The sequence below is a fragment of the Mycolicibacterium lacusdiani genome, assembly GCF_021916785.1.
GTDB lineage: Bacteria > Actinomycetota > Actinomycetes > Mycobacteriales > Mycobacteriaceae > Mycobacterium > Mycobacterium lacusdiani.
This window is the reverse complement of the sequence record NZ_JAKCFC010000012.1, coordinates 1-114,953: the sequence shown is the minus strand read 5'-3', so window position 1 is coordinate 114,953 and position 114,953 is coordinate 1. Positions and strand designations below refer to the sequence as shown.

The window sequence follows — 114,953 nt, the reverse complement described above, 5'->3', positions numbered from 1 at the left end:
CTGATAGGTGCGGTCGATGTGGGACCGGATGTCCGGCGTCGCGCTCGCGCCGAGGGCGAGGCACAGCACGGCGGCGAGTGCGAGCACTCCGGACAGCAGGAACAGTCGCCCGCGGCTCACGGCTGCCACCTGCTCTCGGTGTGCACGACGGTCCCGCCGTGCGCGGCGGGGTAGAGGTGCCACGTCCGCCAGCGCCAGCCCGGGCCGTCGGGTGCGGCCGCGAGCGCGGTGAGCGCCGCGTCGTCACCGGGGAACGTGCCGCCGAGCCAGCCGGTGTCGTCCGCGCAGCACCTGCGCAGCTCGGCCGCGAGCGCCCGGAAGGACGGCTCGTCGTGTTCGGTGCTGCTGGAGGTCAATTCGTAACCGGGGGCGTCGGCGTGGTGAGGCAGGTGGTCGTCGGAGGTCGGCGCGATGCACGAGACCTGCTCGGAGAAGGGTGCGCCGCCGTCGTGCTCGGCGGTGATGACGTGCGAGGCGCCGAGGATGCCCAGGGTCAGCGCTCCGCCGTCGGGGTGGTCGAGGCGGTGCGTGGCCAACGGACGTGGCGCAGCGGCGTTGAGCGCCAGCCGCAGGACGGCGCCGCTGATGTCGGCCGGTGAAACCGCCAGCTCGTGCAACGGCAAGGGCGTGACCTACGCGCCGGCCGGCGGGGCCGGGTAGACGGTCAGCTCGCCGGGCCGCACCTTGGTGCCGACCGAGATCTCCCACGGCATCCCGGGTGCCCAGCGTTCGAAGCCGAGAAGCTTGGTCTCGTCGTCACTGGCGTAGTCGACGAAGTCGACGTCGCCGCCTGCGGGCAACCCCGTGGTCCCCTCGGTGGTGTAGCCGGCGCTGCCGCGCTCGGTCTCGCGGAAGCGGATGCCGTCGACGACGTGCTCGCCGCCCGGCTCGAGTTGGAGGTCGTTGCGGCGTACCCACGTCACCAGCTCGAGTCGGCCCTCGTCCTCTTCCACGCTGAACCACACCGGCTGGGTGCCGGAGGCGGAGTCGTCACCCTTGCCACCTTCGAGGAGGTGTTCCCACCACACGAACGGGCCCTGGCGCAGCGTGACCGAACCGCGGACGACGTAGTCGGTGCTGCCGTGGCTGACGATGGCGCCGGGGCCGAGCTGGGTGGGCCCGAACGTGGCGGTCTGCGAGGCGAACTGCAGCGGATCCTGACGCTGCTTCGGGGCACCCTTCTTGGGTCGCCGCAGTGCCATGACGAACACGACGACGGCAGCGAGCCCCAACAGGATCGCCAGGATGACCAGTAGATCTCCCACGCGGAACCCCCTGTTACGCCGACGAATGGAATCACTTCACCGTAACAGCGCAGCCGAAGGCGATCTTCAGCGAACTCTCAGCGAAGGATCGTCGCGACGATGCCCGCGAGGTAGCCGAGCCGCGCGACCTCGGAGGGCCGGAACGCCGGACCGCCGGGGCGGCCCAGCAGCACCGCCGTGCTGGCGTCACCCAGCGGGGCAGCGGCCAGCGTGGTGTCGATGTCGCGCCACACCTGGGGCAGCCATTCGGCGGCACCGTCGAGAGCCATGGCGCGCTCGAGCGGCAGCCAGGGCGCTGCGGCCGCCTGGGTTTCGGGAGCGCCGTGGCTGCCCGCGACGCGCTCGGGCCCGGAGTCGGTGAGCCGCACCACCGTGCACCACCCGACGCGCAACACCTTGGGTGCCTCGTCGACGAGCACCTGCAGTTTCGCCGGCGTGCCGCGCGCTGCCGCGATGTGATCGACCAGCTCGAGTTCGCGGTGCGCCTCCAGCAGCCCGGTGTGCGGCCGGATGCTGTCGACGTACACGCCTTCGAGCCGTTCGGCGGCGGTGATCAGCATGTCGGGCATCGCGCCGGGGGGCAGATCCACCACCAGGTCGTCGACGGCGTACCCGGCGCCTCGCTCGACGACGTCGAGGGACAGGATGTCGGCGCCGACCGACCCGAGGGCCACGGCGAGCGATCCGAGGCGGCCGGGCCTGTCCTCGAGTTCGACTCGCAGCAGATACGACGGCACGCGCACACCCTTACACGGAGGGCAGGAGCGGAGCGACTCGGGAAGTCTGCACGGAGGGCAGGAGCGGAGCGACTCGGGAAGTCTGTACGGAGGGCAGGAGCGGAGCGACTCGGGAAGTCAACCCAGGGGGCAGCACGTGAGCACCCCGGCCGTGGCCACCACTAGGCTTCCTTCTCGTGTCTCAGATATCGCGGGACGACGTCGCTCACCTCGCGCGCCTCGCCCGGCTCTCCCTGACCGACGGCGAGCTCGAGGGCTTCGCCGGCCAGCTCGACGCGATCCTGGCCCACGTCGGCCAGATCCAGGCCGTCGACGTCACCGGTGTGGAGGCCACCGACAATCCGCTCGCGGCCCGGCGGGCTGCGGCGAAGCGGCCCGCGGACGGGTTGAGCGACGTCACCCGGCCCGACGTCGTCGATCCGTGCCTCACGCAGGACGAGGCGCTGGCCGCCGCGCCCAACGCGACCGAAGGCAGGTTCGCGGTGCCGCGCATCTTGGGAGAAGCCGAATGAACGACTTGATTCGGATGGACGCGGCGACGCTCGGCGCCCGGATCGCGGCCAAGGAGGTGTCCTCGGTCGAGGTCACCCAGGCGCATCTCGACCAGATCGCCGCGACCGACGACCGGTACCACGCCTTCCTGCACGTGGCGGGCGACGAGGCGCTGGCCGCCGCGGCCGCCGTCGACGCGTCGGTCGCCGCGGGCGAGACGCTGCCGTCGCCGCTGGCCGGGGTGCCGCTGGCGCTCAAGGACGTCTTCACCACCACCGACATGCCCACGACGTGTGGCTCCAAGATCCTCGAGGGCTGGCGGTCGCCGTACGACGCGACGGTGACCACACGGCTGCGCGCCGCCGGTGTGCCGATCCTGGGCAAGACCAACATGGACGAGTTCGCCATGGGCAGCTCGACGGAGAACTCGGCCTACGGCCCCACCCGCAACCCGTGGAACGTCAACCGCGTGCCCGGCGGCTCGGGTGGCGGCAGCGCCGCGGCGCTGGCCGCGTTCCAGGCGCCGCTGGCGATCGGCTCCGACACCGGCGGCTCGATCCGTCAGCCGGCTGCACTGACCGCCACCGTCGGGGTGAAACCCACCTACGGCACGGTCTCGCGCTATGGGCTCATCGCCTGTGCGTCGTCGCTCGATCAGGGTGGGCCGTGCGCGCGCACCGTGCTGGACACCGCGCTGCTGCACCAGGTGATCGCCGGTCACGACCGCCGTGACTCGACCTCGGTCGACGCCGAGGTGCCCGACGTGGTCGGCGCGGCGCGGGCCGGGGCCCACGGTGACCTCGCAGGCGTGCGGGTCGGGGTGGTCAAGCAGTTGCGCAGCGGTGAGGGCTACCAGCCCGGCGTGCTCGCATCGTTCACCGCCGCGGTCGACCAGCTGACCGAACTGGGCGCCGAGGTCGTCGAAGTCGACTGCCCGCACTTCGACTACTCCATGGCCGCCTACTACCTGATCCTGCCGTCGGAGGTGTCGAGCAACCTTGCTCGCTTCGACGCGATGCGCTACGGGCTGCGGGTCGGCGACGACGGCACGCACAGCGCCGAAGAGGTGATGGCGCTGACCCGGGCGGCCGGTTTCGGCCCAGAAGTCAAGCGCCGCATCATGATCGGCACCTACGCGCTCTCGGCCGGGTACTACGACGCCTACTACAACCAGGCGCAGAAGGTCCGCACGCTGATCGCACGCGACCTCGACCGGGCCTACGAGAAGGCCGACGTCCTGATCTCGCCCGCGACACCGACGACCGCGTTCCCGCTCGGCGAGAAGGTCGACGACCCGCTGGCCATGTACCTGTTCGATCTGTGCACGCTGCCGCTGAATCTCGCCGGACACTGCGGGATGTCGGTGCCGTCGGGACTGTCGCCCGACGACGGTCTGCCCGTCGGCCTGCAGATCATGGCGCCGGCGCTGGCCGACGATCGGCTCTACCGGGTGGGTGCGGCATACGAGGCCGCACGCGGCGAGCTGCTGACCGCGCTGTAGCGACCTGGCTCCGCGGAGCCAGTCCCGGATCACCCCGCAGGGGGATGGCGTGAGGGCCGAAACGCCATAGCATTTGGCCCGTGAACAGGCCAATGGGTTTCGTGGAGTGGTTGCGGCACGGTCGATGGTCGGCCTGGTTGCTGGTGGCCGTCACCGGGATTCTCTACGTGGTGGCCTGGCCGACGCTCTTCCTCACCCATGAGGTTCCGGCGGCACTGGCACCCATCGTCGCCGGGCTCGCCGCCTTGCCGCTCCTGCTCGTCCTGGTCAATCCGCTTCTGGCATGGTCGATCTCGGCCGCCTCCGCGGTGCTGATCCCGCTGTTCTTCAACCGGCTGGCGTCGTGGAACTACCCGTGGCAGGTCGTGCACGTCATCGTGCTGCTGGTGTCGATCGTCGCCGTGGCCTGGACCCGGCCGCTGCCGGTCGTGGTCAAGGTGTGGCTGGCATCGACCCTGCTGTTCCTCGTGGCCATGCCGGGGCACGTGGACGGCGGTTGGGCCTTCGGCGTCACCGCCATCGTGTTCGCCGTGATGCTGGTGCGGTGGCTGGTCCTGTCGCGGCGGCAGGTCGCCCAGCTCGAGGAGGAGGGCGAATTGGAGCGGGCCAGGCGCACGGTCCTGCAGGAGCGCACCAGGATTGCGCGGGACCTGCACGACGTGGTCGCCCACCACATGTCGATGGTCGTGGTGTCGGCGCAGACCGCGCCGTACCGCCACGCCGACGTGCCGCCGAGTCTGCAGGCGGAGTTCGAGACGATCGCCGCCACCGGGCGCCAGGCGCTCAACGAGATACGTGGACTGCTCGGGGTGTTGCGCAGCGGCTCCGAACCGGTCGAACTCGCACCCGCGCCGACGATCGCCGACCTCCCGGAGCTGTTCACCGCAACGCAGCGGGCGGGCGTGCCGCTGACGTGGCGGATCGACGGGTCGACCGAGTGGGTCGGGGACCTGGTCGAAACGGCGGCGTACCGCATCGTCGCCGAGTGCCTGGCCAACGCCGCGCGTCACGCACCGGGGTTGGCGGTGAACGCCGAGGTGAGCATCACCGTCGACGGTGTGGGCGTCGAGATCCGCAACGGCATGGCCCAGCAGTCGTGGGAGCCGCCGGTCCCCGGTCTCGGCATCGCGGGCATGCGCGAGAGGGCCGCGGCAGTCGGCGGCATGGTCGCCATCCACGACACCGAGGGCGAGTTCGTCGTCTGGTCCTACCTGCCGTGCGTCCCGGCTAGCGTGACGGGGTGCCCGGCCTGACGATCACCGTCTTCATCGCCGACGATCAAGCCATGGTCCGGCAGGGCTTCGGCGCACTGCTGAACGCCCAGCCCGACATCGAGGTGATCGGGGACGCGGCCAACGGGCGGGACGCCGTGGCCGGTGTGCACGCGCTCGCACCCGACGTCGTGCTGATGGACGTGCGGATGCCCGAGATGAACGGGCTCGACGCGGCGTGCGAGATCCTCGCGGAGACCACGGCGAAGGTGCTGATGCTGACGACGTTCGACCTCGACGACTACGTCTACGCGGCGCTGCGCGCGGGAGCCAGTGGGTTTCTGCTCAAGGACGCGCCCGCCGAGGAGCTGATCAGAGCGGTCCGGGTCATCGCCGCCGGCGATGCGCTCTTGGCGCCCTCGGTCACCCGGCGGATGATCGCGGACCTCGTCGGCAGGCACGCCCCGCCGCGTCGCTCGGCCGACGAGCTGGCGCGCCTGACGCCGCGGGAGACCGAGGTACTGGAGGCGATGGCCCGCGGCATGTCGAACGCGGAGATCGCGAGTGAGTTCGTGGTGTCCGAGGAGACCGTGAAGACCCACGTCGGCAGGGTCTTCGCCAAGCTCGGTCTGCGCGACCGCGCCCAAGCCGTCGTGGTCGCCTACGAGTCCGGTCTGGTGTCGCCGTTCGCTCGCTGACCCGCCGTCGAGCCGGGAAGGGGCGAAGCTGGCAGGATCGGTAATCATGCGCACGCGAGGAACGGACTAGACATGCGGATCGGAGTGCTCACCGGCGGCGGTGACTGTCCCGGCCTCAACGCCGTCATCCGGGCCGTCGTGCGGACGTGCAACGTCAGGTACGGCTCGACGGTGGTCGGCTTCCTCGACGGTTGGCGGGGACTGTTGGAGGACCGGCGCATCCAGCTGGCCAACGACGATCGCAACGACCGCCTGCTCGGCAAGGGCGGCACCATCCTGGGCACCGCGCGCGTCAACCCGGACAAGCTGCTCGCGGGCCTCGACCAGATCAAGCAGACGCTCGAGGACAACGGCATCGACGTGTTGATCCCCATCGGCGGCGAGGGCACGCTCACTGCCGCGCACTGGCTGTCGCAGGAGAACGTCCCGGTCGTCGGGGTGCCGAAGACCATCGACAACGACATCGATTGCACCGACGTCACTTTCGGCCACGACACCGCACTGCAGGTGGCCAGTGAGGCGATCGACCGGCTGCACAGCACCGCCGAGTCGCATCAGCGGGTGATGCTCGTCGAGGTGATGGGCAGGCACGCGGGGTGGATCGCGCTCAACGCGGGCCTGGCCTCGGGTGCGCACATGACCCTGATCCCCGAGCAGCCGTTCGACGTCGAGGAGGTGTGCCGTCTGGTCAAGCAGCGGTTCGTGCGGGGCGACTCGCACTTCATCTGCGTGGTCGCCGAGGGCGCCCGGCCCGCAGAGGGCTCGATGCTGCTGCGCGACGGCGGCATCGACGAGTTCGGGCACGTCCGGTTCACCGGCGTCGCCCACCAGCTCGGCGTGGAGATCGAGAAGCGGATCAAGAAGGAAGTGCGCACGACGGTGCTCGGCCACGTGCAACGTGGCGGCACCCCTACGGCGTACGACCGCGTGCTGGCGACGAGGTTCGGCGTCAACGCCGCCGACGCCGCGCACGCAGGCGAATACGGGATGATGGTGTCGCTGCGCGGCCAGGACATCGGACGGGTGCCGCTCGCCGACGCCGTGCGCCAGCTGAAGCTGGTCCCGCAGAGCCGCTACGACGACGCCGCGGAGTTCTTCGGCTGACCTCCTCCGGCGCGCTGCCCGAGCGGTCCGCCCGGCCACTAGGATCGACGCCATGACAGTCGCAGAAGCAGAACTCCTCGACTACGACGAGGTGGTCGAACGCTACGACCCCGTCATGGGCATGGAGGTCCACGTCGAGCTGTCGACGGAGACCAAGATGTTCTGCGGCTGCCCCAACCGGTTCGGTGGCGAGCCCAACACCCAGGTCTGCCCGGTGTGCCTGGGGCTGCCCGGCTCGCTGCCGGTGCTCAACCAGCAGGCCGTCGAGTCCGCGATCCGCATCGGGCTGGCGCTCAACTGCGACATCGCCCCGTGGGGCCGGTTCGCCAGGAAGAACTACTTCTACCCCGACCAGCCGAAGAACTATCAGATCAGCCAGTACGACGAGCCCATCGCCGTCGACGGCTACCTCGACGTGCCGCTCGACGACGGCACCACGTGGCGCATCGAGATCGAGCGTGCCCACATGGAGGAGGACACCGGCAAGCTGACCCACCTCGGCAGCGACACCGGCCGCATCGAGGGTGCGACGACGTCGCTGCTGGACTACAACCGGGCAGGCGTGCCGCTGATCGAGATCGTCACCAGGCCCATCGAGGGCACCGGTGCCCGTGCCCCCGAGATCGCCCGCGCCTACGTCACTGCTCTGCGAGACCTGTTGCGCCGCCTGGGCGTATCGGACGTACGCATGGATCAGGGCTCGATGCGCTGTGACTCCAACGTGTCGCTGATGCTCAAGGGCGCCACGGAGTTCGGCACCCGTACCGAGACCAAGAACGTCAACTCGCTGCGCAGCGTGGAGGTGGCGGTGCGCTACGAGATGCGGCGCCAGGCAGCCGTTCTGGAGGCGGGCGGCCGGATCATCCAGGAGACGAGGCACTTTCACGAGTCCGGTTACACCACGGCGGGCCGCAGCAAGGAAGAGGCGCAGGACTACCGGTACTTCCCGGAGCCCGACCTCGAACCCGTGACCCCCAGCGTCGAACTCGTCGAACGGCTGCGCGACACCATTCCCGAGCTGCCGTGGCTGACCCGCAAGCGAACCCAGCAGGAGTGGGGAGTGTCCGACGAGGTCATGCGCGACCTCGTCAACGCCGGAGCCGTCGAACTCGTCTCGGCCACCGTGGATCACGGCGCCTCCAGTGAGGCCGCGCGCGCCTGGTGGGGCAACTTCCTGGTGCAGAAGGCGAACGAGGCAGGCGTGGAACTCGATGCACTGCCCATCAGCCCCGCGCAGGTCGCGCAGGTCATCGGACTGGTCGACGGGGGAAAGCTGTCGAACAAGCTCGCGCGTCAGGTCATCGAGGGCGTGCTGGCCGGCGAGGGTGAACCCGAGCAGGTGATGACCGACCGCGGGCTGGCCGTGGTCCGCGACGACTCGGTGATCAAGGCTGCCATCGAGGAGGCGCTCGCCGCCAACCCGGGCATCGCCGAGAAGATCCGCGGCGGCAAGGTGCAGGCTGCCGGGGCGATCGTGGGCGCGGTGATGAAGGCCACCAAGGGGCAGGCGGATGCCGCCCAGGTACGCGAGATGGTCATCGCGGCCTGCAGCTGAGGCGGGCCGTTCCCGTGATGACGCCACAGGATCTGGTCTACCGCCTGCTGCAGCAACCGCTGCGGCTGCTCTCGCTGCGCTCGATCGTGATCGTCGGCCAGCTCGGGGTGATCATCCTCGTGCTGGTGCTCGGCGTGTGGGTGTGGGTCGGTGTCACCAACGACCAGTACAGCCAGCTCGACCGGCGGCTGGACTCGCTGAGCAGCCTCGGTGACGTCAACACGCTGCTGCGCAGCGCTCAGGAGGAGGACCCGAGCCCGACGTCGGACGACGGCGGGTTCGTGCGGACCGCGAGGATCGGCCCCGCCACGGTGTCGAACCCCGCCGACATCGTGCTGCCCGAACTCCCGAACGGCTACGCGGACACCACGATCGACGGCGTCGCCTACCGCGTCCGGACCATCGACACCGGCACCGCGTCGATCGCGCTCGGGGCGCCGCTGGCCGACACCATCGACCGCATCGACGCCCTGCACTGGCGGGTGTTCTGGATCTGCTCCGGCGTGATCGTCGGCACGCTGCTGATCGGCTGGGTCATCTCGCTGATCATGGTCAACCCGTTCCGCATGCTGGCCCAGCAGGCCCGTGCGATCAACGCCCAGTCCAACCCGGACGAGGTTCAGGTGCGCGGGGTCTGGGAGGCCGTCGAGATCTCCGAGGCGGTCGAGGGCATGCTGGCGCGGATCGGTGACGAGCAGCAGCGCACGCGCGCGGCACTCGAATCGGCGCGCGACTTCTCCGCCGTCGCATCGCACGAGCTGCGGACGCCGCTGACTGCCATGCGGACCAACCTCGAGGTGCTCCTGACCCTCGACCTGGGTCCGGAGCAGCGCAAGGAGGTCATCGGCGACGTCATGCGCACCCAAACTCGCATCGAGGCGACGCTGACCGCACTCGAACGCCTCGCCCAGGGCGAGCTGACCACCTTCGACGACTTCGTGCCGGTCGACGTCACCGAGCTACTCGACCGCGCGGCACACGACGCCAGGCACAACTACCCGGACGTCGACGTCGCGCTGGGGTCGTCGACGACCGTGCTGATGCTGGGCCTGCCCGCCGGCCTGCGTCTAGTGATCGACAACGCGATCGCCAACGCCGTCAAGCACGGCAACGCCACCCAGGTCCGGCTCAGCGTGCTGAGTTCGGCGACCGGGGTCGAGATCGCGGTCGACGACAACGGCTCCGGGGTGCCGGAGGAGGAGCGCACCGCGGTGTTCGAGCGCTTCCACCGTGGGACGACGGCATCGCGCTCGGGCTCCGGTCTGGGGCTGGCACTGGTCGCACAACAGGCTGAATTGCACGGTGGCACGGCGTCATTGGAGGTGAGCCCGATGGGTGGCACCCGGCTGATGCTCAGGCTGCCCGGCCCGCAGCAGCACCAACAGCTCGACGTGCCTGCCCGGCCTGCCGGTTAGGTCTTCTCGTCGCTGCTGCGCGGGAACCCGCCCTGCGGGAACAGCGGGAACACCACGTCGTCGAGCCGCTCGGCGTCGCCTGAGGTCTTGTTGATCGTCGCGCCCCACACGTTGCCGTCGGGCGACAGCTGCAGGGCCCACACGTGGCCCCGGGTGTCCTGCCGCAGCACCTCCGGCTCGCCGGTGACGGCGCCGGTGTCGGGCGCCATGCGCACCGCGACGGTCTGCTTGGTGTTCACCAGGTTGACCAGCACCGTGCCGTCCTGCGCGGCGCAGCCCGCCACGCCGGGACGGTCGGGCCAGGACCACACCGTCGACACCTTCGAGTCCTTGGTGATGCGCTGCAACCGGTCGCCGGTGGGGGTGCGGTCGGTCACGTACAGCGAGCCGTCGGCAGGGTCGATGCACAGTCCGCCGCCGGCACCGATGCCGCTGAGCGCGGTCGTCGGAGGCGCGGGGTTGACCGTCGTCGGCGCCTCGATGCGCAGCAGCTTGCCCGCCAGCGAACCGGGATCCGATGCCTGCGCGGGATTGCCGGCGTCCCCGGTCAGCACCGCAAGCGTCGTCGGGCTGGTGAACTTGAGCGCACCGGTGTTCCCGGTGGTGCCCTTCGGGATGCCGGTCAGGATGGGCTTGGGCACGTCGCCGTCGGCGATGCGGATGACCCGGTTGTCGCTGGGCGTGCTGACCAGCGCGTACATCAGTCGGTCCTGGGAGTAGGTGGGGGACAGCACGATGTCGAGCAGCCCGCCGTCGCCGGACGGATCCACCGGCAGCACCAGCTTGACCTTGGGTTCGGCGTTGGTCGCCACTTCCTTGACCGCCCCGGTCAGCCGCTCGGCCACCAGGGCAGACTTGCTGTCCGGCCCCATGATCAGACCGCTGGTGCTCTCCAGGCAGCCCTGCATGACGCCCGGCGCGGGGCACTCCTTGGGGAACGGCTGACCCGGCAGTGGGGGCGGGGGAGGCGGCGGGGAACTCGATCCGGGCTCGAGCGCCGGCTCGGTGGTGAACGGTTCGGACTGGGCTGCATCGAATCGCGCGCAGCCGGACCCAACCAGCACCGCGCTGCACAGCAGCACCAGCACACCCCGCATCGGCCGGTGCAGTCTCATGCAGGCCAGGTTACGGATCGTTCGGCGATGCTCGCCACGCCGGGGCGAGCGGAGCGACGGGGAATGCGCCGGGCGAGCGGAGCGACGGGGAATGCGCCGGGCGAGCGGAGCGACGGGGAATGCGCCGGGCGAGCGGTAGGCACGTGTCACGGCTGTGCAACGACGTCCGAATGCGACGCGCCAATCCACGGCTCGGGGGTGACGAGCACTTACGCTGGGTTTCGTGACCAGTACCTCACACGATCCGCGCGCCTGGCAACGGCCCGGTGGCCTCGAAGGCTCGGCCGAGCGCCCCGCGTCGGCCCGCCTGGTCGACCCCGAGGACGACGTCCCCTCGACTCCCTACTCCGGCGACATGGCGACCACCGCCATACCGCGCTACGAGGCATCGCCGCCACAGCAGCAGTCCCCCTTCCAACTCCTTGGCGACCCGGAACCGCTGCCGTACGTGCAGCCGCACACCCGGCACGCCGTGAACCCCGCCGAGCCGGTCGAGATCGGTCCCGACCCGATGGTCGACGACCGGGTGCGTTCCGCGGGCAAGCGCGGCACCCAGGACCTCGGGCTGATGCTGCTGCGCGTGGGCCTCGGCGCGCTGTTCATCGCCCACGGCCTGCAGAAGGCCTTCGGACTCTGGGGTGGCCAGGGTCTCGGCGGCTTCGAGCAGTCACTCGCCGACCTGGGTTACCAGCACGCGGGCATCCTGACCTACGTCGGCGCGGGCGCCCAGATCGTCATTGGCGCCCTGCTGGTGCTCGGACTATTCACCCCGCTGGCCGCTGCGGCCGCGGTGGCCTACCTGGTCAACGCGCTGCTGGCCGCGGTCGTCGCGCAGCCCGAGGGTGGGCACTTCCCGTTCTTCCTGCCCGACGGCCACGAATACCAGGTGGTGCTGCTGGTGCTCGCCGCCGCGCTGTGCCTGACCGGCCCCGGCCTGTACGGCTTCGACGCCGGCCGGGGTTGGGCTCGGCGCCCCTTCATCGGGTCGCTCGCCGCGCTGCTGCTGGGCATCGGCGCGGGCGTCGCGGTGTGGGCGCTGCTGAACGGCGTCAACCCGCTCGCCTGAGCCGGGTGGAACCGGGTCAGTCGTAGGGGTTGGGTACCCGACCGCCGCTGGCCTCGGTCAACTGGGGCAGCGTCGTGAAGGTCACTGCAGGCAGGCGGACCGCCGACCCGTCCTTGAGTCGGGCCAACGCCCACGACCGCTTGTCGAACTGCAGACCGTCGACGTCACCCCACGGCACGGTCCTGCTGCCGAACAACGTTCTGGCGGTCACGGTGTCGCGGTCGGCGATCGTGCGGTAGCGGAAGACGGCCACGCCCGCGATCAGAGGCACGATCAGCAGGGCGGTACCCCACACCGGCAGGGCCATCACGATGCTCAACAGGGCCACGGTGAAGAACCCGACCGCCAGCAGTGCCGTCGGCGCAATCCTGATGACCACGGGCTTTGCTGCCGCGCTCGCTTCCGGCGCAGGCTTCTTCCGATTCACCCGACCATCCTCCCACTACGGGCGGAGGACCGGAATTTGACCTTTGACCAGTGCGAGGACTACCGTCACCGCTATGCAGATCTTCGGCATTCTCGTAGTAATTGGTTCGCGCGTTGGTGCGTAACCAGACTGACTGACCAGTCGGGAGCTACGAACACCGACGCGCACCCTCGTACAGCGGAAGCTGACGGGGGTTTTTTGTTGCCCCAGGAACGCACGACCCGATATCAGGACTGAAGAGGACACCGTGAGCGCACCCACCACGCGACCGCCGGCATCCACGCACCGCAGCAGCGGCGCGCCAGCCGTCCCCACCGCATCCGCACCGCAGCCGAGAAAGGTTGCCCCCGTTCAGATGACGGGTGCCCAGGCGGTCATCCGCTCGCTCGAGGAACTCGACGTCGACGTGATCTTCGGCATCCCCGGCGGCGCCGTGCTGCCGGTGTACGACCCGCTGTTCGACTCGGTGAAGCTGCGCCACGTGCTGGTCCGTCACGAGCAGGGCGCAGGCCACGCCGCGAGCGGTTACGCCCACGCCACGGGCAAGGTCGGCGTCATGATGGCGACGTCGGGTCCCGGCGCGACCAACCTCGTCACCCCCCTGGCCGACGCGCAGATGGATTCGATCCCCGTGGTCGCGATCACCGGACAGGTCGGTCGCGGGCTCATCGGCACCGACGCCTTCCAGGAAGCCGACATCTCGGGCATCACGATGCCGATCACCAAGCACAACTTCCTCGTCCGCGAGGGCGACGACATCGCGCGGGTGATCGCCGAGGCGTTCCACATCGCGAGTTCGGGTCGCCCCGGCGCCGTGCTGGTCGACATCCCGAAGGACATCCTGCAGGGGCAGTGCACGTTCAGCTGGCCGCCGGTGATGGACCTGCCGGGCTACAAGCCGAACACCAAGCCGCACAGCAGGCAGATCCGGGAGGCCGCCAAGCTCATCGCGGCCGCCGGCAAGCCGGTCCTCTACGTCGGCGGCGGGGTCATCCGCGGTGACGCCAGCGAGCAGCTGCTGGAATTGGCCGAGCTGACCGGGATCCCGGTCGTCACCACGCTGATGGCCCGCGGTGCGTTCCCCGACAGCCACGAGCAGAACCTCGGCATGCCCGGGATGCACGGCACCGTCGCCGCGGTCGGCGCGCTGCAGAAGAGCGATCTGCTGATCGCGCTCGGCACGCGCTTCGACGACCGGGTAACCGGGCAGCTGTCGTCGTTCGCGCCGGAGGCCAAGGTGATCCACGCCGACATCGACCCCGCCGAGATCGGCAAGAACCGTCACGCCGACGTGCCGATCGTGGGCGACGTCAAGGCCGTCATGACCGACCTGGCCGAGGCGTTGCGTCGGGACGGAACGTCCAAGGACACGCTGGATCTGGAGGACTGGTGGAAGTACCTGAACAACGTCCAGGCCACCTATCCGCTGAGCTATGACCCGCAGAGCGACGGCAGCCTCAGCCCGGAGTACGTCATCGAGACGCTGAGCCGCATCGCAGGTCCGGACGCGGTGTACGTCGCCGGCGTCGGTCAGCACCAGATGTGGGCGGCGCAGTTCGTCAAGTACGAGAAGCCGCGCACCTGGCTGAATTCCGGTGGTCTCGGCACCATGGGCTACGCCGTGCCCGCGGCGATGGGCGCCAAGTTCGCCCGGCCGGAGGCCGAGGTGTGGGCCATCGACGGTGACGGCTGCTTCCAGATGACCAATCAGGAACTGGCGACCTGCGCGGTCGAGGGTGCGCCGATCAAGGTGGCACTCATCAACAACGGCAACCTGGGCATGGTGCGGCAGTGGCAGACGCTGTTCTACGGCGAGCGCTACAGCCAGACCAACCTGTCCACGCACAGCCACCGCATCCCCGACTTCCTCAAGCTGGCCGAAGCGCTGGGCTGCGTCGGATTGCGTTGCGAGCGAGCCGAAGACGTCGAGGACGTCATCAACCAGGCGCGGGCGATCAACGACCGTCCGGTGGTCATCGACTTCATCGTCGGCGCCGACGCCCAGGTGTGGCCGATGGTGGCCGCAGGTACGGGCAACGACGAGATCATGGCGGCGCGCAACATCCGCCCGCTGTTCGACAACGAGGATCAGGTGTAGTGATGAGCGCTTGCGCGAAGAACCAAGGAGTCGCACGATGACCACCACCATCCACACCCTCTCGGTCCTCGTCGAGGACAAGCCCGGCGTGCTCGCCCGCGTCGCGTCGCTGTTCTCGCGCCGCGGCTTCAACATCCAGTCGCTCGCGGTCGGCGCCACCGAGCAGAAGCACCTCTCGCGGATGACGATCGTCGTCGCCGTCGACGACTTCCCGCTGGAGCAGATCACCAAGCAGCTCAACAAGCTCGTCAACGTGATCAAGATCGTCGAGCAGGACGAGGACAACTCGGTGTCGCGTGAGTTGGCACTGATCAAGGTCCGTGCCGACGCGGCCACCCGCGGTCAGATCATCGAGGCGGTGAACCTGTTCCGCGCGAAGGTGGTCGACGTGTCGGCGGAGTCGCTGGTCGTCGAGGCCACCGGCACGCCTGGCAAGCTCGAGGCGCTGCTCAACCTGTTGGAGCCCTACGGTATCCGCGAGATCGCGCAGTCCGGCATGGTGACGTTGGCCCGCGGGCCGCGCGGCATGGTCACCACCAAATAGTCTTCAGTTACGGAAGAGAAAAGGAAATATCAAGTGGCAGTAGAGATGTACTACGACGACGACGCGGACCTGTCGATCATCCAGGGACGCAAGGTCGGCGTCATCGGGTACGGCAGCCAGGGACACGCGCACTCATTGAGCCTGCGCGACTCCGGCGTCGAGGTGAAGGTGGGTCTCAAGGAGGGCAGCAAGTCCCGGGAGAAGGTGACCGAGCAGGGCCTCGAGGTCGACACCCCCGCCGAGGTCGCCAAGTGGGCCGACGTGATCATGCTGCTGGCGCCCGACACGGCGCAGGCGGAGATCTTCTCGACCGACATCGAGCCGAATCTCGTGGCGGGCAATGCGCTGTTCTTCGGCCACGGCCTGAACATCCACTTCGACCTGATCCAGCCCGCCGCCGACATCACCGTCGGCATGGTGGCGCCCAAGGGGCCCGGCCACCTGGTGCGCAGGCAGTTCGTCGACGGCAAGGGCGTTCCCGCGCTGATCGCCGTCGACCAGGACCCCAACGGTGAAGGGGAGGCGCTCGCGCTGTCCTACGCCAAGGGCATCGGCGGCACCCGGGCCGGCGTCATCAAGACCACGTTCAAGGAGGAGACCGAGACCGATCTCTTCGGCGAGCAGGCCGTGTTGTGCGGCGGCACCGAGGAACTGGTCAAGGCCGGGTTCGAGGTCATGGTGGAGGCCGGCTACGCCCCCGAGATGGCCTACTTCGAGGTGCTGCACGAACTGAAGCTGATCGTCGACCTGATGTACGAGGGCGGCATCGCACGGATGAACTACTCGGTGTCCGACACCGCAGAGTTCGGCGGCTACATCTCCGGCCCGCGCGTCATCGACGCCGATACCAAGGACCGGATGCGCGCCATCCTCAAGGACATTCAGGACGGCAGCTTCGTGAAGCGGCTCGTCGCGAACGTCGAGGGCGGCAACTCCGAGCTCGAGGGTCTGCGCAAGCAGAACGCCGAGCACCCCATCGAGGTCACCGGCAAGAAGCTGCGCGACCTGATGAGCTGGGTCGACCGGCCGATCACCGAGACCGCTTAGCACCACCACGTCTTCGGCGCGTTCCGGGAGCAACCGATGCTCCTGGAACGCGCCGAACTCGTTGGCGGGTCAGTCCTTGAGAGGGTCGTGACCCCAGTTCATCAGCGAGTAGCGCCAGTGCGTGTCCTCGACGTCACCCTTGGGGCGCTGGGCGGAATGGCGGTGGACGTACCCGACGACCTTGCGCATGTGGGCGTAGTCGTCGTCGGACAGGTCTGACTTCTTGGCCTTGAGCAGCTCGATGATCCGGCGTCCGCTGGCGTGCCCCGTCGACTCGCCGCCGCCGTCGGACTTCTGCCCGACGTCCTTCGATTCGTCTGTCTCGAGCCACTTCTCGAGTTCGCTCGCGGTCATGTTGACCGCGTCGTGGAACTCCTTGGCCGTTCCGTCGTGGTCGTCGTCCTTGCCGGCCATCTCGCGCCTCCCTACTCGGCGGTCGCGTCACGCCTCTCGCGACGGCGACGTCGCAACGCGAATACCCTCTCGGCGTAGACCAAATCATCGCGCCACAACCGTGCCGCCGAGTACCGCATGAGCGGTGTGATCATCGGCGCGACGCCCAGCGCACGGGCGAATCCCGAGCGGTCGGAGTACGCGACGACGGCCTCGATGACCGCGGTACGCGGCAGCCCGTCGGGCCCGGGTGCCAACGGCGTGGCGTGAGTCTCGACGACGCTGCCGCTGCCCTCACCGTCGACGATCTTCATCAGGATGGTCCTGGGCTCGGGGCTGATGAACTCGGCGATCACCGGGACGCCGAGCCGACCGATGCGGAACGTGACGGCCACCGCGAGCGCGTCCTGATCGACGGGGAGTTCGTCGGCGATCGGCGGCGAACTCAGCACTTCGAGCTGGGTGAACGAGTAGGGGTGGAACCAGGATCCGTGCCAGGGGTCGAGGCGGTTGGCGATGACGTCGGCGGGCTCGCAGGTGCCGACGAGTCGGGCGACGGCGGCGATGCTCGGCTGCGGCGGGCGGTGGGTGATGATCGGCTCGTCGGTGGGCTCTTCGCCGCCGATGCGGTCGAGGCGAACCCAGGCGAGCACGCCGTCGTCGTGCGCCGGGTAGGGCTTCCACCCGGCCTCGCGGCGGCCGGACAGCCGCAGCCCGTGCCAGGGGCAGATGAGCGTGCCGCATTCGACCCGGCCGGTGGACAGGTCCGCCCCGAGGTGGGGACACTCGGCCGGACCGACGTGCAAATCACCGGCGTCGTCGCGCCAGGCCACCAGTTCCTCCCCGGCGACGTTGGCGGCGAACGGCTGTCGGCCGACGTCCGTGCTGGCGGCGAAGACGTACCAGTTGCCGCTGGGCCGGCTCTGCGAGCGGCGCAGCGCGGACTGGATCAGCGCGGGGGACGCGTCGCGGTAGGTCGGTTCCTGAGCAGCCCAGCGCAGCTGCGGCAGCACCTGGAACGGCGACGCCTTGGCCACCCGGGTGCGCAGGGTGCGGAACGCGGTCACGGCGCGTCCGCGAGGAAGGTGTGCACGACTCCGCTCTGCCACCCGGGCATCGTCTCACTGCGGACGTTGACGAATCCGTTGCGCTGCAGACGATCCCGGAACGCGGTTGCGCCGTCGAAGCGGTTCACGCTGTCACGCAGGTAGCGGTAGAGGCTCGCGTCACCGGTGCGCAGTTTGCCGAACGGGATGATGATCGCGGTGCTGACGGCGTTCCACGTGATCTTCGCCCTTGGCGAGTCGCGGACGGAGTACTCGTGTACCGCCAGGGGCGCACCGGGCCGCAACAGCCTGCGGAACTCGGCAAGGGTGGCGTCCGGGTCGTCGAGGTTGCGGATCAGGTACGCGGCGAGGATGCCGTCGAACGGTCCCTCGATGCCCACCTCGGCCAGCTGCTCCACGTAGGAGTGGACGAAGCGCACGGTCGACGGCCACTCCTTGGCGCGGGCCTGTTCCAGCATGCCCGCCGACCCGTCGACGGCGACGATCTCGGCGTGCGGGGCCACCGACAGCAGTGCGGCCGTGGACAGGCCGGTGCCGCAGCCCGCGTCGAGCAGGCGGAGCCCGCGGCCACCGTCGGGCAGCGCCATGCGCTCCGCCGAGAGCCGAAGGTGTTCGTTGTAGCCGGGATTCGCTCCGACGAGGGCGTCGTACGACTTCGCTCCCGGATCGAATGCGACCGGTACGTCACGACGAACGTTCATGGTGTCCTCCTTGGGTTGCCGCGCCCCTTCACGCTGCCACAGTGTGGTGCACCGTCACGACCCCCGTCCGGCGCGCCGGGCGCGCCAGGCTCGGGTCAGCCCCGTCGCAGCCACCGCGAAGCGGCGCCGCTTGCCGACGGTGGCTCGCTCGTTGAACACCGCGAAGTCGATCTCCTCGATGCGATCGAGGATCTCGGAGTACAGCGTGAGCGCGGCGCTGACGCAGGGCCGGGACCGCGGCGCGAGCATGGCGATGCCGCCTTCGGCGTAGTCGTACACTCGCCGCGCGGCCTCGTGCTGCTCGGCCAGTGCGCGACGGACGCGTTGGTCGGTGCGCTTGTTGTCGTGGCACCACGTCAGCACCTCGCGGTCGACGCCGTGCACGGCGAGTTCGTCGGCAGGCAGGTACACGCGGCCCCGCACGAGGTCCTCGTCGACGTCGCGCAGGAAGTTCGTGAGCTGGAATGCCGTGCCCAGCGCGGCGGCGTACGGGGCTGCCTCCTCTCGGGTGCCGAGGGTGCCGAGGACCGGGAGCATCTGCAGCCCGATCACCTCGGCCGACCCGTACATGTAGCGGCCCAGCGCCGCCCGGTCCGGATAGTCGGTGATCGTGAGATCCATGCGCATCGACTCGAGGAAGTCGTCGAACAGTTGCCAGTCGAGGCCGTACTTGCGCGCCGTATGGGTGACCGCAGTCAGCGTGGGATCGTCGCCGGAGTCCACGTTGTCGACGAGCCGCTTGAACAGGTCGGTGGCCAACCCCTGCAATCGGTTCGCGCGCTCGTCGATACTCGCCGCGCTGAAGTCGTCGAGGATGTCGTCGGCATGCCGGGCGAAGCCGTAGAGCGCATGCACGGCCGGGCGCTGCTCGGGTGCGAGCAGCCTGGTCGCGAGGAAGAACGTGCGGCCGTACTGCGCGTTGATAGCACGGCACCTGGCATAGGCGTCGCGTAGTTCGGGATCGCGCACCCCCGCGGCGTCCAATTCCGAACTGATCACGACGTCACCGTCCGAATCTGCCTACCCTCAGCCGCGACACCGGTGACCCGGTCGGCCGCGAGGCGCCCGGAGATGATGGCCGTCGGCACCCCGACACCGGGAACGGTCGACGATCCGGCCAGCACCACGTTGTCGATGCCCCGCACGACGTTGGCCGGGCGGAACGGGCCGGTCTGGGCGAAGGTGTGCGCCAGCGCGAACGGCGTTCCCGCCGCCATGCCCTGCCTGGCCCAGTCCGCGGGCGTGATGGTGTGCAGGAGTTCGGCGTCCAGCCCCACGCCGGGCAGCCTGCGGGTGACGACGTCGAGCATGCGGTCGACGTAGTCGGAGCCGGTGCGATCCCAATCCATCGTTCCGACCTCGGTGTTCGGCGCCGGGGCGAGGACGTAGAGCAGGTCGCGGCCGGCCGGTGCGAGACCGGGCTCGCTCGCCGTGGGGCGGGTGACCAGCAGCGACGGATCACCCATCACGCGGCCGTCGTCGATGATGTCGGTGAACGTCTGCTTCCAGGCGTCGCCGAAGACGATGGTGTGGTGCCCCGCGGACTCCATTGCCGCGCCCTCGACGGCGCGGCAGCCGACGTGCGCCACGACGGCCGACGGTGCAGGACGCACCTTGAGCAGCCTGCGGGGAGTCCGGCCGAGGAGCCGGTAGGTGTCGGGCAGCTCGGTGGTGAGCACCACGGTGCCCGCCTCGATCCGCCGGCCGTCGGCGGTGCGCACGGCGGTGATGCGGTCCCCGCTGCGTTCCAGCTCCGAAACCGTTGCGTCGTAATGAAATTCGACCCCTGCGTCGACGGCTGCGGCCGCCATCGCGTCGGGGAGCGCCCGCATGCCGCCCTCCGGGAAGTAGACCCCGGAGACGGTGTCCATGTAGGCGATCACCGCGTAGACGGCCAGCGCCCGCTGCGGCGGAACGCCTGCGTAGAGCGCCTGGAAGGTGAAGACCCGCACCAGGCGTTCGTCGCTGATGAACTTGCGCACCATGGTGTCCCAGTTGCGGAACGCGCCCATCGCGAGCAGTCGCGCCAGCTGGGGGGTGACCAGGTTCAGCGGCGAATCGAAGTTCGAGGAGATGAAGCCGTCGAACTCAGTGCTGTAGAGCCGCGTCAGCCACTCGCGCAGCCGAAGATAGCCGCGGGCCTCGTCGGGACCGGAGAAGCGGGTGATCTCCGCGGCCATGAGATCGGCGTCGGCGTACACGTTGAGCGTCGACCCGTCGGCGAACGACGCGCGGTACGCAGGGTCGACGCGGTGCAGCGTCAAACGCGCCGCCATGGACTCGCCGACCGCGGCGAACGTCTCGTCGATGATCTCGGGCATCGTCAGCACCGTGGGCCCCGTGTCGAGGAGGTACCCGCCGATGTCCGCCCGGCCCACGCGCCCGCCGGGATGGCTCCCGCGTTCCACGACCGATACGGCGCGACCGCGGCCGGCCAGGTGCAACGCGGCGGACAATCCCGCAAGGCCCGCACCGACGACCACGACGCGTCCGCTGCCGCCACCCACCGTGCGCATCAGGACGTCCGCAGCGTCGTCGAGGGGACTGTCTGCCGATGGTGGCCCGTATTCAAGCGCATCTCGTTTCTCGTCGCCCGCCGTTTCGCGGCGGGATACCCGCTCGGTCGGCAGTGAATCGGCGAGCAGTGACCCGTAACGACTACGTCATCCGCTCCCCGCGACACCCCGGCCATGATGTCTCCAGCCAATCACGACCAGGGACGTTCGGGAAACGATCGGCCCGGGGAATTCAGCGAATGGAAAGAACTGCTACGGCGCGAGCGCGGGCATCTCGGTGATGCCGAACTCGCGGCGCAGCACGGAACGCGCGGCGTAGAAGCCGGCCATGCCGTGTACGCCCGTGCCCGGTGGAGTGGCCGACGAGCACAGATAGGCCCGTGGAATGGGCGTCGTCCACGGGTCCAGCCGCAGGGTCGGGCCGATCATCGCCGCGAACAGCGTCGCCCCGCCGACGATGATGTCGCCGCCGACGTAGTTGGCGTTGTGACGGGACATCTGCGCGGCAGGTACGCACCTCGAGGCGACGACGAGGTCGCAGAAACCCGGCGCGGCACGTTCGAACATGGCCGTGACGGTCTCGGTCAGGTCGGCGGTCGAATTCGCGGGGACGTGCGAGTACGTCCACAGCGGGCGACGACCGCGCTCGTCGATGCGAGACGGGTCGGCGACGTGGGGCTGCGCGGACAGCGTCATCGGCCATTCGGCGTGGCGCCCCGCAGCGATCTCGCGCTCCGCGAGTGCCATCTGGGCTCGGGTGCCGCCCATGTGCACCGTCGGCGCCTGCCCGACGCGCGGGTCGGTCCACGGAATGTCACCGGACAGCACGAAGTCGATCTTGCACACACCGGGTCCGAATCGGTACCGGCGCAACGCCTTTGCGTACCGCTCCGGTACGGCGGTGCCGTAGACGTCGAGCAGCGCGGTCGGCGCGGTGTCCCACACCACCACGCCCTCGGGCGGCGTGGTGACGGGCTCGCCGAGCACCAGTTCGCCACCGTGGGCTCGCAAGTCCGAGATCAGCGCGTCCGCAATGGTTTGCGTTCCGCCCACCGGCACGGGCCAGCCCGCGGTGTGGGCGACCGTGCCGAGCATCAGCCCGGCACCGCTGTTGACGGGCGACGGCATCCGCGAGATGGCATGCACGCCAACGCCGGTGAACAGCGCGCGGGCGTCGTCCCCGCGTAGCAGGCCCCACGCCGGGCTGCCCATGGCCAGCACCCGAAGCCCGGTGCGCACGGTGGTGACCAGATCGGGTGGCAGCGAGCGCTTGTCGCCGAGGAAGAAGCCGAGTACGCCGTCCACGTGGTCGGCCAGCGGTCCGAACAATCGCCGCCAGGACGCGCCGTCGTCGAGTTCCGAGCAGGTCCGCTCCAGCGAGCGGTACGCCACCGCCGCGGAACGGCCCGGCAGCGGGTTCGCGTACGAGATGTCTGGCGCCACCAACTCGACGCCGCGGGCGGCCAGGTCGAACTCGGCGAAGAACGGCGACGCCACCCCCAGCGGGTGAACGGCCGAGCAGACGTCGTGCAGCACGCCGGGGTACTCCGGGTCGGGAAGGGTCCGCGCACCGCCGCCCGGGGTGGTTTGGGCCTCGATCACCCGGACTGACAGGCCGGCGCGAGCCAGGATGACGGCTGCGCTCAACCCGTTGGGTCCGCTGCCGACGACGGTGACGTCCACGTGTTCACTCTCCCCGGGTCGCTTCGCTCCTGCCCGCCGGATCCTTCCCCGGGTCGCTTCGCTCCTGCCCGCCGGATCCTTCCCCGGGTCGCTTCGCTCCTGCCCGCCGGCGTCCATTTCCAGCCCATTACTCTTACCGCGTGAGTCTTCCCGTGGTACTGATCGCCGACAAACTGGCTTCTTCGACCGTCGACGCACTGGGTGACCAGGTCGAGGTGCGCTGGGTCGACGGGCCGGACCGGCCCAAGCTGCTGGCCGCCGTGCCCGACGCCGATGCGCTGCTGGTGCGCTCGGCCACCACCGTCGACGCCGAGGTACTGGCCGCGGCGCCCAAGCTGAAGATCGTCGCGCGGGCGGGCGTCGGCCTCGACAACGTCGACGTCGACGCGGCGACCGCCCGCGGCGTCCTTGTCGTCAACGCGCCGACGTCCAACATCCACAGCGCCGCCGAGCACGCGCTGGCCCTGCTGCTGGCGACCGCCCGGCAGATTCCGGCCGCCGACGCGACGCTGCGTGAGCACACCTGGAAGCGCTCGTCGTTTTCGGGCACCGAGATCTTCGGCAAGACCGTCGGCGTCGTCGGACTCGGCCGGATCGGTCAGCTCGTCGCGCAGCGGCTCGCCGCGTTCGGCGCACACATCACCGCCTATGACCCGTACGTGTCGCAGGCCCGCGCCGCCCAGCTCGGCATCGAACTGCTGACGCTCGACGAGTTGCTCGCTCGCGCCGACTTCATCTCCGTGCACCTGCCGAAGACCAAGGAGACGGCGGGACTGCTCGGCAAGGAGACGCTGGCCAAGACCAAGCCCGGCGTCATCATCGTCAACGCCGCCCGCGGTGGGCTGATCGACGAGCAGGCGCTCGCCGACGCCATCACGAGCGGTCACGTCCGCGGTGCGGGGCTCGACGTGTTCGCCACCGAGCCGTGCACCGACAGCCCGCTGTTCGAGCTGCCGCAGGTCGTCGTGACCCCGCACCTCGGTGCGTCGACCGCCGAGGCGCAGGACCGGGCCGGTACCGACGTCGCCGCCAGCGTCCGGCTGGCGCTGGCGGGGGAGTTCGTCCCCGATGCCGTGAACGTCGGTGGCGGCGTCGTGGGTGAGGAGGTCGCGCCGTGGCTCGACCTCGCCCGCAAGCTGGGCCTGCTGGCCGGCGCGCTGTCAGCCGAACTGCCCACCAACCTGTGCGTGCAGGTGCGCGGCGAACTGGCTTCCGAGGAAGTCGGGGTGCTGCGCCTGTCGGCGCTGCGCGGGCTGTTCTCCGCCGTCATCGAGGACCAGGTGACGTTCGTCAACGCACCCGCGCTGGCCGCCGAGCGCGGCGTCGAGGCAACCATCGACACCGAGTCGGAGAGCCCGAACCACCGCAGCGTCGTCGACGTTCGTGCCGTGGCCGCCGACGGATCGTCGGTCAACGTCGCAGGCACGCTGTCCGGCCCGCAGCAGGTCGAGAAGATCGTGCAGATCAACGCGCGCAACTTCGACCTGCGCGCCGAGGGCGTCAACCTGATCATCAATTACAGCGATCAGCCAGGGGCACTTGGCAAGATCGGCACGCTGCTGGGCGGCGCCGGCGTCAACATCCTCGCCGCGCAGCTGAGCCAGGATGCCGACGGCGACGGCGCGACGATCATGCTGCGGCTCGACCGTCGGGTCGACGCGGACGTGCTCTCGACCATCGGCGCCGAGGTCGACGCCGCCACGCTGGAACTGGTGGACCTGTCGTGAGTTCTCCGTTGAAGCTCGCCGTGATCGCCGGTGACGGCATCGGACCGGAGGTCATCGCCGAGGCGCTCAAGGTGCTCGACGTGGTCCTGCCGGGAACCGAACGCACCGAGTACGACCTCGGTGCGCGCCGCTATCACGCCACCGGCGAGACGCTGCCCGAGGGCATGGTCGACGAGTTGCGGGGCCATGACGCAATCCTGTTGGGCGCCATCGGCGATCCGTCCGTGCCCAGCGGCGTACTCGAACGCGGCCTGCTCCTGACGCTGCGCTTCCAGCTCGACCACCACGTCAACCTGCGTCCCTCCCGGCTGCTTCCGGGGGTGGACAGCCCGCTGGCAGGCAACCCGCCCATCGACTTCGTCGTGGTCCGCGAGGGCACCGAGGGTCCGTACACCGGCACCGGTGGCGCGATCCGCGCGGGGACTCCGCATGAGGTGGCCACCGAGGTCAGCCTCAACACCGCATTCGGTGTCGAGCGGGTCGTGCGCGACGCCTTCGCCAGGGCGACCAAGCGGCGCAAGCACCTCACGCTGGTGCACAAGACCAACGTCCTGTCGTTCGCCGGCAGGCTGTGGGCCCGCATCGTCGACGAGGTGGGCCGCGAGTTCCCCGACGTCGACGTCGCCTATCAGCACATCGATGCCGCAACCATCCACATGGTGACCGACCCTGGCCGGTTCGACGTGATCGTGACCGACAACCTGTTCGGCGACATCATCACCGACCTTGCCGCAGCCGTGTCCGGGGGCATCGGGCTGGCCGCCAGCGGCAACATCGATGCGACGGGCACGAACCCGTCGATGTTCGAGCCGGTGCACGGCAGTGCGCCCGACATCGCGGGTCAGGGGATCGCCGATCCGACGGCGGCCATCATGTCGGTGGCACTGCTGCTCTCGCACGTCGGTGAGGACGCTGCCGCAGCGCGCGTCGACGCAGCCGTCGAGCAGCATCTCGCGACCCGCGGCACGGAGGCCCAGTCGACGTCGGCGGTCGGCGACCGGATCGTGTCGCTCCTCTAGACGACCACTCTTTCGTGCACCGATTCGACGGTGTAGAAGTGCGGGTCGAACCCGTCGGCCAGTTCGGCGGCCGCTTGCATGTGCACGCGTGCCGTGGGGTCGGCCTGCATGGCCGAGAAGGCCTCGGCGCTCGCCCACTGGGCGTAGTTGACGACGCGCGTGCCGTCGGTGCTGACGTGGATGTTCGCCGAGACGAAGCCCGGCAGGTGTGCCATGACCTCCTCGGTGGCGTCGGTGAGCAGCCGGGCCAGTGCGTGGGCGCGGTCCGGCGCCACGGTGAAGACGTTGATCAGGGTCGCGTGGCTGGATTGGGTCGTGATGGTCGTCATCGTTCTCCTCTGTCAGGTTCCTTACACCGACGATGGTAGACCCGATGTAAGGTTCCTGTCATGTCCGTGTTGGAGCCGAAGCCGAAGTCGAAGCCAGACGTCGAGGCGGGCGCGGGTTATCTGATCAAGCGAGTACAGCAGTCGCTGCGGCGGCAGTGCGACGCCGCACTGCGTCCGACCGGCCTGTCCATGGCGCAGTACGTGGCGTTGCGCGCACTGGCCGACCATCCCGATGCGTCGGCGGCCGAGTTGGCAAGGCTCTGCTTCGTCACCCGGCAGTCGCTGCAGGACCTGCTCGCGGGCCTGCGCACCGCGGGCCTCATCCGCAACGCGACGACGCAGACCCACGGTCGCACCACGGCGTTGGCGCTCACGGACGCCGGCCGCACGCGCCTGACCGCCAGTCACGATGCCGTCCTCTCGGTCGAGGAGTCGATGCTGAACGGGTTGACCGATCTCGCGCGAGATCGATTGTGTGAATCGTTGGCCCGGTGCGCGGAGAACCTCGAGGCGTCGTGACCCGGCTGCGCGCAGCGGTCACGCTGACCCATCAGTGCTGGCTGTTCGCCGTCGGTTCGGCGTTCTTCGCTCTCGCCACCGCACCCGGCCTCGCCGACGCCGCGGGGGAGACGGCAGCCAATGCGCTGTGCTTCGTGGGGTCCTGGTTCTTCACCAGCGCCGCGTGGGTTCAGCTGGTGCGGTCAGGTCCCGAGGGAAGCCTGCAATGGCAATCTGCCGCAACGCAATTCGTCGGTACCGTGCTGTTCAACGTCAGCACGGGCGCCTCGGTCTGGGCGCACCGCGCGATCGCCGAACGCGGCTTGGTCTGGGCGCCGGATGCCGCCGGCTCGGTGGCATTCCTCGTCAGCGGGGTGCTCGGCGTCGCCGCGCTCACCGCCGGGGCGGGCGCCTGGCGGCCGAGATCGACTGACTGGCAGTCGACGTGGATCAACATGGCGGGCTGCGTCGCGTTCGGGTTGAGCGCGCTCGGAGCGTTCGTCCGCGCGTCCGGCGTCACGGCCGACGAGGCGCTTGCCAACGCAGGCACGTTCGTCGGCGCGCTGTGCTTCCTGGCGGCCGCACTGCTGCCGCTAGGTCCGCGGCCCCGTCGGCGGTGGGGCAGCATCGAGCGCGCGTAGCGGATCCCGGCCGACCGGGACTAGGGGAACGGCCAGCAGCGGGAACACCGCGCACAACGCGAAAGCCAGCGGGAAGCCGGCCGCGGCGATCAGCGCGCCGAACGCCGGCGGCGCCACCGCCGTCGCGAACAGTTGACTGGTGTTCTGGGTGCCGAGTGCGCGACCGCTCCAGAACGGCCCCGCGATCTCGGCTATCGCGGTGAACGCCAATCCGTTGTCGGACACCGTGATCACTGACGCGACCACCATCACCGCAATCGACACCGGCGAACCCAGTAGATCGGTCAGCGCCAACAGCCCCATGGCGATCGCGGCGCCGATCGCGATCGTGCGCACCGGATGCAGACGTGAACCCACCTTGTCCGACCAGCGGCCCGCGGCGATCCTGCCTGCGGCACCGAGCACTTGGGCCGCGGTGACCATCGCGCCCGCAGATGCGGCCGACCACCCGCGGTCGGTCATCAGCCACACCAGCGTGAACGTCCAGAGCACGCCCTGGGGTATGACGAGCAGCACCGAGGCGGCATGGATCCGCCAGAGTGTCGAGGATCCGCGGTACGGATTGACCAGATCCCCGGTCGGCGCCTCGGCGCGCGGTGGCCGCGGCGGGTCGACGACGCCGACGGCGCTGACGATGGCGGCCACCGCGCACGCGATGGCGGGGAAGAGCAGAGCGGCTGCGATACCGCGGGATTCGGCCAGTTGCGGCATCACCAGCGCGCCGACTCCTACTCCGAGCGGCTGAGCCGTCTGCCTGATCCCCATGACGAGACCCCGCTGGTGCGGCGGAAACCACCCGACGACGAGGCGCCCGCTCGCCGCGTTGCTGCCCGCTGCGGCCATACCGCCAAGGAACAGGAAGGCGCCGACGGCGAACAGTGAACTCGTTGACGCCGCGGCGAATGCGGCGGCCGCCGTGAGTGCCGACCCGACGGCGAGCACGAAACGTTCACCGAGCCGGTCGACCACCCAGCCCCAGGCGATGAGCGTGACGACCATGCCGAAGCTCGGCAGTGACGACACCAGGCCCGCTTCCGCGAGATCGAGACCACGGTCTCGGTGCAGCGTCGGGATGAGGAAGGCCACGCCGTTGATGAACACGTTGGCGCACAACGTCGCGGCCAGGCCGATCGCCAGCATCGACCACCGTCGGGTGGTTCCGATGGAGCTGGCGGTCATGGCTGCCATCGTCGCACGGCGATCCCAGCATGCTGAATAGTGATCCCGAATGATGAGATTCACTGAGCTGCGGACCCGTCGTCCGGCACGGCATACCGGCGATTAAGCTGGTCGAATGCGCCTAGGTCGAATCGCTAGTCCCGACGGTGTCGCCTTCGTCACCATCGAAGGAGACGTCACCACCCCCGACGGCGCGACGGCGCGTGAACTCGCCGAGCATCCGTTCGGCACACCCGAGTTCACGGGCAGGTCCTGGCCCTTGGCCGACGTGCGGCTGCTCGCGCCGATCCTCGCGAGCAAGATCATCTGCATGGGCAAGAACTACGCCGCCCACGCCGAGGAGATGGGGGGAGTGGCTCCCGAGGACCCGGTGATCTTCCTCAAGCCCAACACGGCCATCATCGGACCGAACGTGCCGATCCAATTGCCCGCCGACGCGAATCCGGTGCACCACGAAGGCGAACTCGCCATCGTCATCGGGCGGCCGTGCAAGGACGTGCCCGCAGCCCGCGCGGCGGAGAACATCCTCGGTTACACGATCGCCAACGACGTGTCGGCGCGAGACCAGCAGCGCAAGGATGGGCAGTGGATGCGGGCCAAGGGTCACGACACCTTCTGCCCGGTCGGGCCGTGGATCGAGACGGACGTCGACCCCTTCAACCTCGATCTGCGCACCGAGGTCAACGGCACTGTGCGCCAGAGCAGCAACACCTCGCTGATGATCCACGACGTCGGCGCCATCGTGGAGTGGGTTTCTGCGGTCATGACACTGCTGCCCGGCGATCTGATCCTCACCGGTACGCCCGAGGGAGTCGGTCCGATCGAGGACGGGGACACCGTCGCCATCACCGTCGAGGGCATCGGCACGCTGTCCAACCCCGTTGTCCGCAAGGCGAAGTGATGTCGGACAACGAACGCACGACGCCGGTCCGCGTCCGGTTCTGCCCGTCGCCCACCGGAACTCCCCACGTCGGGCTGGTCCGCACCGCCCTCTTCAACTGGGCCTATGCGCGGCACACCGGTGGCACCTTCGTCTTCCGCATCGAGGACACCGACGCGGCCCGTGACAGCGCCGAGAGCTACGCAGCCATCCTCGATGCGCTGCGGTGGCTCGGTCTCGACTGGGACGAGGGCCCCGAAGTCGGCGGGCCGTATCCGCCGTACCGACAGTCCGAGCGCAGCGAGATCTACCGCGACGTGATCGCCCGGCTGCTCGAAGCCGGCGAGGTCTACGAGGCCTACTCGACGCCCGAGGAGGTCGAGGCGCGACACGTCACCGCGGGCCGAAACCCGAAGCTGGGCTACGACAACTACGACCGCACGCTGAGCGACGAGCAGCGGGCGGCGTTCGCCGCCGAGGGACGCAAGCCCGTACTCCGGTTGCGGATGCCCGATCAGGACATCGGGTGGACCGACCTGGTACGCGGCCCGGTGAGCTTCCCGGTGGGCACGGTGCCGGACTTCGCGATCACCCGCGCCAGCGGAGACCCCCTCTACACGTTGGTCAACCCGGTCGACGACGCGCTGATGAAGATCACCCACGTGCTGCGCGGGGAGGACATCATGCCGTCCACCCCGCGCCAGATTGCGCTGTACCAAGCGCTCATCCGGATCGGCGTCGCCGAACGCGTCCCGGAGTTCGCACATCTGCCGAGCGTGCTCGGCGATGGCAACAAGAAGCTCTCCAAGCGCGACCCGCAGTCGAATCTGTTCCTGCACCGCGACCGCGGATTCATTCCCGAAGGGCTGCTCAACTATCTGGCGCTGCTCGGGTGGGGCATCGCCGACGACCACGACCTGTTCAGCCTCGACGAGATGGTCGCGGCGTTCGACGTCCGCAACGTCAACTCCAACCCGGCGCGCTTCGACCAGAAGAAGGCCGACGCGATCAACGCCGAGCACATCAGGCTGCTGCCGGTCGAGGACTTCACCGCACGCCTGCGGGACTACTTCGTGGCGCATGGCCACGACACCGGACTCGACGATGCCGGGTTCGCGACGGCCGCCGAGCTGGTGCAGACCCGGATCGTGGTGCTCGGCGACGCCTGGGGCCTGTTGAAGTTCCTCGACCATGCATCGTTTGGACTCGACGAGAAGTCGGCGGGCAAGGAGTTGCGTCCCGAGGCGGTCGCGGTACTCGACGCCGCGGTGGCAGCGCTGGAGTCCGTTGGCGAGTGGACCACGCCCGCGATCGAGGAGGCGCTGAAGTCGGCGTTGATCGACGGTCTCGAACTGAAGCCGCGCAAGGCGTTCGGCCCGATCCGGGTGGCGGCCACGGGGTCCTCGATCAGCCCGCCGCTGTTCGAGTCGCTCGAGTTGTTGGGCCGTGAGCGCAGTCTCGACCGGCTGCGAGCAGGCCGCGAGTACGCCGGCGGGGAGGCGTGAGATTGAGGCCCGAGAATCTTTGGTAGTCTGCCTGTCGGCCGGAGAACGGCGCGCACGCGGTGGCCACCGCGACGTGACGAGCTTCGAAATGTGCCTCTGACCAGCGGTCTTGGGCAGCCAGTGGGGTATGGTGTAATTGGCAACACAGCGGTTTCTGGTACCGCCATTCTAGGTTCGAGTCCTGGTACCCCAGCCAACCGAAGCGATTAGGTCAGCAATCGTCCCTGAGATATGCTGACCGTCGCGAATTAGTTCTAGCCCCCGTCGTCTAGCGGCCTAGGACGCCGCCCTCTCACGGCGGTAGCGTGGGTTCGAATCCCATCGGGGGTACAACACGCGAAAGCGCCCGGTCCACACGGACCGGGCGCTTTCGTCGTTACGGCTCTACAGCCGGCGCGTGAGCGCCTCGGCGGCCGCGAGCAGGTCCGCCGCCCAGCGCGCGCCCGGCCTGCGGCCCATGCGGTCGATGGGGCCCGAGACCGACACGGCCGCGACGACGGCGCCCCGGCCGTCGCGCACTGGAGCCGAGACACTCGCCACACCCGGCTCGCGCTCCGCGGCGCTCTGGGCCCATCCGCGCCTGCGCACCTCGGCCAGCGTCCGGTCGGTGAACTTGGCCTGAGGCAGCACGGCCTGCTGCGTCGCCGCGTCGCTGTAGGCCAGCAGGACCTTGGCTCCCGAGCCCGCAGTCATCGGCAGACGGGTTCCGACGGGGACGGTGTCGCGAAGCCCGGCAAGCGGTTCGAGCGCCGCCACGCAGACGCGTGAGGTGCCCTCGCGGCGGTAGAGCTGGATGCTCTCACCGGTGATCTCGCGCAGGCGGGGGAGCACGACGGTTCCGGCCGCCAGCAGCGGATCGTCGACGTGGCCGGCCAGCTCGGTCACCGCAGGGCCCAGCAGCCACCGGCCCTCGGCATCGCGGGCCAGTAGTCGGTGCACCTCGAGGCCCGCGGCCAGTCGATGGGCGGTGGCGCGCGGGAGGCCGGTGCGCTCGCAGAGTTCGGCGAGGCCGCAGGGGGACTCGGCCACCGAGTGCAACACCCCCACGGCTTTGTCGAGAACGCCGATGCCGCTATCCTGTCTCACAGGGAGATACTAGCTTCCCGCATCGTGAGATTGCCAGCCCTTCACCTGCGGGTCGCCCGAAGGAATTGAACGTCATGACTCCACGCACCATGGCCGAGAAGGTGTGGGCCGACCACGTCGTCGTCACCGGCGGAGGCGAAGGCGCCGCCCGCGAGCCCGACCTGATCTACATCGACCTGCACCTCGTCCACGAGGTCACCAGCCCACAGGCTTTCGACGGCCTCCGGCTGGCCGGGCGTCCGGTCCGCAGGCCCGATCTCACGATCGCGACCGAAGACCACAACGTGCCGACTATCGACATCGACAAGCCGATCGCGGACCCGGTGTCGCGCACTCAGGTCGACACGTTGCGGCGCAACTGCAAGGAATTCGGCATCCGCCTGCACCCGATGGGCGACGTCGAACAGGGCATCGTGCACATCATCGGGCCGCAGCTCGGACTGACGCAGCCCGGAATGACGGTCGTGTGCGGCGACAGCCACACCTCCACCCACGGTGCGTTCGGCGCGCTCGCGATGGGCATCGGCACCTCGGAGGTCGAGCACGTGCTTGCCACGCAGACACTTCCGCTGCGCCCGTTCAAGACCATGGCCGTCGACGTCGACGGGGAGCTGCCCCCCGGCGTCAGCGCCAAGGACGTCATCCTCGCCGTCATCGCCAAGATCGGCACGGGCGGCGGGCAGGGGCACGTCATCGAATACCGCGGCAGCGCCATCGAATCGCTGTCGATGGAGGGTCGCATGACGATCTGCAACATGAGCATCGAGGCAGGCGCCCGCGCAGGCATGGTGGCTCCGGACGAGACCACGTTCGAGTTCCTGCGCGGCCGTCCGCACGCACCCACCGGCGCCGACTGGGACGCGGCGGTGCAGGCGTGGAAGCAGTTGCGCACCGACGAGGGCGCCGAATTCGACACCGAGGTCTACATCGACGCGGCCTCGCTGAGCCCGTTCGTCACCTGGGGCACCAACCCCGGGCAGGGGGTCCCGCTCGGGGACGCCGTGCCGGATCCGGAACTGATGTTCGACGAGGGCGAGAGGCAGAACGCCGAGAAGGCATTGGCGTACATGGACCTTCGTGCGGGTATGCCGATGCGCGAAGTGGCCGTCGACACGGTGTTCGTCGGTTCCTGCACCAACGGCCGCATCGAGGATCTGCGCGTGGTCGCCGAGGTCTTGGAGGGCCGCAAGGTCGCCGACGGGGTCAGGATGCTGGTGGTCCCCGGTTCGATGCGCGTTCGCGCCCAGGCCGAATCCGAGGGTCTCGGCGAGGTGTTCACCGCCGCGGGCGCCGAGTGGCGCCAGGCCGGCTGCTCGATGTGCCTCGGCATGAACCCGGATCAACTGGAGCCGGGCCAACGTTGCGCGTCGACGTCGAACCGCAATTTCGAAGGACGACAGGGCAAGGGCGGCCGCACCCACCTCGTCTCCCCGGCCGTCGCCGCGGCGACGGCCGTGCGCGGCACCCTGTCCTCACCGGCCGACTTGGCCCCCGTCTCGAGCCGCTAGGAGATCTGATGGATTCATTCGACACCCACACCGGTATCGGGGTCCCGCTGCGCCGGACCAACGTCGACACCGACCAGATCATCCCCGCGGTGTACCTCAAGCGGGTCACCCGAACGGGTTTCGAGGACGGGCTGTTCGCCGCATGGCGCAACGACCCGGCGTTCATCCTCAACCTGTCGCCCTTCGACCGGGGTTCGGTCTTGGTGGCGGGGCCCGACTTCGGCACCGGCTCGTCCCGGGAGCACGCGGTCTGGGCGCTGATGAACTACGGCTTCCGAGTCGTGATCTCGTCGCGATTCGCCGACATCTTCCGCGGCAACGCGGGCAAGTCGGGTCTTCTGGCGGCCGAAGTCGCTCAAGACGATGTGGAATTGCTGTGGAAGCTCATCGAGCAGAATCCAGGGCTGGAACTCACTGTGGACCTACGGGATCGGACCGTGACCGCAGGAACGGTGGTGGTGCCGTTCACGATTGACGACTACACCGCATGGCGGCTGTTCGAAGGTCTCGACGATATAGGCCTTACGCTGCGGAAACAGGCTGAGATCGAGGCCTACGAAGAGGCCAGGCCGAGCTGGAAGCCGCGCACGATCAACGCCTGAATCGGGGCCCGGCGGAGCCGAAACAGCCGCTCCGCAACCCAGTTCTAGGACTGGCGTACCACAGCCCATGTGGGGCAATCGGATTCCGAAAGCAGCCCCAGCAATCTCCGAAATTGGGCGTGGCTCTTGGATATCTGCAGCACGAGGGTTTACCGTGGGCATTAGTCGGTTCAAAGTGGACCACTGGCTCCGGAGGTTTTGCATGAACAAGGCAGAGCTCATCGATGTCCTCACGGACAAGTTGGGCACAGACCGTCGGCAGGCAACTGCCGCCGTTGAAAACGTCGTCGACACCATCGTGCGTGCCGTCCACAAGGGCGACAGCGTCACGATCACGGGCTTCGGCGTGTTCGAGCAGCGCCGCCGCGCGGCCCGGGTGGCGCGCAACCCGCGCACCGGCGAGACCGTCAAGGTCAAGCCGACATCCGTTCCCGCGTTCCGCCCCGGTGCTCAGTTCAAGGCCGTCGTGTCCGGCTCGCAGAAGCTCCCGGCTGACGGCCCCGCCGTCAAGCGTGGTGCGACCGCTGCGCCGGCCCGAAAGACCGCTGTGAAGAAGGCCGCCGCCAAGAAGGCTGCTGCGCCTGCGAAGAAGGCTCCGGCTGCCAAGAAGGCTGCTGCGCCTGCGAAGAAGGCTCCGGCTGCCAAGAAGGCTGCTGCGCCTGCGAAGAAGGCTCCGGCTGCCAAGAAGGCTGCTGCGCCTGCGAAGAAGGCTCCGGCCGCCAAGAAGGCCGCACCGGCGAAGAAGGCTCCGGCCGCCAAGAAGGCCGCACCGGCCAAGAAGGCTCCGGCCGCCAAGAAGGCCGCACCGGCCAAGAAGGCTCCGGCCGCCAAGAAGGCTCCCGCCAAGCGGGGCCGCAAGTAACACCCAGCATCACGGCCCGATTCGGGCAGCGAGCGCGCCGTGGATCCTCGGATCCACGGCGCGTTTCGCGTATGCGGTCGGGCTGCGTTCCGAGCTAGGCCGTCGCCAGGGGGCTGCCAATGTGATCGGCCGAGACCAGGGCATCGTCGGCCAGTGACAGCACCCACGTGCTGCCCTTGCGGTTACGCGACTTGTCGGGCTTCACCCCGTCGCGGTCGCACCACCAGGCGATCAGGTCGGGAATCACCTTGCCCTGCGTGCAGATCACGGGCGTCGCGCCGCTCTTCGCGATCTCGATGACGCGATGGCGTCCCGCGTCCGGATCCTCGGCGTAGGCCTCCTCGGTCACCGTCGGCTCGTCGGAGATGGGTACGCCCAACTCCTGCGCCAACGGCTCGAGCGTCTGATGACAGCGCGTGCGCGACGCGGCGTACAGATCGGTTGCGCCGAACGCCAGCAGCTGCCCGACCAGTGATTCCGCCTGAGCGCGGCCCTTCTTGTCGAGGGGCCGCTTGCGGTCGTCACCCTTGTACCGCGACTTGCTGCCGGCCACGCCGTGCCGCACGATCAGCACGGTGCGGGTGTCGGCCGGGTGCTTGGCGAAGCGGCGCAGCACCTTCCGGTCGTGCGGGTACTGCAGTCGCTTCATCGCGTCGCCGACGGGCAGCCACAGCAGCTGGTCGACTTCGTCATTCGGCTCGAACTCGCCCCCCACCGCACGCGCGGCCCAGTACCGCACCTTCTTGGTGCCCTGCTCGATGGGATAGGAGATCGACGCCAACCGCCTGCCGAGTTCCGCGTCGAAACCGGTCTCCTCCTCGACTTCGCGCACGGCCGCGATCGGCTCGGTCTCGCCCGGGTCGACCTTGCCCTTCGGCAGCGACCAGTCGTCGTACCGCGGGCGGTGGACGACGGCGACCTCGAGCGCTCCATCGCGGTCGTCGCGCCACAGCACGGCCCCGGCGGCGAGCACCGTCTGGCGGCCGTCGCCCTTGCTGGACGTCGGACTCTTCTTCGACACCTCAACTCCTGCAGGTCATCAGAGGAACACGGACGCCTCAGTGGTGACGATGGCGCTCCATCAGTGACACCTGATGATCGCGCACCGTCTCACCCTCGTTCGGCAGGGCGGTCCAGCGTCCGTCGGCGCCGAGCTCCCAGCACCTGGTGGCGGGATCCATGGCGGAGGTGAAGACGTCGTCCAGTTGCGACGACAGCCTCGGATCCTTGACCTGTGCCATCACCTCGACGCGGCGGTCGAGATTACGATGCATCATGTCGGCACTGCCGATCCAGAACTCGTCGATGGCGCGGAAGTGAATGATTCGCGAGTGCTCGAGGAATCGGCCGAGGATCGAACGCACGACGATGTTCTCCGAGAAGTTCTCCACGCCGGGCCGCAATGCGCAGATCCCGCGGACGACCACCTCGACCCGGACGCCCGCCTGCGACGCGCGATAGAGCGCGTCGATGACCTGCTCGTCGACCAGTGCGTTGGCCTTGAGTCGAATTCGGGCGTCCGCACCGTCGCGGTGGGCGGCGATCTCACGCTCGATGCGTTCGACGATTCCCCTGCGCACGCCATAGGGAGCGACGAGCAGGTTGCGGTAGGACACCTTGCGCGAGTAGCCCGTCAGCGAGTTGAACAGATCGGTGAGGTCGGCGCCGATGTCCGGCGATGCGGTGAGCAGGCCCACGTCCTCGTACAGGCGAGAGGTCTTCGGGTTGTAGTTGCCCGTTCCGATGTGGCAGTAGCGCCGGATCGTGGATCCCTCGCGGCGCACGACCAGACACGTCTTGCAGTGCGTCTTGAGTCCTATCAGCCCGTAGACGACGTGTACGCCCGCCTGCTCCAGCGCGCGCGCCCACTTGATGTTGGCCTGCTCGTCGAAGCGGGCCTTGATCTCGACGAGCGCGACGACCTGCTTGCCTGCCTCGGCGGCGTCGATCAGCGCGCTGACGATCGGCGAGTCGCCCGACGTGCGGTAAAGGGTCTGCTTGATCGCCAACACATTCGGGTCGGCGGCCGCCTGTTCGATGAAGCGCTGCACGGTGGTCGAGAACGAGTCGTACGGGTGGTGCACCAGGACGTCGCCGTCGCGCAGCGTGGAGAAGATGCTCTTGGGAGTCTCGCGTTCGCCGAACGCCGGTGGGGTGGCGGGCACGAACGGCGGGTCCTTGAGTTCGGGCCGATCGACGCCGTACACCTGCCACAGCGCCGACAGATCGAGCAGACCCGGCACTTCGATCACGTCGCCGGGATGCACGTCGAGTTCGCGCAGCAGCAACTCGAGCATGTTCTCGGTCATGTCGCCTGCGATCTCGAGACGTACGGGGGAACCGAACCGGCGGCGTGCCAACTCGCGCTCGAGGGCCTGCAGCAGATCCTCGTCGCGGTCCTCCTCGACCTCGAAGTCGGCGTTGCGGGTGATCCGGAAGGCATGGTGCTCCACGATTTCCAGGCCCGGGAACAACACGTCGAGGAATGCCGAGATCAGTTCCTCCATGGGGAGGAACCGGACGCCGCCGCCGTCGTCGTCGCGAGCCCGCAGCTCTACGAAGCGGTCCACGTTGTCGGGCACCTTGATTCGCGCGAAGTGCTGGGTCCCGTCGTCGGGGAGCTTGACGGTGATCGCCAGGTTCAGGCTCAGCCCGCTAACGAAGGGGAACGGATGTGCGGGGTCGACTGCGAGCGGCGTGAGGACCGGGAACACCTGCTCGTGGAAGTAGGTAGACAGCCTCTCGCGCTCGTAGTCGTCGAGTTCGCTCCACGTCACGATGACGATGCCGCGCTCGGCAAGGGCGGGCCGGACGAGTTCGCCGAACACGCTGGCGTGCCGGGTCGCGATCTGCTGCGTGCGCTCGCCGATACGACGCAACTGCTCACGCGGGGAGAGTCCGTCCGCCGAGCGCACCGACAGCCCCATCTCGTCGCGACGCTTGAGGCCCGCGACGCGCACCATGTAGAACTCGTCGAGATTCGAGGCGAAGATCGCCAGGAACTTGGCGCGCTCGAGCAGCGGTAGCGACGGGTCCGCGGCCAGCGCGAGTACCCGGGCGTTGAAGTCGAGCCAACTCAGTTCGCGGTTGAGGTAGCGATCGTCGGGCAGCGGTTCGGGCTGGTTCGGGTCGGCCACACCGGGCGTGGCCGCCGGTGGCACGTTGGGCCTCGTGTTTCCCGACGTCCACTCGGAGTCAGCTGTTCGAGTCTCGGATTCGGTCACACAACAGATCATCCACCATCGGCGGGCGCCTCTGCTAGGCGGCAGAGGTCACCGGTCGGTGTCGGGAGCCTCGATGTCGGCGACCGTCTGCTTGGTCGCGATGCCCACGCCGAGCCGCAGCGCGGCGGCGAGGTCGTCCGGGGTGTCGATGTCACACCGGAGCCCCGGCCACTCCCTGGTGAGCGCCACCGCACCCGAATCGGCGTGTCGCCGTGTCGATTTCGGGCCGAACCGAGGATCGAGTGGAACGCCGAACGCGAACAGTGCGGCGGTACCGGTGCCGTGACGATCGCTGACGAAGCTGCGTTCGTTGGCGCGCGCGGCCGAAAGTGCTTGCGCCAATTCGCGCGGCTGCAGGGCGGGGAGGTCACCTTGGAGCACCGCGACGTTGCCCGCCGTTTTTCGTACGTACACCTCCGCGGCCCGCAGCGCTGCGTTGAGCGGATCCGGGTGACCGGCCGGCGTCGGATCGGCCAGCACGCGGGCGCCGACGTCCCGGGCCGCGTCGGCCGCCAGATCGTCGGGGGTGACCACGGTGATCGACGTGATGGCGGGCACGGCGGAGGCAGCGGTGATCGTGTCGGCCAGCATCGAGAGCACCAGCGCGGCCCGCGAGGGGGCGGGGAACATCGGGGCGAGCCTGGTCTTCGCCGCGGCGAGCCGCTTGACCGCGATGATCAGCCCGACGTCGGTCGAGGGGCGGGCCGGGTTGCCGCTCATGCCTGCCATCCTGCCAGCAGCAGGGCTGCGGTGAGCGCTCACGCGAAGAGCAACGAGCTGGGGCTAGATTTGTTCCCGTGGTCAACGCGGCGGTAATGGGTGCTGGTGCCTGGGGCACGGCACTGGCCAAGGTCCTGGCGGACGCGGGTAACGACGTCACGCTGTGGGCGCGGCGCTCCGAACTCGCCGAGGAGATCAACGAGACCCACCGCAACGCGAGCCGTCTCGGCGACGCCGAGCTGCCGAAGACCATCCGGGCCACCAGCGATGCCCGCGAGGCGCTGACCGGCGCCTGCACCGTTCTGCTTGCCGTGCCGTCGCAGACGTTGCGCGCCAATCTCGAGGGCTGGGCGGGGCACATCGACCACGAGGCGACGCTGGTCAGCGTCGCCAAGGGCATCGAACTCGACACCCTGCTGCGCATGAGCCAGGTGATCGAACAGGTCACCAACGCCAACCCGGCCCGCATCGCGGTGGTGACCGGGCCGAACCTCGCGAGCGAGATCGCCGACGAGCAGCCTGCCGCGACGGTCGTGGCGTGCACCGATTCGGGACGCGCGGTCGCACTGCAGCGCGCGTTGTCCACCGGCTATTTGCGGCCGTACACCAACGCCGACGTCATCGGGGCGGAGATCGGCGGCGCCTGCAAGAACGTCATCGCGCTGGCGTGCGGCATGGCGGCCGGTGTCGGGCTGGGGGAGAACACCGCCGCGGCCATCATCACCCGCGGTCTCGCCGAGATCATGCGGCTGGGAATCGCGCTGGGCGCCAAGGGCGCCACGCTGGCGGGGCTGGCCGGCGTCGGCGATCTGGTGGCGACCTGCACGTCACCGCAGTCGCGCAACCGGGCGTTCGGCGAACGCCTCGGCAAGGGCGGGACGATTCAGACGGCACTGGCGGCAGGGGGAGGCCACGTCGCCGAGGGCGTGACGTCGTCTCAGTCGGTGCTCGCGCTGGCGTCGAGCTACGACGTCGAGATGCCGCTGACCGACGCCGTGCACCGGGTGTGCCACCGGGGTCTGTCCGTCGAATCGGCGGTCGCGCTGCTGCTGGGCCGCAGCACGAAGCCGGAGTAGCAGCCGTGGACGGCCACTACGGCGACTCGACCAGGAGCGTGAAGGCCTCGGGCGCGCCCGCGGTCGCGGGCGAGCCCGTCACGCCGCCGCCCGTTCCGGCGGCCGCCTACCACCTCTCGACCGACGAGTCCGCACCGATCGACTTCTACGGCCGTGCCTCCAACCCCACCTGGCGACGGCTCGAGTCGGCGCTCGCCGAACTGGAGGGGGCGACCTCGGCGTGCGCCTTCGCGTCGGGCATGGCGGCGATCACCTCGACCCTGCGGGTTCTCCTGCGTCCCGGCATGACACTCGTCGTACCGGCCGACGGGTACTATCAGACGCGCCGTTATGCCACGGAAAGCCTTGCCCCACTCGGCATTACGATCGTCGAGGCCGTCGCGGACGACATGTGCGCGGCAGCCGCGGACGCCGACGTCGTCCTGGCGGAGTCGCCGGTCAACCCGACGCTGGACGTGGTGGATCTGCACCGGCTCGCGTCGGTGTGCCGCGGACGCGGGTCGGTCCTGGTGGTCGACAACACCGCTGCAACGCCGTTCGGACAGCAACCGTTGTCGCTCGGCGCCGACCTCGTCGTGGCCAGCGCCACCAAGGGCCTGTCCGGCCACAGCGACCTCGTCCTCGGGTACGTCGCGGGCAGCAGGCCCGACCTGATGGCCAGCGTCGAACGCGAGAGGCTGCTCGCCGGCGCCATCCTCGGGCCGTTCGAGGCGTGGCTCGCCCTGCGCAGTCTGGGCAGCGCCGGGCTGCGCGTCGACCGGCAGTGCCAGAACGCGATGGCGGTCGCCCTGATGCTGCGCGGCCATCCCGCGGCCCGCGGCGTGCGCTACCCGGGGCTGCCGCAGGACCCGGCGCACGAGGTGGCCACGATCCAGATGAAGCGCTATGGGGGACTGGTCGCCGTCGAACTCGCCGACGCCGCGGCCGTCCACGCGCTGGTCGAGCGGAGCGACCTGCTGGTGGCTGCCACCAGCTTCGGCGGCATCCACACCTCGGTCGACCGCAGGGCCAGGTGGGGCGACCCCGTCAGCCCCGGATTCGCCCGGCTGTCGATGGGGATAGAGGACACCGACGACCTGCTCGCCGATATAGAGGAGGCGCTCAGTTGATGCTGTCCCGTAGCCTCTTCAGACTGTGACTGCCCGCACCCGAGTCGCCGTCGTCTACGGCGGACGCAGCTCCGAACACGCGATCTCGTGTGTCTCCGCAGGCAGCATCCTGCGCAATCTCGACCCCGAACGCTTCGAAGTGGTCGCGGTCGGCATCTCGCCGGAGGGGTCCTGGGTGCTCACCGACGGACGTCCCGAGACGCTGGCCATCACCGACGGCCGGCTGCCCGCCGTGAGCGGGTCCTCGGGCACCGAACTCGCCATGCCCGCCGATCCCGCCCGTCGCGGCCAACTGCTGTCACTCGAAGACGGTGCCGGTGAGCTGCTCGCGGCCGTCGACGTCGTGTTCCCCGTCCTGCACGGGCCGTACGGCGAGGACGGCACCATCCAGGGGCTGCTCGAGATGGCGGGCGTGCCGTACGTCGGCGCCGGCGTCCTGGCCAGCGCCGCCGGGATGGACAAGGAGTTCACCAAGAAGCTGCTCGCCGCCGAGGGGCTGCCGATCGGCGACCAGGTGGTGCTCCGCCCCGGTGAGCCCACCGTCGAACTCTCCGACCGCGAACGACTCGGCCTGCCGGTGTTCGTCAAGCCCGCGCGCGGCGGATCCTCGATCGGCGTCAGCCGCGTCACCGCGTGGGATCAGCTGCCCATGGCGATCGACGGGGCCCGCCGACACGACCCGAAGGTCATCGTCGAGGCCGCAGTACCCGGCCGGGAACTCGAATGCGGCGTGCTCGAATTCCCGGACGGCTCGCTCGAAGCCAGCACCGTCGGCGAGATCCGGGTCGCCGGCGTGCGTGGCCGCGAAGACGGCTTCTACGACTTCGAGACCAAGTACCTCGACGACGCCGCCGAACTCGACGTACCCGCCAAGGTCGACGACGACGTCGCCGACGAGATCCGCCGACTCGCGATCCGCGCGTTCCGGGCGATCGACTGCCAAGGGCTGGCCCGCGTCGACTTCTTCCTCACCGACGACGGACCGGTGATCAACGAGATCAACACCATGCCCGGCTTCACCACCATCTCGATGTACCCGCGGATGTGGGCGGCCAGCGGCGTGGACTACCCAACGCTGCTGTCCACCATGGTCGAGACGGCGATTGCCCGCGGGACTGGTTTGCGCTAGCCGACCGGTGCCGCGTTGATCGGCACGGCGGGCATCGTGGCCGCCACCGCCTTCGAGACCACCTGGATGGGCGACGGACCCGAACCGTCGGGCAGCGTCAGTGCGACGTACACGGGGCGGTCGACGGTCACCCAGGTGCTGCGGCCCTGCTCACCGACCCGGAACCAGCTGACGGCGTCGACCACCTGTACCGGAGCGCCCGCGACGAAGTCCACCGGGCGGTCGAGACCGCAGCGCAGGACGACGGCCTCCTGACTCGAGTTCGCAGACGCCTCGGCGCCGGTGTCGGCCTGCCACGCCGCAGCACCGGCCGGGGCGGGTTCGACGAGGGTGGCACGGCGATACTCGCCGAGGTCACCCGGTAGCGCGTCGAGCAGTGCCCGGCACTCGTCGCCACCCGCCTGCGGTGCCGGCATGGTGGCCAGCGCGACGGGTTGCGGCGTCTCAGGGGACTCCCGGAGGGCGGCGACCACCAGCAGCCCGATCACGGCGGCGGCCGCCACGGCCAGAGCGGCGATCAGGAAACCGCGGGGAGGGCCGTCGGGTTCGTCGAGTGGCTCGGGGTCGGTCACCCGAGCAATGCTAGGACTGCGCTGCTCCGGCGACGGGACAGGTCAGGGTGCGAGTGATTCCCGCGACCTTCTGCACGCTCGGCACGACGGTGGCCTTCAGTTCGTCGAGGGTTCCGGCGCCGATCCGCACCACGACGTCATACGGGCCGGTCACGTACTCGGCCGACAGCACGCCGGCCAGACCGGCCAGCTGTTTGGCCACCACCTCGGCGCGCCCCACCTCGGTCTGGATCAGCATGAAAGCCTCGACCACCCGGTGTCTCCTCCGTCTCGCTGCATAGACTCGGCGCCGCAGGGCCCAAAGGTACCGCAGGTGGCGGCGGGGTTCAGGGCACGAACGGAGCACGCGGATGAGCGAGGAGCGGCCCACGCTCGCCGGGCTCGGCGAGTTCGCCGTCATCGACGGATTGGTCGCGGGCCGCACGCAACCGGCCACCGTGGCGGTGGGTCCCGGTGACGATGCCGCCGTCGTGGTCACCGGCGACGGGCGGGTGGTCGTCTCGACCGACATGCTCGTCGAGGGCAGGCACTTTCGGCTCGACTGGTCCACCCCCTACGACGTCGGCCGAAAGGCGATCGCGCAGAACGCCGCCGACATCGAGGCGATGGGCGCGACGGCCACGGCCTTCGTGGTCGGCTTCGGGGCACCCGGCGACACCGCGGCCGAGGCCGCGACGGCGCTGTCGGACGGCATGTGGGCGGAGGCGGCGCGTACCGGCGCGGGCATCGTGGGCGGGGACCTGGTCGCTGCCCCGCAATGGGTGATCTCGGTGACGGCGCTGGGTGACCTGGGCGGGCGGGCGCCGGTGCTGCTCGGTGGCGCCCGGCCCGGTGACGTGCTCGCGGTGGTAGGCGGCCTCGGACGGTCTGCCGCGGGATTCGACCTGTGGCGCAACGATGTTCGCGGTTTCGACGAGCTGCGGGGGAGCCACGTGGTGCCCGAATTGGCCTATGGCCAGGGTCCGGCCGCGGCCGACGCGGGTGCCACCGCGATGACCGACGTCTCCGACGGGCTGATCGCCGACCTGGGGCACGTGGCCCAGGCATCCGGGGTCGGCATCGACGTGTCGACGTCGTCGCTGTCCGGTGCGCACGACGCGTTGCTCGCGGCGGCCGCCGCGACCGGCGGCGACCCGTGGGCATGGGTGCTCGGCGGCGGCGAGGACCACGCGCTCGTCGCCACGTTCCCGACGTCGGCGCCGGACGGCTGGCAGGTCATCGGGACGGTGGTCGACGGACCCGCCCGGGTCCTCGTCGACGGCGCGGCCTGGGGCGGGGTGTCGGGCTGGCAGTCCTTCTAGAGCCGTCGGCTAGGTTCATTCGTCATGGCTGCCCGTCCCCTGAGTGAGATCGTCGAGGCGGGCTGGGCCCGTGCGCTGGAGCCCGTCGCCGAGCAGGTGGGTGCGATGGGCGAATTCCTGCGCTCGGAGATCGCAGCGGGGGAGCGCTACCTCCCCGCGGGAGAGAACGTGTTGCGCGCGTTCACGTTTCCGTTCGACGCGGTGCGCGTGCTCATCGTGGGACAGGACCCCTATCCCACGCCCGGGCACGCCGTGGGGCTGAGCTTCTCGGTGGCACCCGACGTGCGGCCGATCCCGCGCAGCTTGGACAACATCTTCAAGGAGTACGCCACCGATCTCGGACATCCGGCGCCCTCGACCGGTGATCTGACGCCGTGGTCGCAGCGCGGGGTGATGCTGCTCAACAGGGTGCTGACGGTGCGCCCCGGCACACCGGCGTCGCATCGCGGCAAGGGCTGGGAGGCGGTCACCGAATGCGCGATCCGCGCGCTCGTCGGACGCCCGCAGCCGCTCGTCGCGGTGCTGTGGGGACGCGACGCCGCAACGCTCAAGCCCATGCTGACCGGTGAGCGGTGCCGCACCATCGAGTCGGTGCATCCGTCGCCGCTGTCGGCGTCGCGAGGATTCTTCGGGTCCCGGCCGTTCAGCCGGACCAACGAGTTGCTCGCCGAACTGGGCGCCGAGCCCATCGACTGGCAGCTGCCCTAGACGCCAAAAGCCGCCGAGACTGCTGGCAGATCGCGATTCAGCGTGGAAAGGCGATCTCGCCGCAGTCTCGGCGGTAAGGGTGGGTCGGGCCTAGGCCCTGGGACTAGCCCCGGGAGACCTTGCCGGCCTTGAGGCACGACGTGCAGACGTTGATCCGCCGCTTGTTGCCACCGGGACGGTCGACGGCGCGCACCGTCTGGATGTTCGGGTTCCAGCGGCGGCTGGTCCGGCGATGGGAGTGCGAAACCGACTTGCCGAAGCCGGGGCCCTTTGCGCAGACATCGCATACGGCAGCCATGGAAAACTCCTCAATCAGTACTTGGGGGTCTGGAACTCCGCCGCGACCCGCGGCGACTCGATCCGACAACCCGACCAGAATACCGGCAGCCGCGGCGATCACCAAAATGGCATCCACGAGCGGATCAGCGCAGGGTGCTGTCGGCGCGAGTGGCTAGGCTTGCGGCCACCGAGAACGGTTGGAGGTGGGATGTCGGCTGCTGTGCTCGACGGGACCACCCTGCGAGTTTGGGCGCACGCCGCGGTCGACGGCCTGAGCGCTCACGCCGACGAGATCAACCGGCTCAACGTGTTCCCCGTCGCCGACGCCGATACGGGCACCAACATGCTGTTCACCATGCGTTCGGCCGCCACCGCTGCCGACCAGCCTGGCGTCTCGGCGGACGTCGTCGCGGTGTCGAGCGCGCTGTCGGAAGGCGCCCTGCACGGTGCGCGCGGCAACTCCGGGGTGATCCTCTCGCAGATCCTGCGCGGCCTGGCCGAGGTGACCGCCGATGCCGCTGATCAGCGCTGCGGCGACCTCACGGTCATCGACGCCGCGACGTTCGGCGCCGCGCTGCGCCACGCCGTCGGCCTGATCGCGGTGTCGGTCGGCGAGGTCGTCCCCGGCACCATCGTGTCGGTTCTGCAAGCTGCGGCAGGCGCCGCCGAGGAGCACGCGGAGGCGCCCGATCTGGTCACGGCGTTGCGCGCCGCGTCCGACGCCGCGTCAGTGGCGCTCGACCACACCCGCGACCAACTCGACGTCCTCACCGAGGCCGGCGTGGTCGACGCGGGCGGGCGCGGCCTGCTCGTCCTGTTCGACGCCATGACCGAGGTGCTGACCGGGGACGCACCGCACCGCAGGCGCTACGAACCCGCGGCAGTCGGGGCGATCACCGCCGACGCGACACCGCCGCAATTCGAGGTGATGTATCTGCTCGCGGGCTGCGACCACGCCGCGGTCGAGACGTTGCGGGCGCGCCTCGAACGACTCGGCGACTCCGTCGCCATCGCCTCGTCGGGCAGCGGCGAGCACTACTCGGTGCACGTCCACGCCGACGATGCAGGCGGCGCCGTCGAAGCCGCGCTTGATCTCGGTGCGCTCAGCCGCGTCCAGATCACCGCGCTGTCCACGGGGCTGCGGCCACAGCCCGGCCGGGCGGCACGCGACCGGGCGGTGCTGGCGGTCGTCGACGGCGGCGGCGCTCGCGAACTGTTCGCGGGCGAGGGCGCCACGGTCGTCGTACCCGAGGCCGACTCGCCGGTGCGGGCCCAGCATCTGCTGCGCGCGCTCGTCGACGCCGGCGCCGGTCAGGTGATGGTGCTCCCCAACGGCTACGTAGCCGCCGAGGAACTCGTGGCGGGCTGTACGGCGGCGATCGACCGCGGCATCGACGTCGTCCCGGTGCCGACGGGGTCGATGGTGCAGGGACTCGCCGCGCTGGCGGTGCACGATCCCGCCCGTGCCGCGGTCGACGACGGTTACACGATGGCGCGCGCCGCCGCGAGCGCCCGGCACGGTTCGGTGCGGGTGGCCACCGAGGAAGCGCTGACCTGGGCGGGTACCTGCCGCCCGGGCGACGGCCTCGGCATCGCGGGCGACGAGGTGCTGATCGTCGGCGCCGACGTCGCCACCGCCGGGGCCGGTCTGATCGACCTGCTGTTGCTCTCCGGCGGCGAGCTGGTCACGGTGCTGACCGGTGCCGACGTCGACGAGAGCGTCGGGGAGGCGCTGCGCGACCACGTCCACCGGGAGCACTTGGGCGCCGAACTGGTCACCTATCACACCGGTCACCGGGGTGACGTGCTGTTGATCGGAGTGGAGTAGCCATGGCAGCGCTGACCGACCGCCTCGTCCACGTGATCGGCGCCAAGTCCGCGAAGCCGCTCGAGGAGCATCTCGGTCTGGTGACCGTCGACGACCTGTTGCGCCACTACCCGCGTGCCTACAGCAAGGGCGCCACCATCCTGGAGGAGGGCGAGTCTCCACCGTTTCTCCGGGAGGGCGACCACGTGACGTTCGTCGACGTGATCGAGAAGGCCGAGGCGAAGTGGACGAACAGGCAACCCAAGCGCGAGTTCCTGGTCATCACGCTGGCCGGCCGGCACCCGAAGGTGACTGCCACCTTCTTCAACGCGAGGTACACCAAGAAGACCCTCACGGTGGGCACCCGGCTGATGCTCAGCGGCGTGGTGGGTTACTTCCGCAACGCGCTGCAGCTCACGCACCCCGCGTTCCTCATCCTCGAGGGCCCGCAGGCGGGGAAGGGGTCCAAGTCGCTGGCCAAGGTCGCCTCGACGACGGACGACGGCGAGGTCGACCTGTCGGCGTTCGAGCGTGACTTCTTCCCCATCTATCCGGCGACGGCGAAGGTCCAGAGCTGGGACGTCTACGCGTGCATCCGACAGGTCCTCGACGTCCTCGACTCCGTCGACGACCCGCTGCCCCAGTCCCTCAAGGACCAGTTCTATCTGTTCTCCGAGGACGAGGCGCTGCGCGCGATCCACCTGACCGAGAACGAGGGCGACCGCGACCGCGCCCGCGAGCGCCTGGCGATGGACGAGGCCGTCGGTCTTCAGTGGGCGCTGATGCTGCGCAGGCACGGCGATCTCGCCGCGACGGGTCCGATCGCGCCGGTGTGGGACGGGGGGATCGCGGCGGCGCTGCGCCGACGGCTGCCGTTCGAATTGACCGCCGGTCAGCGTGAGGTCCTCGAGGTGCTGACCGCCGAGTTGGCCTCGACCACGCCCATGCACCGCATGCTGCAGGGCGAGGTCGGGTCGGGCAAGACGATCGTCTCGGTGATCGCGATGGCGCAGATGGTCGACGCCGGGTACCAGTGCGCGCTGCTCGCACCAACGGAAGTGCTTGCGGCACAACATGCCCGGTCGATCCGCGACGTCCTCGGGCCGCTCGCGATGGCCGGTGAACTGGGCGGTGACGACGACGGCACCAGGGTGGCGCTGCTGACCGGTTCGATGACCGCGCCGCAGAAGCGGCAGGTGCGCCAGGAGATCGCCAGCGGAGCGGCGGGCATCGTCATCGGCACGCACGCGCTGATCCAGGACTCGGTCGAGTTCCAGAACCTCGGTCTCGTCGTCGTCGACGAGCAGCACCGCTTCGGCGTCGACCAGCGAGATCGGTTGCGTGCCAAGGCCAGCGACGGAATCACCCCGCACCTGCTGGTGATGACGGCCACGCCGATCCCACGCACGGTGGCGTTGACCGTCTACGGCGACCTCGAGACGTCGACGCTGCGCGAACTGCCCAGGGGGCGTCAGCCGATCTCGACCACCGCCATCTTCACCCGCGAGGAGCGGCACAAGAAGTGGCTGGGCCGGGCCTGGCAGCGGGTGCGCGAGGAGGTCGCCGCGGGACGGCAGGCCTACGTCGTTGCGTCGCGCATCGACGAGTCGGAGAAGGACGGTGCCGCCCAGGTTGGCCCGCCGGCGATGACGGTGCTCGAATTGCTCGACGGGCTGAGCCGGGGCGAGTTGGCCGGGCTGCGTCTCGGGCTCATGCACGGCCGCCTGTCGGGTGATGAGAAGGACGCGGTGATGACGGCGTTCCGGGCGGGGGAGATCGACGTCCTGGTGTGCACCACCGTGATCGAGGTCGGCGTCGACGTTCCCAACGCGACGGTGATGGTCGTGATGGACGCCGACCGGTTCGGCATCAGTCAGCTGCACCAGTTGCGGGGACGCATCGGCCGCGGCCAGCACCCCAGCGTCTGCCTGCTCGTCACCAACCTGCCCGAGGCGTCGAAGGCCGGTGCGCGGCTCAAGGCGGTGGCGTCCACTCTCGACGGGTTCGCACTCGCCGACCTCGATCTGGCCGAACGCCGCGAGGGTGACGTGCTCGGGCTGACCCAGAGCGGGCGGCCGATCACGCTGAAGATGCTGTCACTGGCTGAACACCGCAGCATCATCGAAGCCGCCCGTGAATTCGCCGAGCACGTGTACGAGACCGACCCGCGCCTCGTCGAACACCGCGGAGTCGAGACCCTCGCAGCGCCGTTCGTGGCCACCGAGGCCGTCGAGTACCTGGACAAGGCGTGAAGCGGGTCGCTTGGCTGGCGGCGGGTGTCGCGATCGCGGTCCTCGTCGCCGTCCAGGTCACGTCGGCGGCGCGGCAGGACGCGCCGTTCATCGCGCGCGCCGACGTACCGACCGTGGCGCCGGGCGTCGACGTGCTGGCCGGCGTCGTCGAGATACCGGTGCGCGTCCGCGCCCACGACTACCGCAGGGCGGCGTTCGGTGAGTCGTGGACCGACGACACCAGTGCACCCGGTGGCCGCAACGGCTGCGACACCCGCAACGACATCCTCGACCGGGACCTGATCGAGAAGACCTACGTGTCGATCAAGCGGTGCCCCACCGCGGTTGCGACCGGTGTGCTGCACGATCCGTACTCCAACGCGGTGATCGACTTCACGCGCGGCAACCAGGTGGGTGCGGCAGTGCAGATCGATCACCTCGTACCGCTCGCGCTGGCATGGGATCTCGGCGCATTCGCCTGGCCCGAGGACCTGCGGGTGCGCTTCGCCAACGATCCGGCCAACCTGATCGCGGTCGCCGGTGCGATCAACCAGGACAAGGGCGATGCGGAACCGGCCGACTGGATGCCGCCGAATCGGGCCTTCTGGTGCCAGTATTCGGTGCAGTTCGCCGAGGTGCTGCGCGGCTACGCGCTACCGATCGATCAGCGTTCGGCCGTGGTGCTGCGCGAGGCCGCGGCCACCTGCCCGGTGGGCTGAGCGTCGGGCCGTCACCTCGGCACCCGAAGGTGCTTGCGCGCTTCGAGTTCCGCCTCGTCGACGAGCGTCAGCATCGGTTGACCCGGGACGCAGAGCATCGTGACCACGAAGCGGCACGCGACGTCGTCGCGATTGTTGGCGTCGGAGTAGTGGATGACGTCTCCGCCCGGCTCCCAGAAGGCCTCGCCGGCGGACAGGACGCGCGGCGGTTCGCCCTCGAGTTCGAACAGCATCTCGCCCTCCAGTACGTAGCCGAAGGCCGGGCCGCTCGGATGGCGGTGCGGTGGTGCGCCTGCGCTTCCCGCCGGGTAGGCGATGGTCACGGTCATCGCATGCGCGTCCGCGGGGATGAAGGGCGGCTGCACTTCCTGGAGAACCGTCAGCGCGCTCTCCCAGTGTGCGTCGTACCTCTCGGACATGCGTGCTCCTCTCATCATGGGTGGATCGGGGTCGGTCAGATGGCGGTGACACCACGCGTGCAATCGCGTCTCCTCAGGCACTGCACTGCTCGGCAATCGGTTCCGGGGGCCGGTGGTCGCGGTGGGCCAGGGCGATGCGCAGCCGCTGGCGGCCCCGGGACACCCGCGACATCACGGTGCCCACGGGAATGTTCAGCAGGGCGGCGGTCTCGGCGTAGGTGTATCCCTGCACGCCGGCGTAGTACATGACCGACCGCACCCCGTCCGGCAGCGTGGCGAGCGCGGCCCTGACGTCGTCATCGGGCATGGCGTCGACGATCTCGGTCTCGGCCGACCGGCGCCGCGTGTCGCCGTCGACCAGCTCGAGGACATCGGACTCGTCGACGGGGACTTCGGTCGGGCGCCGCTCCCTGTACCGGTGGGTGCTGACCCACCGGTTGTGCAGGATGCGGAAGAGCCAGGCCTTGAGGTTCGTACCCTCCCGAAACGACCGGAATCCCGTGAATGCGTGCAGAAGCGTGTCCTGCAGCAGGTCTTCGGCGTCGGCGTCGCAGTAGGTGAGCCGACGTGCGCGCCGGGCGAGGGCATCGAACAGGGGAGCGGCGTCGCGGGCGAAGCGTGCGGCCAGGTCGTCGTCCGACTCGACTTCGCCTGCGGTGGAATAGGAATCCGTCACGATCGTGTTCCCGCGCGCCGCGGCGCTAGAACGCTGCCGCGGCAACGTTGGCCGCGAGCCAGTTGGGGTAGCGGGTGGCGGCCAGCACCGCGTCCGGTCCGGGGGTCAGGCTGTGGTCGTCCAAGACGACCCCGAAGTACGGCGCCTGGGCGTCGGTCACGACGCGGCGACTGTCGTTGCGTGCGCGGAGTTCCGCCCGGACGAGATCGTCGAGCGGGAACCGGTCCGGGCCCGCTACCTCGCCGATGGTGCGCGAGGGCTCACCGACGGCGGTGCGTGCGACCGCCGCGGCGACGTCGTCGGCCGCCATCGGCTGGCAGCGGGCCGACGACAACCGCACGGTGTCGCCGTCGGTGGCCGAATCGGCCATGCGACCGACGAACTCGAAGAACTGAGTGGCCCGCACGATCGAGAACGGGACGGGTGACTCGGCGACGAGTCGCTCCTGGGCGGCCTTGGCGCGGAAGTAGCCACTGGCCTGCAGGCGGTCGGTGCCCACCACCGACAGCGTGACGTTGTGGGAGACGCCCGCGGCCTGACCGGCGGCGAGCAGATTGCCCGTGGCCGTGGTGAAGAAGTCCCACGCCGGAGCGTCCTCGAAGGACGGCGAGTTCGAGACGTCGACGACGACGTCGGCACCGACGAGGACCGCGGCGACGCCTGCGCCGGTCAGGGTGTCGACACCCGATGCCGGCGACGCGGCGACCACGTCGTGTCCCTGCTCTGCGAGCAATGCGACGACCTTGGAGCCGATGAGCCCCGTACCGCCGATGACGACGATCTTCATGGTGATCCTCCGAGTGTCCGAAATCCCGTGCGGCTCGCCCGAGCCGTCGAATCCAGACTCGCCGCGTAGCGGCGGAAGCGGACCATTGGAAGTTCGTGGTCGAACCCGTGGTGTACCCGTGGTCGGGGTCGGTCAGCCGGTCCACGAGGCGGTACGGAGCTGTCGGCGCGAGGTAATGTCGAGCTTGACGAACACCTTCCGCAGGTGCCATTCGACGGTGTGGGCACTCAGGAAGAGTTGAGCCGCGATCTCGGAGTTGGTGTGGCCGTCGGCGGCGAGCCGGGCTATCTGGCTCTCCTGCGCGGTGAGGCCGTCACCGGACGCGATCGGATGCTTGCGCACCTTCTCGCCGGCGGCGATGAGTTCGCGGCGGGCCCGTTGCGCGAAGGCCTCGGCGCCCATGTCGGTCAAGGCGTCGTGCGCTGCGGTGAGCTGTCGGCGGGCATCGCCTCGCCGACCGGCCCTGCGCAGCCACTCGCCGTAGGAGAGGCGGGTGCGTGCGAGGTGCGGGGTGATGCCGGCGCGGTCGAGCAGGTCGACGGCGCGGTCGAACAACTCGCCGGCATCGCCGTCGTCGGCGACCAGGGCCCGAGCCGCCTCGACCGCGCCTGCGCCCCATGGTGTTTCGCTACCGCCCGCGCGATCCGCGAGGAGCGTCACGGCGGCAGCGGCCGTCGCCGTGTCACCGGCGTGGGCGGCGGCCTCGACGAGTTCGAAGAGACACCAGCCGTAGAACCCGAGGTCCTCGTATTCGCAGCACCGGCGCGCCGCGGCGAGTGCCTCCTCGTAGCGGCCCAAACCGTTGTAGAGGACGGCAAGGCTGTAGTCGGCCACGCCGACCAGGCGACCCTCGCCCTTGGCCGTGCCACCCGCCGTGGCCGCCGCGATCAACGGTGTGGCCTCGGCGGCGACTCCTCGCCACGCCGCGAGCGTGAGCGAGTGGTACTTGACCGGGGTATGGCCCATGGACGCCGTCACGGCATTGGCCTCTTCGAGGAGGTCTGCCGCAGAGAACAACTCACCGCGGTACACGTGGACGCCCGCGCGATAGGTCAGCGCCGGCGCCAGCACCGCCAGCGCCCCGGCGTCGCGTGCGCGCCGCACCATGTCCGTCGCGATCTGCAGCAGCACGTCGTCGTCCCACAGCTCGTGCGCTGCCGACTCCTGCACGATCGGGAACGGCCAGTTCTGGACCGGCTCGGTGTCGTTCTTGGCGTGCTCGTTCCAGGAGTGCAGAGCCCTGCGCAGATGATCGGAGCCGGCACCCGGGCCGTCGATGATGCGACATGCCATGCCGTGCAACAGCAAGTCGATCGGACGCGTCACGGTGGGCATTCGCGAGATGGCATCGAGCCCGGCGCGCGCGGCCTCCGTCAAGACCCGGGGATCGCCGAGCCGGCCCGCGTACATGGCGGCGCTGATCGACTCGAGGTAGGTCTCACGCGCCGCGTCGTCGTCGAGGGTCTCCAATCGCCGAGCAGCTCGCAGGAGGGCGGCCGCGGCGTCGCTGGTGCGTGGTGCGCCCGGTGCGCCGGACCGGCTGCGGGTGAAGTCCATCTGCGCGCGCATGCGGGCAACCCGCGCCCGCTGCAACGGCGTCAACGGGGCCAGTTCGGCGATCGCCAGGAGGTCACCGGCCGCCTCGGGTGCTGCCGCCTCGCGCTTGGCCTCGGCGGCGGCGATCGCCCTGGCCCCGCGCAGCCGCGGATCCGACGTCAGTGCCGTAGCCCGCTCGAGGAAGACTGCGGCCGCGGCAACGCCGCCTCTGCACTGCGCCCGGCTCGCCGACTCCTCCAACGCGACGGCCACCGACTCGTCGGGACCGGCTGCCGCATTCGCTCGATGCCACGCCTGCCGGTCGGGGTCCGACCGGGGGTCGGTGACGTCGGCGAGGACCCCGTGCACGGTGCGGCGATCCATCAGGTCCGCCGCGCGGTAGGCGGCCGACCGCATCAGCGGGTGCAAGAAGCGCATGCGCGTGCCGAATTCGATCACCCCCTCGGCCTCCGCGGGCCCGAGTGCGTCGACCGGTATGCCGAGTCGGGTTGCGGCGCGCAGGAATAGCGCCGTGTCGCCCACCGGCTCCGCGGCCGCTGTCAGTAGCAGCAGGCGGGTATCTGCGGGCAACGCGTGGATCCGGCGCACGAAGTCACCCTCGATGGCGGCCGTGGAGGAGCGCTTGCCGTAGATCCAGAAACCACCGGCGAGTTCGGTGGGAGACACGTTGCGGGGGACTTCGAGGATGGCCAGCGGAATGCCGCGGGTCTCCGCGACGATCCGGTCGCGCACCCGCGGATCGATGCCCCCGACCATGACCGATTCGAGGAGGTCCCGCGCCACCGAGTCGGACAGGCCCGCGATCTCCAGCTCCGGCAGGCCCCGCAGCGTCTCGGGACACTCCCGGACCGCGAACACCAGGACCACGGGTTCGGCCAACAGCCGCCGTGCCACGAAGCCGATCGTCTGCAGCGACACCTGATCGAGCCATTGGGCGTCGTCGACGACGCACAGCAGTGGGCGGTCGGCGGCAGCGGCGGCCATCAGGCTCATGACGGCTAGACCGACCAGGAACCGGTCGGGCGCAGCACCCGCTCCACGACCGAAGGCCACGTTGAGTGCATCGCGCTGGGGTGTGGGCAATTCGTCGAGGTGTCCCAGCAGTGGCGTGCACAGTTGGTGCAGGCCGGCGAAGGCGAGCTCCATGTCCGACTCGACGCCCGCCACCGCGACGGCTCGGTAGGACGTCGCCTGCGCGCTGAGATGTTCGAGCAGCGCCGTCTTCCCGACGCCGGCCTCGCCGCGCAGCACCAGCACGCGCGCTTCCGATGGCTGCGCCGGGACGAGTTCGTCGAGCGCCGCGCACTCCAGATCGCGGCCACGCAACACCGGTCCGCGACGTTGGCTCGGCACGACGGTGATCGTATCGGCTAATCGGAGCCGCTACCGGGCGGGCAGGGCGGAAGTCAGCTCCCCCCCAGGAAGGTGGTCGTTTCCTCGAGCGGTGCCCTGCGGAACCTCGCGGCATCGGCAGTCAGGTCGGCGAACCCGATCGACATCCCACAGAACAAGATCAGCCCCCGCCTCGGCTCGACGATCTGACCTACGGTCTCGTGAACTTTCGCCCACGCCATCTGTGGACAACTGTCCAATCCTTCGGCGCGAAGCAGCAGCATCACCGTCTGCAGGTACATGCCGAGGTCCGACCACTGGGGTCGGCCCATGTCACTGTCGACGTAACAGAACAGGGCGGCGGGAGCGCCGAAGGCGTCCCAATTGGCGATCGCGGCTCGCTGCCGTGCCTCCAAGTCGGTTCGAGCGATGCCCAGGGATCCGTAGCGCTGCTCGGCGAAGTCGTGTCGTCGCTCGCGATACGGCGATTTCAGCGCGCTGGGATACATCTCGTACTGGGCCTCGTCCCACGCATCGCCCGCGGCCACCCGTTCGGTGGCGAGCTTCTTCAGATGGCGCAGCGGACCGCCGGTCACCACGAACGTGTGCCACGGCTGCAGGTTCGATCCCGACGGCGCCCACGCCGCTGCGGCGAGCACCCGTCGGAGGACGTCGACCGAGACCGGACGGTCGGTGAAGGCGCGCACTGCGCGCCTGCTGGTCACGGCCTCGTAGACGTCCATCACGGCTCCTGGAAATCGGCTCTCTGGATACGTCTTCAGCCTGACAGCGCTGAGACGTCGTAGAGCCCTTGAGAGTTCGTGGTTCTTCCAGGATCTTCGGCCGCGGCCGAGCCGGGGTCAGGAACCGGTGTAGGTTTCCGGATCGGGCCGGAACCGGGTGCCGTCGTCGAGTGCGTTGAGCGCGTCGAGGTGCTCGGTGGTCAGTTCGAAGTCGAACACGTCGAGGTTCTCCGCGATGCGCTCGGCCTTCGAGGAGCGGTACACCACCGAGTTGCCCAGCTGAACGTTCCAGCGGATGAGCACCTGCGCCGGGGACTTGCCGTAGGCGTCGGCGACCGACGTCACGGTCGGGTTGTCGAGCAGCTTGCCGACCCCGAGCGGCCCGTAGGCCTGGGTGAGGATGTTGTGCTCGGCGTGGAAGCCGCGCAGCGCGGACTGATTCAGCAGCGGGTGCAGTTCGACCTGATTGACCGCAGGCACGAAGAAGGCCAGATCCATGATCGTCGTCAGGTCGTCGGGGGTGAAGTTGGCGACGCCGACGGACTTCGAGTTGCCGAGTTCCTTCTGCTTCATCAGACCGCCGAAGCTGTCGATGTACTTGCTGGGGTTTCCGGCGGGCCAGTGGATCAGGTACAGGTCGACGTACTCCATGCCGAGGCGTTCGAGGCTGGCCTTGAGCGCGTCCTGCGACGCCTGGTAGCCCTGGTCCTCGGTCGCCAGCTTGGTGGTCACGAAGATCTCGGCTCGCGGAATCCCCGACGCGGCGATGGCCCGTCCCACAGCTGCCTCGTTGCCGTAGGCGGCGGCCGTGTCGATCAACCGAACGCCGATCTCCAGCGCCGCGGAGACGGCGTGCTCGGCTTCGGCCTCGGACAACTCGCCGGTGCCGATGCCGAGGACCGGAATCGTGTTGTCGTCGTTGAGGCTCGTGTTCGGAATCTCTGCCGTGGCCATGTTCCACCTACCCTTTGAAGTTGAACGTGCGTGGATCGGGACCCAGTCGCGTGCCGTCTTCGAGCGACGCGACGGACGTCATGTCCTGCTCGCTCAGCTCGAAGTCGAACACGTCGAAGTTGCTCGCTATGCGTTCGGGGTTCACCGATTTCGGGATGACGATATTACCGAGCTGTATGTGCCACCTAATCAGGACCTGTGCAGGCGTTTTGCCGTGTGTCGCGGCGAGGTCCGCCAGCGTCGGGTGGCTCAGCAGCGACCCCTGGCCCAGCGGGCTCCACGCCTCGGTCGCGATGCCGAGTTCGGCGTGCACCTCGCGCAGTTCGTGCTGTGGCAGCAGCGGGTGCAGCTCGATCTGGTTGACCGCAGGAACGATTCCCGTGGCGTCGACCAGCGTGCGCAGGTGTTCGGGCTCGAAGTTGCTCACGCCGATCGACGTCACCCGGCCCTGCTCGCGCAGGTGGGCGAACGCCTTGAAGGTGTCGACGAAGGCGTCGACCTCCGGCATGGGCCAGTGGATGAGGTACAGGTCGAGCCGGTCGAGGCCGAGCTTGGCCATGCTCGCGTCGAAGGCCCGCAGCGTGGAGTCGTATCCCTGGTCGGAGTTCCACAGCTTGGTCACGACGTACACGTCGTCGCGCTGTAGGCCGGATGCTGCGACGGCGCGTCCAACGCCCACCTCGTTGCCGTACGCGGCTGCGGTGTCGACGTGCCGGTAGCCTGCCGACAGCGCCGCGCTCACCGCACGCTCGGTGTCGTCGGCCGGGGTCTGCCAGACTCCCAACCCGACGGCCGGGATCGAATTACCGTCGTTCAGCGTGACCGAGGGACCTGAGGAGCGAGCCATGACCAAGAGTGTGCCAGTCGGCATCCCGCCCACCGCTCCGGTGGGCACGGTGGCCGACCCGGGTGCCGGCCGCCCGAGCCGTCGCAAGCTCGCGACGCTCAACGCCGTGAGCGGCGCGCTGCTGCCGTTGGTCAAGCGGGTCCCCGAACCGGTCAAGCGCAAGCTGCTCGGTCGGCGCGCGGTGACGATCGACGGCAACACGCTCGACCCGACCCTCGCCCTGGTGCTGGCGATGCAGCGGGCGTCCGGGGTCAACGGCCTGGTGGCCAGCGACGACGTGGTCGTATCCCGCGAACAGCTGCGCAACCTCTCGGCCAAGATCGACTCCGGCGTGACCGTCGGGACCCGCGAGCTGACCGTCCCCGGGCCGGAGGGGCAGATGCGGGCCCGCCACTACACGCCGGTCGACGGACTGGCCGACGGCTCACCGCTGCTGGTGTTCTTCCACGGGGGCGGGTTCGTCGTCGGCGACCTCGACACCCACGACGGCCTGTGCCGGCTGATCAGCCGCGACGCCGACGTCGGTGTCCTGTCCATCGACTACCGGCTCGCTCCGGAACACAAGGCCCCCGCCGCCGTCGCGGACTGCTACGCCGCCTACCGGTGGGCCGTCGACAACGCCGTCGCGTTGGGCGCCGACCCGCGTCGCATCGCCGTCGGCGGCGACAGCGCCGGTGGCAACCTCGCCGCCGTGGTCTCGAGGCTGGCGCGCGACGACCGCGACCATGGCGTGCCGCTCCCAGCGCTACAACTGCTGCTCTACCCGGCCACCAACTTCGCCGGCGACACCCGCTCCAAACTGCTGTTCTCCGAGGGCTTCTTCCTGACCAAGCCGCACATGGACTGGTTCCGGGACAACTACCTCAGCGGCGCGGAGGTGGACGTCTCCGACCCGCTGATCTCGCCGCTGCTGTCCGACGACCTGACCGGCCTGCCGCCCGCACTGGTGCTGACCGCCGGGTTCGACCCACTGCGTGACGAAGGTCATCACTACGCCGAGGCGTTGGCCGCGGCTGGCGTGCCGGTCGATCACCGCGAGTACGGCTCGGTCGTGCACGCGTTCGCGAACTTCTTCCCGCTGGGCGGGGGGAGTGCGGTGGCCACGGCCGACATGGTGTCCGCGCTGAAGGCTCACCTCAGCCGTTGCTGAGCCTCAGCGCGGCGGGCTCGTGGGTGTGCGCCGCAGCCGCCGGTACCCTGTGATTCGTGGCCACGAAACCGAAGAAGACCGCCAGCTACGACCTGAAGGCTGCGGACCGCAGGCGCGACATGCTGATCAAGATCGGGCTGACCGCGACCGTGGTCGTCATCGCGGTTGCCGTCGTGCTCACCATCGTGCTGAACGCCAAGGACAAGCCCGCCGCAGGTGACGCCAAGTCCATCCGGGTGGCCTCGGCGAACGTGGTCACCAAGGAGGGCACCACGGAGCCCAAGGCCGTGCTCAGCCTCTACGAGGACTTCCTCTGCCCGGTGTGTGGCCGCTTCGAGCAGCAGTTCGGCCCCACCATCAGCTCGCTGGTCGCCAGTGGCGCGATCGCCACCGACTACTACATGGTCGCGATCCTCGACCGGCCGGCGAACCAGAACTACTCGTCGCGTGCCGCTGCCGCCGCGTACTGCGTCGCCGACGAGGACAAGACCCCGAGCAAGGAAGCGTTCAGCCGGTTCCACGCCGCGCTCTACGCTCAGCAGCCCAGCGAGGTCGGCACCAACTTCCCGACCGACGAGCAGCTGATCGAGACCGCCCGCCAGGCCGGCGCAGCGGGCTCGGTGCCCGAGTGCATCAACAGCGGCCGCTACACGAAGATGGCCGAGGGCCTCGCCGGCGCGGTCGAGATCAACGCCACCCCGACGGTCCGCATCAACGGCGAGGAGTTCGAGTACTCCACGCCCGACGCCCTCGTCGCCAAGATCACCGAGATCGTGGGCGAGCTGCCTGGCGCGTCCGCCCAGCCCGCCGCCCCCGCGCCGACCGCTCCGGGCCAGGCTCCGGCCGCGCCATGACCGTCACCGCGCCCGATGCCGTCCCGGTTGCCGACGAACCGGCGGCCGGGAACGCGGTGCGCGTGGGTCGCGCGAGCGCGATCTGGCTGCTCATCGCGGGTGTCGTCGGCTTCGCCGCTGCCTTCACGCTGACGGTCGAGAAGATCGAGATCCTGATCAACCCGGCCTACGTGCCGTCCTGCAGCATCAACCCGGTGCTGTCGTGCGGCTCGGTGATGGTCACCCCGCAGGCCGCGCTGTTCGGCTTCCCGAACCCGCTGATCGGCATCGTCGCGTTCACGGTCGTCACGGTCACCGGCGTCCTCTCGCTCGCGAGAGTTCGTCTGCCGCAGTGGTATTGGGCTGGACTGGCCGTCGGCACCCTGCTGGGCGTGGTGTTCGTGCACTGGCTGATCGTCCAGAGCCTCTACCACATCGGCGCCCTGTGCCCGTATTGCATGGTGGTGTGGGCGGTCATGATCCCGCTGTTCGCGGTCGTGACCCCGATCGCGCTGCGATCGCTGGCCGGCAACGCGATCGCACGCGTCCTGTACCAGTGGCGCTGGCCGCTGGTCGTCCTGTGGTTCACCGCCCTGATCCTGATGATCCTGGTGCGGTTCTGGAATTACTGGTCCACGCTGATCTGATTCCAGGCGCGCGTGACCTCGGGTTAGGGTTACGCGTGATTTCCAAACTGCTGGTCGCAAACCGTGGTGAGATCGCGATCCGGGCGTTCCGGGCTGCATACGAACTCGACATCGCAACCGTTGCGGTGTTCGCCCTCGAGGACCGCAACTCGTCGCACCGGCTCAAGGCCGACGAGTCGTACCAGATCGGCGACGTCGGACATCCCGTCCGCGCCTACCTCTCGGTCGACGAGATCATGCGCGTCGCGCGGCATTCCGGCGCCGACGCCGTATATCCGGGCTACGGGTTCCTCTCCGAGAACCCCGAGCTGGCTGCGGCCTGCGACGAAGCGGGCATCACCTTCGTCGGGCCAGGAGCGCACGTCCTGGAGCTGACGGGCAACAAGGCCCGCGCCATCGCCGCTGCCCGCGAGGCGGGGCTGCCGGTACTGGCGTCCTCGGAGCCCTCGGCGTCAGTCGACGAGCTGGTCGCCGCCGCGGCCACCATGGAGTTCCCGGTGTTCGTCAAGGCGGTCTCCGGCGGAGGCGGGCGCGGCATGCGCCGTGTCGCCGAACCCGCAGCGCTGCCCGAGGCGATCGAGGCGGCCAGCCGTGAGGCGGAGTCGGCATTCGGCGATCCGACCGTCTACCTGGAACAGGCGGTGCTCAACCCCCGCCACATCGAGGTGCAGATCCTCGCCGACGCACGCGGCGAGGTGGTGCACCTGTTCGAGCGCGACTGCAGCGTGCAGCGGCGCCACCAGAAGGTGATCGAACTGGCACCCGCGCCCAACCTCTCCGAGGAGTTGCGGCAGCGGATCTGCGGTGACGCCGTCGCCTTCGCGCGTCAGATCGGCTACTTCTGCGCGGGCACCGTCGAGTTCCTGCTCGACGAGCGCGGCAATCACGTCTTCATCGAGTGCAATCCGCGAATTCAGGTGGAGCACACCGTCACCGAGGAGATCACCGACGTCGACCTGGTCGGCTCCCAGCTGCGGATCGCCGCGGGGGAGTCCCTGGCCGATCTGGGTCTGAGCCAAGACACGCTGCGGGTACGCGGGGCGGCCATGCAGTGCCGCATCACCACCGAGGATCCGGCCAACGGCTTCCGGCCCGACACCGGCCGCATCACCGGCTACCGGTCCCCTGGCGGCGCGGGCATCCGGCTGGACGGCGGCACGCACCTCGGCGCCGAGATCGGCGCCCACTTCGACTCCATGCTCGTCAAGTTGACTTGTCGCGGAAGGGATTTCACCACCGCCCAGGCACGGGCCCGGCGCGCGCTGGCCGAGTTCCGCGTCCGCGGCGTGTCGACGAACATCCCGTTCCTGATGGCCGTCGTCGACGACCCCGACTTCCGTGCGGGCCGGGTCACGACGTCGTTCATCGACGACCGCCCGCAGCTGCTCACCTCCCACACGCCCGCCGATCGCGGCACCAAGATCCTCAACTTCCTCGCCGACGTGACGGTGAACAAGCCGCACGGCGAACGCCCGTCGACGGTGTACCCGCACGACAAGCTGCCGGTGTGCGATCTCGAGGCGCCGCCCGCACCGGGCAGCAGGCAGCGGCTGATCGAGTTGGGACCGCGGGGCTTCGCCGAATGGATGCGGGACACACCCGATCTCGGCATCACCGACACCACCTTCCGCGACGCGCATCAGTCACTGCTGGCCACGCGGGTCCGTTCCAACGGGTTGCTGATGGTCGCCCCGTACGTGGCGCGGATGATGCCGCAGCTGCTGTCGATCGAATGTTGGGGCGGCGCAACGTACGACGTGGCACTGCGCTTCCTCAAGGAAGACCCGTGGGAGCGGCTCGCCGCACTGCGCGAGGCGATCCCGAACATCTGCCTGCAGATGCTGCTGCGGGGCCGCAACACGGTCGGCTACACGCCCTACCCAGAGTCGGTGACGCACGCGTTCGTCGACGAGGCCACCCGCACCGGCATCGACGTGTTCCGGATCTTCGACGCGCTCAACAACGTCGACTCCATGCGCCCGGCCATCGACGCCGTGCGCGAAACCGGCACTGCGGTCGCCGAAGTCGCGATGAGCTACACCGGTGACCTGTCCGGCCCCGGCGAAACCCTCTACACGCTCGACTACTACCTGAAGCTGGCCGACCAGATCGTCGAGGCAGGTGCGCACGTCCTGGCGATCAAGGACATGGCGGGGCTGCTGCGGCCGCCCGCCGCCGCCACGCTAGTGGCGGCGTTGCGCAGCCGGTTCGACCTGCCGGTGCACGTGCACACCCACGACACCCCCGGCGGTCAGCTCGCGACGTACCTCGCGGCCTGGCAGGCTGGCGCATCGGCAGTCGACGGGGCGGCAGCGCCGTTGGCGGGCACCACCAGTCAGCCCGCGCTGTCGTCGATCGTGGCGGCGACCGCACACACCGAGTACGACTCGGGTCTGTCGCTGGGCGCGGTCTGCGACCTCGAGCCCTACTGGGAGGCGCTGCGCAAGGTGTACGCGCCGTTCGAGGCGGGCCTGCCCGCCCCGACCGGACGGGTCTACACCCACGAGATCCCCGGCGGGCAGCTGAGCAACCTGCGCACCCAGGCCATCGCGCTGGGCCTCGGCGACCGCTTCGAGGACGTCGAGAACGCCTACGCCGGGGCCGACCGGATCCTGGGCAGGCTGGTGAAGGTCACCCCGTCGAGCAAGGTGGTGGGCGACCTGGCCCTGGCCCTGGTCGGAGCGGGTGTCAGCGCCGACGAGTTCGCCGAGGACCCACAGCGATTCGACATCCCGGACAGCGTGATCGGTTTCCTGCGAGGCGAACTCGGCGATCCGCCCGGCGGCTGGCCCGAACCGCTGCGCAGCAGGGCGCTCGAGGGCAGGGCACCCGCCAAGGCCGTCACGGAGTTGTCGGCGGAGGACGAGAAGCTGCTCGCCGAACCGGGAGTCGTTCGGCAGGCCACCCTGAACCGGCTGCTGTTCCCGGGGCCGACCAAGGAGTTCGAGGCCCACCGCGACCAGTACGGCGACACGTCGCGGCTCTCGGCGAACCAGTTCTTCTACGGTCTGCGCCACGGGGACGAGCATCGCGTCTACCTCGAACGCGGCGTCGAGTTGATCATCGGGCTCGAGGCCATCTCCGATCCCGACGAGCGCGGCATGCGCACCGTCATGTGCCTGCTCAACGGTCAGCTGCGCCCCGTGGTGGTGCGCGACGAGTCCATCGCCGCCGACGTGCCCGCCGCCGAGAAGGCCGACCGGTCCAACCCAGACCACGTCGCCGCCCCGTTCGCCGGCGTGGTCACCGTCGGCGTGGCCGAGGGTGAACGCGTCGATACCGGACAGACGATCGCCACCATCGAGGCCATGAAGATGGAGGCGGCGATCACCGCACCGAAGGCAGGCACGGTGACGCGCGTTGCCGTCGCGGCCACCGCGCAGGTCGAGGGCGGTGATCTGCTGGTGGTGGTGACCTGACCCGCATCATCGCGGGCAGGTTCGGCGGACGTCGACTCAGCGTGCCGCAGAACCGCTCTGGTACGCGCCCCACCACCGACCGCGTACGCGAGTCGCTGTTCAACGTGCTCGCCGCCAGGATCGACTTCGACGGTCTGCACGTGCTCGACCTCTACGCGGGGTCCGGCGCGCTCGGCATCGAGGCGTTGTCGCGCGGTGCGGAGTCGGCGACGTTCGTCGAATCCGACCGCCGCGCCGGTGATGCCATCGCCGCGAACCTCGCCGAGCTGGGGGCCGAGGGTGCCACGGTGCGCCGGGGCGCCGTCGCGGCCGTGCTCGCCGTCGCACCCACACGACCGGCAGACCTGGTGTTCGCAGACCCGCCGTACGCGGTGTCGAACGCCGACGTCGAAGCCGTGCTGCGCGCACTCGTCGACAACCGCTGGGTGGCACCGGACGCGTTGGCGGTGATCGAGCGTCCGGCGTCGTCGCCGACGCTGACCTGGCCCGACGGGTGGACGCCGGGGCGGGACCGTCGCTACGGCGACACCCGCGTCGAGTTCGGCGAACACGGGATCGCGTAGCGTCTCGTCGCATGAGTGGCGCGGTATGCCCCGGTTCCTTCGATCCCGTGACCCTCGGTCACGTCGACGTGTTCGAGCGGGCGTGCGCCCAGTTCGACGAGGTCGTGGTCGCGGTGTTGGTCAACCCCAACAAGAAGGGAATGTTCACCGCCGACGAGCGCATCGAGCTCATCCGCGAATCGACCGCGCACCTGCCGAACCTGCGGGTCGAGTCGGGTCAGGGCCTCGTCGTCGACTTCGCAAGGGCCCGTGGCATGTCCGCGATCGTCAAGGGTCTGCGTAGCAGCACCGACTTCGAGTACGAGCTGCAGATGGCGCAGATGAACAAGCACGTGGCGGGCGTCGACACCTTCTTCATCGCCAGCGCGCCGCAGTTCTCATTCGTGTCGTCGTCGCTCGCCAAGGAGGTGGCCGGTCTCGGCGGCGACGTTTCCGACCTGCTGCCGGAGCCCGTCAACGCACGTCTGAGGGCCAAGCTCAAGGGTTGAACCGGACCGGCGGCGGGTAGCACGCAGATGGTGCCCACAGCCCGGGTGCCGCCCACAGCCCGAATCGCATCCGGAGGCCTTGCCATGGTCGAGACATTCGTTCAGTCGACCGACGACGTCGTCAGGTTCCTCAAGGACCAGCACAACTTGATCAAGGACATGTTCGAGGAGGTCTTCTCCGCGTCGTCCGACGACGCCCGGCGGACGGCCTTCACCGAACTGCGTCAGCTCCTGGCGGTACACGAGACGGCCGAGGAGATGGTGATCCACCCGCGCGTCCGTCGCGAGGTCGACGGCGGCGACATCATCGTCGACGCGCGCCTGAAGGAGGAGCACGACGCCAAGGAGCAACTGTCGGCGCTCGAGTCGATGGACATCGGTTCACAGGAGTTCCTCGACGCCCTGCGCCTGTTCCAGGGCGCCGTGCTCGACCACGCCGAGCGCGAGGAGAGCGAGGAGTTCGACAAGCTGCTGCGCGAGGTCGATGCGGACGACCTCAAGCGCATGCTCGCGGCAGTGCACGCGGCCGAGGCCATGGCGCCCACCCGCCCGCACCCCGGCGTGGAGTCGGCGAAGCTGAACTTCGTGGTCGGTCCGTTCGCCTCGATGCTCGATCGGGCTCGCGACGCGATCGACGCCGTCCTCCGCTAGTAACCCTCAAGTCGAGGTCGAAGGCGACACACCGGTCGGCAAAGCCGAGTCACAGACGTAACACCAGGCACACTGGTATCAACAACTACGCCTGGAGGGTGTTGCCGTGTACCGAGTTTTCGAAGCGCTCGACGAGCTTGGGGCGATCGTGGAAGAGGCCCGAGGCGTGCCGATGACGGCAGGCTGCATGGTGCCCCGCGGCGACGTCCTGGAACTGCTCGACGACATCAAGGACGCCATCCCCGGCGAACTCGACGACGCGCAGGACGTCCTGGACGCACGCGACGGCATGCTGCGCGAGGCCAGGGAACATGCCGACAACATGGTCGCCAGCGCGACCTCGGAAGCGGACTCGCTGGTCAACAGCTCGCGCGCCGAGGCCGACCGGCTACTCGCCGACGCCAAGTCGCAGGCCGACCGGATGGTCTCCGAAGCCCGTCAGCACAGCGAGCGGATGGTCGCCGAGGCCCGTGCAGAGGCCGATCGCATCGCCGCTGCCGCCAAGCGCGAGTACGAGGCCAGCACCGGACGCGCCAAGTCCGAGGCCGACCGGCTCATCGAGAACGGCAACCTCGCCTACGAGAAGGCCGTGCAAGAGGGCATCAAGGAACAGCAGCGCCTGGTCCATCAGACCGAGATCGTGCAGACCGCCACGCTCGAGGCCACCAGGATGGTCGACGCCGCCCACGCCGAAGCCGACCGGTTGCGCGGCGAGTGCGACATCTACGTCGACAGCAAGCTCGCCGAGTTCGAGGACTACCTCAACGGGACGTTGCGGTCCGTCGGCCGGGGGCGTCACCAGTTGCGCACCGCCGCCGGCACCCACGACTACGCACAACGCTGACGAGCCCAACGCTGATCAAGGGTCACGCGTTCGGAACTCCCAGCCAGCGGTCGTAGGATTCTCCTCATGGCTGGGACCAAGGGACACAGAGTTCATCGCGGCCCACGGTCACCATTCGTTCTCGACGTGTCGCGGCTGGGCCGCAGGCCCGGGTCGATGCAGGAGATCCACGACACGGTCGCGGCTCCGGCGCGCATCGGCGTCGCGCTCGCAGGCATCGAGGCGGGCGCGCCCGTCGAACTCGACCTGAGGCTCGAATCGGTGTCCGAGGGCGTACTGGTGACCGGCACCGTCTCGGCGCCCACGGTCGAAGAGTGCGCGCGGTGCCTCACCCCGATCGTCGGTGACGTCGAGTTCGACCTCACCGAGCTGTACGCGTATCCCGACAGCGCCACCGAGGCGACGACGGAGGAAGACGAGGTCGGCCACGTCGTCGACGACACCGTCGACCTCGAGCAGCCGATCGTCGACGCCGTAGGCCTCGCGCTGCCGTTCTCACCGCTGTGCACCGACGACTGCCTCGGCCTGTGCGTCGACTGCGGCGTGCGGCTCGCCGACGCCGAACCGGGGCACGGCCACGAGAAGATCGACCCGCGGTGGGCGAAGCTCACCGCGATGATGCCCACCGAACGGGATGCCTCGCGCACCGAGGAGGGCCGCGCGTGACGGTTGACCGGACGCCACTGCTCGAGGCGCTCGGAGTGGACCTGCCCGACGAGTTGCTGACCATGGCGCTCACCCATCGCAGCTACTCGTTCGAGAACGGCGGTCTGCCGACCAACGAGCGGCTCGAATTCCTGGGTGACGCCGTGCTCGGTCTGCTCGTCGCCGACATCCTGATCCGACGGCACCCGGACAGCCCCGAGGGTGAACTCGCCAAGCTGCGCAACAGCATCGTCAACACCCAGGCGCTGGCGACCGTGGGCCGTGGCCTGGCCGACGCGGGCCTGGGCGCGTTCCTGCTGCTCGGCCGCGGCGAGATCGTGACCGGCGGCGCCGACAAGGCCAGCATCCTGGCCGACGGCGTGGAGGCCCTGCTGGGCGCGGTGTACATGCAGCACGGGTTCGACGCCTCGCGCGCCGTGGTGCTGCGCTTGTTCGGCGACCTGCTCGACACCGCACCGTCACTCGGGGCGGCGCTGGAGTGGAAGTCGAGCCTGCAGGAGCTGACCGTCGCACGCGGCCTCGGCGTGCCGAAGTACGTCGTCAGCTTCGACGGACCCGACCACGACCGCGTGTTCAGCGCCGTCGTGCTGGTCGACGGCGAGGAGTACGGCGCCGGCGTCGGCAGCACGAAGAAGGAAGCCGAGATCAAGGCGGCCGCGCAGGCCTGGACGTCGCTCGACGCCCAAAGTGCCGGCGACGGCGGCATACCCGTGCCGTCCTCCGATGCCTGAGCTACCCGAGGTCGAGGTGGTGCGCCGCGGTCTCGACGCGCACGTCACCGGCAGGACCATCACCGCGGTGCGCGTGCACCACCCCCGTGCGGTGCGGCGGCACGTGGCGGGCGGGGCCGACCTGACCGGGCGGCTGCTCGGAGCGAAGGTCGTCGGAACCGGCAGGCGCGGCAAGTTCCTGTGGCTGGTGCTGGGAGGCGACCGTTCCGACGAGGCCCTGGTGGTGCATCTGGGGATGAGCGGGCAGATGCTGCTGGGCGAAATCGCCAAGACCGACCATCTGCGCATTGCGGCGCTGCTCGACGACGGGACCGCGCTGAGCTTCGTCGACCAGCGCACCTTCGGCGGGTGGATGCTCGCCGACATCGTCACCGTCGACGGCGCCGACCTGCCGGAGCCCGTCGCCCACATCGCCCGCGACCCCCTCGATCCCGAGTTCGACCGCAACGCCGTGGTGAAGGTGTTGCGCGGCAAGCACTCCGAGATCAAGCGCCAACTGCTCGACCAGACGGTGGTCTCCGGCATCGGCAACATCTACGCCGACGAATCGCTGTGGCGCGCCAAGGTCAACGGCGCCCGGCTGGCCGAATCGCTGACCAAGCCCAAGCTCGGCGAGATCCTCGACCACGCCGCCGACGTCATGCGCGACGCCCTGAGCCAGGGCGGCACCTCGTTCGACTCGCTGTACGTCAACGTCAACGGCGAGTCCGGCTACTTCGACAGGTCGCTCGACGCCTACGGCCGCGAAGGCGAGCCCTGCCGCCGGTGCGGCGCGGTGATGCGCCGGGACAAGTTCATGAACCGGTCGTCGTTCTACTGTCCGCGTTGCCAACCGAGACCGCGCCAACCGAGACCGCAGGGTTGACGAATAGACCGTCGAGCGTGCGCGTTCTTTGCTTCACACCCGGCGTGTCTGCCGCAGACACGCACGCTCGCGGAAGACAGGAGAAGTCATGACCGAACTGTGGGTCGAGCGCACCGGTGTGCGCCGCTACACCGGGCGGAGTTCGCGTGGGGCGGAGGTGCTGATCGGGTCCGAGGACGTCGAGGGCGTCTTCACGCCGGGCGAGCTACTGAAGATCGCGCTGGCCGCGTGCAGCGGGCTCAGCAGCGACTACCCGCTGCGCAGCCGGCTGGGCGACGACTACCAGACCACCATTCGGGTGTCCGGCGCGGCCGACCGCGAGCAGGAGCGCTATCCGCTGCTCGAGGAGCGCCTCGAGGTCGACCTGTCAGGTCTCAGCGAGGCCGAGGTGGCCAAGCTCAAGACCATCGTCGAGCGCTCGATCGACAAGGTGTGCACCGTGGGCCGCACGCTCAAGAGCGGTACCGAGGTGACGTTCGAGGTCGTCGATGAGCCGCTTGCGCGAAGAGAATTTGGCACCGATGAGCCGCTTGCGCGAAGAGAATTTGGCACCGATGAGCCGCTTGCGCGAAGAGAATTTGGCACCGATGAGCGGCGTCCCTGACACCGACGGCCCGGTGCGGCTGAGCGCCTGGGTGCACGGCCGCGTGCAGGGGGTCGGCTTCCGGTGGTGGACGAGGTCGCGGGCGCTGGAACTCGGGCTCACCGGGTTCGCCGCCAACAAGTCCGACGGCCGCGTCCACGTCGTCGCCCGCGGCCCGCGCGACGCCTGCCAGCGGCTGCTCGACCAACTGCGTGGCGGCGACACGCCCGGCTCGGTCGACACCGTGGTCGAGGACTGGTCCGACGCAGGTGAGGCGTTCGACGGCTTCATCGAGAGGTAGGCCGAAAGGCGACCGGCGCCGACGGTACCGGGCGGTAAGGTGGCACCCCATGCATCTGAAGAGTCTGACGCTGAAGGGCTTCAAGTCCTTCGCCTCGCCGACGACTCTGCGCTTCGAACCGGGCATCACGTGCGTCGTCGGCCCCAACGGATCGGGCAAGTCCAACGTCGTCGATGCGCTCACGTGGGTCATGGGCGAGCAGGGCGCCAAGACCCTGCGCGGCGGCAAGATGGAAGACGTCATCTTCGCGGGCACGTCGTCGCGCGCCCCGCTCGGCCGCGCCGAGGTGACGCTGACGATCGACAACTCCGACAACGCGCTGCCGATCGAGTACGCCGAGGTGTCGATCACCCGGCGGATGTTCCGCGACGGCGCGGGCGAGTACGAGATCAACGGCAGCAGCTGCCGACTGATGGACGTCCAGGAACTGCTCAGCGACTCCGGCATCGGCCGCGAGATGCACGTCATCGTCGGTCAGGGCAAGCTGTCGGAGATCCTCGAGTCGCGCCCCGAGGACCGTCGCGCCTTCATCGAGGAGGCCGCCGGCGTTCTCAAGCACCGCAAGCGCAAGGAGAAGGCGGTCCGCAAGCTCGACGCGATGGCGGCGAACCTGGCGCGACTGACCGACCTGACCACCGAGCTGCGGCGTCAGCTCAAGCCGCTTGGCCGCCAGGCCGAGATGGCCCGCCGCGCCCAGACCATCCAGGCCGACCTCCGCGACGCACGCCTACGCCTGGCCGCCGACGACTTGGTCACCCGGCAGTCCGAGTTCGAGAACACGAACCAGGCCGAGACGACGCTGCGCCGCGACCACGACGACATCACCACCCGTCTCGAGGCCGCCACGGTCGAACTCGCGGCACACGAGTCGGCGGTCAGCGGTCTGTCCGGCCGGGCCGAGGCCGCTCAGCAGACGTGGTTCCGGCTCTCCGCACTCGCCGAGCGCGTCAGCGCGACCGTGCGCATCGCCCGCGACCGCGCCGCGCACCTCGAGGCCGCGGTCGAGACGTCATCGGGCGCCGACCCCGACGCGCTGGACGCCGAGGCCGACGAGGTCGCCGAGCACGAGCGGGAGCTGCTCGAAGAACTCGAGGAGTGCAAGCTGCGGCTCGAGGCCGCCCGCGAGGAACTCGCCGAACGCGAGCGCGTCGCCGCCGAAGCCGAACGCGCGCACACGGCCGCGGCCCGCGCCGAGGCCGACCGCCGCGAAGGTCTGGCACGGCTGGCCGGCCAGGTCGACACGATGCGCACCCGCGTCGAATCGACCGACGAGAGCGTCGCCCGGCTGACGGCCAGCATCGAGGACGCCGCCAACCGAACCGAAGCGGCCAGGGCCGCGTTCGAGACGGTGCAGAGCCGCGTCGGCGAACTCGACGCGGGCGAGGCAGGCCTCGACGAGCACCACGACCGCACCGTGGCGGCCATGCGGCTCGCCGACGAACGAGTGGCAGAACTCCTGGCAGCCGAACGCGGCGCCGAACGTCAGGTCGCGTCGCTGCGCGCACGGATCGACGCGCTCGCCGTCGGCCTCAACCGGCGCGACGGAGCCGCCTGGCTCCGCGAGAACCACGACGGCGCAGGCCTGTTCGGCTCGGTGCCGAAACTGGTCCGCGTGCGGCCCGGCTACGAGGTGGCCATCGCCGCGGTCCTCGGCTCGGCCGCCGACGCGGTGGCCGCCGACGACTTCGGCGCTGCCCGCACCGCGGTGACCGCGCTCAAGCACGGCGACGGCGGCCGGGCGGCGCTCGTCCTCGGCGACTGGCCCGAGGACGCCACCGCCGAACGCGGCGGCGACCTGCCCGCGGGTGCGACGTGGGCGCTCGACCTCGTCGAGACGCCGCCGCGACTGCGCGGAGCGTTCTCCGCGCTGCTCGGCCACGTCGTCGTCGTCGAGGACCTGGCCGCCGCCCAGCAGCTCGTCGCGCAACGGCCCCGGCTGCACGCCGTGACCGCCGACGGCGACGTCGTCGGCGCGGGCTGGGTCAGCGGCGGATCCGACCGGCAGCCGAGCACGCTCGAGATCGCCTCCGAGATCGACAAGGCCAAGGCCGACCTCGAGCAGTCCGAGCGCCAGGTGGGCGAACTCGCCGCCGCGCTGGCCGGTGCGCAGGCCGAGCAGCAGGCCCGCCAGGACGCCGCCGAGCAGGCGCTGGCCGCACTCAACGAATCCGACGCGGCGATCTCGTCGGTCTACGAGCAGCTGGGCAGGCTCGGCCAGGAAGCCCGCATCGCCGACGAGGAGTGGCAGCGACTGATTCGTCAGCGCAGCGAACTGGAGACCGGCCGCGACCGGACGCTCGAAGAGCTGACCGAGCTGGAGACCCGGCTGCACAACGCGCAGCAGGCGCCCACGATGGAATCCGAACCCGTCGACCGGCACGAGTCGGCCGCAGCGGCGGACATGGCCAGGGCCGTCGAGGTCGAGGCCAGGCTCGCGGTGCGCACCGCCGAGGAACGCGCGAACGCCGTACGCGGCCGCGCCGAGTCGCTGCGCCGGGCCGCCGCCGCCGAACGCGAGGCCAGGCTGCGCGCGCAACGCGCCAAGCAGGCCCGCGAGCACGCCGCGAGAGTGGCTGCGGCAGTGGAGGAGTCGGCACGGCTCATCGCCGCGCGGCTCGCCGATGCCGTGGCCGTCGCGTCGCGCACCCGCGACGAGCTGGCCGAGGAGCGCAAGCGCAGCAGCGAGGGCCTGACGAGGTCCCGCACCGAGGTCAACGAACTCGGCGCCCGGCTCAACGCCCTCACCGACGCGCTGCACCGCGACGAACTCGCCAAGGCGCAGGCGGCGCTGCGCATCGAGCAGCTCGAGCAGCAGGTGCTCGAACAGTTCGGCATGGCCGTCGCCGACCTCGTCGCCGAGTACGGCCCCCAGGTCCCGCTGCCGCCGACCGAACTCGAGATGTCCGAGTACGAGCAGGCCCGCGAGCGTGGCGAGCAGGTGACCGAGCCCGCGCCCATGCCCTTCGACCGGCCCACCCAGGAGCGGCGCGCCAAGAAGGCCGAACGCGAACTGGCCGAACTCGGCCGGGTGAACCCACTGGCGCTCGAGGAGTTCGCCGCACTCGAGGAGCGCTACAACTTCCTGTCGACCCAGCTCGAAGACGTCAAGGGTGCCCGCAAGGACCTGCTCGACGTCATCACCGACGTCGACGACCGCATCCTGCAGGTGTTCACCGAGGCCTACGCCGACGTCGAGCGGGAGTTCACCGGGGTGTTCGCCTCGCTGTTCCCCGGCGGCGAGGGCAGGCTGCTGCTGACCAACCCGAGCGACATGCTGACCACCGGCATCGAGGTGGAGGCGCGGCCGCCCGGCAAGAAGGTCAAGCGGCTGTCGCTGCTGTCCGGTGGCGAGAAGTCGCTGACGGCCGTGGCGATGCTGGTGGCCATCTTCCGGGCCAGGCCGTCGCCGTTCTACATCATGGACGAGGTCGAGGCGGCGCTCGACGACGTCAACCTGCGCCGTCTGCTCGGGCTGTTCGAGCAGTTGCGCGAGCGATCCCAGCTGATCGTCATCACCCACCAGAAGGCGACGATGGAGATCGCCGACGCGCTCTACGGCGTCACGATGCAGGGCGACGGCATCACGCAGGTGATCTCGCAACGGCTGCGCGGCCAGGACGTTCAGTCCGGTAGGGAACGCAGCGACCGCGGGGAATCGATGGTCTCGGCCCCCAACTGACCAGGTGGCGGGTCACCGGTCGTCGGCGGCGTCGACACCCCCTGAGACAATGACCCGGTGACCGAGATACTGCCTCTAGGCGTCTGGATCGCGATAGCGGTCGTCGCGATCCTGCTCATCGTCGCGCTGGTCGTCGGGCTGGTGCGATACCGGCGCCGGCGGATCAGCCTGTCGTCGCCCGACACCTCGACCACCCAGCTCGACAAGTCCGGTGGATATACGGCGTCGTCGGGCATCACCTTCAGCCAGGCCGCGCCGCCGTCGACCGTCGAGCGACCCCCTGTCTCGCCCAAGCAGCAGCCGCCCAAGCAGCCGCCGGGCCGGCTGGACACCAGCGGACTGCCCGCGGTGGGCGACGACGCCACGATCCCGCGCGACGCCCCGAAACGGCCCATCGCCGACGTCCGGCTGCCCGAACCCGTCGAGGTCGAGCCGGAGCCGCCGGTGGCCAGGCCGGAACCCGAGGCCAAGCCCACCGCGCCCGAGCCGGTCGTCGAGCCCGAGCCCGTCGTCGACGAGCCGCTCGCCCCTGCCGCGCCGGAAATCGACACGATCTCCCCTGCCGAGGGCAGGCTCGAACGCCTGCGCGGCAGGCTCGCGAAGTCCCAAGGCGCACTGGGCCGCAGCATGCTTGGCCTGCTCGGCGGCGGCGACCTCGACGAACAATCGTGGGAGGACATCGAAGACGTCCTGCTGATCGCCGACCTCGGGCCCGTCGTCACCGAACGCGTCGTGGCGGCACTGCGCATCAAGATGGCAAGCAGCAACGTCCGCACCGAGGCAGACGCCAGGGCCGTGCTGCGCGAGGTGCTCGTCGGTGAGCTGTATCCGGAAATGGACCGCTCGATCCGCGCGCTGCCGCACGACGACAAGCCGTCGGTACTGCTGGTCGTCGGCGTCAACGGCACCGGCAAGACCACCACCGTCGGCAAACTCGCCCGCGTGCTGGTCTCCGACGGGCGCCGCGTCGTGCTCGGCGCGGCGGACACCTTCCGCGCCGCGGCCGCCGACCAGTTGCAGAGCTGGGCATCGCGCGTCGGCGCCGAGGTGGTCCGCGGGCCCGAGGGTGCCGACCCGGCATCGGTCGCGTTCGACGCCGTCGACAAGGGCATCGCGACGGGTGCCGACGTCGTCGTCATCGACACGGCAGGCCGCCTGCATACCAAGACCGGGCTGATGGACGAACTGGGCAAGGTCAAGCGGGTCGTGACCAAGCGCGCCGCCGTCGACGAGGTGCTGCTGGTGCTCGACGCGACGATCGGCCAGAACGGGTTGCCGCAGGCACGTGTGTTCGCCGAGGTCGTCGAGATCACGGGTGTGGTGCTGACCAAGCTCGACGGCACCGCCAAGGGCGGCATCGTGTTCCGGGTCCAGCAGGAACTCGGAGTACCCGTGAAACTCGTCGGGCTTGGCGAGGGGCCAGACGATCTGGCGCCGTTCGAGCCGGGTGCGTTCGTCGACGCGCTGCTTGGCTAACTGGCGCTCGAATCCGGTCGAACTGACGGCAAATTGCAGTGGGAAACACAGGTGTAACACCGGGCGCCGATCCGTTCACGCGTGCGAAACACCTGTGAACCACGGATGAAACCAGTGACCACGACTCTCATCGGGAGGCCGATTCACCTCGGCGCACTTCCCAAGGAGGTTCACACAAAGTGGTCTTAGCCTTACCCGACGATGCGTTCTTGCCGTTCGGCCCAGATGGGCTGAGTTCCGGCGACACCGCATGGGTACTCACCTCGGCCGCACTGGTGTTGTTCATGACACCGGGCCTGGCGTTCTTCTACGGCGGCCTGTCGCGCCAGAAGTCCGTCCTGAACATGATGATGATGTCGTTCGGCTCGCTTGGCCTGGTCAGCGTCATCTACGTGCTCTGGGGCTACTCGATGTCCTTCTCCAACGGGCACACCGGCGCCAATGACATCGGCGGCATCATCGCCGACCCCTTCGCGCTGTTCGGCCTGAGCCAGCTGCTCGAGACCAAGGAACTCGCCGACGGCGCAACGGGCTTCGTGCTCGGCGGCTTCGGCACCGTCCCCGCCATCGTGTGGGTGGCGTTCCAGTTGACCTTCGCGGTCATCACCGTCGCGCTCATCAGCGGCGCCGTCGCCGAGCGCATGAAGTTCGGTACGTGGATGCTGTTCGGCGGCATCTGGGTCACCCTGGTGTACTTCCCGCTGTCGCACATGGTTTGGGGCGGCGGCCTGCTGTCGGCGTCTGAAGGCGGCATTGCGGCGAAGTTGTTCGGCGTCGACGAGGAGGGTGCTGCCAACGTGGCCCCCATCGACTTCGCCGGTGGCACCGTCGTGCACATCAACGCCGGTATGGCCGCACTCGTCCTCGCCGTGCTGCTGGGCAAGCGCGCTGGATTCGGCAAGACCGCGTTCCGTCCGCACAACATCCCGTTCGTGATGCTCGGCGCAGCGATCCTGTGGTTCGGCTGGTTCGGCTTCAACGTCGGATCCGAGGGCGCCGCAGACATGATCGCGGGTCAGGTGTGGATCAACACGACCGCCGCCACCGCTGCCGCAATGCTGTCCTGGCTCGTGGTCGAACGCATCCGCGACGGACACGCCACCAGCGTGGGCGCCGCTTCGGGTGTCGTCGCGGGCCTGGTGGCCATCACCCCGGCGTGTGGCGCGCTCACCCCGATCGGCTCGCTGATCCTCGGTGCGGTCGCCGGTGTGCTGTCGGCACTGGCCATCGGACTGAAATACAAGTTTGGCTACGACGATTCGCTCGACGTCGTCGGCGTCCACCTCGTCGCAGGCCTGTGGGGCACCGTCGGAATCGGCCTCCTGGCCTACTCGACCGAGGAGCCGGCCGGCCTGTTCTACGGTGGTGACTACAAGCAGCTGGTCGTGCAGATCGTGATCGCACTCGTGGCCGTGATCTTCACGGGCATCATGACCGTGATCATCGCCTTCATCGTCAAGCCGCTGGGCTGGCGGGTCACCCGCGAGGACGAGGACACCGGCATCGACGAGACCGAGCACGCGGAAACTGCTTATGAACTCGCTTGATCGGGAAGTATTCACGATGACCCCCAAAGTGACCCGGAAGGGATCGACTAAATGAAGCTGATCACAGCGATCGTCAAGCCGTTCACGCTCGAAGACGTCAAGACGGGCCTCGAGCAGACCGGCATCCTCGGCATGACCGTCAGTGAGGTCCAGGGTTACGGGCGTCAGAAGGGCCACACCGAGGTCTACCGCGGCGCGGAGTACTCGGTCGACTTCGTCCCGAAGGTCCGGGTCGAGGTGCTGGTCGACGATTCGGCCGTCGACAAGGTGGTGGACGTCATCGTCCAGGCCGCCCGCACCGGCAAGATCGGTGACGGGAAGGTCTGGGTGAGTTCCGTGGACACCGTCGTGCGGGTACGCACCGGTGAGCGGGGAACCGACGCCATTTGATGCGACCGTGATCTGAAGCGTCGTCTCCCGGACGCGCACTCATCGACACACGACAGCACGTCCGGGGAAGGACCGAGATGACGAAGCAGACACCAGAACCCGCCGCCGGAGCCTCTCGTTGGGAGGCTCCGCCGGCGGGATCTTCGCGTCCGGCCACCGATCTGGCCAAGGCCGCCGCACAGCTCCTGGGCGGCGGTGCCCGGCAACTGGATTCGGGTGCGCTGCGCAACGCGCTGCTCGACCTGCACGAGTTCTGGCTCACCACCAAGGCCGCCGAGATCGGCATCACGCCCACCAGCGGGTTCGCCATCGTGGCGACAGGCGGACTCGGCCGCGGTGAGTTCCTGCCGTACTCCGACCTGGATTTGACACTCGTACACGACGACATGCCGCGCGACGTCGTCACCCAGGTCGCCGAACTTCTCTGGTATCCGCTGTGGGACGCCAACATTCACATCGACCACAGCGTGCGGACCGTGCCCGAGGCGCTGCAGGTGGCCGGCGAGGACATCTCGGCGGGCCTCGCGATGCTCGACGCCAGGCACATCGCCGGTGACGCCGATCTGTCCGCGCTGCTGGTCGGCGGCGCCCGCAGGCAATGGCGCACGGGGATCGCCCCGCGCTTCGAGGAACTCGTCGCGCACGCCGAGGCGCGCTGGAATCGCAGCGGCCAGATCGCGCACCGCGCCGAGCCGGACCTGAAGAATGGCCGCGGGGGACTACGCGACGTCCAACTGCTCAACGCCCTGGCCATCGCGCAACTCGCCGACGTCTACCCGAGCACGCTGCTCGCGTCGCCGACCGGCACGCTCGGCGATGCGCACCTGGCGCTGCTCAACGTCCGCACCGAGCTGCACCGCATCTCGGGCCGCGGCCGGGAGATGCTGCTGGCGCAGTACGCCGACGAGATCGGCGCAGCGCTGCGCATCGGCGACCGGTTCGATCTGGCCCGCACGCTGTCGGACGCCGCGCGCACCATCAGCTACTACGTCGACGCCGGCCTGCGGACCGCGGCCAACGCGCTGCCGCGGCGGGGTTTCGCCGCATTGCGCAGGCCCATCCGCAGGCCGCTCGACGAAGGCGTCATCGAGTTCAACGGCGAGGTCATCCTCGCCAAGGGCGCACGCCCGGAACGCGATCCCGGCCTGATCCTCCGCGTGGCCGCGGCCTCGGCGCTGACGGGCTTGCCGATGGCCGCCTCCACGCTGAGCCGGCTGTCGGAGGCCGCACCCGAACTGCGTACGCCCTGGCCGCGTCAGGCCCTCAAGGACCTGCTGGTGATGCTGGCGGCCGGTCCGTCGGCGGTGGCCACGATCGAGGCCCTCGACCGGACGGGGCTGTGGGGCAGGCTGTTCCCGGAATGGGGTGCGGTGCGCGACCTTCCGCCCCGCGACGTCGTCCACATCTGGACGGTGGACCGCCATCTGGTCGAAACGGTCTCGCGGGCAAGCGCGTTCACGACGCGGGTGTTGCGTCCGGACCTGCTGGTGCTCGGTGCGCTGTGCCACGACATCGGCAAGGGTCGTGGCGGCGACCACAGCGTCATCGGCGCGGACCTGGCCGTCCAGATCGGCACGCGGCTCGGCCTGTGGAGCGAGGACGTCGAGCTGCTGTCGAAGATGGTCCGCTACCACCTGCTGCTGCCCGACACCGCGACGCGGCGCGACCTGCAGGACCCGAAGACCATCTCCGCGGTCGTCGACAAGCTCGGTGGGGACACGGTGCTGCTCGAGCTGCTTCACGTTCTCGCCGAGGCTGATTCGCTCGCCACCGGACCCGGAGTGTGGGGCGAGTGGAAGGCGTCGCTCATCGGCGACCTCGTGCGTCGGTGCCGCCTCGTCATGACGGGGGAGCCGCTACCGCAGCCCGATCCGGTCGAACCGCGGCACCTCGCCCTGGCGGCCGACGGCGGCGTGCACGTCGACATGGTCCCCGCCGACGCGCACGTCTTCAGCGTGACCATGATCGCGCCCGACCAGCACGGTCTGCTGTCGAAGGCGGCGGGCATCCTGGCGCTCAACTCGCTGCGCGTGCACTCGGCGTCGGTCAACAGCCACGAGGGCGTCGCGATCAACACCTTCGTGGTGTCTCCGCACTTCGGGTCACCGCCCGCGGCCGAGCTGCTCCGGCAGCAGTTCATCCTCGCGCTCGCGGGCGACCTCGACGCGATCGGCACCCTCGAGCGGCGCGATGCCGATGCCCAGGGGCTGCTCGCCGCCAGCACCGGGCGTGCCGGCGAGATCCCGGCGGCCGTGCCCGGCAATCCTGCCGTCGCGCCGCCGCGGATCTTGTGGTTCGACGGCGCCCCGGGGGAGTCCGCCGACAAGCTCATCGTGCAGATCCGCAGCACCGACCGGGCCGGGCTGCTCGCGCGCCTCACCGCCGTCATCGAGCGCGACGGGCTCGACATCGCCTGGGCGCGGGTGACGACGCTCGGATCGTCGGTGATCGACGTGTTCGGGCTCGTCGTGCCGGAGGCCTACCGCCGGGACCGGGAAGACGCCGAAGACGCTCGCCGGACGCTCGAGGAGCAGATGTACGCGGTCCTTCCCACGCCGCCGCGGCCGAAGCCGGTGTCCGAGGCCAGCTGATTTGGGCCGCGCTTTCATCGAAACTGCGCTGAGGGTCGTCGATCGACCGGAATCACAGCCCTGGGAGCAGTTTCGACGACCCTCCCCAGCGCGTACATGCGTTTCACCAGCGGCTGCGCCGTACCGGTATCCTTGGCCCGCTAGGCTGGCCCCGTGTTTGAATCCCTCTCCGATCGGCTGACAGGGGCGCTCTCAGGCCTGCGTGGCAAGGGGCGGCTCTCCGATGCCGACATCGACGCCACCGCGCGCGAGATCCGATTGGCACTGCTCGAGGCCGACGTCTCGCTGCCCGTCGTCCGCGAGTTCATCAACCGTGTCAAGGAACGGGCCAAGGGCGCCGAGGTCTCGGGCGCGCTGAACCCCGCCCAGCAGGTCGTCAAGATCGTCAACGACGAACTCGTCGGAATCCTGGGCGGCGAGACCCGCAACCTGACGTTCGCCAAGACGCCGCCCACGGTCATCATGCTGGCCGGCCTGCAGGGCTCGGGTAAGACGACGCTGGCGGGCAAGCTCGCCAAGTGGCTCAAGGGCCACGGCCACACCCCGCTGCTGGTGGCGTGTGACCTGCAGCGTCCCGGCGCGGTGACCCAGCTCGAGATCGTCGGCGAGCGAGCGGGCGTGTCGGTGTTCGCGCCGCACCCGGGCGTCTCGCCGGGTGGCGAGACCATCGAGCAGATGGCGGCGGGCAACCCCGTCGAGGTCGCCGCCGCAGGTCTGGCCGAGGCGAAGGCCAGGCACTTCGACGTGGTGATCGTCGACACCGCGGGACGCCTGGGCATCGACGAGGAGCTGATGGGCCAGGCCGCGGCCATCCGCGACGCCGTCAACCCCGACGAGACGCTGTTCGTCCTCGACGCCATGATCGGTCAGGACGCCGTCACCACGGCCGACGCGTTCCGCGAGGGCGTCGGGTTCACCGGTGTCGTGCTGACCAAGCTCGACGGCGATGCCCGAGGCGGCGCCGCGCTGTCGGTCCGCGAAGTGACCGGTGTTCCGATCCTGTTCGCGTCGACCGGCGAGAAGCTCGAGGACTTCGACGTCTTCCATCCCGACCGGATGGCCAGCCGCATCCTCGGCATGGGTGACGTGCTCTCGCTCATCGAGCAGGCCGAGCAGCACTTCGACGCCGAACAGGCCGAGGCCACCGCCGCCAAGATCGGGTCGGGCGAGCTGACGCTCGAGGACTTCCTCGAGCAGATGCTGGCGATCCGCAAGATGGGTCCCATCGGCAACCTGCTGGGGATGCTGCCCGGCGCGGGTCAGATGAAGGACGCGCTCGCCGCCGTCGACGACAGCCAGCTCGACCGCGTGCAGGCCATCATCCGCGGCATGACGCCGCAGGAGCGCGCCGATCCGAAGATCATCAACGCCTCCCGGCGACTGCGCATCGCCAACGGCTCCGGTGTCACGGTGGCCGAGGTCAACCAGCTCGTCGACCGCTTCTTCGAGGCGCGCAAGATGATGTCCCAGATGGCCGGGCAGATGGGTATGCCGTTCGGCCGCAAGGGATCGACCCGCAAGGCCGCCAAGGGCAAGAACAAGCAGGCCGGCAAGAAGAAGGGCAACAGGGGGCCCACGCCGCCGAAGGTCCAGAACCCGTTGGGTGCCGGTGGCCTGCCTGCCGGCTTCCCCGATCTGTCGAAGATGCCCAAGGGGCTCGACGAGTTGCCGCCGGGCCTGGCGGACTTCGACCTGTCGAAGCTGAAGTTCCCCGGCCAGAAGTAGGCGATGAGTCCGCTGCACGTCCGCGGTCGGGCACTGCCCGACGGTGAGCCCGTGCAGTGGTGGCTGGACCGCGGCGTGCTGAGTGCCGAGCCGATCGCCAACGCGGAGACGGTGTTCGGGGCAGACGGAGATGGCGGCTGGATCATCCCCGGTCTGGTCGACGCGCACTGTCACGTCGGGCTGGGCCCCGGCGGGGCGGTCGACTTCGACCAGGCCGTCGAGCAGGCCGAGACCGAGCGTGACCGGGGTGCGCTCCTGCTGCGCGACGCCGGATCGCCGGTGGACACCCGCAGCCTCGACGACCGGGACGACCTGCCGCGCATCATCCGCGCGGGCAGGCACATCGCCCGCCCCAAGCGCTATCTGCCCGGTGTGCCCATCGACGTCGAAGACGAGTCTCAGCTGCCCGCCGCGGTTGCCGCGCAGGCCCGGTACGGGGACGGCTGGGTCAAGCTGGTGGGGGACTGGATCGACCGCGGCGCAGGCGATCTCGCGCCGCTGTGGTCCGACGACGTCCTGGCCGATGCGATCGCGGCCGCACACGCCGAGGGTGCGCGCGTCACGGCCCACGTGTTCGGTGAGGACGCGCTGCCCGGGCTGATCAACGCGGGCATCGACTGCATCGAGCACGGCACCGGCATCACCGACGATGTGATCGAGTCGATGCTCGAGCACGGCACCGCGCTGGTCCCCACGCTGATCAACATCGAGAACTTCCCCGGAATCGCCGACGCGGCAAGCAAGTACCCGACGTACGCCAAGCACATGCGCGACCTGTATGCGACGTGCCACCAGCGGGTGGCCGCGGCCCACGACGCCGGGGTGCCGATCTTCGCGGGCACCGATGCGGGCGGCATGATCGCCCACGGTCGCATCGGCGACGAGGTCGCCGCGCTGCGGACGGTCGGGCTGTCGGCGACCGACGCACTGGGCGCCGCATGCTGGGATGCGCGTGCCTGGCTGGGTAGACCCGCACTGGAACACGGTGCTCCCGCCGACCTGGTCTGCTACGCCGACGATCCCCGGCAGCCGGGGGTGCTCGATCATCCCGCGCTGGTCATTCTGCGCGGCAAGGTCTTTCGCTAGTAGACGTCGCGCACGTAGCGGTGGGTCTTGATCAGGTCGTTGACGTAGGCGTGCGCCGATTCTGCATTCAGGTCACCCTCGGTCGAAATGATGCGGCGCAACGTCTCGTCCACGTCCTTGGCCATGCGCTTCTCGTCGCCGCAGACGTAGAGGTGAGCGCCTTCCTGGAGCCACGCGAACAGATCGGAGGCGTTCTCCCGCATCCTCTGCTGGACATAGGTCTTCGGGGCGTCACCGGATCCGTCGCGCGAAAAGGCGAGGTCGAGGCGGGTGAGCGTGCCGGAGGTCGCAAAGCCCTCCAGTTCGTCGCCGTAGAGGAAGTCGGTGCGACGTCTGCGGTCGCCGAAGAACAGCCACGACCGGCCCGACGCTGCGGTGGCTCGGCGCTCCTGCAGGAACGCCCGGAACGGTGCGATGCCGGTGCCGGGCCCGACCATGATGATCGGTACGTCTTCGGCGGGAAGGCGGAAGTTGTTGTTGGGCCGCAGGTGGAATCGTAGCGTGTCGCCGCGGTCGGCGAGGAACGTCGACGCCACGCCGCCGTGCCGCCGCTCGCCTGCGTCGTAGCGCACGGTGGCCACCGTCAGGTGCACGCGATCGGGGTGGGCGAGTGGGCTCGATGCGATCGAGTAGTCGCGAGACTGTAAGGGGCGCAACGCGTCGACCACCTCGTCGACGGTCAGGTCGGCCCGCTTCACCAGGTCGAGCACGTCCTCGCCGTACGCTGCGTCGCCTGCGGCATCCTGCAGCGCTCGCGAGGGGATGCGGATCTCGCGGTGCTCGGTCAGCAGCACGCTGAGCGGTTGGTCGTGATCGGGGACGGCGTGGTCCGGTCCTACGCCGAGTTCGGCGAGCAGCGCGTCGACCAGAACGGGGTCGTTGGTGGCGTGCACGGCCAGGGAATCGCCTGCCCGGTAGGTGATTCCGGTGCCGGCGAGGTCGATCTCGTAGTGCCGCACCTCCTTGTCGGATCCCGGGGCGGTGAGGAGCCGGTTGACGATGACTCGGGTGTCGATTGGGAGGTGGCGCTCGCGATTCGCGGTGGCGACGGCCTCGGTCGTCGGTGCCTCGGCGAGCGGGGTCGGCGAGGGCGCCGTCTGCGCCTCCTGCAGGAGCTTGACGACGTCGGTGGTCCACGCGGCGGCCGGTTCGTCGTAGAAGCCATCGACGTCGACGCGCTCGGCCAGCCGGGTGGCGCCCAGGGCCTCCAACCGTTCGTCGAGCAATTTGCCTGCGTTGCAGAACAAGTCGTAGCCCGTGTCGCCGAGTGCGAGCACCGCGAAGCTCAGGTGCTCGAGGCGCTCGGCATCGTCGGCGGCGAGCGCCTCCCAGAACAGCAGTGCGTTGTCCGGGAACTCGCCGTCGCCGAACGTCGAACACACGACGACGAAGTGGGTGGCCGCCAGCAGGTCGGCGTAGTCGACCTGATTCAACTCGATCGCCTCGGCCGCGATGCCCGCGGCGGAGGCGCCCTCGGCGAACGTCATCGCCGCGTCTTCGGAGTTCCCCATGTCCGTGCCGTAGGCCACGATCAGCGAGAAGTCGGGTCCGTCGGTCACCTGGCTCCTCGGGGTCGATCGACGCCGTCCGCGTCGGATTAGGGTGACCTTACTTCGATGGAATGTCCGGTGGGGACCTCCCTTTCGATACCCTCGGCGGCATGCCCGAGCAGCCCCGCCGCGTCGTCGACCTCAGTCACCCGATCCGGGCGGGACTGATCACCTACCCGGGCCTGCCCGCGCCGGTCATCGAACCCCACCTGACCCGTGCGGATTCCCGACGGAAGTACGCGCCGGGCACCGAGTTCGCGATGGACGTCATCACGATGATCGGCAACACCGGCACCTACCTCGATTCGCCGTTCCACCGCTACGCCGACGGTCGCGATCTGGCAGGCCTCGACCTGGAGAGCCTCGTCGGCCTGCGGGCCGAGGTGTTCCACCTCACCGAGGACTGCAGTGCTCACCGCCGCGGCATCGGTCCCGACGCGTTGGCAGGCCGGGACGTGCGCGGTGCGGCCGTGCTGCTGCACACCGGGTGGGATCGTCACTTCGGTACGCCCGCATACGAATCCGGCGCGCCGTTCCTGACCGCCGACGGCAGCGACTACCTCGTCGACGCCGGCGCCGTGCTGGTCGGCATCGACTCGCTGAACATCGACGACACCGAGTCCGGTGGGGAGCGCCCCGCCCACACCGTGCTGCTGGGCGCAGGCGTCCACGTCGTCGAGCACCTCACTCGTCTCGGCGACGTGCCGGAGACCGGTGCCCGGTTCACCGCCGCGCCGCCCGCCGTGGAGGGGTTCGGGACGTTCCCGGTGCGGGCGTTCGCCGAGCTGCCGGTCAGGGCTGGCTGAAACCCCAGTCGAGCAGGGCGACGGCCTGACCGTAGAGGTCGCCGGTGCCGTACATCTGCACCACGACCAGCCGTCGCGTCCCGCGTTGGGCGGCACCGACGTAGGTCTTGCGGGCCAGGTTGGTGTAGCCGGTCTTGCCGCCCAGATCGCCGGGGTAGCGGCTGAGCAACTCGTTCTGCGCCGCGAGGGTCTTGCCGGGGAAGCGGGCCGACGGCTGTCGTAGGACGTGGGCGATCATCGGATAGGTCAGCGCCGCGCGGAAGATCATCGCCAGGTCGTGCGGCGTCGTCACCGACTCCCATCCCGGGCCGTCGAGACCCGATGGCGACGAGGCGCGCGTGCTGCGTGCCCCCAGGCTCGCGGCCTTGCGGTTCATCGCCGCGACCGCGACGCGCTGCCCGCCCAGCATGTCGGCCAGCATGTTGGCCGCGTCATTGCCGGACACCATCAGCAGCGCCTCGAGCAGTTGGCGGGTCGTGTACGGCTGGCCCGGCACCAGCCCGACGCACGAACACTCGACCTGGGTGTGCGACTGATTGGCGCGGGCGAAGTTATCAGGGCTGAGGTGGTCGAGCACGACCATCGCGAGCAGCACCTTGATCGTGCTCGCCGGTGCGTAGGAACCGTGCGGGTCCTTCGACGCCAACACCGCACCGCTGTCGAGGTCGGCCAGCAGCCACGCCTTGGCGGGGCCGTCGGCGATCGCGGCGGCCGGTTCGACGCCGGGCTGTGCGGTCGCGAGGACGGGAGACGCGGTCAGCGTCGTGGCGAGGGCGAGGGCCATCGCCGCGAAGAGTGTCCGCACGACCACCGACGCTACGGTCGGATGAACTCGATCCGGTCTCGCTCAGATCGCGGTTTGTGGAGTCTCACCCGCGCCCAGCGCAGGAAATACTCCACGAATCGCTAGAGAGCGCCGATGCCGTTGGCGCGGTCCTGGGCGAAGCCCCAGTCGAGCAGGCTGGTCGCCTGGTCCCAGTAGGTGGGGCCGCCCTCTCGGACCAGGCCGTACATCATGGCCACGACGAGCCGGCGGCCGTTGCGCTCCGCGGCGCCGACGAAGGTCTTGCGCGCGACGTCGGTGAATCCCGTCTTGCCGCCCAGCATGCCGGGGTAGCGGAACAGCATCTCGTTCTGGTTGACCAGGGTGACGATGCCCGTCTCGGCGGGGAACGGGGCCGTGCGGGCCGAGGTGATCGCGGCGAACGCGGGGTTGCGCAACGCTGCCCGGAAGATCACGGCGAGGTCGTGCGGCGTGGTGTAGCCGTCGATACCGGGACCGTTGAGGCCCGATGGCGATCCGGCCCTGGTCGCGGCTGCGCCGAGCGCTGCGGCCTTGGCGTTCATCTTCGCCACCGCGGCGTCGGTGCCACCGAGCATGTGGGCGAGCGTGTTGGCCGCGTCGTTGCCCGACACCAGCAGCAGGCCGTCGAGCAATTCGGCCGCGGTATACGTACGTCCCGCGGCGACCCCGGCGCAATTGCACTCCACCTGCGTGTCGGCCTCGTTGGCGACGACCGTCGCGTCGAGTGGCAGCTCGTCGAGTGCGACGAGCGCGAGCAGGGTCTTGATGGTGCTGGCGGGGGCGTGAGTCACGTACTGGTCGCGCCCGGCCAGGATCTGGCCGGTGTCCATGTCGGCGACGATCCACGCCGGGGCGGGACCGTCGGGCATCGGGACCGCTCCGACCGGCGCAATGTCGACGTCGGCGACGGCCGTGGGTGCGGTGAGGAGGAACACGCCGACGAGACAGCCGAGGAGAGCGGCCGCATACTTGCCCATGGGTCCAGGAGCCTAACCCGACGACCTGTGTGTGACGTAGGTCGTGTTTGATCCCGAGGTTCCCGGGCTATTCGTGCGGCGCGGGTGACGATCTTGATTCACCATGAATTCACCAACCCCCGTCGCCCCGACGACGAGAGGTATGTGACTTCATGTGCGGCATCGCCGGCGAGATCGCCACAGGGCGACCGGCCAATCTGACGGCGGTCGCGGCCATGACCGATGCGATGGTCACGCGCGGCCCGGACAGCTCCGGCATGTGGTCGAGCGACCGCATCGCCGTGGGCCACCGCCGTCTGGCCATCATCGACCTGTCCAGCCACGGTCACCAGCCGATGCACGACCCCGAACTCGGCCTGACCGTCGCGTTCAACGGCTGCATCTACAACTATCCCGAACTGCGGCGTGAGCTGATCGGGAAGGGCTATCGCTTCTTCTCCCACAGCGACACCGAGGTGGTCCTCAAGGGCTACAAGGAGTGGGGCGACCGCGTCGTCGAGCATTTGTTCGGCATGTTCGCGTTCGCCGTCACCGAGACCGACAGCGGCCGCGTCCTGCTGGCCCGCGACCGCCTCGGGGTGAAGCCGCTCTACTGGGCCGACGTCGTCGAGCCCGACGGGAGCCGGGCGCTGCGATTCGCGTCCTCGCTGCCCGCCCTCGTCGCGGCAGGCGGCGTCGACACCGACCTCGACCCGGTCGCGCTGCACCACTACCTCAGCTTCCACTCCGTGGTGCCTGCCCCGTACACGATCCTCAAGGGCGTCCGAAAGCTGCCGCCCGGCACTCTCATGCGCATCGAGCCCGACGGGTCCCGCACCGAGAAGACCTACTGGGAGCCGGTGTTCGAGCGGTCCGACGAACGCGCGGGCTGGTCGGAGCACGACTGGCAGGAGGCGGTGCTCGCGTCGCTGCGGACCGCTGTCGAGCGGCGGCTCGTCGCCGACGTTCCGGTGGGATGTCTGCTCTCGGGCGGCCTGGACTCCAGTCTGATCGTCGGGCTGCTCGCCGAGGCCGGCCAGCACGGCCTGGCGACCTTCTCGATCGGCTTCGAGGCGGCGGGCGGCGAAGAGGGCGACGAGTTCAAGTACTCCGACGTGATCGCCAGGCACTTCGCCACCGACCACCACCAGATCCGCATCGACACCGCACGCATGCTGCCGTCGCTGTCCGGTGCGATCGGCGCGATGAGCGAACCGATGGTCAGCCACGACTGCGTCGCCTTCTACCTGCTGTCCGAGGAGGTCAGCAAGCACGTGAAGGTGGTGCAGTCCGGTCAGGGTGCCGACGAGATCTTCGCCGGATACCACTGGTACCCGCCGATGGCCTACGCCGCCGACGGCGACCCCGCCGACGCGCTGAGCCGTTACCGGCCCGCCTTCTTCGACCGCGACCACGAGGCGCTCAACGGACTGCTGCAACCGCAGTGGCGGCTCGACCACGACGCCTCGGGCGAGTTCGCGCTGCGGCACTTCTCGCATCCCGGCGCGGCCACGGCCACCGATCGGGCGCTGCGCCTCGACACCACCGTGATGCTGACCGACGACCCGGTGAAGCGCGTCGACAACATGACGATGGCGTGGGGCCTGGAGGGTCGCGTGCCGTTCCTCGACCACGAACTGGTCGAACTCGCCGCCACCTGTCCGCCGGGACTGAAGACCGCCCACGACGGCAAGGGCGTGCTCAAGGAGGCGGCGCGACAGGTGATCCCGGCCGAGGTCATCGACCGGCCGAAGGGCTACTTCCCGGTGCCCGCGCTCAAGCACCTCGCGGGCCCCTACCTTGATCTGGTCAGGGACGCCCTGCACAGCGACGCTGCGCGGTCGCGCGGGCTGTTCGACGCCAAGGCGGTCGACGGGCTGCTCGCCGACCCGAACGGCAACCTCACCCCGCTGCGCGGCAACCCGCTGTGGCAGGTCGGGCTGCTCGAACTGTGGCTGGCCCGCCACGTCGACGGAATCGGATGACGTGACCACGCAGGCAGCCGATCAGACCGAGCCCACCCAGGGCGTCGTCCAAGACCTGGGCTGGGGCCGGCTGGTGTTCGGCCAGACGTTCGCCGACCCCGATCAGTTCGGCAACGCGCTGCGGGGAGAGGCGAGCGGACGGCGCGACATCGGCATGTACCTCGACGCGCCGCACGTGTTCGTGGCACTGCACCCGCACGAGTTCTTCATCGACCCCAGCTTCACCTACCGGCTGACCTTCGACCGTCCTGGCGACTATCGCCCTTCGGACGTCACCGGGGTGTCGGTGCGCAACGTCACCTCGCTCGAGGACTGCGCAGCGATCAATCACATCTACGTCCAGTGCCGCATGGTGCCCGCGGACGTCGACCTGATGTGGCGCAACGCCGAGTCCGAACCGCACATGGTGTACCTGGTGGCCACCGACGACGAGACGGGCGCCGTGATCGGCACCGTCACCGGGATCGACCATCGGATGCTGTTCGACGACGAGGAGAACGGCTCGAGCCTGTGGTGCCTCGCCGTCGACCCGACCGTGTCGCGGCCGGGTGTCGGTGGGCTGCTGGTGCGCTCCCTGGTCGAGGAGTTCGTCCGCCGCGGCCGCTCGCAGATGGACCTGTCGGTGCTGCACGACAACGAGGGCGCCATCGCGCTGTACGAGCGAATGGGATTCGAGCGGGTGCCGCCCCTGGGCATCAAGCGCAAGAACGCCATCAACGAGAAGCTGTTCGCCCCGATCCAGGAGGAGGAGGGGCTCGCCGAACTCAACCCCTACGCGCGGATCATCGCTGACGAGGCGATCATGCGTGGCATCGCGGTCGAGGTCCTCGACGGCAAGGGCGGGTACCTGCGGCTCACACACGGCGGCACCAGCATCGTGACCCGGGAGTCGTTGTCGGAGTTGACCAATGCGGTCGCGATGAGCCGCTGCGACGACAAGCGGGTGGCACGCAAGGTGGTGTCCGATGCGGGCATCCGGGTGCCCCGCGGACGCACGGCCACCTTCGACCGCGAGGACTACGAGTTCATGCGCGAGGTCGGGTCGGTGGTGGTGAAACCCGCGCGGGGAGAACAGGGTGCCGGGATCACCGTCGGCGTGAGCAAGCCCGACGACCTCGACCGCGCGATCGAGTGGGCCGCCAAGCACTGCCCGGACGTCATCATCGAAGAGCGCTGCGAGGGTGAGGACCTGCGACTGGTCGTCATCAACGGCAAGGTGATCGCCGCGGCGGTCAGGCGGCCGCCGGAAGTCGTGGGCAGCGGCACGCACACCATCCGGCAGCTCATCGAGGCGCAGAGCCGCAGACGGTCGGCCGCCACGCACGGAGAGTCGGTCATCCCGATCGACGCGCTCACCGAGGACACCGTGCAGGAAGCCGGCTGGAAGCTCGACGACATCCTGCCCACCAACGAACACCTGGTGGTGCGTCGTACCGCCAACCTGCACACCGGCGGCACGATCGTCGACGTCACCGACGACATCAACCCGAAGCTGGCCAAGGTCGCCGTCGACGCCGCCGACGCCATCGGAATCCCGGTCACCGGAATCGATCTCATGGTGCCCGACATCGGGGAGGACGAGTACGTCTTCATCGAGGCCAACGAGCGGCCGGGCCTGGCCAACCACGAGCCGCGCCCCACTGCGCAGGCGTTCGTGGACCTGTTGTTCCCGCGGACTGCGGCCACGCCGTGGGCGTGGCAACCGGGCCCCGTCGAGCAGACCTAGCGAGGGCCTACGATCTCTGAGCGTCACCCCGCGTGGGGGACGCACTGCCGAACCGAGCCCCGAAGGAGCAAACGTGTCCGAAATCGCGGCCATGCCCGTGGACGACCGAACGTGGATGGTCGACACGCTGCTGGCGCTGCTGCAGACCCCGAGCCCGTCGGGTCGCACGGACGCGGTGATGCAGTTGATCGGCGACATCCTCGACGGGCTCGGCGTGCCGTTCACGCTGACCCGGCGTGGAGCCCTGACCGCTGAACTGCCGGGCGAGTCGGACACCATCGACCGTGCGCTGGTCGTGCACGCCGACACCATCGGCTGCATGGTCCGCGACCTCAAGGACAACGGCCGTCTCGAACTGGTGCCGGTCGGCACGTTCTCGGCGCGGTTCGCCGCAGGTGCTCGCGTCCGCATCTTCGGCGGCGATCCCGATGCGTTCATCACCGGAACGATCATGCCGCTCAAGGCAAGTGGTCACGCGTTCGGCGACGAGATCGACACTCAGCCCACCGACTGGGAGCACGTCGAGGTGCGCGTCGACCGCAAGGTGTCGTCGCGCGCCGACCTACAGCGGCTCGGCCTCAACGTCGGCGACTTCGTCGCGTTCATCACCAGCCCCGAACTGACCGAGGACGGCTTCATCGTCTCGCGGCACCTCGACGGCAAGGCCGGTGTCGCGGTGGCGCTCGCACTCGCCCGCACCGTCGCCCAGAAGCAGATGGTGTTGCCGCACCGCACCACGATCATGGTCACGATCACCGAGGAGGTCGGCCACGGCGCGAGCCACGGTCTGCCGCCGGACGTCGCCGAACTCATCTCGGTCGACAACGCGGTGTGCGCGCCAGGGCAGCACTCCATCGAGGACGGCGTGACGATCCCGATGGCCGACCTGCACGGCCCGTTCGACTACCACCTCACCCGCAAGCTGTGCCGCCTCGCCGAGGACCACGCCATCCCGCACGCGCGCGACGTCTTCCGCTACTACCGCTCCGACGCGGCAGCCGCCATCGAGGCTGGCGCAGGAACCCGCGCCGCGCTGGTCGGATTCGGGCTCGACGGCAGCCACGGGTGGGAGCGCACGCACCTGCAGTCGCTGGAGGCGACCTACAACCTGCTGAACTGCTGGATGCAGACGCCGCTGACCTTCGGCAGCTGGGACGCCCACCCGTCGGGCAAGCTGCGTGACTTCCCGTCGTCGAAGCAGCCCGCGCCGAGCGAGCAGTGGGTGCCGCTGTCGCGCGGTGACTTCACCGAGCCGGGCGAGTGGTCGGGGGAGCAGTGGCCACCTGCCGAGGGTCCGCAGGCCTGATTCGACGTTCGGGTTCATCAAGCGTGCGTTCGGCGGTAGAACTCTTGGTGTGCTGAGCCTCGAAGAGATCTCCGACCGCCTCGAAATCCAGCAGCTGCTGGTCGACTACTCGACGGCGATCGACAACCGGCGGTTCGACGACCTCGACCGCGTGTTCACCCCGGACGCCTACATCGACTACCGCGCCATGGGCGGCATCGACGGCACGTTCGGTGACGTCAAGAAGTGGCTGGCCGAGGTGCTGCCGAACTTCCCGGCGTACTCCCACCTGATCGGGAACTTCGACGTGAAGATCACCGGCAACACAGCCACGTCGCGCATCATCTGCTTCAACCCGATGATGCTGGGTGGCTCGCCCGAGGCGCCGGGGCAGATCATGTTCTGCGGGCTCTGGTACGACGACGAGTTCGTGCGTACCGAGCAGGGCTGGCGGATGACGCGGCGCGTCGAGACCAAGTGCTTCGACAAGATCGTCTGACCGGGTGCGGCCGCCCGGCGGCGGCGATTTCCATCTGACCAGCACGCTCTGGCACAATGGGCGGCTGTCTGCCCCGCGACTCCGTTCGATGCACGATCCGCAAGCTCCTCGCTGGAGGTTCGTGCGGTCACCCGCTCGATGCGCCGCGCGGCGGTCACACACGCAGTGCAAAACCGGACCTGGCAACCTGCCCGAGTCGCTGAATTGCAAGCGTGGCAATCACAGGAGTAGTAGTTCGACATGGCTGTCAAGATCAAGCTCGCCCGCTTCGGCAAGATCCGCAACCCCCAGTACCGCATCTCGGTCGCCGACGCGCGCAACCGTCGCGACGGACGCGCCATCGAGGTCATCGGCAAGTACCACCCGAAGGAAGAGCCGAGCCTCATCGAGATCGACTCCGAGCGCGCGCAGTACTGGCTGAGCGTCGGCGCACAGCCGACCGAGCCCGTCCTGGCGCTGCTGAAGATCACCGGTGACTGGCAGAAGTTCAAGGGCCTCCCGGGCGCCGAGGGCACCCTGCGGGTCAAGGAGCCCAAGACCAGCAAGCTCGACCTGTTCAACGCCGCCCTGGCCGCCGCGGACGACGCGCCCACCGGTGCTGCCACCACGCCGAAGAAGAAGAAGGCTCCGGCAGCCAAGGCCGAGGCCGACACCCCTGGGACCGCTGATGAGGCGCCCGTCACCGCGGGTGAGACGCCTGAGGCCGCCGCCGAGGCCGCCGAGGCCGACGCACCCGCTGCCGAATGAGCACGGTCGTCGTCGACGCCGTCGAGCACCTGGTGCGCGGAATCGTCGACAACCCGGATGACGTTCGCGTCGACCTCGTGACCAACCGCCGCGGCCGGACCGTCGAGGTGCACGTGCACCCCGACGATCTGGGCAAGGTGATCGGTCGCGGCGGTCGTACCGCGACGGCGCTGCGCACCCTGGTCGCCGGCATCGGCGGTCGCGGTATCCGCGTCGACGTGGTGGACACCGACCAGTAGCGAACACCGTTCATGGACCTCGTGGTCGGTCGGGTCGCCAAGGCTCACGGCGTGACCGGTGAGGTGGTCGTCGACGTTCGCACCGACGACCCCGACACCCGGTTCGCCCCGGGAATCACGCTGCGCGGCAAGGTGGGTCGCAACGGACCCGAGCGACCGTTCGTCGTCGAGTCCGTTCGCGACCACGCGGGCCGTCTGCTGGTCCGCCTGGAGGGCGTCGCCGACCGCAACGCCGCAGACGCGTTGCGCGGCACGCTGTTCCTGGTCGACACCGCCGACCTACCGCCCATCGACGACCCCGACGAGTTCTACGATCACGAACTCGAGGGACTGCGGGTGCGTACGGTCGCGGGAGCCGACGTCGGCGTCGTTGCCGAGGTCCTGCACACCGCAGCGGGGGAGCTGTTGTCGGTCAAGACCGGCGAGGGCGGCGAGGTGCTGGTGCCGTTCGTCGGAGCGATCGTGACGTCGGTGTCGCGGCAGGATCGGCTGATCGAGATCGACCCGCCGGACGGTCTGCTGAATCTCGAAGACCTGTAGGCGCGACGTGCGCGTCGACGTCATCACTATCTTCCCCGACTACCTCGCGCCGCTGCGACAGTCGCTGCCCGGCAGGGCCATCGAGTCCGGCCGGGTGCGACTGGGCGTGCACGACCTGCGCGGGTGGACGCACGACGTGCACCGCTCGGTCGACGACTCCCCGTACGGGGGAGGGCCCGGCATGGTGATGACCGCACCGGTGTGGGGCGCCGCCCTCGACGAGGTCTGCACTCCCGACTCGCTTCTCGTCGTACCGACGCCCGCGGGTCGGCTGTTCACCCAGGCGACCGCCCAGCGGTGGAGCATCGAACAGCACCTGGTGTTCGCCTGCGGCCGCTACGAGGGCATCGATCAGCGCGTCGCCGACGACGCCGCGCGGCACATGCGGGTCGAGGAGGTGTCGATCGGCGACTACGTCCTCAACGGCGGCGAGTCCGCGGCGCTGGTCATGCTCGAAGCCGTCGTCCGTCTGCTGCCCGACGTCATCGGGAATCCGGCCTCGCATCAACAGGATTCGCATTCCGACGGGCTGCTCGAAGGGCCGAGCTACACCCGGCCGGCCAGCTGGCGGGGCCTCGACGTGCCGCCGGTGCTGCTCTCGGGCGACCACGCGAAGATCGAGGCGTGGCGGCGGGAACGGTCACTGGAGCGAACCAGGGAGCGCCGGCCGGACCTGCTCGGTTAGATCCGGCCCTCGGGGAACATCGTCTTGACCGCCTGCGTGATGGTCCGACGCGCCTCTTCCGCGCCTGCGGGCTGCATCGAGCTGATCGCGATGACGTAGCGACGGTCCCGGCCGACCACACCGGTGGACAGGTGCATCCAGTCGCCGCCGACGCAGCACATCCAGCCCTGCTTGACCGCCACGGGTTCACCGGGCAGGCCCTCTGGGATGCCGAAGCGCTGCGGGTACACGCCGCCGGGCACCATGCCGTCGGGCGCGGTCGGCGTCGACGCCGCCAGGTTGGACAGGATGATGCTCGCCTGCTCCGACGGCAGTCCGCCCGTGCCCGCCAGCATCATGTCGTAGTAGCGCACCAGGTCGGTCACCGTGCTGATCGTGTTGAACCACCGGCCGTTGCTGGGCGGCCGCGTCGAACCGAGCCCGTAGCGCGCCACGACGCGGTTGATGATGGCGCTTCCGCCGCTGCGATTCCAGAACACCTCGGCGGCACTGTCGTCGGACGACCTCAGCATGACGTCGAGCATCTTGCGGTCGGCGGGCGACAGTTCGGTCTGCCCCTTGGACACCTGCAGCAGCAGGTCGTCGGCGATGAAGAGCTTGACCACCGACGCGATGGCGATGGTCTCGTTGCTGCCGTTGGTGATCAGCTCACCGGTGTTGCGGTCGAGGACGGCGGTGGTGACGTCGGCGCCCGCCTCGGCGGCCTCGGCGGTGGCCAGCCGCTCGCGGTCGGCCAGGCCGAGGAACGTCCGGGGCGGCTCATCGGGCGGAGCCTCCGGCAACGGTGCCATGTCGCCAAGCGGTGCGACCACGGTCAGCTGAGGCGCTTCGGGGTTGGGGGGCGGGTTGCCGTAGACCCTCGCCTCGCAACCCGCCGCGACCGTGATGACGGCTGCGGCTGCGGCCGAGATCATCAGCAGCTTCGACGGCTGCCGGTGCATGGCGCTCCTCCGGGAAGGTTAGTCTGGGCACGTACTGAGATCGACCCCAGGGCCGGTCGGGCGGGGTGCTCGCGCTCCTGGCCCGCGGCTCGTAAGCCTAATCGTTCCGCGACGGGGGTGCGGGCGAGGAGATCCGCATCGACGCGATTTCGCCGCTCGGGGGGCGGTCTGGCACAATTGAGCAGTTGTCCGCGCACGGCTCGAGGCCTTTCACTTCATCATGGCCACGGTCTGCTGCGGGATGCACCTCAACACGTACGCATGACAATCGGCCTGGTGCTGCGTCGCTACCCGCGATGACGCACCCGGGCCCACACGACAGGAAGTGTCTCCGATGAACACGCTGGACTTCGTCGACCAGACGTCGCTACGCGACGACATCCCGACCTTCGGCCCCGGTGACACTCTCAACGTGCACGTCAAGGTCATCGAGGGCTCCAAGGAGCGCGTCCAGGTGTTCAAGGGCGTCGTGCTGCGCCGCCAGGGCGGTGGCGTGCGCGAGACCTTCACCGTGCGCAAGGAGAGCTACGGCGTCGGCGTCGAGCGCACCTTCCCGGTGCACTCGCCCAACATCGACCACATCGACGTCGTCACCCGCGGTGACGTCCGTCGCGCGAAGCTCTACTACCTGCGCGAGCTGCGCGGCAAGAAGGCCAAGATCAAGGAGAAGCGCTGACCCGCGCTGCTGGGTTCAGTAGCTTGATCACCTTCGTGGCTACTCTGTTGGCGTGACCGGAACCGCCGACGCCGCAGACGCTGCCGAGACCGACGCAACCTCTGGCGATGGCGTGGAAGCCGACCCGCCGAAGAAGAAGCGCGGCGCTCTACGCGAAGCGGCGATCCTCCTGACGATCGCGATCGTCCTGTACTACGTGATGCTCACGTTCGTCGCGCGGCCGTACCTGATTCCGTCCGAGTCGATGGAACCGACGCTGCACGGCTGCCCGGGATGCGTCGGCGACCGCATCATGGTCGACAAGGTCACCTACCGGTTTGGCGAACCCGAGCCGGGTGACGTCATCGTGTTCAAGGGCCCGCCCGCGTGGAACGTCGGCTACAAGTCGATCCGCTCCGACAACCCGGCCCTGCGCTGGGTGCAGAACACGTTGTCCGTGGTCGGCTTCGTGCCGCCGGACGAGAACGATCTGGTCAAGCGCATCATCGCGACCGGCGGTCAGACCGTCGAGTGCCGCGCGGCGACCGGTCTGACGGTCGACGGCAAGAAACTCGTCGAGCCGTACCTCGACGCGAACACGATGATGGCCGACCCCGCCATCTATCCCTGCCTGGGCAACGAGTTCGGACCGGTGACGGTGCCCGACGGCCGGCTCTGGGTGATGGGCGACAACCGCACCCACAGCGCCGACTCACGCGCGCACTGCACGAACCTGCCCGCCGACGCCCAGCGCGGCCTGCTGTGCACGGGCGATCCCATGGCGGGGACGGTCCCGGTGGACAACGTCATCGGCAAGGCCCGGTTCATCGCCTGGCCTCCTGGCCGATGGGGCGGCGTGTCCAGCGTGAATCCGCAGACCTCTCAGTAAGTGTCCCCGTGGCTCTGACCTGGCCCCCACGCACCGTGATCCGCAAGTCCGCGGGTCTGCGCACACTCGAATCCGCGCTCTACCGAGGCGGTCTCGGCCCGGTGGCCGGAGTCGACGAGGTCGGTCGCGGCGCCTGTGCCGGGCCCCTGGTGGTCGCCGCCTGCGTGCTCGGGCCCAACCGACTCGAGAGCCTCGCGGCACTCGACGACTCGAAGAAGCTCACCGAACGGGAGCGCGAACGGCTGTTCCCGTTGATCCGCAGGTATGCGCTGGCCTATCACGTGGTCTTCATCCCCTCGACCGAGGTGGACCGGCGTGGCGTGCACGTCGCCAACATCGAGGGCATGCGGCGGGCGATCGCGGGGTTGCCGCTGCGACCGGGCTACGTGCTGAGCGACGGGTTCCGGGTTCCCGGCCTGCCGATGCCGTCGCTTCCGGTGATCGGCGGCGACGCGGCGGCCGCGTGCATCGCCGCCGCGAGCGTGCTGGCCAAGGTGAGTCGTGACCGGCTGATGGTCGAGATGGAGAAGACCCACCCCGGCTACGGTTTCGCCGTCCACAAGGGGTACTGCACGTCCACCCACACCGCGGCGCTGGCCGAGCTGGGCCCGTGCAGCGAGCACCGGTATTCGTTCGTGAACGTGCGGCGGGCTGGCAACGTGAACGAGGTGGTCGTGACAGGCGGGGACCTGCCCGACGAGGAGCCGACGCAGCGCGCGGAATGGGGCTGAGGGAAGATGGACCGGATACCGACCGGAGGACCGCTGAACCGATGAGTGCCGAAGATCTCGAGAAGTACGAAACCGAGATGGAACTCTCGCTGTACCGCGAATACAAGGACATCGTGGGGCAGTTCAGCTACGTCGTGGAGACGGAGCGGCGGTTCTACCTGGCCAACAGCGTCGAGATGGTGCCGCGCAACGCCGACGGCGAGGTCTACTTCGAGCTTCGCCTCGCCGACGCCTGGGTCTGGGACATGTACCGGCCCGCACGGTTCGTCAAGCAGGTGCGCGTGATCACCTTCAAGGACGTCAACATCGAGGAAGTCGAGAAGCCGGAACTAAGGCTTCCAGAGTGACGTGGCTTCCCGAGTGACGTGGCTTCCCGAGTGACGTGACCGACGCACCCGTCGCCGTGGTCACCGGCGCCAGCCGTGGTGCCGGGCTCGGCATCGCGACCGCGCTGCTGCGGTGCGGCTGGCAGGTCTACGTCACGGGGCGCACCATCACCGATCCCGGAGACGGGCGCATCGCCGTGCCGGTCGACCACCGCGACGACGCGCAGGTCGAGGCCTTGTTCGCGCGCGTGGAGCGGGACGCGGGTGCGCTGCACCTGCTGGTGAACAACGCCGCCGCGATCGACGACCAGCTGACCGGTGCGAAGCCGTTCTGGGACAAGCCGCTTCACCTCGCCGACGTCCTCGACGTCGGCCTCAGATCGGCGTACGTCGCGTCCTGGTATGCGGCACCGCTGCTGGTGCGCGGCGGACATGGGCTGATCGCGTTCACGTCGTCACCCGGGGCGGTCTGCTACATGCACGGCCCCGCATACGGGGCGCAGAAGGCGGGCGTCGACAAGCTGGCCGCCGACATGGCCGTCGACTTCGCGGGGACGGGTGTCGCCACCGCGTCGATCTGGATGGGCATCCTGCTCACCGAGAAGTTCCGCCGCGCGTTCGACGGGCATCCCGACGCGCTGGCCCGCACCGCCGAACACGCCGAGACACCGGAGTTCACCGGCTACGTGATCGACGCGCTCTACCGCGACCCCGAACTCCCCGAACTCAGCGGACGCACGCACATCGGCGCCGAACTCGCCGCGCGCTACGACATCACCGACGAGGGTGGCCGCAGGCCGCCGTCGCATCGGGAGGCGTTCGGCGCGCCGCGGGTACCGCATCCTGCCGTGATCCGCTGAGTCGAGCCGAGCGCGGTAGCGCGGCGGTCGTACCTGCCAGACTGGACGCATGAGCACCACACCGCAGTGCTGGCTGACCGACATGGATGGCGTTCTGGTCCGAGAGGAGCACGCCCTGCCCGGGGCCGCAGAGTTCCTGCAGGCGCTCACCGACCGGCAGCGGCCCTTCCTGGTCCTCACCAACAACTCGATCTTCACCCCACGCGACCTGGCGGCGCGGTTGGCGCGGTCGGGGCTGATCGTGCCCGAGGAGTCGATCTGGACGTCGGCGCTGGCGACGGCGGCGTTCCTGCACGACCAACTGCCGGGCGGCTCGGCGTACGTGATCGGCGAGGCGGGCCTGACCACGGCCCTGCACCACGTCGGCTACACGCTGACCGACGTCGGCCCGGACTTCGTCGTGCTGGGGGAGACGCGCACGTACTCCTTCGAGGCCATCACCAAGGCGATCCGCCTGATCCTCGGCGGGGCACGCTTCATCGCCACGAACCCCGACGTGAGCGGACCGTCGGCGGAAGGACCGCTGCCCGCGACGGGTTCGGTCGCCGCGCTCATCACCAAGGCGACCGGCCGGGAGCCGTACTTCGTCGGCAAGCCGAATCCGATGATGTTCCGTAGCGCGATGAACCGCATCGAGGCTCATTCCGAGGGCACCGTGATGATCGGCGACCGGATGGACACCGACGTCGTCGCGGGCATCGAGGCCGGCCTGGAGACCATCCTGGTGCTCACCGGCTCCACGACGCGCGACGACATCGAGCGATATCCGTTCCGGCCCAGCCGGGTGTTCGACTCCATCGCCGACGTGATCGACCTCGTCTGACCCGACGTGCGTGGCCGCGGTGCACCCCGCGCCCCATATCGTGATCGCATGACCGACCGACCCGACCCCACCCGGCCGCTGGCCGGGGTGCGGATCATCGAGATCTCGAGTTTCGTGGCCGTGCCGCTCGCCGGCATGACGTTGGCCCAGCTGGGCGCCGAGGTCACCCGTGTCGATCCGGTCGGCGGTGCCGCCGACTACCACCGGTGGCCCCTCACCGACGATGGCACCAGCATCTACTGGGCAGGGCTCAACAAGGGCAAGCAGTCGGTGGCCGTCGACGTCCGTTCCGAGCAGGGGCAGGACCTGATCCAGCGTCTGATCGCCGATGCCGGCATCCTGATCACCAATGTCGCCGGGCGGCAATGGCATTCGCACGAAACGCTGGAGCGGCTCCGGCCCGACCTCATCCACGTCGAGGTCTCCGGCCGCGCCGACGGGGGCACGGGCGTCGACTACACGGTCAACGCGGGCATCGGGTTCCCGATGGTCACCGGCCCCACCGCGCTAGCGACCCCGGTCAATCACGTGCTGCCGGCGTGGGACGTCGCGTGCGGGCTGTACACGGCGCTCGCCGTCGTGACCGCGGTGCGTCACCGTGACGCGACCGGGGCCGGGCAGCGCATCTCGATCCCACTGGAGAACGTCGCGCTCGCCACGGCGGGCAACCTCGGCTTCCTCACCGAGGTAATGGTCAACGGCACGTCGCGGTCCCGGATCGGCAACTCCATCTACGGCCAGTACGGTCAGCACTTCACCAGCTCCGACGGCGAGTCGTTCATGGTGGTGGCGCTGACTGGACGGCACTTCCGTGACCTGACCGAGCTGACCGGGACCACCAAGGCCGTTGCCGCCCTTGGCGTTGCGCTGGGTGCGGACTTCACCGACGAGGGCGACCGCTATCGGCACCGCGACGCGCTGACGGGGCTGTTCACCGTATGGTTCACCGCGCACGGCGCTGCCCAGGTATCCGAGGCACTGTCCTCGACGTCGATCCTGTGGGAGCGGTACCGCACCTTCGCCGACGTCGTCACCGACGCCAAGGTGACCGACAACCCGCTGTTCACCTCGCTCGATCAGCCGCGAGTCGGCACGCATCTGGCGCCCGGCCTCCCCGTGGCGATCGACGGCACCTACCCGCCGGCGGTGCCCGCACCGGAACTCGGAGATCACACCGCGGCGGTGCTGCGCGACCGTCTGGGACTGTCCGACGACGACGTCCGGGCGCTGACCGACGCGGGGACCGTGGCATGAGCGCTCTGCTGGCGCTCCTGGACGTCCACGGCAACGGGACCACCTGGGTCGGCCCGGCCAGCGGACCCGAGGGCAAGCGGGCGTTCGGCGGTCAGTTCATGGGCCAGAGTCTCGCCGCGGCCGCCCGCACGGTCGCGCCGCAGAAGCAGCCCACCAGCATGCACCTGCAGTTCCTGCGGGGCGGTGAGGCGGGCGATGCCGTCGACTACGCCGTCACCGAGGTGTTCGACGGCCGCACCGCTGCCGCGCGACGCGCCGACGCCACCCAGGCCGGGCGCCTGCTGACCACCGCCACCGTGTCGTTCGCCGCGCCGATGGCCGGTCCCGAGCACGGCCGCCGCGACGCGATGCCCGGTGACCCCGAGGCGCTGCCGCGCAGCGGTCCCGCCGGGCCCGCCCCGTCGATGCCTCTCGGCGAGATCGACATCCGACTCGACGACGACCTGTCCACCGGCGAGTTCGTGCGGCGGCTGTGGTGGCGCGTGACCGTGCCGGTGCCCGACGACGCACTGCTGCACACGGTGATCGCGGCGTACGTCTGCGACGTCTACATGATCGACCCGGCGCTGGCCGTGCACGGTCACTCGATGGCGGCCCGCACGCACCGCAGCGGCACCACCGACTCGTCGATCTGGTTCCACCGGCGGGTACACGCCGATCGCTGGAACCTGTTGGAGACCCGCTCGCCGGCGGCTGCGCGCGGCCGGGGCGTCATCACCGGCAGCCTGATCGGGTCCGACGGGGTCATCGCGGCCACGCTCGCGCAGGAGGGGCTCATCGCCGAGCGGGAGCAGCCTGCCGCCGACTGAGCCCGCTCGGCGTGCGTCCGCGGACCCAACGGCGCGTCACCGTCACCAGACGGGTCAGCAGGATGCCGACCACGATCGCGGCCAGCACGCCGACGAACCGCTGTTCGCCGAACAGCGGATACACCTGGTAGTGCGTCAGGTAGATGAACAGTGACGCCTCGGCGATCACACCGGCGGTGACAGTGAACGCCGACGGGCAGCGGATGGCGGGCAGCCAGATCAGCAGCGCCAGCCCGATGAACACCAGCGCCTCGCGGTTGGGCTGGCCGAAGTACCCGACGATGCCGACGGCGAGCACCGCGGTCACGGCGAGCCGCTGCCACACTGTCGACGACTTCGAGGCGGCCCAGCCGATGGCGAAGAACCAGAACGCCAGCATGGTGAACCACGCAGCCTTGCCGAGACCGATGCCGAAGACGTCCCACCGCAGCGCCATGCCGAGGGCGAGGAATGCCGCGGCGACGCCGAACGGCCACCGGCGTTCGGCGCGGTCGCCCCACCGCGTCGCGCACAGCAGGGCCAACCCCACCAGGACCCACACCAGGACTTCGACGAACCACAACCGCCCGGCGGTCATGCTGTCCTCTGGGCCGAGGAACTTGTTGGCCAGCAGCAGATTCGAGGCCGCGTAGTCGTCGGTGACGACTAGCGCGATTGCCACCCACACGACGGCCGGCACGGCGATCCAGCCGATGGTGCTGACCAGGTGGCGCACCCGGGTGGCGCGCGGCAGAGGCGTGAGGCAGAAGCGGCCGAAGTTGTATCCGGCGACGCCCAGCAGGATGTGCGCGCCGCCCCAGAGCACCCACAGCTCGGCATGCGATCCGGCGACCAGGATGATCGCCGCCGCACGCAGCGCCACGCTGGTCTCGAGTGTCGTTCCCCACCATCGGCGGGTCTTGCGGGCGGTTTCCAGTTCGCTCAACGGAAGTCGCTGCCAGTCCGCCGGCAGGTGCCCGAGTGCACGTTCGAGCCGTACCGACATGGCCACGTAGGACAGCGAGTTGCCGCCGAGGTCGACGAAGCTGCTGCGGGGGTCGATGTCGGCCGCGTCGATCTGCAGCACGTCGGCGAACAGGCCACGCAGGTCGAGGCGGGCGTCGTCGGTCGTCCGCTCGGCGGCGCGCTCCCGCAGGGTGCGGTAGTCCGGCTTGCCGGTGGGCAGTCGCGGGATCTCGTCGACGTCGACGACCCGGACCGCCGCCCGGGGAAGCCCGGATGCGTCGGCCGCCGCGGCTGCGACGTCGCAGTCCCTTGGACGGTCGGCGGCGCCGACGATCAGGAGGCCGTCGCCGTCGGTGCAGATCGCGGTGACGCCGTCGGCGTGCAGGGCCGATTCGACGCGTTGTAGGTCGATGCGCAGTCCGTACAGCTTCACGAACCGGTCGCTGCGGCCCACCACCTCGTAGAGGCCGTCGGGGCGTCGGCAGGCGACGTCGCCGGTGCGCAGTTCCTCGACGCCGGCACCGGAGGCGAGTTCGGCGGCGGTGTGGGCGTAGCCCATCATCACGTTCGGTCCGCGGTAGAAGAGTTCGCCCGTGCCGTCGGGCATGCCTTCGACCGGTTCGATGCGGAACGAGCCGCCGGGGATCGAAACGCCGATCGACTCGGGATGGTCGTGGGCGAGTTCCGGCGGCAGGTAGGCCATGCGCGCGGTGGCCTCGGTGGCGCCGTACATGACGAAGAACCGCCACCCCGAGCGTGCGCCGAGATCGGCGAGCCGCCGCACGCGGCCCGGGTCGAGCCGTCCGCCGGCCTGGGTGACGTAGCGCAGGTTCGGCAGCGACATCGCCTCGAAGCCGATCCGGTCGAGCAGTTCGAAGGTGTGCGGTACGCCCGCGAACGACGTAGCGCCGTTGGTGCGGAACGACTCCCAGAAGTCGTCGTCGACGACGGACAGGTCGGTGAGCACGAGTGCGGCCCCGCGCAGCAGGTGACTGTGGATCACCGACAGCCCGTAGCAGTACGACATCGGCAGAGTGGTTGCGGCCCTGTCGGTTCGGGTGATGTCGAGGTAGGTGGCGATGGACTCGGCGTTGGCGGCCAGGTTGAACCGGGACAACCGCACCAGCTTGGGGGAGCCGGTGCTGCCAGACGTCGAGAGCAGCAGAGCGAGGTCCGGGTGGAGTTCGGGGGCGGGACGGTGGCATGGCCCCTCGGTGATGACCCCGTCGGCGACGATGACGTCCGGGTGGTAGGTCTCGACGACCGACCGGTGGTCGCCGCCCGCAGGGACGGGCAGCACGACGTGCTTGCCGGCGAGCGCGCCGAGGTAGGTCACCAGCGTGGGAAGGTCGTTGCGGGTCTCGAGCAGGACGAGCTTGCGCCGCGCGCCCAGTTCGGCGGCCCGCGCGGCGACCCGAGTCGCGAGTTCGGCGTAGCTGAGCGTCTTCTCGGCCGTGATCAACGCGACGTCGTCGCCGTGGCAGGCGAGGTGGTCGACGAGCCGTTCGAACATCATGACGCCGTCAGCCGCCGTCGCGTGGGCGGTCGCCGAACACCACGGCGCCGCCGGTGACGTGGATGCGGACCTTGGCGTCGACCGCAGGCGGCGCGACGCTGTGTTGGCGGACGGTGATCGGCGCTGCGTCGCCGCCGAGGTCCACGGTGAGCATGACGTCGTGGCCGCGGAACTCCGACGCCAGGATCGTCGCGATACCGTCGCCGAGGTCGTCGTCGGAGACGGCCGTCGCCTCCAGTTGCTCCGGGCGGAGCATCAGCGTGCCGCCGCCGTCGGGGACGGAGCCGCGCACCGGCAGGCGGCCCAGCGCGGAGGTGGCGACCCCGTCGGCCACCGTGCACGGCAGGAGCACGCAGTCCCCGAGGAACTCGGCGGTGAAGCGGTCGTTGGGTTCGCGGTACACCGCCTGCGGCGTACCGACTTTGGTGAACCGGCCGTCGCGCATGACCGCCACCTGGTCGGCGATCGACAGCGCCTCCTCCTGGTCGTGAGTGACGATCAACGTGGTGACACCGGCGTCGGAGAGCAGTGCGGCGACGGCCTTGCGGGTCGACGCCCGCAGGCCGGTGTCCAGGGCGCTGAACGGTTCGTCGAGCAGCATGAGCGCGGGTTGGCGGGCCAGCGCCCGGGCCAGCGCCACGCGCTGCTGCTGCCCACCGGAGAGTTCGTGCGGGCGGCGCGAGGCGTAGGACTCGTCGAGGGCAACGGTGGCGAGGAGTTCGGCGACGCGGGGCTCCGAGGAGCGCTTGCGCCCCGACAACCCGTAGGCGATGTTCTGACCCACGGTCAGGTGCGGGAACAGGGCGCCGTCCTGCGCTACGTACCCCACGTCGCGGCGATGCGCGGGCGTGCTGCGTCCGGCGGCAGCCACCTGGCGTCCGCTGATGGAAATCGTTCCGGCGTCCGGGTTCTCGAAGCCGGCGACGAGGCGCAGCAGCGTAGTCTTGCCGCAGCCGGAGGCGCCGACGACGGCGGTGATGGTGCCCGCGGTCACGCCGAGGTCGATGCCGTGCAGCACGGTGTGGCTGCCGAAGGACTTGACCAGACCGCTGACGTCGAGCGCGTTCGTCATAGCGCGGCCGCCCTGCTCGACTGCTGGAACAGCACGACGGTGACCGGGACCGCGAGCACCACGAGCAGCAGCGCGTACGGTGCGGCGCCGGCGTAGGCCAGCTCGCTCGACAGCGACCAGAACCGCATCGCCAGCGTGTTGGTGCCCGTCGGTGCCAGCAGCAGGGTGGCGGTCAACTCGGTCGCCACGGCGACGAACACCAGCGAGGCGCCCGCTGCGGCCGCAGGTGCAGTGAGCCGCAACGTGACTCGCAACAGCGTGCGGGTGGGTGATACGCCGAGCGAGCGCGACGCCTCCTCCAGCGTCGGCGGCACCTGAGCCAGACCCGACCGCAGGTTCACCATCGCGCGGGGCATGAACATCAGCACGTAGGCGGCGAGGACCAGCGTCGCCGTCTGGTACAGCGGCGGTGCGAAGCGGATCGCCACGGTGACGAGCGCGAGCGCGGTCACGATGCCCGGCATCGAGCTCGTCACGAAGTTCGAGCCCTCGACGAAGCGGGCGAAGAACCCGCGGTGCCGCACCGCAATCCAGGCGAACGGGAAGGCCAGCACCGTCGTCAGCGCGGCTGCCCCGGCGGCCAGAGCCACGGTCTGCACGGTCGACGGCACGATCTCGCCGAGCGTCCACACGTCGCTGCCGCCGATCCACAGCCACCGCACGATCGTCCACACCGGCACCCCGAGCGACAGCACGGCGAGGGCGGCCAGGGCCGCCAGTGCGGGCAGCGTCATGCCACCCAGACGGTGCGGCAGCGACGTGCGCTGGGCGCCGGAACCGAGCCGGGCGTAACGGGCGTTGCCGCGGACGCCGGCTTCGCCGACGAGCAGCACGAGGCACAGCAGCATGAGGACGCCGGCGAGCGTGCTGCCCGCCGCGCCGTCGAACGTGGCCTGGAACTGCTCGAAGATCGCGGTGGTGAACGTCGAGAACCGCAGCATCGCGAATGCGCCGTACTCGGCCAGCAGGTGTACGCCGATGAGCAGTCCGCCGCCGAGGACGGCGAGGCGCAGCTGCGGCAGGACCACGCGCCGGAACACCGCCGCGGGGTTGGACCCGAGTGTGCGAGCGGATTCCTCCATCGCGGGGTCCAGGCGACGCAGCGTGGCCGCGGCGGGCACGTAGACGAACGGGAAGTACGAGAGCGAGGCGACGAGGATGCCCGCCCAGAAGCCGTGCAGGGTGGGGACGACGCTGACCCACGCGTAGCTGTTGATGAACGCGGGCACCGCAAGGGGAGCGACGAACAGCGGCCGCCAGATCGCTCGGCCGGGGACGTCGGAGCGCTCCACCAGCCATGCCGCGCCCACGCCGAGCACGATGCAGATCGGGACCGTGACGACGACGAGACCGACGGTGTTGACGAACAGTTCGAGCACGCGCGGCCGCGCGAGCAGTTCCCACACCCGCGCTGGGCCCAACGACACCACCGACCACGCGACGTACCCGATCGGCACGAACGTCGCTACGACCAGCAGCACCACACCGGCGGTGAGAACCGGCCCGGGCCGCGTGGCGGAGGCTCGGCCGGTCGTCTCCGACGGGGGCAGGGCGTCGTCGATCAGGGCCGCATCGACGGCCGTCGCGGTGGGGGTGACCACGTCAGCCACCCATCTAGAGCAGGCCCGCCTTCGTCATCAGGTCGGTGACCTTCTGCGCGTCGAGGTTCGACGGGTTCACGGCGGGTGCCTGCAGGTCGGCGAGGGGCACCAGCGCGGGGTTGGCGGGCACGCCGCTGGCCACGGGGTACTCGAACGAGGTGCCCTTCTCGAGCACTTCCTGGCCGGCCTTGCTGGTGATGAAGGTGAGGAACTTCTGGGCGTCTGCCTTCTTCTTGCTGGAGTTCAGGATGCCGCCACCGGAGATCGAGACGAACGCGCCGGGATCCTGGTTGCGGAAGTAGTGCAGCGCGGTGTTGCCCGAGATCTCCTTGGTCTGCGACTGATCGCGGAACCAGTAGTAGTGGTAGATGATCCCGCCCTCGACCTGGCCGTCGTTGACGGCGCGCAGCGTGGCGATGTTGTCGGAGTAGATCTCGGCGCCCGACTTCATGCCCGCGAGCCACTGGCTGGTGGCCTGCTCACCGGTGAGTTCGAGCATCGCCGCAACGATGGCCTGGAAGTCCGGCTTCACCGGCGGGGCGCCCCAGCGGCCCTTCCACTCCGGCTTCTCGAGATCCATGATCGACCGCGGCAACTGGGCCTCGGTGAGCTTGGTCTTGTCGTAGGCGAACACCGTCGTGCGCGCGGCGACGCCGGTCCACTTGTTGGTGGCGGGGCGGAACTGCGGCGGCACTTGGGAGATGGTGGCCTGGTCCACGTCGGTGAACAGGCCGTCCTTCTCGACGGCCGCCATGGCGGGCGAGTTCTCGGTGAGGAACACGTCGGCAGGCGACGAGTCGCCCTCGGCGATCAGCTGGTTGCCCAGTTCGGTGTCGCCGCCCTGACGGTAGGTGACCTTGATACCGGTCTCCTTGGTGAAGGCCTCGATCCACTCCTTGGTCAGCGACTCGTGCTGCGCGTTGTAGACCAGCAGGCCGTCCTCTTCCTCCGACGACGAGCAGGCGGTGAGGCCCGCTGCCAGCGCGACGGCGGCCCCCAGTGCGGTGATGCGACTCCAACGACTACGACGGGCTGACATCGACCGGCCTTTCTGCAAGGTGAGGATTGCCTAACGAACATACCCTTAGGAGCCCTAGGAGCTTGCGTGGCCGGTTGCGCTTCCGTGACGCGTGCCGCTCAGCCCTCCTGATCGATGGCGAGCCACTCCGACAGGGTGATGCCGAACGCGTGCGCCTGACACAGCTCGGCTTTGCGCTGGGCGCCGATCGCCGGGTCCACCCACTCGACGAACTCGCGCTCGGGATGGCTCGCGTCCCGCATGTGGATGAAGTAGTCGTACAGGCCGTAGCCCACGACGCGGTCGCGGCGAATGCGAAATGGCAGCGGCAATCGATAGAGCTTGGTACCGCGCACTCCGACGTCGAGCAATTCGGCATCGGAGTCCACGACGAGGCGTTCGAACGACAGATAGGTCAGGGCGACGGACCGCTGATCGGCATTCGGCAGTTGGGCGATGTCCTGGATGAGCAATTCGCTGGCGATCACCTTGCGGTAGTGCCGTTCGTCGAATTCGGCGCCGTTTAAGAAGTACGTCCCGGTGCCGTCCTGCCATTCGACGGCGGGCCTTCCGGTGTCGTCGTGCAGGACGTCGGGCCGCCCCTCCGCCGTGCGGATCGCCGGCAGGGGGACGGCCAGCAGCTCGCCGCGCACCGGGACCAGCCAGCCCAGCCCGGCATTGCGGGCCGCGCTCATCGACCGCGAGAACCGTGCCCACCGGTCGGCGGCGACGACCGCGTTGTGCTCGGTCCAGCGTGCCGTCGGCTCGCGGCGGCGCCTGAGTTCGGCGGCGAGGACGCGGTCACCGATGGTGCGGCCCGGGTCGTCGCGCGGCAGGGGGTCGAGGTCCTGCGGGAGGAGGTGGCCGAACAGCGTCCGACCCGGGTCGTCGTCGGCCGCCCAGTACGGCACGGTCCGCCACCGCGGGTCCGTCCCGTGGTGCGATGCGATCGTCAGCGCTCGGCTCAACCTGGCGACGACGCTGAGCTTGGTCGGTGTCAGGCCGCGGGTGTCGCAGAACCGCGCGACCGCGTCGGGGACGACGGGACCGTCGAACGGCATCGGCCCGGGTCAGTCCTGGACGTACCGCGTTCGGGGGTTCCGGTCGACCGTGGCGCCGATGTCGAACTCCGTCTTGCGCAGCACCCGCCACACGCCCGCAGGCACCTCGAGTTCGCGATGCCGGTCGTGGTCCTTGAGGTGGACGAGCCGGGTGGGTTCGTCGAGGTCGACGAAGACGTCGCCGTTGGCGGCGACGATCTTCGCGAACTCCCGGTCGCCGTCGAGCACGTGGTGATGGCCGGACTCGCTGTGCCCGACGATGCAGGTGGTGACCTGCTCGCGGGTGCCTGCAGGCGCGGACCGGACGGGAAGCAGCATGACTTCGCCGTGGCGGATGGGGTTGTGCATCGACGGTTCTCCTCGTGAGGGCGGGGATGGGCGCGGGGGACGGGGTGAACGTAGCGCTGGGGTCCGACAGGCCCGGAGCTGTACGCTGACGGCGAAAACGTCTGTGGCCGTTGATCGATGATCATCGACCGGCGCATCACGGAACGGTCACGATTGCATCGCCGCGTGTCGCCGAATCCTTAATTTCCGCGGCAAGGTCTTAGCGGTGCTTTAGAGATACCGACGAGATTGCGGCGAATGTCACGCCGTGCGATGTAACGCTCTTGAAATGCGCGATTCGCGGGCTCGTGAGTCCCATTTCGGGGTGCCGAGCGTCGGTACGTTGGCTCGTGGGTAGGGGGATCTGCCCAACGAAATCGAAGCAAGGAATTCACTGATGAAATCGATGAATACGACTGTGCGCCGGGGAATCGCCGGCGTCGTCGCCACGTGTGCCCTCGGAGTCGTCGGCGGAACCGTCGCGATGCCGGCCGCCAGCGCAGCCCCGTGCAACGCCAGCGGCTACGCCAACACCGCCAGCGGCGTGCTGGGTGAAGCGGGTCGGTACCTCGACGCGCACCCCGGTGCCAACGACGTGCTGACCCGCGCGGCCACGCAGCCCGCCGGTGAGGCCGAGTCCTCGGTGCGGGCCTACTTCACGGCCAACACCAACGAGTACTTCGACCTGCAGCGCATCGTCGCGCCGCTGAAGGACCTGCGCAACCAGTGCGGCGTCTCCGTGTCGCCCGCCCAGCTGCAGATGCTCGTCGACGAGCTGTAACCAGCAGTAGATCGCACCGCCGCCGCAGCCCGAAGCTGCGGCGGCGGTCTGCGTTTCGTGGGGGTGTTGCTTGGGAGTGGTTGCGTACTGCGGTGGTGACGTCCTTCCGCGAGCGTGCGTGTCTGCGGGCGACACGCCGGTCGAAAACCTGAGTTTGCGCACGCTCGCGGTGGGCGCGGTGGGCGCGGTGGGCGCGGTGGGCGTGGTGGGGCTGTGGATGAACTGGCGTCTGGGGATGAATGGCGTCGAGCGGCGCGTGGGTGTCGTGGTTGGTGAGCAGCGTTGTCGCCATGACGCATCCTTTGACCCGCGCTCAGCTCGGAGCGCTCGGCGAGCAACTGGCGGTAGACCACGTGGAGTCGTTGGGTTGGCGGGTGCTGACCCGCAATTGGCGGTGCCGCTGGGGCGAATTGGACGTGATCGCGGCCGACCCGGTGGAGCGTGCGGTGGTGTTCGTTGAGGTCAAGACCCGCTCCGGTGACGGGTTCGGCGGCGTCGCCCAGGCGGTGACGCCGACCAAGGTGCGGCGGCTGCGTCGGTTGGCGGGGCTGTGGCTGGCCGCACAGAGCGGGAGTTGGTCGCAGATCCGCATCGACGTGATCGGCGTGCGGATCGCGCCGGGCGGCACTCCGGAACTCACGCACCTGCGTGGGGTGGGGTGATGCCGCTGGGTCGAGCCTTCTCTGTGGCCGTGCGCGGACTCGAGGGGCATCTGGTGGAGATCGAGGCCGACATCACCTCGGGTCTGCCGGGGGTGCATCTGGTCGGGTTGGGGGATGCGGCGCTGCAGGAGTCGCGCGACAGAGTGCGTGCGGCGGTGACCAATTGCGGCAACACCTGGCCGATGGCGCGGCTGACGTTGGCGCTGTCGCCGGCGACGTTGCCCAAGACTGGGTCGCTGTATGACATCGCGCTGGCGTTGGCGGTGCTCTCGGCGGCGGGGAAGGCGTCGTGGCCGCGGCTGGAGAAGACGGTGCTGCTGGGCGAGTTGGCGCTCGACGGGCGGGTGCGTCCGGTGCACGGGGTATTGCCCGCGGTGCTGGCGGCCAAGCGCGAGGGCGTGCCTACGGTGGTGGTCCCGTTCGCCAACCTCGCCGAGGCCAGTCTCGTCGAGGGCATCGAGGTGTTCGGGGCGCGCACGTTGCGGCACCTGCAGGAGTGGGTGGAGGGCAAGGCCGATCTGGACGGGCGCATCGAGGCCCCGCCCTATTCGCCAGACGTGGTGGCCGATCTGGCCGAGGTGGTCGGTCAGACCACTGCCCGTTTCGCCGTGGAGCTGGCCGCCGCCGGCGCGCATCACCTGATGCTCACCGGCCCGCCCGGGATCGGGAAGACGATGCTGGCGCAACGACTTCCGGGACTGCTGCCCGAGTTGTCGCCCGACGAGTCGTTGGAGGTGACCGCGATTCACTCGGTGGCGGGTCTGCTCTCGGGTGACGCGCCGCTGATCACCCGCCCGCCGTTCGTCGCTCCGCACCACACCTCGTCGGTCGCGGCGATGGTGGGTGGCGGGTCGGGGATGGCCCGCCCGGGAGCGGTCAGCCGGGCCCACCGTGGCGTGCTGTTCCTCGACGAGTGCGCGGAGATCGGGACCAGCGTGCTCGAAGCGCTGCGCACACCGCTCGAGGACGGCGAGATCCGGCTGGCACGACGCGACGGCGTGGCCCGCTATCCAGCGCGCTTCCAACTGGTCATGGCGGCCAACCTCTGCCCGTGCGCGCCAGCCGATCCGCAGGACTGCGTGTGCCCGGGCGCGATCAAACGCCGGTACCTGGGCAAGCTCTCGGGCCCACTGCTCGATCGCGTCGACCTGCGCGTCGAGATGCACCCGATCAGGTCCGGTGCCATCGCCGCGGAGGCGACGGGGGAGTCGACGTTGAAGGTGCGCGCCAGGGTGGCGGCCGCGCGAGCCGCCGCGGCCGAACGGTGGGCCGAGCACGGCTTCCACACCAATGCCGAAGTGGGAGGGTCCCTGCTGCGGCGGCGGTATCGGCCGTCGCGGGCGGCGATGGCGCCGTTGAGCAGCGCGCTCGATCGCGGCGCATTGAGCGTGCGAGGGCTCGACAGGACACTGAGGGTTGCTTGGACTTTGGCCGATTTGGGTGGTCTGACCTCGCCGGGGCTGGACGAGGTCACCACGGCGCTCAGCTTCCGCGGTGCGGGGTCGACGCGATGACCGGCGACATGACCCGCGAGGAAGCGCGGGCTTGGGCGTACCTGTCGCGCGTCGCCGAGCCGCCGTGCGCCGACCTGGCCGATCTGGTTGCCGACGTCGGTCCGGTCGAGGCGGCAGAGTTGGTCCGACGGGGCCACGTCGAGGACGGCCTGCTGTCGCTCACTGCGGCACGTCGCGAGATGAACTGCGCCGATGAGGATTTGAACCTGCTGGACCGGCTGGGGGGACGGTTGCTGACACCGGGTTGCTCCGAGTGGCCACACCTGGCTTTCGGGGCCTTCCATGGCGCGACCGGACGCCCACGGGCGCAGACCCAGCCGCCGATGGTGCTGTGGGCAATCGGTCCCGAACGGCTCGTCGACGCGACCGAACGGGCCTGCGCGATCGTCGGCACCCGTGCCGCCAGCGCGTACGGCGAACACGTCGCGTCCGACTTCGCCGCCGGGCTCGTCGAGCGTGACGTCGCGGTCGTGTCGGGCGGCGCCTACGGCATCGACGGCGTCGCACACCGCACCACCCTGGCCTGCGAGGGGCTCACGGCAGCGGTGCTGGCCGGAGGCATCGACGTCTTCTATCCCAAGGGACACGAGACGATGCTTCGTCGGATCGGCGAGCAGGGTCTGCTGCTGACCGAATACCCGCCCGGCGTGCGACCGGCGCGACACCGATTCCTCGCGCGCAACCGTCTGGTCGCCGCGTGCAGTGGCGCAACGGTCGTCGTGGAGGCCGGGCTGCGCAGCGGTGCCGCGAGCACCGCGGCGTGGGCCAAGGCGCTGGGTCGGCCCGTCTGCGCGGTGCCCGGTCCGGTGACGTCGGCTGCGTCGGCCGGCTGCCACGTGCTGCTGCGCGAGGGTGCCAACCTCGTGACCCGCGCTGCCGATCTCGTCGAATACGTTGGCCGCATGGGCGAATTCGAAGCCGAACCAGAGCATCCGACGACACCGCTCGACGGATTGAGCGACGCCGAGCGGCAGGCTTACGAGGCGTTTCCCGCGCGCGCCGCCAGGACCGTCGACCAGCTCGCCGAAGCCGCGGGCGTTCCCGCCACGCAGCTGCTGGGCCCGCTGGCGACGCTGGAACTCGCCGGCCTGGTGACACGCCACCAGGGCCGATGGCAGCTAACGAGGCCGACGGTGGCGGACGTGCGGTAGCCCACCCAGCGCAGATTGGCGCTCGTATAGTCGGGAGATACGACATCGCGGCTGGCAAGCGGCTTCGTGACAGGGAGGTACGAGTGGCAGGGCGCCCGATCCACACGTTCGAGGTGGTGCGCAGCGAGCAGCTGACGCCCCACATGATCCGGCTGGTGCTCGGCGGCCCCGGTTTCGACACCTTCACCCCGAATGAGTACACCGACTCGTACGTCAAGCTCGTGATCGTCCGCAACGACGTCGACGTCACCGCGCTACCGCAACCCCTCACGCTCGACAGCTTCAACGAGTTGCCCGAGGAACACCGTCCGGTCGTGCGCACCTACACCGTGCGCCGCACCGAACCGGAGCGTCGCGAGATCACCATCGACTTCGTCGTCCACGGCGAGCTCGGGGTGGCCGGCCCCTGGGCCGCGGCGGCCCAGCCGGGCCAGCCCGCCTACCTCATGGGTCCGAGCGGCGCATACGCCCCCGACCCGGCCGCCGATTGGCACCTGCTCGCAGGCGACGAGGCCGGCTTGCCTGCGATCAGCGCTGCGCTCGAGGCGATGCCTGCCGACGCCTGCGGCTTCGCCTACATCGAGGTCAGCGGCCCGGATGACGAGATCGAGCTGACCGCACCGGACGGCGTACAGGTCCGCTGGGTCTACCGAGGTGGCCGCGCCGATCTGGTACCCGAGGATCACGCGGGCGACCACGCGCCGATCATCGCCGCGGTCAAGGAGACGCCGTGGCTGGCAGGCCAGCCGCAGGTCTTCATCCACGGTGAGGCGCAGGCCGTCATGCACAACCTCCGCGGATACATCCGCAAGGAACGCGGCGTCGACGCGAAGTGGGCGTCGATCTCCGGATACTGGCGTCGCGGCCGCACCGAGGAGACCTTCCGGCAGTGGAAGGCCGAACTCGCCAAGGCGGAGGCGCAAGCCGGCGACTGACACCGGGCTGGCACGCTGACCCCATGGCGTTCGGTGACTACCAGCTCGAGATCTACCTGCAGGGCCTCTCCGGCATCGTGCCGTCGCTGCCGATGGCTTTCGCGGAACTGGAGGCGAAGGCCGAGGCCGCGATGCCGCCGTCGGTCTGGTCCTACGTGGCGGGCGGCTCGGGAGACGAACGCACGCAACGGGTCAACGCCACGGCGTTCGAGCGCTGGGGCTTGATGCCGCGGATGTTCGTCGGCGCCACCGAACGCGACCTCACGGTCGACCTGTTCGGTCTGAAGCTCGAGTCGCCGGTGTTCATGGCGCCGATCGGGGTCATCGGCATCTGCGCGCAGGACGGCCACGGCGACCTGGCCGCTGCCCGGGCCGCGGCGCGCACCGGGGTGCCTTTGGTCGTGTCCACTCTGACGGCCGACCCGCTCGAAGACGTGGCCGCCGAGTTCAGCGACACCCCCGGGTTCTTCCAGCTGTACACGCCGAAGGACCGCGAGCTCGCCGCGAGCCTCGTCCACCGCGCCGAGGCCGCCGGGTACAAGGGCATCATCGTGACGCTCGACACCTGGGTGCCCGGCTGGCGGCCGCGCGACCTGTCGACGTCGAACTTCCCGCAACTGCGCGGACACTGCCTGTCGAACTACACCAGCGATCCGGTGTTCCGGTCCCGCCTGGCGCAGTCGCCGGAGGAGAACCCGCAAGGTGCTGTCTTGCAATGGGTTTCGACGTTCGGCAACTCACTGTCGTGGGACGACCTGCCGTGGCTGCGTTCGCTGACCAAGCTGCCGCTGCTGGTCAAGGGGATCTGCCATCCCGACGATGCCCGGCGCGCCATCGACGGGGGAGTCGACGGCATCTACTGCTCCAACCACGGTGGCCGGCAGGCCAATGGCGGGCTGCCCGCGATCGACTGCCTGCCCGCAGTGGTCGAGGCGTCCGGCGACGTGCCCGTGCTGTTCGACTCGGGCATCCGCAGCGGCGCCGACATCGTGAAGGCGCTCGCCCTCGGCGCCACGGCCGTCGGCGTCGGGCGGCCGTACGCCTACGGCATGGCCCTCGGCGGTACCGACGGGGTGGTGCACGTGTTGCGGTCGTTGCTCGCCGAGGCCGACCTGATCATGGGCATCGACGGCTATCCGACGCTCGCCGACCTGACGCCGGAGTCGCTGCGACCGGTCCACTAGCGCGAGCGTGCGCGAACTCGGGTCTCTGCCCGGCGTGTCGCCCGCAGACACGCACGCTCGCGGGGAAACGGCAGGTATCGAAAGTGTCACGCCCGCGAGTGCCGATCCCGCTGCGCAAGCGGACTCTGCCACGGTGGACGAGTGACGCCGTACGTGACCGCCGTGCTCGAGGAGTTCGACGAGTACCTCGCGCTGCAGTGCGGGCGCTCCGAACACACCCGGCGCGCGTACCTCGGTGACCTCCGCTCGCTGTTCGGGTTCGTCGAGCAGCGCAGGCCCGATGCCAAGCCGTCCGACCTCACGCTGCCGCTGCTGCGGTCGTGGCTGTCGGCTCAAGCGACGGCGGGAGCAGCACGAACCACGTTGTCGCGCCGCACCTCCGCAATCAAGACGTTCACCGCGTGGGCGTCGCGACGGGGCCTGATGGACGTCGACCCGGCGACCCGCCTGCAGGTGCCGCGCGCGCATCGCACGCTGCCCGCGGTGCTTCGGCAGGATCAGGCGCGCGACGCAATGGACGCGTTGGATTCCGGTGCGCAGCAGGGCGACCCGCTGGCACTGCGCGACCGACTGATCGTCGAGATGCTCTACGCGACGGGCATCCGCGTCAGCGAACTGTGCGGCCTCGACGTCGATGACGTCGACATTTCCCGTCGGCTCGTCCGCGTCCTCGGCAAGGGCGACAAGCAACGGACCGTGCCGTTCGGCGAACCCGCCCTGCGCGCAACGCAGGCGTGGCTTTCGGGCGGCAGGCCCACGCTGGCTACCGAATCATCGGGCCCGGCACTGCTTCTCGGCGCCCGCGGCGGGCGCATCGACCCACGCCAAGCCCGCACCGTGGTGCACCAGACGATGGCGGCCGTCGACGGCGCGCCCGACATCGGGCCGCACGGCCTGCGGCACAGCGCGGCGACCCATCTGCTCGAAGGCGGCGCCGATCTGCGCGTCGTCCAGGAGATCCTGGGCCATTCGAACCTTGCGACCACGCAGCTCTACACCCACGTCACCGTGGCCCGGCTGCGTGCCGTGCACGATCAGGCCCACCCCCGCGCCTAGCTGTACTGACCTGAGAGGTTAGGTACGCGGCTGGCGGGTGGTTGACCCCCGAGTGCTGTGTGGCCGCGGTGGTAATTGTAGGTGTGCAGCCATCGTGGGTATTCGGCGCAGCGTTCGGCGTCG

At 69.5% G+C, this 114,953-nt stretch carries 109 protein-coding genes, 2 tRNA genes and 2 pseudogenes (1 of these 113 running past the window's edge); 74 read left to right on the top strand and 39 right to left on the bottom strand.

Going from position 1 to position 114,953, the window contains the following annotated elements:
- The 4 genes from LOK44_RS26695 to LOK44_RS26680 form a co-directional block, all read right to left on the bottom strand.
- A protein-coding gene (locus tag LOK44_RS26695) for a DUF4247 domain-containing protein (protein WP_237573101.1) crosses the window boundary here: on the bottom strand, positions 1–120 show its beginning. 309 nt of this gene lie to the left of the window's left edge; the window shows 120 of its 429 coding nt (coding positions 1–120); its start codon is at positions 118–120; the stop codon falls past the left edge of the window.
- Entirely contained in the window at positions 117–623 is a 507-nt protein-coding gene (locus LOK44_RS26690) for a DUF2617 family protein (protein ID WP_237573100.1), read from the bottom strand. Before LOK44_RS26690 ends, LOK44_RS26695 begins: the two co-directional genes overlap by 4 nt.
- A gap of 9 nt (positions 624–632) precedes the next feature.
- Positions 633–1,265 carry a DUF4178 domain-containing protein gene (locus LOK44_RS26685; protein ID WP_237573099.1) on the bottom strand — a complete coding sequence of 211 codons (633 nt, stop codon included), beginning with the start codon at positions 1,263–1,265 and terminating at the stop codon, positions 633–635.
- 77 nt (positions 1,266–1,342) lie between these two features.
- Positions 1,343–2,002 (bottom strand): ACT domain-containing protein, encoded by a 660-nt coding sequence (locus LOK44_RS26680; protein ID WP_237573098.1) that lies wholly within the window; start codon positions 2,000–2,002, stop codon positions 1,343–1,345.
- Between the two features lie 176 nt (positions 2,003–2,178).
- Between LOK44_RS26680 and gatC the strand changes: the two genes are divergently transcribed.
- From gatC to LOK44_RS26645, 7 genes are all read left to right on the top strand, one after another.
- Entirely contained in the window at positions 2,179–2,514 is a 336-nt protein-coding gene (gatC, locus tag LOK44_RS26675) for an Asp-tRNA(Asn)/Glu-tRNA(Gln) amidotransferase subunit GatC (protein ID WP_237573097.1), read from the top strand.
- Positions 2,511–3,995, top strand: coding sequence for an Asp-tRNA(Asn)/Glu-tRNA(Gln) amidotransferase subunit GatA (gatA, locus tag LOK44_RS26670; RefSeq protein WP_237573096.1), 1,485 nt, complete (start codon positions 2,511–2,513; stop codon positions 3,993–3,995). The genes gatC and gatA overlap by 4 nt, the downstream gene beginning before the upstream one ends.
- An 80-nt stretch (positions 3,996–4,075) precedes the next feature.
- Positions 4,076–5,248 (top strand): sensor histidine kinase, encoded by a 1,173-nt coding sequence (locus LOK44_RS26665; RefSeq protein ID WP_237573095.1) that lies wholly within the window; start codon positions 4,076–4,078, stop codon positions 5,246–5,248.
- Positions 5,245–5,904 carry a response regulator gene (locus LOK44_RS26660; RefSeq protein ID WP_237573191.1) on the top strand — a complete coding sequence of 220 codons (660 nt, stop codon included), beginning with the start codon at positions 5,245–5,247 and terminating at the stop codon, positions 5,902–5,904. Before LOK44_RS26665 ends, LOK44_RS26660 begins: the two co-directional genes overlap by 4 nt.
- 72 nt (positions 5,905–5,976) lie before the next feature.
- Entirely contained in the window at positions 5,977–7,008 is a 1,032-nt protein-coding gene (locus tag LOK44_RS26655) for an ATP-dependent 6-phosphofructokinase (protein ID WP_237573094.1), read from the top strand.
- Between the two features lie 52 nt (positions 7,009–7,060).
- Positions 7,061–8,563 carry an Asp-tRNA(Asn)/Glu-tRNA(Gln) amidotransferase subunit GatB gene (gene gatB / locus LOK44_RS26650; protein ID WP_237573093.1) on the top strand — a complete coding sequence of 501 codons (1,503 nt, stop codon included), beginning with the start codon at positions 7,061–7,063 and terminating at the stop codon, positions 8,561–8,563.
- 17 nt (positions 8,564–8,580) lie between these two features.
- Positions 8,581–9,978, top strand: coding sequence for a sensor histidine kinase (locus LOK44_RS26645; RefSeq protein ID WP_237573190.1), 1,398 nt, complete (start codon positions 8,581–8,583; stop codon positions 9,976–9,978).
- Here the strand turns inward: LOK44_RS26645 and LOK44_RS26640 are convergent.
- Entirely contained in the window at positions 9,975–11,075 is a 1,101-nt protein-coding gene (locus LOK44_RS26640) for a PQQ-dependent sugar dehydrogenase (protein ID WP_237573189.1), read from the bottom strand. The genes LOK44_RS26645 and LOK44_RS26640 overlap by 4 nt on opposite strands.
- A 241-nt stretch (positions 11,076–11,316) precedes the next feature.
- Between LOK44_RS26640 and LOK44_RS26635 the strand changes: the two genes are divergently transcribed.
- Positions 11,317–12,159: a DoxX family protein gene (locus LOK44_RS26635; protein WP_237573092.1), complete on the top strand. Its 843-nt coding sequence runs from the start codon at positions 11,317–11,319 to the stop codon at positions 12,157–12,159.
- Between the two features lie 16 nt (positions 12,160–12,175).
- Here LOK44_RS26635 and LOK44_RS26630 read toward each other — a convergent pair whose 3' ends face one another.
- Complete coding sequence (locus tag LOK44_RS26630) at positions 12,176–12,586, bottom strand: PH domain-containing protein (protein WP_237573091.1); 411 nt, start codon at positions 12,584–12,586, stop codon at positions 12,176–12,178.
- 247 nt (positions 12,587–12,833) lie between these two features.
- Here LOK44_RS26630 and LOK44_RS26625 point away from each other — a divergent pair, with 247 nt between their 5' ends.
- Genes LOK44_RS26625 through ilvC form a run of 3 tightly spaced genes read left to right on the top strand, consistent with a single transcriptional unit; the run spans position 12,834 to position 16,275 of the window.
- A complete protein-coding gene (locus LOK44_RS26625; RefSeq protein WP_237573090.1) occupies positions 12,834–14,684 on the top strand; it encodes an acetolactate synthase large subunit in 1,851 nt (616 codons plus the stop codon).
- Positions 14,685–14,721: 37 nt separating this feature from the next.
- Positions 14,722–15,228 carry an acetolactate synthase small subunit gene (gene ilvN, locus LOK44_RS26620; RefSeq protein WP_163918257.1) on the top strand — a complete coding sequence of 169 codons (507 nt, stop codon included), beginning with the start codon at positions 14,722–14,724 and terminating at the stop codon, positions 15,226–15,228.
- Between the two features lie 45 nt (positions 15,229–15,273).
- Complete coding sequence (ilvC, locus tag LOK44_RS26615; RefSeq protein WP_237573188.1) at positions 15,274–16,275, top strand: ketol-acid reductoisomerase; 1,002 nt, start codon at positions 15,274–15,276, stop codon at positions 16,273–16,275.
- 69 nt (positions 16,276–16,344) lie between these two features.
- Here the strand turns inward: ilvC and LOK44_RS26610 are convergent, their stop codons facing one another.
- The 6 genes from LOK44_RS26610 to LOK44_RS26585 all read right to left on the bottom strand — a co-directional run bounded on the left by LOK44_RS26610 (position 16,345) and on the right by LOK44_RS26585 (position 22,635).
- Positions 16,345–16,689, bottom strand: a complete 345-nt coding sequence (locus LOK44_RS26610; RefSeq protein ID WP_237573089.1) for a DUF3140 domain-containing protein — start codon at positions 16,687–16,689, stop codon at positions 16,345–16,347.
- A gap of 11 nt (positions 16,690–16,700) precedes the next feature.
- Positions 16,701–17,735 carry a DUF5914 domain-containing protein gene (locus tag LOK44_RS26605; RefSeq protein ID WP_237573088.1) on the bottom strand — a complete coding sequence of 345 codons (1,035 nt, stop codon included), beginning with the start codon at positions 17,733–17,735 and terminating at the stop codon, positions 16,701–16,703.
- Positions 17,732–18,436, bottom strand: coding sequence for a class I SAM-dependent methyltransferase (locus LOK44_RS26600; protein WP_237573087.1), 705 nt, complete (start codon positions 18,434–18,436; stop codon positions 17,732–17,734). Before LOK44_RS26600 ends, LOK44_RS26605 begins: the two co-directional genes overlap by 4 nt.
- A gap of 54 nt (positions 18,437–18,490) precedes the next feature.
- Positions 18,491–19,435, bottom strand: coding sequence for a phytoene/squalene synthase family protein (locus tag LOK44_RS26595; protein ID WP_237573086.1), 945 nt, complete (start codon positions 19,433–19,435; stop codon positions 18,491–18,493).
- Positions 19,432–20,952 (bottom strand): phytoene desaturase family protein, encoded by a 1,521-nt coding sequence (gene crtI / locus LOK44_RS26590; RefSeq protein WP_237573085.1) that lies wholly within the window; start codon positions 20,950–20,952, stop codon positions 19,432–19,434. Before crtI ends, LOK44_RS26595 begins: the two co-directional genes overlap by 4 nt.
- Positions 20,953–21,204: 252 nt before the next feature.
- The gene (locus LOK44_RS26585; protein ID WP_237573084.1) at positions 21,205–22,635 is read right to left on the bottom strand and encodes a phytoene desaturase family protein; all 1,431 of its coding nucleotides are present in this window, start codon (positions 22,633–22,635) and stop codon (positions 21,205–21,207) included.
- A gap of 140 nt (positions 22,636–22,775) precedes the next feature.
- On the opposite strand from LOK44_RS26585, the gene serA reads away from it, so the two are divergent.
- Together serA and LOK44_RS26575 are read left to right on the top strand one after the other, a co-directional pair.
- On the top strand, positions 22,776–24,362 hold the full coding sequence (serA, locus tag LOK44_RS26580; RefSeq protein ID WP_237573083.1) for a phosphoglycerate dehydrogenase: 1,587 nt from the start codon (positions 22,776–22,778) through the stop codon (positions 24,360–24,362).
- An 8-nt stretch (positions 24,363–24,370) separates the two neighbouring features.
- A complete protein-coding gene (locus tag LOK44_RS26575; protein ID WP_237573187.1) occupies positions 24,371–25,381 on the top strand; it encodes a 3-isopropylmalate dehydrogenase in 1,011 nt (336 codons plus the stop codon).
- Here LOK44_RS26575 and LOK44_RS26570 read toward each other — a convergent pair.
- Complete coding sequence (locus tag LOK44_RS26570) at positions 25,378–25,710, bottom strand: antibiotic biosynthesis monooxygenase family protein (RefSeq protein WP_237573082.1); 333 nt, start codon at positions 25,708–25,710, stop codon at positions 25,378–25,380. The two genes, LOK44_RS26575 and LOK44_RS26570, sit on opposite strands and share 4 nt — an antisense overlap.
- A gap of 60 nt (positions 25,711–25,770) precedes the next feature.
- Between LOK44_RS26570 and LOK44_RS26565 the strand changes: the two genes are divergently transcribed.
- Complete coding sequence (locus tag LOK44_RS26565; protein WP_237573081.1) at positions 25,771–26,229, top strand: MarR family winged helix-turn-helix transcriptional regulator; 459 nt, start codon at positions 25,771–25,773, stop codon at positions 26,227–26,229.
- Positions 26,202–26,849, top strand: a complete 648-nt coding sequence (locus LOK44_RS26560) for a hypothetical protein (protein WP_237573080.1) — start codon at positions 26,202–26,204, stop codon at positions 26,847–26,849. Before LOK44_RS26565 ends, LOK44_RS26560 begins: the two co-directional genes overlap by 28 nt.
- Here the strand turns inward: LOK44_RS26560 and LOK44_RS26555 are convergent.
- Positions 26,802–28,028, bottom strand: coding sequence for an MFS transporter (locus tag LOK44_RS26555; protein ID WP_237573079.1), 1,227 nt, complete (start codon positions 28,026–28,028; stop codon positions 26,802–26,804). The genes LOK44_RS26560 and LOK44_RS26555 overlap by 48 nt on opposite strands.
- A 115-nt stretch (positions 28,029–28,143) precedes the next feature.
- Here LOK44_RS26555 and LOK44_RS26550 point away from each other — a divergent pair, with 115 nt between their 5' ends.
- The 4 genes from LOK44_RS26550 (at position 28,144) to LOK44_RS26535 (ending at position 30,743) form a co-directional block, all read left to right on the top strand.
- Positions 28,144–28,929 (top strand): fumarylacetoacetate hydrolase family protein, encoded by a 786-nt coding sequence (locus tag LOK44_RS26550; RefSeq protein WP_163918246.1) that lies wholly within the window; start codon positions 28,144–28,146, stop codon positions 28,927–28,929.
- On the top strand, positions 28,929–30,413 hold the full coding sequence (gene gltX / locus LOK44_RS26545; RefSeq protein WP_237573078.1) for a glutamate--tRNA ligase: 1,485 nt from the start codon (positions 28,929–28,931) through the stop codon (positions 30,411–30,413). Before LOK44_RS26550 ends, gltX begins: the two co-directional genes overlap by 1 nt.
- Before the next feature lie 121 nt (positions 30,414–30,534).
- Positions 30,535–30,609, top strand: a tRNA-Gln gene (locus LOK44_RS26540).
- Between the two features lie 61 nt (positions 30,610–30,670).
- Positions 30,671–30,743: transfer RNA gene (locus tag LOK44_RS26535), tRNA-Glu, on the top strand.
- Between the two features lie 54 nt (positions 30,744–30,797).
- Here the strand turns inward: LOK44_RS26535 and LOK44_RS26530 are convergent.
- Positions 30,798–31,499, bottom strand: coding sequence for an IclR family transcriptional regulator (locus tag LOK44_RS26530; RefSeq protein ID WP_237573077.1), 702 nt, complete (start codon positions 31,497–31,499; stop codon positions 30,798–30,800).
- A gap of 74 nt (positions 31,500–31,573) precedes the next feature.
- On the opposite strand from LOK44_RS26530, the gene leuC reads away from it, so the two are divergent.
- From leuC to LOK44_RS26515, 3 genes are all read left to right on the top strand, one after another.
- On the top strand, positions 31,574–33,007 hold the full coding sequence (gene leuC / locus LOK44_RS26525; RefSeq protein WP_237573076.1) for a 3-isopropylmalate dehydratase large subunit: 1,434 nt from the start codon (positions 31,574–31,576) through the stop codon (positions 33,005–33,007).
- 8 nt (positions 33,008–33,015) lie between these two features.
- On the top strand, positions 33,016–33,609 hold the full coding sequence (gene leuD / locus LOK44_RS26520) for a 3-isopropylmalate dehydratase small subunit (protein ID WP_237573075.1): 594 nt from the start codon (positions 33,016–33,018) through the stop codon (positions 33,607–33,609).
- A gap of 202 nt (positions 33,610–33,811) precedes the next feature.
- Positions 33,812–34,471, top strand: coding sequence for an HU family DNA-binding protein (locus tag LOK44_RS26515; RefSeq protein WP_237573074.1), 660 nt, complete (start codon positions 33,812–33,814; stop codon positions 34,469–34,471).
- Between the two features lie 94 nt (positions 34,472–34,565).
- Here LOK44_RS26515 and mutT1 read toward each other — a convergent pair whose 3' ends face one another.
- The 3 genes from mutT1 to cofC are packed head-to-tail and all read right to left on the bottom strand — an operon-like array spanning position 34,566 to position 38,457.
- Entirely contained in the window at positions 34,566–35,492 is a 927-nt protein-coding gene (gene mutT1 / locus LOK44_RS26510; protein ID WP_237573073.1) for an 8-oxo-(d)GTP phosphatase MutT1, read from the bottom strand.
- Between the two features lie 37 nt (positions 35,493–35,529).
- Complete coding sequence (locus LOK44_RS26505) at positions 35,530–37,707, bottom strand: RNA degradosome polyphosphate kinase (protein WP_237573072.1); 2,178 nt, start codon at positions 37,705–37,707, stop codon at positions 35,530–35,532.
- 36 nt (positions 37,708–37,743) lie between these two features.
- Entirely contained in the window at positions 37,744–38,457 is a 714-nt protein-coding gene (gene cofC, locus LOK44_RS26500; protein WP_372481328.1) for a 2-phospho-L-lactate guanylyltransferase, read from the bottom strand.
- A 53-nt stretch (positions 38,458–38,510) separates the two neighbouring features.
- Here cofC and LOK44_RS26495 point away from each other — a divergent pair, with 53 nt between their 5' ends.
- Genes LOK44_RS26495 through LOK44_RS26485 form a run of 3 tightly spaced genes read left to right on the top strand, consistent with a single transcriptional unit; the run spans position 38,511 to position 41,729 of the window.
- Positions 38,511–39,491, top strand: a complete 981-nt coding sequence (locus LOK44_RS26495; RefSeq protein ID WP_249784215.1) for an NAD(P)H-dependent glycerol-3-phosphate dehydrogenase — start codon at positions 38,511–38,513, stop codon at positions 39,489–39,491.
- 5 nt (positions 39,492–39,496) lie between these two features.
- Positions 39,497–40,600: a cystathionine gamma-lyase gene (locus tag LOK44_RS26490; RefSeq protein ID WP_237573070.1), complete on the top strand. Its 1,104-nt coding sequence runs from the start codon at positions 39,497–39,499 to the stop codon at positions 40,598–40,600.
- A 25-nt stretch (positions 40,601–40,625) separates the two neighbouring features.
- The gene (locus LOK44_RS26485) at positions 40,626–41,729 is read left to right on the top strand and encodes a D-alanine--D-alanine ligase family protein (protein ID WP_237573069.1); all 1,104 of its coding nucleotides are present in this window, start codon (positions 40,626–40,628) and stop codon (positions 41,727–41,729) included.
- Here LOK44_RS26485 and LOK44_RS26480 read toward each other — a convergent pair.
- Positions 41,726–42,301 carry a DUF3515 domain-containing protein gene (locus LOK44_RS26480; protein ID WP_237573068.1) on the bottom strand — a complete coding sequence of 192 codons (576 nt, stop codon included), beginning with the start codon at positions 42,299–42,301 and terminating at the stop codon, positions 41,726–41,728. The genes LOK44_RS26485 and LOK44_RS26480 overlap by 4 nt on opposite strands.
- A 10-nt stretch (positions 42,302–42,311) precedes the next feature.
- Positions 42,312–42,554, bottom strand: a complete 243-nt coding sequence (locus LOK44_RS26475; RefSeq protein WP_237573067.1) for an Lrp/AsnC ligand binding domain-containing protein — start codon at positions 42,552–42,554, stop codon at positions 42,312–42,314.
- Between the two features lie 97 nt (positions 42,555–42,651).
- Here LOK44_RS26475 and LOK44_RS26470 point away from each other — a divergent pair, with 97 nt between their 5' ends.
- Positions 42,652–43,602, top strand: a complete 951-nt coding sequence (locus tag LOK44_RS26470) for a thiamine-phosphate kinase (protein WP_237573066.1) — start codon at positions 42,652–42,654, stop codon at positions 43,600–43,602.
- A 24-nt stretch (positions 43,603–43,626) separates the two neighbouring features.
- On the top strand, positions 43,627–44,310 hold the full coding sequence (locus tag LOK44_RS26465; RefSeq protein WP_237573065.1) for a uracil-DNA glycosylase: 684 nt from the start codon (positions 43,627–43,629) through the stop codon (positions 44,308–44,310).
- 103 nt (positions 44,311–44,413) lie between these two features.
- On the opposite strand, the gene rpmB is transcribed toward LOK44_RS26465, so the two are convergent.
- Positions 44,414–44,608: a 50S ribosomal protein L28 gene (rpmB, locus tag LOK44_RS26460; RefSeq protein ID WP_163918230.1), complete on the bottom strand. Its 195-nt coding sequence runs from the start codon at positions 44,606–44,608 to the stop codon at positions 44,414–44,416.
- 189 nt (positions 44,609–44,797) lie between these two features.
- On the opposite strand from rpmB, the gene LOK44_RS26455 reads away from it, so the two are divergent.
- The 3 genes from LOK44_RS26455 to LOK44_RS26445 are packed head-to-tail and all read left to right on the top strand — an operon-like array spanning position 44,798 to position 49,346.
- On the top strand, positions 44,798–46,417 hold the full coding sequence (locus tag LOK44_RS26455; RefSeq protein ID WP_237573064.1) for a fatty acid kinase ATP-binding subunit FakA: 1,620 nt from the start codon (positions 44,798–44,800) through the stop codon (positions 46,415–46,417).
- Positions 46,418–46,419: 2 nt separating this feature from the next.
- Complete coding sequence (gene recG / locus LOK44_RS26450) at positions 46,420–48,648, top strand: ATP-dependent DNA helicase RecG (RefSeq protein ID WP_237573063.1); 2,229 nt, start codon at positions 46,420–46,422, stop codon at positions 48,646–48,648.
- Positions 48,645–49,346, top strand: a complete 702-nt coding sequence (locus LOK44_RS26445; RefSeq protein ID WP_237573062.1) for an HNH endonuclease family protein — start codon at positions 48,645–48,647, stop codon at positions 49,344–49,346. Before recG ends, LOK44_RS26445 begins: the two co-directional genes overlap by 4 nt.
- An 11-nt stretch (positions 49,347–49,357) precedes the next feature.
- Here LOK44_RS26445 and LOK44_RS26440 read toward each other — a convergent pair whose 3' ends face one another.
- From LOK44_RS26440 to LOK44_RS26410, 7 genes are all read right to left on the bottom strand, one after another.
- Positions 49,358–49,765: a cupin domain-containing protein gene (locus LOK44_RS26440; protein WP_237573061.1), complete on the bottom strand. Its 408-nt coding sequence runs from the start codon at positions 49,763–49,765 to the stop codon at positions 49,358–49,360.
- Between the two features lie 73 nt (positions 49,766–49,838).
- Positions 49,839–50,441, bottom strand: coding sequence for a sigma-70 family RNA polymerase sigma factor (locus LOK44_RS26435; RefSeq protein WP_237573060.1), 603 nt, complete (start codon positions 50,439–50,441; stop codon positions 49,839–49,841).
- Between the two features lie 25 nt (positions 50,442–50,466).
- On the bottom strand, positions 50,467–51,228 hold the full coding sequence (locus LOK44_RS26430) for an SDR family oxidoreductase (protein ID WP_237573059.1): 762 nt from the start codon (positions 51,226–51,228) through the stop codon (positions 50,467–50,469).
- A gap of 132 nt (positions 51,229–51,360) precedes the next feature.
- Positions 51,361–54,138 (bottom strand): AAA family ATPase, encoded by a 2,778-nt coding sequence (locus LOK44_RS26425; RefSeq protein WP_237573058.1) that lies wholly within the window; start codon positions 54,136–54,138, stop codon positions 51,361–51,363.
- A 53-nt stretch (positions 54,139–54,191) separates the two neighbouring features.
- Positions 54,192–54,860 carry a nitroreductase gene (locus LOK44_RS26420; RefSeq protein WP_237573057.1) on the bottom strand — a complete coding sequence of 223 codons (669 nt, stop codon included), beginning with the start codon at positions 54,858–54,860 and terminating at the stop codon, positions 54,192–54,194.
- A gap of 117 nt (positions 54,861–54,977) precedes the next feature.
- On the bottom strand, positions 54,978–55,814 hold the full coding sequence (locus tag LOK44_RS26415) for an aldo/keto reductase (RefSeq protein WP_237573056.1): 837 nt from the start codon (positions 55,812–55,814) through the stop codon (positions 54,978–54,980).
- A gap of 7 nt (positions 55,815–55,821) precedes the next feature.
- Positions 55,822–56,661: an aldo/keto reductase gene (locus LOK44_RS26410; RefSeq protein ID WP_237573055.1), complete on the bottom strand. Its 840-nt coding sequence runs from the start codon at positions 56,659–56,661 to the stop codon at positions 55,822–55,824.
- On the opposite strand from LOK44_RS26410, the gene LOK44_RS26405 reads away from it, so the two are divergent.
- From LOK44_RS26405 to LOK44_RS26310, 20 genes and pseudogenes are all read left to right on the top strand, one after another.
- Positions 56,660–57,811, top strand: coding sequence for an alpha/beta hydrolase (locus LOK44_RS26405; protein WP_237573054.1), 1,152 nt, complete (start codon positions 56,660–56,662; stop codon positions 57,809–57,811). The genes LOK44_RS26410 and LOK44_RS26405 overlap by 2 nt on opposite strands.
- Positions 57,812–57,867: 56 nt before the next feature.
- Positions 57,868–58,665 carry a DsbA family protein gene (locus tag LOK44_RS26400; protein ID WP_237573053.1) on the top strand — a complete coding sequence of 266 codons (798 nt, stop codon included), beginning with the start codon at positions 57,868–57,870 and terminating at the stop codon, positions 58,663–58,665.
- Entirely contained in the window at positions 58,662–59,291 is a 630-nt protein-coding gene (locus LOK44_RS26395) for a vitamin K epoxide reductase family protein (protein ID WP_237573052.1), read from the top strand. The genes LOK44_RS26400 and LOK44_RS26395 overlap by 4 nt, the downstream gene beginning before the upstream one ends.
- A gap of 35 nt (positions 59,292–59,326) precedes the next feature.
- Complete coding sequence (locus tag LOK44_RS26390; RefSeq protein ID WP_237573051.1) at positions 59,327–62,710, top strand: pyruvate carboxylase; 3,384 nt, start codon at positions 59,327–59,329, stop codon at positions 62,708–62,710.
- Positions 62,707–63,273 (top strand): 16S rRNA (guanine(966)-N(2))-methyltransferase RsmD, encoded by a 567-nt coding sequence (gene rsmD / locus LOK44_RS26385; protein ID WP_237573185.1) that lies wholly within the window; start codon positions 62,707–62,709, stop codon positions 63,271–63,273. Before LOK44_RS26390 ends, rsmD begins: the two co-directional genes overlap by 4 nt.
- Positions 63,274–63,284: 11 nt before the next feature.
- Positions 63,285–63,761, top strand: coding sequence for a pantetheine-phosphate adenylyltransferase (coaD, locus tag LOK44_RS26380; protein ID WP_237573050.1), 477 nt, complete (start codon positions 63,285–63,287; stop codon positions 63,759–63,761).
- 84 nt (positions 63,762–63,845) lie between these two features.
- Positions 63,846–64,412, top strand: coding sequence for a hemerythrin domain-containing protein (locus tag LOK44_RS26375; protein WP_237573049.1), 567 nt, complete (start codon positions 63,846–63,848; stop codon positions 64,410–64,412).
- 106 nt (positions 64,413–64,518) lie between these two features.
- Complete coding sequence (gene sepIVA, locus LOK44_RS26370; protein ID WP_237573048.1) at positions 64,519–65,256, top strand: cell division protein SepIVA; 738 nt, start codon at positions 64,519–64,521, stop codon at positions 65,254–65,256.
- 66 nt (positions 65,257–65,322) lie between these two features.
- The gene (locus LOK44_RS26365; protein ID WP_237573047.1) at positions 65,323–65,922 is read left to right on the top strand and encodes a YceD family protein; all 600 of its coding nucleotides are present in this window, start codon (positions 65,323–65,325) and stop codon (positions 65,920–65,922) included.
- Positions 65,919–66,653: a ribonuclease III gene (gene rnc / locus LOK44_RS26360; RefSeq protein ID WP_237573046.1), complete on the top strand. Its 735-nt coding sequence runs from the start codon at positions 65,919–65,921 to the stop codon at positions 66,651–66,653. Before LOK44_RS26365 ends, rnc begins: the two co-directional genes overlap by 4 nt.
- A complete protein-coding gene (gene mutM / locus LOK44_RS26355) occupies positions 66,646–67,518 on the top strand; it encodes a bifunctional DNA-formamidopyrimidine glycosylase/DNA-(apurinic or apyrimidinic site) lyase (protein ID WP_237573045.1) in 873 nt (290 codons plus the stop codon). Before rnc ends, mutM begins: the two co-directional genes overlap by 8 nt.
- A gap of 88 nt (positions 67,519–67,606) precedes the next feature.
- A pseudogene (locus tag LOK44_RS26350) lies at positions 67,607–68,008 on the top strand (OsmC family protein); the annotation flags it as partial.
- A gap of 97 nt (positions 68,009–68,105) precedes the next feature.
- Positions 68,106–68,402: an acylphosphatase gene (locus LOK44_RS26345; protein ID WP_237573044.1), complete on the top strand. Its 297-nt coding sequence runs from the start codon at positions 68,106–68,108 to the stop codon at positions 68,400–68,402.
- A gap of 49 nt (positions 68,403–68,451) precedes the next feature.
- On the top strand, positions 68,452–72,081 hold the full coding sequence (gene smc, locus LOK44_RS26340; RefSeq protein ID WP_237573043.1) for a chromosome segregation protein SMC: 3,630 nt from the start codon (positions 68,452–68,454) through the stop codon (positions 72,079–72,081).
- 57 nt (positions 72,082–72,138) lie between these two features.
- Positions 72,139–73,557 (top strand): signal recognition particle-docking protein FtsY, encoded by a 1,419-nt coding sequence (gene ftsY / locus LOK44_RS26335; RefSeq protein ID WP_237573042.1) that lies wholly within the window; start codon positions 72,139–72,141, stop codon positions 73,555–73,557.
- 179 nt (positions 73,558–73,736) lie between these two features.
- Positions 73,737–75,104, top strand: a complete 1,368-nt coding sequence (locus LOK44_RS26330) for an ammonium transporter (protein WP_237573041.1) — start codon at positions 73,737–73,739, stop codon at positions 75,102–75,104.
- Positions 75,105–75,155: 51 nt separating this feature from the next.
- Entirely contained in the window at positions 75,156–75,494 is a 339-nt protein-coding gene (locus LOK44_RS26325) for a P-II family nitrogen regulator (RefSeq protein ID WP_163798060.1), read from the top strand.
- Positions 75,495–75,571: 77 nt separating this feature from the next.
- Positions 75,572–78,085 carry a [protein-PII] uridylyltransferase gene (locus LOK44_RS26320; RefSeq protein ID WP_237573040.1) on the top strand — a complete coding sequence of 838 codons (2,514 nt, stop codon included), beginning with the start codon at positions 75,572–75,574 and terminating at the stop codon, positions 78,083–78,085.
- A 153-nt stretch (positions 78,086–78,238) separates the two neighbouring features.
- On the top strand, positions 78,239–79,810 hold the full coding sequence (ffh, locus tag LOK44_RS26315; protein WP_237573039.1) for a signal recognition particle protein: 1,572 nt from the start codon (positions 78,239–78,241) through the stop codon (positions 79,808–79,810).
- A gap of 3 nt (positions 79,811–79,813) precedes the next feature.
- Positions 79,814–80,896, top strand: a complete 1,083-nt coding sequence (locus LOK44_RS26310) for an amidohydrolase family protein (protein WP_237573038.1) — start codon at positions 79,814–79,816, stop codon at positions 80,894–80,896.
- Here the strand turns inward: LOK44_RS26310 and LOK44_RS26305 are convergent.
- Positions 80,893–82,455: a diflavin oxidoreductase gene (locus LOK44_RS26305; protein WP_237573037.1), complete on the bottom strand. Its 1,563-nt coding sequence runs from the start codon at positions 82,453–82,455 to the stop codon at positions 80,893–80,895. The two genes, LOK44_RS26310 and LOK44_RS26305, sit on opposite strands and share 4 nt — an antisense overlap.
- Positions 82,456–82,556: 101 nt before the next feature.
- Between LOK44_RS26305 and LOK44_RS26300 the strand changes: the two genes are divergently transcribed.
- Complete coding sequence (locus LOK44_RS26300; protein WP_237573036.1) at positions 82,557–83,252, top strand: cyclase family protein; 696 nt, start codon at positions 82,557–82,559, stop codon at positions 83,250–83,252.
- On the opposite strand, the gene LOK44_RS26295 is transcribed toward LOK44_RS26300, so the two are convergent.
- Positions 83,239–84,057 (bottom strand): D-alanyl-D-alanine carboxypeptidase family protein, encoded by an 819-nt coding sequence (locus LOK44_RS26295; protein ID WP_237573035.1) that lies wholly within the window; start codon positions 84,055–84,057, stop codon positions 83,239–83,241. The two genes, LOK44_RS26300 and LOK44_RS26295, sit on opposite strands and share 14 nt — an antisense overlap.
- A gap of 101 nt (positions 84,058–84,158) precedes the next feature.
- Positions 84,159–85,034 carry a D-alanyl-D-alanine carboxypeptidase family protein gene (locus tag LOK44_RS26290; protein WP_237573034.1) on the bottom strand — a complete coding sequence of 292 codons (876 nt, stop codon included), beginning with the start codon at positions 85,032–85,034 and terminating at the stop codon, positions 84,159–84,161.
- 152 nt (positions 85,035–85,186) lie between these two features.
- On the opposite strand from LOK44_RS26290, the gene LOK44_RS26285 reads away from it, so the two are divergent.
- The 8 genes from LOK44_RS26285 to trmD all read left to right on the top strand — a co-directional run bounded on the left by LOK44_RS26285 (position 85,187) and on the right by trmD (position 92,719).
- Positions 85,187–86,998, top strand: a complete 1,812-nt coding sequence (locus tag LOK44_RS26285) for an N-acetylglutaminylglutamine amidotransferase (RefSeq protein ID WP_237573033.1) — start codon at positions 85,187–85,189, stop codon at positions 86,996–86,998.
- A gap of 1 nt (position 86,999) precedes the next feature.
- Positions 87,000–88,724 (top strand): N-acetylglutaminylglutamine synthetase, encoded by a 1,725-nt coding sequence (gene ngg / locus LOK44_RS26280; protein ID WP_237573032.1) that lies wholly within the window; start codon positions 87,000–87,002, stop codon positions 88,722–88,724.
- 73 nt (positions 88,725–88,797) lie between these two features.
- The gene (locus LOK44_RS26275) at positions 88,798–90,030 is read left to right on the top strand and encodes an osmoprotectant NAGGN system M42 family peptidase (protein ID WP_237573031.1); all 1,233 of its coding nucleotides are present in this window, start codon (positions 88,798–88,800) and stop codon (positions 90,028–90,030) included.
- A gap of 49 nt (positions 90,031–90,079) precedes the next feature.
- Positions 90,080–90,508, top strand: a complete 429-nt coding sequence (locus LOK44_RS26270) for a nuclear transport factor 2 family protein (RefSeq protein ID WP_237573030.1) — start codon at positions 90,080–90,082, stop codon at positions 90,506–90,508.
- 240 nt (positions 90,509–90,748) lie between these two features.
- Positions 90,749–91,255, top strand: coding sequence for a 30S ribosomal protein S16 (gene rpsP / locus LOK44_RS26265; protein ID WP_237573029.1), 507 nt, complete (start codon positions 90,749–90,751; stop codon positions 91,253–91,255).
- Positions 91,252–91,494 (top strand): RNA-binding protein, encoded by a 243-nt coding sequence (locus LOK44_RS26260; RefSeq protein ID WP_056548932.1) that lies wholly within the window; start codon positions 91,252–91,254, stop codon positions 91,492–91,494. Before rpsP ends, LOK44_RS26260 begins: the two co-directional genes overlap by 4 nt.
- A 12-nt stretch (positions 91,495–91,506) precedes the next feature.
- Positions 91,507–92,034, top strand: a complete 528-nt coding sequence (gene rimM / locus LOK44_RS26255; RefSeq protein ID WP_237573028.1) for a ribosome maturation factor RimM — start codon at positions 91,507–91,509, stop codon at positions 92,032–92,034.
- A gap of 7 nt (positions 92,035–92,041) precedes the next feature.
- A complete protein-coding gene (gene trmD / locus LOK44_RS26250) occupies positions 92,042–92,719 on the top strand; it encodes a tRNA (guanosine(37)-N1)-methyltransferase TrmD (protein WP_237573027.1) in 678 nt (225 codons plus the stop codon).
- On the opposite strand, the gene LOK44_RS26245 is transcribed toward trmD, so the two are convergent.
- A complete protein-coding gene (locus tag LOK44_RS26245) occupies positions 92,716–93,660 on the bottom strand; it encodes a serine hydrolase (protein ID WP_237573026.1) in 945 nt (314 codons plus the stop codon). The genes trmD and LOK44_RS26245 overlap by 4 nt on opposite strands.
- A 334-nt stretch (positions 93,661–93,994) precedes the next feature.
- Here LOK44_RS26245 and rplS point away from each other — a divergent pair, with 334 nt between their 5' ends.
- The 8 genes from rplS to LOK44_RS26205 all read left to right on the top strand — a co-directional run bounded on the left by rplS (position 93,995) and on the right by LOK44_RS26205 (position 100,007).
- Positions 93,995–94,336, top strand: coding sequence for a 50S ribosomal protein L19 (gene rplS / locus LOK44_RS26240; protein ID WP_163918188.1), 342 nt, complete (start codon positions 93,995–93,997; stop codon positions 94,334–94,336).
- Positions 94,337–94,448: 112 nt separating this feature from the next.
- Complete coding sequence (gene lepB / locus LOK44_RS26235) at positions 94,449–95,204, top strand: signal peptidase I (protein WP_237573184.1); 756 nt, start codon at positions 94,449–94,451, stop codon at positions 95,202–95,204.
- An 8-nt stretch (positions 95,205–95,212) separates the two neighbouring features.
- Positions 95,213–95,935 carry a ribonuclease HII gene (locus LOK44_RS26230; protein WP_308192800.1) on the top strand — a complete coding sequence of 241 codons (723 nt, stop codon included), beginning with the start codon at positions 95,213–95,215 and terminating at the stop codon, positions 95,933–95,935.
- Positions 95,936–95,976: 41 nt separating this feature from the next.
- Positions 95,977–96,282 (top strand): DUF2469 domain-containing protein, encoded by a 306-nt coding sequence (locus LOK44_RS26225; RefSeq protein ID WP_066983311.1) that lies wholly within the window; start codon positions 95,977–95,979, stop codon positions 96,280–96,282.
- 35 nt (positions 96,283–96,317) lie between these two features.
- Positions 96,318–97,121 (top strand): SDR family NAD(P)-dependent oxidoreductase, encoded by an 804-nt coding sequence (locus LOK44_RS26220; protein ID WP_237573025.1) that lies wholly within the window; start codon positions 96,318–96,320, stop codon positions 97,119–97,121.
- A gap of 49 nt (positions 97,122–97,170) precedes the next feature.
- The gene (locus LOK44_RS26215) at positions 97,171–97,944 is read left to right on the top strand and encodes an HAD-IIA family hydrolase (protein ID WP_163918184.1); all 774 of its coding nucleotides are present in this window, start codon (positions 97,171–97,173) and stop codon (positions 97,942–97,944) included.
- A 48-nt stretch (positions 97,945–97,992) separates the two neighbouring features.
- Positions 97,993–99,198 carry a CoA transferase gene (locus LOK44_RS26210; protein WP_237573024.1) on the top strand — a complete coding sequence of 402 codons (1,206 nt, stop codon included), beginning with the start codon at positions 97,993–97,995 and terminating at the stop codon, positions 99,196–99,198.
- On the top strand, positions 99,195–100,007 hold the full coding sequence (locus tag LOK44_RS26205; RefSeq protein WP_237573023.1) for an acyl-CoA thioesterase: 813 nt from the start codon (positions 99,195–99,197) through the stop codon (positions 100,005–100,007). The genes LOK44_RS26210 and LOK44_RS26205 overlap by 4 nt, the downstream gene beginning before the upstream one ends.
- Here LOK44_RS26205 and LOK44_RS26200 read toward each other — a convergent pair.
- The 6 genes from LOK44_RS26200 to LOK44_RS26175 all read right to left on the bottom strand — a co-directional run bounded on the left by LOK44_RS26200 (position 99,973) and on the right by LOK44_RS26175 (position 107,568).
- On the bottom strand, positions 99,973–102,468 hold the full coding sequence (locus LOK44_RS26200) for an AMP-binding protein (protein WP_237573022.1): 2,496 nt from the start codon (positions 102,466–102,468) through the stop codon (positions 99,973–99,975). The genes LOK44_RS26205 and LOK44_RS26200 overlap by 35 nt on opposite strands.
- 7 nt (positions 102,469–102,475) lie before the next feature.
- A complete protein-coding gene (locus tag LOK44_RS26195; RefSeq protein WP_237573021.1) occupies positions 102,476–103,540 on the bottom strand; it encodes an ABC transporter ATP-binding protein in 1,065 nt (354 codons plus the stop codon).
- A complete protein-coding gene (locus LOK44_RS26190; protein ID WP_249784195.1) occupies positions 103,537–105,105 on the bottom strand; it encodes an ABC transporter permease in 1,569 nt (522 codons plus the stop codon). Before LOK44_RS26190 ends, LOK44_RS26195 begins: the two co-directional genes overlap by 4 nt.
- Before the next feature lie 49 nt (positions 105,106–105,154).
- Positions 105,155–106,180 carry an iron ABC transporter substrate-binding protein gene (locus LOK44_RS26185; RefSeq protein WP_237573020.1) on the bottom strand — a complete coding sequence of 342 codons (1,026 nt, stop codon included), beginning with the start codon at positions 106,178–106,180 and terminating at the stop codon, positions 105,155–105,157.
- 98 nt (positions 106,181–106,278) lie between these two features.
- The gene (locus tag LOK44_RS26180) at positions 106,279–107,220 is read right to left on the bottom strand and encodes a hypothetical protein (protein ID WP_237573019.1); all 942 of its coding nucleotides are present in this window, start codon (positions 107,218–107,220) and stop codon (positions 106,279–106,281) included.
- 9 nt (positions 107,221–107,229) lie between these two features.
- A complete protein-coding gene (locus LOK44_RS26175; RefSeq protein WP_237573018.1) occupies positions 107,230–107,568 on the bottom strand; it encodes a DUF8820 family protein in 339 nt (112 codons plus the stop codon).
- A 376-nt stretch (positions 107,569–107,944) separates the two neighbouring features.
- On the opposite strand from LOK44_RS26175, the gene LOK44_RS26170 reads away from it, so the two are divergent.
- The 7 genes from LOK44_RS26170 to LOK44_RS26140 all read left to right on the top strand — a co-directional run bounded on the left by LOK44_RS26170 (position 107,945) and on the right by LOK44_RS26140 (position 114,830).
- Positions 107,945–108,328, top strand: a complete 384-nt coding sequence (locus tag LOK44_RS26170) for a heme-binding protein (protein ID WP_237573017.1) — start codon at positions 107,945–107,947, stop codon at positions 108,326–108,328.
- A gap of 290 nt (positions 108,329–108,618) precedes the next feature.
- Positions 108,619–108,990 (top strand): YraN family protein, encoded by a 372-nt coding sequence (locus tag LOK44_RS26165; RefSeq protein WP_237573016.1) that lies wholly within the window; start codon positions 108,619–108,621, stop codon positions 108,988–108,990.
- Entirely contained in the window at positions 108,990–110,504 is a 1,515-nt protein-coding gene (locus LOK44_RS26160; protein WP_237573015.1) for a YifB family Mg chelatase-like AAA ATPase, read from the top strand. Before LOK44_RS26165 ends, LOK44_RS26160 begins: the two co-directional genes overlap by 1 nt.
- Complete coding sequence (gene dprA / locus LOK44_RS26155) at positions 110,501–111,655, top strand: DNA-processing protein DprA (RefSeq protein WP_237573014.1); 1,155 nt, start codon at positions 110,501–110,503, stop codon at positions 111,653–111,655. The genes LOK44_RS26160 and dprA overlap by 4 nt, the downstream gene beginning before the upstream one ends.
- Before the next feature lie 83 nt (positions 111,656–111,738).
- Complete coding sequence (locus LOK44_RS26150) at positions 111,739–112,590, top strand: siderophore-interacting protein (protein WP_237573013.1); 852 nt, start codon at positions 111,739–111,741, stop codon at positions 112,588–112,590.
- Positions 112,591–112,613: 23 nt separating this feature from the next.
- Positions 112,614–113,774 (top strand): alpha-hydroxy-acid oxidizing protein, encoded by a 1,161-nt coding sequence (locus LOK44_RS26145; RefSeq protein WP_237573012.1) that lies wholly within the window; start codon positions 112,614–112,616, stop codon positions 113,772–113,774.
- A 153-nt stretch (positions 113,775–113,927) separates the two neighbouring features.
- Positions 113,928–114,830, top strand: a complete 903-nt coding sequence (locus tag LOK44_RS26140) for a tyrosine recombinase XerC (protein ID WP_237573182.1) — start codon at positions 113,928–113,930, stop codon at positions 114,828–114,830.
- Here the strand turns inward: LOK44_RS26140 and LOK44_RS26135 are convergent.
- Positions 114,827–114,953: pseudogene (locus LOK44_RS26135) on the bottom strand (IS481 family transposase); the annotation flags it as partial. The gene LOK44_RS26140 and the pseudogene LOK44_RS26135 sit on opposite strands and share 4 nt — an antisense overlap.

Excerpts from the sequence above, each read along its gene's own strand:
- gatA (WP_237573096.1), top strand. The coding sequence starts at position 2,511 with ATGAACGACTTGATTCGGATGGACGCGGCGACGCTCGGCGCCCGGATC.
- LOK44_RS26655 (WP_237573094.1), top strand. The coding sequence starts at position 5,977 with ATGCGGATCGGAGTGCTCACCGGCGGCGGTGACTGTCCCGGCCTCAAC.
- gatB (WP_237573093.1), top strand. The coding sequence starts at position 7,061 with ATGACAGTCGCAGAAGCAGAACTCCTCGACTACGACGAGGTGGTCGAA.
- LOK44_RS26645 (WP_237573190.1), top strand. The coding sequence starts at position 8,581 with ATGACGCCACAGGATCTGGTCTACCGCCTGCTGCAGCAACCGCTGCGG.
- LOK44_RS26640 (WP_237573189.1), bottom strand. The coding sequence starts at position 11,075 with ATGCGGGGTGTGCTGGTGCTGCTGTGCAGCGCGGTGCTGGTTGGGTCC.
- ilvN (WP_163918257.1), top strand. The coding sequence starts at position 14,722 with ATGACCACCACCATCCACACCCTCTCGGTCCTCGTCGAGGACAAGCCC.
- ilvC (WP_237573188.1), top strand. The coding sequence starts at position 15,274 with ATGTACTACGACGACGACGCGGACCTGTCGATCATCCAGGGACGCAAG.
- LOK44_RS26610 (WP_237573089.1), bottom strand. The coding sequence starts at position 16,689 with ATGGCCGGCAAGGACGACGACCACGACGGAACGGCCAAGGAGTTCCAC.
- LOK44_RS26600 (WP_237573087.1), bottom strand. The coding sequence starts at position 18,436 with ATGAACGTTCGTCGTGACGTACCGGTCGCATTCGATCCGGGAGCGAAG.
- crtI (WP_237573085.1), bottom strand. The coding sequence starts at position 20,952 with ATGCGCACGGTGGGTGGCGGCAGCGGACGCGTCGTGGTCGTCGGTGCG.
- LOK44_RS26570 (WP_237573082.1), bottom strand. The coding sequence starts at position 25,710 with ATGACGACCATCACGACCCAATCCAGCCACGCGACCCTGATCAACGTC.
- LOK44_RS26565 (WP_237573081.1), top strand. The coding sequence starts at position 25,771 with ATGTCCGTGTTGGAGCCGAAGCCGAAGTCGAAGCCAGACGTCGAGGCG.
- LOK44_RS26555 (WP_237573079.1), bottom strand. The coding sequence starts at position 28,028 with ATGACCGCCAGCTCCATCGGAACCACCCGACGGTGGTCGATGCTGGCG.
- LOK44_RS26550 (WP_163918246.1), top strand. The coding sequence starts at position 28,144 with ATGCGCCTAGGTCGAATCGCTAGTCCCGACGGTGTCGCCTTCGTCACC.
- gltX (WP_237573078.1), top strand. The coding sequence starts at position 28,929 with ATGTCGGACAACGAACGCACGACGCCGGTCCGCGTCCGGTTCTGCCCG.
- leuC (WP_237573076.1), top strand. The coding sequence starts at position 31,574 with ATGACTCCACGCACCATGGCCGAGAAGGTGTGGGCCGACCACGTCGTC.
- leuD (WP_237573075.1), top strand. The coding sequence starts at position 33,016 with ATGGATTCATTCGACACCCACACCGGTATCGGGGTCCCGCTGCGCCGG.
- LOK44_RS26515 (WP_237573074.1), top strand. The coding sequence starts at position 33,812 with ATGAACAAGGCAGAGCTCATCGATGTCCTCACGGACAAGTTGGGCACA.
- LOK44_RS26505 (WP_237573072.1), bottom strand. The coding sequence starts at position 37,707 with ATGATCTGTTGTGTGACCGAATCCGAGACTCGAACAGCTGACTCCGAG.
- LOK44_RS26495 (WP_249784215.1), top strand. The coding sequence starts at position 38,511 with ATGGGTGCTGGTGCCTGGGGCACGGCACTGGCCAAGGTCCTGGCGGAC.
- LOK44_RS26470 (WP_237573066.1), top strand. The coding sequence starts at position 42,652 with ATGAGCGAGGAGCGGCCCACGCTCGCCGGGCTCGGCGAGTTCGCCGTC.
- LOK44_RS26465 (WP_237573065.1), top strand. The coding sequence starts at position 43,627 with ATGGCTGCCCGTCCCCTGAGTGAGATCGTCGAGGCGGGCTGGGCCCGT.
- rpmB (WP_163918230.1), bottom strand. The coding sequence starts at position 44,608 with ATGGCTGCCGTATGCGATGTCTGCGCAAAGGGCCCCGGCTTCGGCAAG.
- LOK44_RS26455 (WP_237573064.1), top strand. The coding sequence starts at position 44,798 with ATGTCGGCTGCTGTGCTCGACGGGACCACCCTGCGAGTTTGGGCGCAC.
- recG (WP_237573063.1), top strand. The coding sequence starts at position 46,420 with ATGGCAGCGCTGACCGACCGCCTCGTCCACGTGATCGGCGCCAAGTCC.
- LOK44_RS26440 (WP_237573061.1), bottom strand. The coding sequence starts at position 49,765 with ATGTCCGAGAGGTACGACGCACACTGGGAGAGCGCGCTGACGGTTCTC.
- LOK44_RS26430 (WP_237573059.1), bottom strand. The coding sequence starts at position 51,228 with ATGAAGATCGTCGTCATCGGCGGTACGGGGCTCATCGGCTCCAAGGTC.
- LOK44_RS26420 (WP_237573057.1), bottom strand. The coding sequence starts at position 54,860 with ATGGACGTCTACGAGGCCGTGACCAGCAGGCGCGCAGTGCGCGCCTTC.
- LOK44_RS26415 (WP_237573056.1), bottom strand. The coding sequence starts at position 55,814 with ATGGCCACGGCAGAGATTCCGAACACGAGCCTCAACGACGACAACACG.
- LOK44_RS26405 (WP_237573054.1), top strand. The coding sequence starts at position 56,660 with ATGACCAAGAGTGTGCCAGTCGGCATCCCGCCCACCGCTCCGGTGGGC.
- LOK44_RS26410 (WP_237573055.1), bottom strand. The coding sequence starts at position 56,661 with ATGGCTCGCTCCTCAGGTCCCTCGGTCACGCTGAACGACGGTAATTCG.
- LOK44_RS26395 (WP_237573052.1), top strand. The coding sequence starts at position 58,662 with ATGACCGTCACCGCGCCCGATGCCGTCCCGGTTGCCGACGAACCGGCG.
- coaD (WP_237573050.1), top strand. The coding sequence starts at position 63,285 with ATGAGTGGCGCGGTATGCCCCGGTTCCTTCGATCCCGTGACCCTCGGT.
- LOK44_RS26375 (WP_237573049.1), top strand. The coding sequence starts at position 63,846 with ATGGTCGAGACATTCGTTCAGTCGACCGACGACGTCGTCAGGTTCCTC.
- LOK44_RS26365 (WP_237573047.1), top strand. The coding sequence starts at position 65,323 with ATGGCTGGGACCAAGGGACACAGAGTTCATCGCGGCCCACGGTCACCA.
- mutM (WP_237573045.1), top strand. The coding sequence starts at position 66,646 with ATGCCTGAGCTACCCGAGGTCGAGGTGGTGCGCCGCGGTCTCGACGCG.
- LOK44_RS26345 (WP_237573044.1), top strand. The coding sequence starts at position 68,106 with ATGAGCGGCGTCCCTGACACCGACGGCCCGGTGCGGCTGAGCGCCTGG.
- smc (WP_237573043.1), top strand. The coding sequence starts at position 68,452 with ATGCATCTGAAGAGTCTGACGCTGAAGGGCTTCAAGTCCTTCGCCTCG.
- LOK44_RS26325 (WP_163798060.1), top strand. The coding sequence starts at position 75,156 with ATGAAGCTGATCACAGCGATCGTCAAGCCGTTCACGCTCGAAGACGTC.
- LOK44_RS26320 (WP_237573040.1), top strand. The coding sequence starts at position 75,572 with ATGACGAAGCAGACACCAGAACCCGCCGCCGGAGCCTCTCGTTGGGAG.
- LOK44_RS26310 (WP_237573038.1), top strand. The coding sequence starts at position 79,814 with ATGAGTCCGCTGCACGTCCGCGGTCGGGCACTGCCCGACGGTGAGCCC.
- LOK44_RS26300 (WP_237573036.1), top strand. The coding sequence starts at position 82,557 with ATGCCCGAGCAGCCCCGCCGCGTCGTCGACCTCAGTCACCCGATCCGG.
- LOK44_RS26290 (WP_237573034.1), bottom strand. The coding sequence starts at position 85,034 with ATGGGCAAGTATGCGGCCGCTCTCCTCGGCTGTCTCGTCGGCGTGTTC.
- LOK44_RS26285 (WP_237573033.1), top strand. The coding sequence starts at position 85,187 with ATGTGCGGCATCGCCGGCGAGATCGCCACAGGGCGACCGGCCAATCTG.
- rpsP (WP_237573029.1), top strand. The coding sequence starts at position 90,749 with ATGGCTGTCAAGATCAAGCTCGCCCGCTTCGGCAAGATCCGCAACCCC.
- LOK44_RS26260 (WP_056548932.1), top strand. The coding sequence starts at position 91,252 with ATGAGCACGGTCGTCGTCGACGCCGTCGAGCACCTGGTGCGCGGAATC.
- rimM (WP_237573028.1), top strand. The coding sequence starts at position 91,507 with ATGGACCTCGTGGTCGGTCGGGTCGCCAAGGCTCACGGCGTGACCGGT.
- LOK44_RS26245 (WP_237573026.1), bottom strand. The coding sequence starts at position 93,660 with ATGCACCGGCAGCCGTCGAAGCTGCTGATGATCTCGGCCGCAGCCGCA.
- rplS (WP_163918188.1), top strand. The coding sequence starts at position 93,995 with ATGAACACGCTGGACTTCGTCGACCAGACGTCGCTACGCGACGACATC.
- LOK44_RS26225 (WP_066983311.1), top strand. The coding sequence starts at position 95,977 with ATGAGTGCCGAAGATCTCGAGAAGTACGAAACCGAGATGGAACTCTCG.
- LOK44_RS26215 (WP_163918184.1), top strand. The coding sequence starts at position 97,171 with ATGAGCACCACACCGCAGTGCTGGCTGACCGACATGGATGGCGTTCTG.
- LOK44_RS26210 (WP_237573024.1), top strand. The coding sequence starts at position 97,993 with ATGACCGACCGACCCGACCCCACCCGGCCGCTGGCCGGGGTGCGGATC.
- LOK44_RS26205 (WP_237573023.1), top strand. The coding sequence starts at position 99,195 with ATGAGCGCTCTGCTGGCGCTCCTGGACGTCCACGGCAACGGGACCACC.
- LOK44_RS26200 (WP_237573022.1), bottom strand. The coding sequence starts at position 102,468 with ATGATGTTCGAACGGCTCGTCGACCACCTCGCCTGCCACGGCGACGAC.
- LOK44_RS26195 (WP_237573021.1), bottom strand. The coding sequence starts at position 103,540 with ATGACGAACGCGCTCGACGTCAGCGGTCTGGTCAAGTCCTTCGGCAGC.
- LOK44_RS26185 (WP_237573020.1), bottom strand. The coding sequence starts at position 106,180 with ATGTCAGCCCGTCGTAGTCGTTGGAGTCGCATCACCGCACTGGGGGCC.
- LOK44_RS26180 (WP_237573019.1), bottom strand. The coding sequence starts at position 107,220 with ATGCCGTTCGACGGTCCCGTCGTCCCCGACGCGGTCGCGCGGTTCTGC.
- LOK44_RS26175 (WP_237573018.1), bottom strand. The coding sequence starts at position 107,568 with ATGCACAACCCCATCCGCCACGGCGAAGTCATGCTGCTTCCCGTCCGG.
- LOK44_RS26170 (WP_237573017.1), top strand. The coding sequence starts at position 107,945 with ATGAAATCGATGAATACGACTGTGCGCCGGGGAATCGCCGGCGTCGTC.
- LOK44_RS26165 (WP_237573016.1), top strand. The coding sequence starts at position 108,619 with ATGACGCATCCTTTGACCCGCGCTCAGCTCGGAGCGCTCGGCGAGCAA.
- LOK44_RS26160 (WP_237573015.1), top strand. The coding sequence starts at position 108,990 with ATGCCGCTGGGTCGAGCCTTCTCTGTGGCCGTGCGCGGACTCGAGGGG.
- dprA (WP_237573014.1), top strand. The coding sequence starts at position 110,501 with ATGACCGGCGACATGACCCGCGAGGAAGCGCGGGCTTGGGCGTACCTG.
- LOK44_RS26145 (WP_237573012.1), top strand. The coding sequence starts at position 112,614 with ATGGCGTTCGGTGACTACCAGCTCGAGATCTACCTGCAGGGCCTCTCC.